Source organism: Bacillus sp. XT-4, assembly GCF_050864245.1.
Classification (GTDB): Bacteria; Bacillota; Bacilli; order Bacillales; family Bacillaceae; genus Bacillus; species Bacillus altitudinis.
Window position 1 is genome coordinate 1 of the sequence record NZ_JBPAFI010000008.1, and the last position, 115,343, is coordinate 115,343.

At 40.5% G+C, this 115,343-nt stretch carries 103 protein-coding genes, 4 tRNA genes, 1 rRNA gene and 1 other annotated feature (1 of these 109 running past the window's edge); of the genes, 34 read left to right on the top strand and 74 right to left on the bottom strand.

From position 1 onward, the window contains the following. The 5 genes from ACRRMM_RS16760 to ACRRMM_RS16780 all read right to left on the bottom strand — a co-directional run. Nucleotides 1-209, bottom strand: a 209-nt coding sequence (locus ACRRMM_RS16760) for a T7SS effector LXG polymorphic toxin (RefSeq protein WP_432450922.1), incomplete at its 3' end; no start/stop codon positions are given. 201 nt (nucleotides 210-410) lie between these two features. Beyond that, the gene (locus ACRRMM_RS16765; protein ID WP_046344851.1) at nucleotides 411-1,646 is read right to left on the bottom strand and encodes a TerD family protein; all 1,236 of its coding nucleotides are present in this window, start codon (nucleotides 1,644-1,646) and stop codon (nucleotides 411-413) included. A 328-nt stretch (nucleotides 1,647-1,974) separates the two neighbouring features. Further along, complete coding sequence (locus ACRRMM_RS16770; RefSeq protein WP_017359952.1) at nucleotides 1,975-2,955, bottom strand: restriction endonuclease; 981 nt, start codon at nucleotides 2,953-2,955, stop codon at nucleotides 1,975-1,977. A gap of 173 nt (nucleotides 2,956-3,128) precedes the next feature. Further along, the gene (gene bglA / locus ACRRMM_RS16775) at nucleotides 3,129-4,568 is read right to left on the bottom strand and encodes a 6-phospho-beta-glucosidase BglA (RefSeq protein ID WP_428828987.1); all 1,440 of its coding nucleotides are present in this window, start codon (nucleotides 4,566-4,568) and stop codon (nucleotides 3,129-3,131) included. 9 nt (nucleotides 4,569-4,577) lie between these two features. Then, a complete protein-coding gene (locus tag ACRRMM_RS16780) occupies nucleotides 4,578-6,476 on the bottom strand; it encodes a beta-glucoside-specific PTS transporter subunit IIABC (protein ID WP_428828706.1) in 1,899 nt (632 codons plus the stop codon). Between the two features lie 155 nt (nucleotides 6,477-6,631). Between ACRRMM_RS16780 and ACRRMM_RS16785 the strand changes: the two genes are divergently transcribed. Beyond that, on the top strand, nucleotides 6,632-7,342 hold the full coding sequence (locus ACRRMM_RS16785) for a GntR family transcriptional regulator (RefSeq protein ID WP_046527583.1): 711 nt from the start codon (nucleotides 6,632-6,634) through the stop codon (nucleotides 7,340-7,342). A gap of 49 nt (nucleotides 7,343-7,391) precedes the next feature. Here ACRRMM_RS16785 and ACRRMM_RS16790 read toward each other — a convergent pair whose 3' ends face one another. Next, entirely contained in the window at nucleotides 7,392-8,402 is a 1,011-nt protein-coding gene (locus tag ACRRMM_RS16790) for a hypothetical protein (RefSeq protein WP_432450919.1), read from the bottom strand. A gap of 119 nt (nucleotides 8,403-8,521) precedes the next feature. Continuing rightward, on the bottom strand, nucleotides 8,522-10,705 hold the full coding sequence (locus ACRRMM_RS16795) for a hypothetical protein (protein WP_428828707.1): 2,184 nt from the start codon (nucleotides 10,703-10,705) through the stop codon (nucleotides 8,522-8,524). A 253-nt stretch (nucleotides 10,706-10,958) separates the two neighbouring features. Here ACRRMM_RS16795 and ACRRMM_RS16800 point away from each other — a divergent pair, with 253 nt between their 5' ends. Beyond that, a complete protein-coding gene (locus tag ACRRMM_RS16800; protein ID WP_428828708.1) occupies nucleotides 10,959-11,855 on the top strand; it encodes a PhzF family phenazine biosynthesis protein in 897 nt (298 codons plus the stop codon). 39 nt (nucleotides 11,856-11,894) lie between these two features. Here ACRRMM_RS16800 and ACRRMM_RS16805 read toward each other — a convergent pair whose 3' ends face one another. From ACRRMM_RS16805 to ACRRMM_RS16825, 5 genes are all read right to left on the bottom strand, one after another. Then, the gene (locus tag ACRRMM_RS16805) at nucleotides 11,895-12,755 is read right to left on the bottom strand and encodes a LysR family transcriptional regulator (RefSeq protein ID WP_252224744.1); all 861 of its coding nucleotides are present in this window, start codon (nucleotides 12,753-12,755) and stop codon (nucleotides 11,895-11,897) included. Between the two features lie 13 nt (nucleotides 12,756-12,768). Beyond that, the gene (locus tag ACRRMM_RS16810; RefSeq protein WP_367636950.1) at nucleotides 12,769-13,275 is read right to left on the bottom strand and encodes a hypothetical protein; all 507 of its coding nucleotides are present in this window, start codon (nucleotides 13,273-13,275) and stop codon (nucleotides 12,769-12,771) included. A 15-nt stretch (nucleotides 13,276-13,290) separates the two neighbouring features. Next, nucleotides 13,291-13,797, bottom strand: coding sequence for an LURP-one-related/scramblase family protein (locus tag ACRRMM_RS16815; RefSeq protein ID WP_048002606.1), 507 nt, complete (start codon nucleotides 13,795-13,797; stop codon nucleotides 13,291-13,293). A 108-nt stretch (nucleotides 13,798-13,905) separates the two neighbouring features. After that, the gene (locus tag ACRRMM_RS16820) at nucleotides 13,906-14,244 is read right to left on the bottom strand and encodes a darcynin family protein (RefSeq protein WP_072368195.1); all 339 of its coding nucleotides are present in this window, start codon (nucleotides 14,242-14,244) and stop codon (nucleotides 13,906-13,908) included. A gap of 70 nt (nucleotides 14,245-14,314) precedes the next feature. Next, the gene (locus ACRRMM_RS16825) at nucleotides 14,315-14,905 is read right to left on the bottom strand and encodes a Crp/Fnr family transcriptional regulator (protein WP_428828709.1); all 591 of its coding nucleotides are present in this window, start codon (nucleotides 14,903-14,905) and stop codon (nucleotides 14,315-14,317) included. Between the two features lie 100 nt (nucleotides 14,906-15,005). Here ACRRMM_RS16825 and ACRRMM_RS16830 point away from each other — a divergent pair, with 100 nt between their 5' ends. Both ACRRMM_RS16830 and ACRRMM_RS16835 read left to right on the top strand, forming a co-directional pair. Then, a complete protein-coding gene (locus ACRRMM_RS16830; RefSeq protein ID WP_428828710.1) occupies nucleotides 15,006-15,254 on the top strand; it encodes a hypothetical protein in 249 nt (82 codons plus the stop codon). Nucleotides 15,255-15,268: 14 nt separating this feature from the next. Then, the gene (locus ACRRMM_RS16835) at nucleotides 15,269-15,511 is read left to right on the top strand and encodes a hypothetical protein (RefSeq protein ID WP_414834542.1); all 243 of its coding nucleotides are present in this window, start codon (nucleotides 15,269-15,271) and stop codon (nucleotides 15,509-15,511) included. Nucleotides 15,512-15,565: 54 nt separating this feature from the next. Here the strand turns inward: ACRRMM_RS16835 and ACRRMM_RS16840 are convergent, their stop codons facing one another. The 16 genes from ACRRMM_RS16840 to ACRRMM_RS16915 all read right to left on the bottom strand — a co-directional run bounded on the left by ACRRMM_RS16840 (nucleotide 15,566) and on the right by ACRRMM_RS16915 (nucleotide 35,142). Continuing rightward, the gene (locus tag ACRRMM_RS16840; RefSeq protein ID WP_428828711.1) at nucleotides 15,566-16,939 is read right to left on the bottom strand and encodes a sensor histidine kinase; all 1,374 of its coding nucleotides are present in this window, start codon (nucleotides 16,937-16,939) and stop codon (nucleotides 15,566-15,568) included. Beyond that, nucleotides 16,936-17,607, bottom strand: a complete 672-nt coding sequence (locus tag ACRRMM_RS16845) for a response regulator transcription factor (RefSeq protein WP_428828712.1) — start codon at nucleotides 17,605-17,607, stop codon at nucleotides 16,936-16,938. Before ACRRMM_RS16845 ends, ACRRMM_RS16840 begins: the two co-directional genes overlap by 4 nt. After that, a complete protein-coding gene (locus ACRRMM_RS16850) occupies nucleotides 17,608-19,722 on the bottom strand; it encodes an MMPL family transporter (RefSeq protein ID WP_428828713.1) in 2,115 nt (704 codons plus the stop codon). Nucleotides 19,723-19,828: 106 nt separating this feature from the next. Then, nucleotides 19,829-20,695, bottom strand: a complete 867-nt coding sequence (locus tag ACRRMM_RS16855) for an MBL fold metallo-hydrolase (protein WP_428828714.1) — start codon at nucleotides 20,693-20,695, stop codon at nucleotides 19,829-19,831. A gap of 100 nt (nucleotides 20,696-20,795) precedes the next feature. Continuing rightward, nucleotides 20,796-23,888: an AAA domain-containing protein gene (locus ACRRMM_RS16860; protein WP_432450920.1), complete on the bottom strand. Its 3,093-nt coding sequence runs from the start codon at nucleotides 23,886-23,888 to the stop codon at nucleotides 20,796-20,798. 252 nt (nucleotides 23,889-24,140) lie between these two features. Further along, the gene (locus ACRRMM_RS16865; RefSeq protein WP_428828716.1) at nucleotides 24,141-24,722 is read right to left on the bottom strand and encodes an Imm64 family immunity protein; all 582 of its coding nucleotides are present in this window, start codon (nucleotides 24,720-24,722) and stop codon (nucleotides 24,141-24,143) included. Between the two features lie 6 nt (nucleotides 24,723-24,728). Continuing rightward, nucleotides 24,729-25,589, bottom strand: coding sequence for an SAR2788 family putative toxin (locus tag ACRRMM_RS16870; RefSeq protein ID WP_428828717.1), 861 nt, complete (start codon nucleotides 25,587-25,589; stop codon nucleotides 24,729-24,731). Between the two features lies 1 nt (nucleotide 25,590). After that, the gene (locus ACRRMM_RS16875; protein WP_428828718.1) at nucleotides 25,591-26,400 is read right to left on the bottom strand and encodes a S8 family serine peptidase; all 810 of its coding nucleotides are present in this window, start codon (nucleotides 26,398-26,400) and stop codon (nucleotides 25,591-25,593) included. A 568-nt stretch (nucleotides 26,401-26,968) separates the two neighbouring features. Beyond that, nucleotides 26,969-28,654 (bottom strand): AAA family ATPase, encoded by a 1,686-nt coding sequence (locus tag ACRRMM_RS16880; RefSeq protein WP_317328372.1) that lies wholly within the window; start codon nucleotides 28,652-28,654, stop codon nucleotides 26,969-26,971. Between the two features lie 45 nt (nucleotides 28,655-28,699). Next, nucleotides 28,700-29,779 carry a dsDNA nuclease domain-containing protein gene (locus tag ACRRMM_RS16885; RefSeq protein ID WP_317328374.1) on the bottom strand — a complete coding sequence of 360 codons (1,080 nt, stop codon included), beginning with the start codon at nucleotides 29,777-29,779 and terminating at the stop codon, nucleotides 28,700-28,702. 482 nt (nucleotides 29,780-30,261) lie between these two features. Continuing rightward, nucleotides 30,262-30,741: a 23S rRNA (pseudouridine(1915)-N(3))-methyltransferase RlmH gene (gene rlmH, locus ACRRMM_RS16890; protein ID WP_035390089.1), complete on the bottom strand. Its 480-nt coding sequence runs from the start codon at nucleotides 30,739-30,741 to the stop codon at nucleotides 30,262-30,264. Between the two features lie 80 nt (nucleotides 30,742-30,821). Beyond that, on the bottom strand, nucleotides 30,822-30,992 hold the full coding sequence (locus ACRRMM_RS16895; protein ID WP_008360116.1) for a CxxH/CxxC protein: 171 nt from the start codon (nucleotides 30,990-30,992) through the stop codon (nucleotides 30,822-30,824). 164 nt (nucleotides 30,993-31,156) lie between these two features. Continuing rightward, on the bottom strand, nucleotides 31,157-31,984 hold the full coding sequence (locus tag ACRRMM_RS16900) for an energy-coupling factor transporter transmembrane component T family protein (protein WP_041092085.1): 828 nt from the start codon (nucleotides 31,982-31,984) through the stop codon (nucleotides 31,157-31,159). Continuing rightward, complete coding sequence (locus ACRRMM_RS16905; RefSeq protein WP_144683164.1) at nucleotides 31,975-33,690, bottom strand: ABC transporter ATP-binding protein; 1,716 nt, start codon at nucleotides 33,688-33,690, stop codon at nucleotides 31,975-31,977. The genes ACRRMM_RS16900 and ACRRMM_RS16905 overlap by 10 nt, the downstream gene beginning before the upstream one ends. 19 nt (nucleotides 33,691-33,709) lie before the next feature. Then, nucleotides 33,710-34,267, bottom strand: a complete 558-nt coding sequence (locus tag ACRRMM_RS16910) for an ECF-type riboflavin transporter substrate-binding protein (protein WP_024718471.1) — start codon at nucleotides 34,265-34,267, stop codon at nucleotides 33,710-33,712. Nucleotides 34,268-34,281: 14 nt separating this feature from the next. After that, complete coding sequence (locus ACRRMM_RS16915) at nucleotides 34,282-35,142, bottom strand: SAM hydrolase/SAM-dependent halogenase family protein (RefSeq protein WP_007497378.1); 861 nt, start codon at nucleotides 35,140-35,142, stop codon at nucleotides 34,282-34,284. Between the two features lie 111 nt (nucleotides 35,143-35,253). After that, nucleotides 35,254-35,524: a binding site (T-box leader), on the bottom strand. 192 nt (nucleotides 35,525-35,716) lie between these two features. Between ACRRMM_RS16915 and ACRRMM_RS16920 the strand changes: the two genes are divergently transcribed. Continuing rightward, nucleotides 35,717-36,406 carry an ABC transporter permease gene (locus ACRRMM_RS16920; RefSeq protein WP_008347476.1) on the top strand — a complete coding sequence of 230 codons (690 nt, stop codon included), beginning with the start codon at nucleotides 35,717-35,719 and terminating at the stop codon, nucleotides 36,404-36,406. Then, entirely contained in the window at nucleotides 36,407-37,288 is an 882-nt protein-coding gene (locus ACRRMM_RS16925) for an ABC transporter ATP-binding protein (RefSeq protein ID WP_428828719.1), read from the top strand. 39 nt (nucleotides 37,289-37,327) lie between these two features. Here ACRRMM_RS16925 and ACRRMM_RS16930 read toward each other — a convergent pair whose 3' ends face one another. The 11 genes from ACRRMM_RS16930 to ACRRMM_RS16980 form a co-directional block, all read right to left on the bottom strand. After that, on the bottom strand, nucleotides 37,328-37,792 hold the full coding sequence (locus tag ACRRMM_RS16930) for a GNAT family N-acetyltransferase (protein ID WP_428828720.1): 465 nt from the start codon (nucleotides 37,790-37,792) through the stop codon (nucleotides 37,328-37,330). A gap of 68 nt (nucleotides 37,793-37,860) precedes the next feature. Next, complete coding sequence (locus ACRRMM_RS16935; RefSeq protein WP_025208320.1) at nucleotides 37,861-39,048, bottom strand: S1C family serine protease; 1,188 nt, start codon at nucleotides 39,046-39,048, stop codon at nucleotides 37,861-37,863. An 81-nt stretch (nucleotides 39,049-39,129) separates the two neighbouring features. Beyond that, complete coding sequence (locus ACRRMM_RS16940) at nucleotides 39,130-39,924, bottom strand: MBL fold metallo-hydrolase (protein WP_007497388.1); 795 nt, start codon at nucleotides 39,922-39,924, stop codon at nucleotides 39,130-39,132. A 6-nt stretch (nucleotides 39,925-39,930) separates the two neighbouring features. After that, nucleotides 39,931-40,794: a two-component system regulatory protein YycI gene (locus ACRRMM_RS16945; protein WP_216895331.1), complete on the bottom strand. Its 864-nt coding sequence runs from the start codon at nucleotides 40,792-40,794 to the stop codon at nucleotides 39,931-39,933. Beyond that, a complete protein-coding gene (yycH, locus tag ACRRMM_RS16950) occupies nucleotides 40,781-42,160 on the bottom strand; it encodes a two-component system activity regulator YycH (RefSeq protein ID WP_017359976.1) in 1,380 nt (459 codons plus the stop codon). Before yycH ends, ACRRMM_RS16945 begins: the two co-directional genes overlap by 14 nt. Further along, nucleotides 42,150-43,988, bottom strand: a complete 1,839-nt coding sequence (walK, locus tag ACRRMM_RS16955; protein WP_017368444.1) for a cell wall metabolism sensor histidine kinase WalK — start codon at nucleotides 43,986-43,988, stop codon at nucleotides 42,150-42,152. Before walK ends, yycH begins: the two co-directional genes overlap by 11 nt. 7 nt (nucleotides 43,989-43,995) lie before the next feature. Beyond that, nucleotides 43,996-44,703, bottom strand: coding sequence for a response regulator YycF (yycF, locus tag ACRRMM_RS16960; RefSeq protein ID WP_017359978.1), 708 nt, complete (start codon nucleotides 44,701-44,703; stop codon nucleotides 43,996-43,998). A gap of 347 nt (nucleotides 44,704-45,050) precedes the next feature. Next, nucleotides 45,051-45,123: transfer RNA gene (locus ACRRMM_RS16965), tRNA-Phe, on the bottom strand. Between the two features lie 17 nt (nucleotides 45,124-45,140). Continuing rightward, nucleotides 45,141-45,217, bottom strand: a tRNA-Asp gene (locus ACRRMM_RS16970). 81 nt (nucleotides 45,218-45,298) lie between these two features. Further along, nucleotides 45,299-45,370: transfer RNA gene (locus ACRRMM_RS16975), tRNA-Glu, on the bottom strand. A 6-nt stretch (nucleotides 45,371-45,376) separates the two neighbouring features. After that, nucleotides 45,377-45,452, bottom strand: a tRNA-Lys gene (locus ACRRMM_RS16980). Nucleotides 45,453-45,786: 334 nt separating this feature from the next. Here ACRRMM_RS16980 and ACRRMM_RS16985 point away from each other — a divergent pair. Then, nucleotides 45,787-46,311 (top strand): peroxiredoxin family protein, encoded by a 525-nt coding sequence (locus ACRRMM_RS16985; RefSeq protein WP_017368445.1) that lies wholly within the window; start codon nucleotides 45,787-45,789, stop codon nucleotides 46,309-46,311. Between the two features lie 230 nt (nucleotides 46,312-46,541). Here the strand turns inward: ACRRMM_RS16985 and ACRRMM_RS16990 are convergent, their stop codons facing one another. The 4 genes from ACRRMM_RS16990 to ACRRMM_RS17005 all read right to left on the bottom strand — a co-directional run bounded on the left by ACRRMM_RS16990 (nucleotide 46,542) and on the right by ACRRMM_RS17005 (nucleotide 50,127). Then, nucleotides 46,542-46,751, bottom strand: a complete 210-nt coding sequence (locus ACRRMM_RS16990) for a hypothetical protein (protein ID WP_035390108.1) — start codon at nucleotides 46,749-46,751, stop codon at nucleotides 46,542-46,544. Between the two features lie 15 nt (nucleotides 46,752-46,766). Beyond that, nucleotides 46,767-47,900 carry a DUF418 domain-containing protein gene (locus tag ACRRMM_RS16995; protein ID WP_428828721.1) on the bottom strand — a complete coding sequence of 378 codons (1,134 nt, stop codon included), beginning with the start codon at nucleotides 47,898-47,900 and terminating at the stop codon, nucleotides 46,767-46,769. A gap of 133 nt (nucleotides 47,901-48,033) precedes the next feature. Further along, nucleotides 48,034-49,329 (bottom strand): adenylosuccinate synthase, encoded by a 1,296-nt coding sequence (locus tag ACRRMM_RS17000; protein WP_007497400.1) that lies wholly within the window; start codon nucleotides 49,327-49,329, stop codon nucleotides 48,034-48,036. A gap of 216 nt (nucleotides 49,330-49,545) precedes the next feature. Continuing rightward, complete coding sequence (locus ACRRMM_RS17005; protein WP_428828722.1) at nucleotides 49,546-50,127, bottom strand: TetR/AcrR family transcriptional regulator; 582 nt, start codon at nucleotides 50,125-50,127, stop codon at nucleotides 49,546-49,548. Nucleotides 50,128-50,265: 138 nt separating this feature from the next. On the opposite strand from ACRRMM_RS17005, the gene ACRRMM_RS17010 reads away from it, so the two are divergent. Further along, nucleotides 50,266-51,471 carry a cytochrome P450 gene (locus ACRRMM_RS17010; RefSeq protein WP_368774775.1) on the top strand — a complete coding sequence of 402 codons (1,206 nt, stop codon included), beginning with the start codon at nucleotides 50,266-50,268 and terminating at the stop codon, nucleotides 51,469-51,471. 32 nt (nucleotides 51,472-51,503) lie between these two features. On the opposite strand, the gene ACRRMM_RS17015 is transcribed toward ACRRMM_RS17010, so the two are convergent. From ACRRMM_RS17015 to ACRRMM_RS17025, 3 genes are all read right to left on the bottom strand, one after another. Then, on the bottom strand, nucleotides 51,504-51,917 hold the full coding sequence (locus ACRRMM_RS17015; protein WP_368774776.1) for a VOC family protein: 414 nt from the start codon (nucleotides 51,915-51,917) through the stop codon (nucleotides 51,504-51,506). 131 nt (nucleotides 51,918-52,048) lie between these two features. After that, entirely contained in the window at nucleotides 52,049-53,413 is a 1,365-nt protein-coding gene (gene dnaB, locus ACRRMM_RS17020) for a replicative DNA helicase (protein WP_368774777.1), read from the bottom strand. A 282-nt stretch (nucleotides 53,414-53,695) separates the two neighbouring features. Next, entirely contained in the window at nucleotides 53,696-54,652 is a 957-nt protein-coding gene (locus ACRRMM_RS17025; protein WP_428828723.1) for a DUF4885 family protein, read from the bottom strand. 109 nt (nucleotides 54,653-54,761) lie between these two features. Here ACRRMM_RS17025 and ACRRMM_RS17030 point away from each other — a divergent pair, with 109 nt between their 5' ends. The 13 genes from ACRRMM_RS17030 (at nucleotide 54,762) to ACRRMM_RS17090 (ending at nucleotide 74,314) form a co-directional block, all read left to right on the top strand. Further along, nucleotides 54,762-55,619, top strand: a complete 858-nt coding sequence (locus ACRRMM_RS17030; protein ID WP_019743428.1) for a hypothetical protein — start codon at nucleotides 54,762-54,764, stop codon at nucleotides 55,617-55,619. Between the two features lie 745 nt (nucleotides 55,620-56,364). After that, nucleotides 56,365-57,243, top strand: a complete 879-nt coding sequence (locus tag ACRRMM_RS17035; RefSeq protein ID WP_428828724.1) for an alpha/beta hydrolase — start codon at nucleotides 56,365-56,367, stop codon at nucleotides 57,241-57,243. Between the two features lie 7 nt (nucleotides 57,244-57,250). After that, the gene (locus ACRRMM_RS17040) at nucleotides 57,251-58,036 is read left to right on the top strand and encodes a 2,3-dihydro-2,3-dihydroxybenzoate dehydrogenase (RefSeq protein WP_428828725.1); all 786 of its coding nucleotides are present in this window, start codon (nucleotides 57,251-57,253) and stop codon (nucleotides 58,034-58,036) included. Between the two features lie 26 nt (nucleotides 58,037-58,062). Further along, nucleotides 58,063-59,244 carry an isochorismate synthase DhbC gene (gene dhbC / locus ACRRMM_RS17045; protein WP_428828726.1) on the top strand — a complete coding sequence of 394 codons (1,182 nt, stop codon included), beginning with the start codon at nucleotides 58,063-58,065 and terminating at the stop codon, nucleotides 59,242-59,244. 25 nt (nucleotides 59,245-59,269) lie between these two features. Further along, complete coding sequence (locus tag ACRRMM_RS17050; protein WP_428828727.1) at nucleotides 59,270-60,889, top strand: (2,3-dihydroxybenzoyl)adenylate synthase; 1,620 nt, start codon at nucleotides 59,270-59,272, stop codon at nucleotides 60,887-60,889. Between the two features lie 18 nt (nucleotides 60,890-60,907). Next, nucleotides 60,908-61,813, top strand: a complete 906-nt coding sequence (locus ACRRMM_RS17055) for an isochorismatase family protein (protein ID WP_428828728.1) — start codon at nucleotides 60,908-60,910, stop codon at nucleotides 61,811-61,813. Between the two features lie 15 nt (nucleotides 61,814-61,828). Then, entirely contained in the window at nucleotides 61,829-68,977 is a 7,149-nt protein-coding gene (locus ACRRMM_RS17060) for an amino acid adenylation domain-containing protein (protein ID WP_428828729.1), read from the top strand. A 20-nt stretch (nucleotides 68,978-68,997) separates the two neighbouring features. Beyond that, the gene (locus ACRRMM_RS17065) at nucleotides 68,998-69,225 is read left to right on the top strand and encodes an MbtH family protein (RefSeq protein ID WP_146271905.1); all 228 of its coding nucleotides are present in this window, start codon (nucleotides 68,998-69,000) and stop codon (nucleotides 69,223-69,225) included. A 122-nt stretch (nucleotides 69,226-69,347) separates the two neighbouring features. Next, on the top strand, nucleotides 69,348-70,973 hold the full coding sequence (locus tag ACRRMM_RS17070; RefSeq protein WP_331832980.1) for a helix-turn-helix domain-containing protein: 1,626 nt from the start codon (nucleotides 69,348-69,350) through the stop codon (nucleotides 70,971-70,973). Between the two features lie 98 nt (nucleotides 70,974-71,071). Next, entirely contained in the window at nucleotides 71,072-72,037 is a 966-nt protein-coding gene (locus ACRRMM_RS17075) for an iron-hydroxamate ABC transporter substrate-binding protein (protein WP_252224745.1), read from the top strand. 89 nt (nucleotides 72,038-72,126) lie between these two features. Then, nucleotides 72,127-72,915, top strand: a complete 789-nt coding sequence (locus tag ACRRMM_RS17080) for an alpha/beta hydrolase (protein ID WP_025208333.1) — start codon at nucleotides 72,127-72,129, stop codon at nucleotides 72,913-72,915. 18 nt (nucleotides 72,916-72,933) lie between these two features. Further along, a complete protein-coding gene (locus ACRRMM_RS17085; protein ID WP_008347524.1) occupies nucleotides 72,934-73,077 on the top strand; it encodes a YycC family protein in 144 nt (47 codons plus the stop codon). A gap of 22 nt (nucleotides 73,078-73,099) precedes the next feature. Next, nucleotides 73,100-74,314, top strand: a complete 1,215-nt coding sequence (locus ACRRMM_RS17090) for a CynX/NimT family MFS transporter (RefSeq protein ID WP_108611553.1) — start codon at nucleotides 73,100-73,102, stop codon at nucleotides 74,312-74,314. Between the two features lie 201 nt (nucleotides 74,315-74,515). Here ACRRMM_RS17090 and rplI read toward each other — a convergent pair whose 3' ends face one another. From rplI to ACRRMM_RS17105, 3 genes are read right to left on the bottom strand one after another with little or no spacing between them, the layout of a single operon-like run. After that, nucleotides 74,516-74,965, bottom strand: a complete 450-nt coding sequence (gene rplI / locus ACRRMM_RS17095; protein WP_007497423.1) for a 50S ribosomal protein L9 — start codon at nucleotides 74,963-74,965, stop codon at nucleotides 74,516-74,518. Continuing rightward, on the bottom strand, nucleotides 74,962-76,941 hold the full coding sequence (locus ACRRMM_RS17100) for a DHH family phosphoesterase (RefSeq protein WP_017359884.1): 1,980 nt from the start codon (nucleotides 76,939-76,941) through the stop codon (nucleotides 74,962-74,964). Before ACRRMM_RS17100 ends, rplI begins: the two co-directional genes overlap by 4 nt. Nucleotides 76,942-76,961: 20 nt before the next feature. Then, nucleotides 76,962-77,909: a YybS family protein gene (locus tag ACRRMM_RS17105; protein WP_148779915.1), complete on the bottom strand. Its 948-nt coding sequence runs from the start codon at nucleotides 77,907-77,909 to the stop codon at nucleotides 76,962-76,964. A 303-nt stretch (nucleotides 77,910-78,212) separates the two neighbouring features. On the opposite strand from ACRRMM_RS17105, the gene ACRRMM_RS17110 reads away from it, so the two are divergent. Further along, nucleotides 78,213-79,142 carry a manganese-dependent inorganic pyrophosphatase gene (locus tag ACRRMM_RS17110; protein WP_008347534.1) on the top strand — a complete coding sequence of 310 codons (930 nt, stop codon included), beginning with the start codon at nucleotides 78,213-78,215 and terminating at the stop codon, nucleotides 79,140-79,142. 44 nt (nucleotides 79,143-79,186) lie between these two features. On the opposite strand, the gene ACRRMM_RS17115 is transcribed toward ACRRMM_RS17110, so the two are convergent. The 3 genes from ACRRMM_RS17115 to ACRRMM_RS17125 all read right to left on the bottom strand — a co-directional run bounded on the left by ACRRMM_RS17115 (nucleotide 79,187) and on the right by ACRRMM_RS17125 (nucleotide 81,348). Further along, entirely contained in the window at nucleotides 79,187-80,044 is an 858-nt protein-coding gene (locus tag ACRRMM_RS17115; protein WP_048001995.1) for a DUF3298 and DUF4163 domain-containing protein, read from the bottom strand. Further along, complete coding sequence (locus ACRRMM_RS17120) at nucleotides 80,045-80,539, bottom strand: RNA polymerase sigma factor (protein WP_007497431.1); 495 nt, start codon at nucleotides 80,537-80,539, stop codon at nucleotides 80,045-80,047. Nucleotides 80,540-80,688: 149 nt separating this feature from the next. Beyond that, nucleotides 80,689-81,348 (bottom strand): hypothetical protein, encoded by a 660-nt coding sequence (locus ACRRMM_RS17125; RefSeq protein ID WP_206114138.1) that lies wholly within the window; start codon nucleotides 81,346-81,348, stop codon nucleotides 80,689-80,691. Nucleotides 81,349-81,544: 196 nt separating this feature from the next. Between ACRRMM_RS17125 and katX the strand changes: the two genes are divergently transcribed. Continuing rightward, a complete protein-coding gene (katX, locus tag ACRRMM_RS17130) occupies nucleotides 81,545-83,044 on the top strand; it encodes a catalase KatX (RefSeq protein WP_254001329.1) in 1,500 nt (499 codons plus the stop codon). Nucleotides 83,045-83,092: 48 nt separating this feature from the next. On the opposite strand, the gene wrbA is transcribed toward katX, so the two are convergent. From wrbA to ACRRMM_RS17180, 10 genes are all read right to left on the bottom strand, one after another. Further along, nucleotides 83,093-83,716, bottom strand: coding sequence for an NAD(P)H:quinone oxidoreductase (gene wrbA / locus ACRRMM_RS17135; RefSeq protein WP_045034926.1), 624 nt, complete (start codon nucleotides 83,714-83,716; stop codon nucleotides 83,093-83,095). A gap of 59 nt (nucleotides 83,717-83,775) precedes the next feature. Next, on the bottom strand, nucleotides 83,776-84,387 hold the full coding sequence (locus tag ACRRMM_RS17140) for an alpha/beta hydrolase (RefSeq protein ID WP_148779918.1): 612 nt from the start codon (nucleotides 84,385-84,387) through the stop codon (nucleotides 83,776-83,778). Further along, nucleotides 84,384-85,355 (bottom strand): ring-cleaving dioxygenase, encoded by a 972-nt coding sequence (locus tag ACRRMM_RS17145; RefSeq protein WP_007497450.1) that lies wholly within the window; start codon nucleotides 85,353-85,355, stop codon nucleotides 84,384-84,386. The genes ACRRMM_RS17140 and ACRRMM_RS17145 overlap by 4 nt, the downstream gene beginning before the upstream one ends. A 189-nt stretch (nucleotides 85,356-85,544) precedes the next feature. Further along, the gene (locus ACRRMM_RS17150; protein WP_046344916.1) at nucleotides 85,545-87,062 is read right to left on the bottom strand and encodes an ABC transporter permease/substrate-binding protein; all 1,518 of its coding nucleotides are present in this window, start codon (nucleotides 87,060-87,062) and stop codon (nucleotides 85,545-85,547) included. Then, nucleotides 87,055-88,020 (bottom strand): ABC transporter ATP-binding protein, encoded by a 966-nt coding sequence (locus ACRRMM_RS17155; RefSeq protein ID WP_432450921.1) that lies wholly within the window; start codon nucleotides 88,018-88,020, stop codon nucleotides 87,055-87,057. The genes ACRRMM_RS17150 and ACRRMM_RS17155 overlap by 8 nt, the downstream gene beginning before the upstream one ends. A 199-nt stretch (nucleotides 88,021-88,219) precedes the next feature. Further along, nucleotides 88,220-88,459, bottom strand: a complete 240-nt coding sequence (gene rpsR / locus ACRRMM_RS17160; protein ID WP_008347556.1) for a 30S ribosomal protein S18 — start codon at nucleotides 88,457-88,459, stop codon at nucleotides 88,220-88,222. A 41-nt stretch (nucleotides 88,460-88,500) separates the two neighbouring features. Further along, the gene (gene ssbA, locus ACRRMM_RS17165) at nucleotides 88,501-89,043 is read right to left on the bottom strand and encodes a single-stranded DNA-binding protein SsbA (protein WP_007497456.1); all 543 of its coding nucleotides are present in this window, start codon (nucleotides 89,041-89,043) and stop codon (nucleotides 88,501-88,503) included. Nucleotides 89,044-89,079: 36 nt separating this feature from the next. Beyond that, complete coding sequence (gene rpsF / locus ACRRMM_RS17170) at nucleotides 89,080-89,367, bottom strand: 30S ribosomal protein S6 (protein WP_008347557.1); 288 nt, start codon at nucleotides 89,365-89,367, stop codon at nucleotides 89,080-89,082. Nucleotides 89,368-89,475: 108 nt separating this feature from the next. After that, nucleotides 89,476-90,576 (bottom strand): redox-regulated ATPase YchF, encoded by a 1,101-nt coding sequence (gene ychF / locus ACRRMM_RS17175; protein WP_007497458.1) that lies wholly within the window; start codon nucleotides 90,574-90,576, stop codon nucleotides 89,476-89,478. A 215-nt stretch (nucleotides 90,577-90,791) separates the two neighbouring features. Next, on the bottom strand, nucleotides 90,792-90,998 hold the full coding sequence (locus tag ACRRMM_RS17180) for a DUF951 domain-containing protein (RefSeq protein WP_008347561.1): 207 nt from the start codon (nucleotides 90,996-90,998) through the stop codon (nucleotides 90,792-90,794). 294 nt (nucleotides 90,999-91,292) lie between these two features. On the opposite strand from ACRRMM_RS17180, the gene ACRRMM_RS17185 reads away from it, so the two are divergent. Then, on the top strand, nucleotides 91,293-92,612 hold the full coding sequence (locus ACRRMM_RS17185) for a hydrolase (protein WP_148779920.1): 1,320 nt from the start codon (nucleotides 91,293-91,295) through the stop codon (nucleotides 92,610-92,612). Nucleotides 92,613-92,627: 15 nt separating this feature from the next. Beyond that, entirely contained in the window at nucleotides 92,628-93,038 is a 411-nt protein-coding gene (locus ACRRMM_RS17190) for a hypothetical protein (RefSeq protein WP_007497462.1), read from the top strand. A gap of 25 nt (nucleotides 93,039-93,063) precedes the next feature. Here the strand turns inward: ACRRMM_RS17190 and ACRRMM_RS17195 are convergent, their stop codons facing one another. Then, nucleotides 93,064-94,119 (bottom strand): YkvI family membrane protein, encoded by a 1,056-nt coding sequence (locus ACRRMM_RS17195; protein ID WP_080770811.1) that lies wholly within the window; start codon nucleotides 94,117-94,119, stop codon nucleotides 93,064-93,066. Nucleotides 94,120-94,191: 72 nt separating this feature from the next. On the opposite strand from ACRRMM_RS17195, the gene yyaC reads away from it, so the two are divergent. Beyond that, nucleotides 94,192-94,818: a spore protease YyaC gene (gene yyaC, locus ACRRMM_RS17200; protein WP_008347570.1), complete on the top strand. Its 627-nt coding sequence runs from the start codon at nucleotides 94,192-94,194 to the stop codon at nucleotides 94,816-94,818. Between the two features lie 25 nt (nucleotides 94,819-94,843). Here the strand turns inward: yyaC and ACRRMM_RS17205 are convergent, their stop codons facing one another. From ACRRMM_RS17205 to rpmH, 11 genes are all read right to left on the bottom strand, one after another. Beyond that, entirely contained in the window at nucleotides 94,844-95,698 is an 855-nt protein-coding gene (locus ACRRMM_RS17205) for a ParB/RepB/Spo0J family partition protein (protein WP_035704116.1), read from the bottom strand. After that, nucleotides 95,691-96,452 carry a sporulation initiation inhibitor protein Soj gene (gene soj, locus ACRRMM_RS17210; protein ID WP_008360890.1) on the bottom strand — a complete coding sequence of 254 codons (762 nt, stop codon included), beginning with the start codon at nucleotides 96,450-96,452 and terminating at the stop codon, nucleotides 95,691-95,693. Before soj ends, ACRRMM_RS17205 begins: the two co-directional genes overlap by 8 nt. A gap of 236 nt (nucleotides 96,453-96,688) precedes the next feature. Further along, entirely contained in the window at nucleotides 96,689-97,522 is an 834-nt protein-coding gene (locus ACRRMM_RS17215; RefSeq protein WP_041508097.1) for a YiiX/YebB-like N1pC/P60 family cysteine hydrolase, read from the bottom strand. A gap of 128 nt (nucleotides 97,523-97,650) precedes the next feature. Beyond that, a complete protein-coding gene (gene noc / locus ACRRMM_RS17220; protein WP_024718432.1) occupies nucleotides 97,651-98,526 on the bottom strand; it encodes a nucleoid occlusion protein in 876 nt (291 codons plus the stop codon). 105 nt (nucleotides 98,527-98,631) lie between these two features. Next, nucleotides 98,632-99,351 carry a 16S rRNA (guanine(527)-N(7))-methyltransferase RsmG gene (gene rsmG, locus ACRRMM_RS17225; RefSeq protein ID WP_250027103.1) on the bottom strand — a complete coding sequence of 240 codons (720 nt, stop codon included), beginning with the start codon at nucleotides 99,349-99,351 and terminating at the stop codon, nucleotides 98,632-98,634. A gap of 13 nt (nucleotides 99,352-99,364) precedes the next feature. Then, the gene (mnmG, locus tag ACRRMM_RS17230; protein ID WP_039169033.1) at nucleotides 99,365-101,251 is read right to left on the bottom strand and encodes a tRNA uridine-5-carboxymethylaminomethyl(34) synthesis enzyme MnmG; all 1,887 of its coding nucleotides are present in this window, start codon (nucleotides 101,249-101,251) and stop codon (nucleotides 99,365-99,367) included. Nucleotides 101,252-101,268: 17 nt separating this feature from the next. Further along, the gene (mnmE, locus tag ACRRMM_RS17235; protein WP_017359868.1) at nucleotides 101,269-102,648 is read right to left on the bottom strand and encodes a tRNA uridine-5-carboxymethylaminomethyl(34) synthesis GTPase MnmE; all 1,380 of its coding nucleotides are present in this window, start codon (nucleotides 102,646-102,648) and stop codon (nucleotides 101,269-101,271) included. A 402-nt stretch (nucleotides 102,649-103,050) separates the two neighbouring features. Then, nucleotides 103,051-103,674 (bottom strand): RNA-binding cell elongation regulator Jag/EloR, encoded by a 624-nt coding sequence (jag, locus tag ACRRMM_RS17240; RefSeq protein WP_035390148.1) that lies wholly within the window; start codon nucleotides 103,672-103,674, stop codon nucleotides 103,051-103,053. Next, on the bottom strand, nucleotides 103,671-104,453 hold the full coding sequence (gene spoIIIJ, locus ACRRMM_RS17245) for a YidC family membrane integrase SpoIIIJ (RefSeq protein WP_089374159.1): 783 nt from the start codon (nucleotides 104,451-104,453) through the stop codon (nucleotides 103,671-103,673). Before spoIIIJ ends, jag begins: the two co-directional genes overlap by 4 nt. 158 nt (nucleotides 104,454-104,611) lie before the next feature. After that, nucleotides 104,612-104,971, bottom strand: coding sequence for a ribonuclease P protein component (rnpA, locus tag ACRRMM_RS17250; RefSeq protein ID WP_008347592.1), 360 nt, complete (start codon nucleotides 104,969-104,971; stop codon nucleotides 104,612-104,614). 78 nt (nucleotides 104,972-105,049) lie between these two features. Beyond that, on the bottom strand, nucleotides 105,050-105,184 hold the full coding sequence (gene rpmH / locus ACRRMM_RS17255; RefSeq protein WP_008360908.1) for a 50S ribosomal protein L34: 135 nt from the start codon (nucleotides 105,182-105,184) through the stop codon (nucleotides 105,050-105,052). 620 nt (nucleotides 105,185-105,804) lie between these two features. Here rpmH and dnaA point away from each other — a divergent pair. From dnaA to ACRRMM_RS17295, 8 genes are all read left to right on the top strand, one after another. Beyond that, entirely contained in the window at nucleotides 105,805-107,145 is a 1,341-nt protein-coding gene (dnaA, locus tag ACRRMM_RS17260; protein WP_008347594.1) for a chromosomal replication initiator protein DnaA, read from the top strand. Nucleotides 107,146-107,341: 196 nt separating this feature from the next. Further along, the gene (gene dnaN / locus ACRRMM_RS17265; RefSeq protein ID WP_008347596.1) at nucleotides 107,342-108,478 is read left to right on the top strand and encodes a DNA polymerase III subunit beta; all 1,137 of its coding nucleotides are present in this window, start codon (nucleotides 107,342-107,344) and stop codon (nucleotides 108,476-108,478) included. Nucleotides 108,479-108,628: 150 nt separating this feature from the next. After that, entirely contained in the window at nucleotides 108,629-108,844 is a 216-nt protein-coding gene (gene yaaA / locus ACRRMM_RS17270; RefSeq protein ID WP_008347598.1) for a S4 domain-containing protein YaaA, read from the top strand. A 16-nt stretch (nucleotides 108,845-108,860) separates the two neighbouring features. Further along, on the top strand, nucleotides 108,861-109,973 hold the full coding sequence (recF, locus tag ACRRMM_RS17275) for a DNA replication/repair protein RecF (protein WP_007497487.1): 1,113 nt from the start codon (nucleotides 108,861-108,863) through the stop codon (nucleotides 109,971-109,973). 17 nt (nucleotides 109,974-109,990) lie between these two features. After that, nucleotides 109,991-110,236 carry an extracellular matrix regulator RemB gene (gene remB / locus ACRRMM_RS17280; protein WP_144683133.1) on the top strand — a complete coding sequence of 82 codons (246 nt, stop codon included), beginning with the start codon at nucleotides 109,991-109,993 and terminating at the stop codon, nucleotides 110,234-110,236. 57 nt (nucleotides 110,237-110,293) lie between these two features. After that, entirely contained in the window at nucleotides 110,294-112,210 is a 1,917-nt protein-coding gene (gene gyrB, locus ACRRMM_RS17285) for a DNA topoisomerase (ATP-hydrolyzing) subunit B (RefSeq protein ID WP_025206585.1), read from the top strand. Between the two features lie 235 nt (nucleotides 112,211-112,445). Next, entirely contained in the window at nucleotides 112,446-114,950 is a 2,505-nt protein-coding gene (gene gyrA / locus ACRRMM_RS17290; RefSeq protein WP_008347605.1) for a DNA gyrase subunit A, read from the top strand. Nucleotides 114,951-115,314: 364 nt separating this feature from the next. Then, a 16S ribosomal RNA gene (locus tag ACRRMM_RS17295) occupies nucleotides 115,315-115,343 on the top strand; its annotated part runs 51 nt beyond the window's last position; the annotation flags it as partial.

Genomic DNA, 115,343 nt, shown 5'->3' on the forward strand with positions numbered 1-115,343 from the left:
AAGCTAATAAACATGTCCACATTTCCGGCGAGTTCTTTGTAGAAGCTTTTAATGTTATCGGCACCTTTTCCAGTGAAGTCGTCACCGAGATTGGCAACACCTTGTAATGCCTTTTTTAAATCTATCATTTGTTCGCGGAGTTCCTGATAGTGTTTTGCCCTTGTATCCATGGCACTGGTTAGTGCTTTTGCATCAAGTATCTTGCCCAGAAGAAGCCACTCCCTCCATTATTGATCATAAAGTCTATTTTACCGTGACCTCCAAAACGGAAAAATAGGCTAAATGACATAAAAAATGGAATGGACTCTCTATTCAATTTACCCTCTCATTTGGATAAACGAGTTTATCCATTGTAGAGATATAGAAAAGGCCAGACAGTTCATTATACTCTGTCTAGCCACATGTTCACGTTACTTATAGTCATTGATTGGTCCTTTATCCATCAAAACATCGATCTCATTTGAATATTTCATTTTTAACTTCGGTCTACGCTCAGAGTTTGGTTTACTGTAAAGCTCTAGGGGACGGATGATCACGCCATCATTTGTGTTTTGAAGTATACCTGGAACACAAGAATAAATTCGATCATTGTCATTTGCATGTTTCGCGTGAATCGTGACAGACGTTCCTTGATGATTATCGATACTCATAGACACTCTATATCTATAGAAAGAACCTGTGCCATTTGATTGAGCAGAGTAAACAACGGGTACCACTGCAAGGATATCATCATTTAACCTTAGTTTAATGACTTCTGTTTTCATTGATTCACGATCTCTACCGACATCTCCCATATGCTCAACAGCCCCGTTACCGTAACTTTTGAGAGCGGGAACACCTTTTGCGCCAAACATGGCCACATCTATTTGTTTTCCTGACTTCGTATAGACCAACGCGTAAATATCATAATCGGTTCCAGACTCCCAAGATACTGTAGCCGTGATCTCTGGTGTTTTTTCAATGATGATCGGTTTATGACCTTTGTCTAGACTAATTTTACCTTGAACTTTCTCTAAGCTAATAGGTGCAGCGACTTTCTCTTTAGCGGCTGTGTTTATTGGAGCAGGCTCATTAATTTGTTTTTCAGAAACCATTGGAGGAGATGTAGAAACACCCTGTTCATCAGGTTCAACCTCCACCCCATAAAGCTTGCATAGCCCTTCCAATCCAGAATCGAAGCCACGCCAGATGGATCGAGCTTTCGTTTCACTATTTCTTAAGTATAGCTCTACTACGACAATACCCTTTTCATTTGTAAAGCTTACTGGTGTTAGGTATAGGACCTCATCACCTGTTCGAATTTCTGCTTGCAGATTCTTCACATGAGAAAAGCCGATTCCTCGATCCTCTGTTAGTGTAATAGCCATCTTTGTGATTCCGACAGGCACTTTGCTCATATCAAAATTCAATTGATGTCTTTTCAACTGATCTGATATCTCTGCTGGTAAAAGTGTCGCGACACCCGTAGTACTCTCCGGCTGATTGTAAAAAATAATGCCATTATCTCCTTGAACTAGATTTGAATCTGTTAAGAGAAACGCCGTTAAAGAAATATCAATTGCAGACGAGACTTCATAACTGATGGATAATTGCCCCTTTGGAGAGTTTAATACGGTATTGGCACCCATTTGCAGAGTTTGATTCATTTCAACAACTCCTATTCTTTATCTACCATTTATCGTTTTTATAGACCAATTATACCGAATTATGTGATAGAATCTATTAAAACCTTTACCTCTTTTCAACCTCTACAATGATATGAGACAATGCCAACTAAAACCGCACTACTCTAGAAGGGAGAACCATTGTGTATAAATTAATTATTCCTGCTGTTATGGTGGTATTCAGTCTGTGGATTCTTCTTCAATTATCAATGAACATCAATATCTTTCAGAATCCAATGAACTATTTTACCTTCATTACCCTCTTTTTTCTTTGTATTCAGGAGTTATTGAAACATAGACAATAAAAAGATCACTCAGGTACATACACTTTTTTCAGAGGTAATAAGGATCTTGTCTCAGCTGGCATATGTTCATACCAATGTACAATAAGATTTACGAGTTCTTCTAAGTCCACTAGATGAACCTCATTATGCTTCGCAACAGCTTTTGCATGAGAAGTAAACCCACCAGTAGAAACAAATAAACTGTTAGCATTCATTGGATTAGCACCTAATAATTGCTGCACCTCTGGCGAACTGGCTGAATTTTTCCGATGCTTTACTTGTACTTTAATAATAGGCTTTTCAAATCCAAATGCATCTTTATAAGCTAATACATCCACACCGCCATCTGGCCCTTTGGGACTCACACGAACATTGTATGACATTGCTTGCAGTAAGCCTCCGACTAAGTCTTGCATTTGCCACGGGTCCAATTTATCTACTCTATCTTCAATCATGACAGTAGCTTTGCTGACTAAATCTTCGATAATTTCATCTTCTTCGGTTTCATCTTCAGGTGCTGATATAGATGTAGGGTTTTTGAGTAAATGTTCAATCTCTTTCCCCCAATCATCTACACGAAAAACAGTTGATATAGAACCGAGGCTGTTCTTAGCTGATTGACTGAGAGAATCTCGTTTAACTGCTATTGGTTCCCAATTTACCTGAATATGATTTGGATACATTTTATCTCCAACTGCTTCATCAAAAAAATGCGGAGCAATCACCGTACCTACTCGATATTCACGGCTTTCTTTTATGTACGTAATGATTCGATCTCCCTTTTTGATTTCTCTACTAAACCTCCATACCTGACTGACCCAGCTTCTTCTCGTAAAAGGTTTGTTCTCAGCGAATATGACATCAGCTCGAGCATTCATCTCTTGCTTTGTTTGATATTGTTTTGGATTACCTAATTTAGGCCACCCTATCGATGCAATGCCTTTCTCTTCCCAAATTGTAATTAATTCGTTTTGGTCACCCGCACGAACCATCCACCATTTCGTCATTTACTACCTCTCCCATTCCATCTATCTTCTCTTATTTTCATCATCAAATATTCTATCTAAATTATAAGACTTATTTCTTGTTAACAAAAGGATATGCGCACCATTTTTGTCGAAAGAAACACAAAAACCCGAACAAGCGAATCCCACGCTCATCCGGGCCAGTCATTTCTTTATTACACTTCTTCACCATTCGTTGCGATGACGTTTTGATACCAAGTAAACGAATCTTTTTTAAGACGCTTCATTGAACCATTACCTTCGTTATCGCGGTCAACATAAATCATGCCGTAGCGTTTTTTCATTTCACCGGTTGTGAATGACACGATATCAATGATGCCCCAAGGTGTGTAGCCGATGAGGTCCACACCGTCATATTCAACCGCTTTTTTCAGTGCTTGAATATGAGAAGCGAGATATTGAATTCGCTCTGGGTCATGAATAGAGCCGTCTTCTTCCACTTGATCAATGGCACCAAAGCCATTTTCCACAATGAATAGCGGGATTTGATAGCGATCGTAAAAACGATTCAATGTATATCTTAAGCCTGTCGGATCAATGGACCAGCCCCAGTCGCTTGATTTGATATACGGATTTTCTACACCATGTGGCAGTGCTCCATTGACAATGTCTCCGTTGTGATCAGATACTGCATCGCTTTTGACCGTTGTTGACATGTAGTAGCTAAAGCCAAGGTAATCTACTTTTCCTTTTCTTAAACTTTCTTCATCGCCTTCTTCAAATGGAATGTGATAGCCTTCGCGCTCAAATTCTTTTAACGCGTAGCTTGGATAGTAGCCACGCACTTGGACATCTGGGAAGAAATAGCGCTGTCTCATATATTCTTCTGCCAGCATGACATCCTCTGGGTTTGAGGAATATGGATAAATTGGCACGTGGGACACCATCGCTCCAATTTGAAAGGACGGATTGATCTCTTTTCCTTTTGCCACTGCCCATGCACTTGCAAGCAATTCATGAAGGCCCGCTTGATACATGACTTCTTTGGCATTTTCGCCTTCTTTGACAGATACCCCTGAATTTGTCCAAAGGAACAACGGGTTGTTGACGTCCATTTTGTTATTGATTTCATTAAATGTCATCCAGTACGTGACCTTGTTCTTGTAACGATTGAAGCATACTTCCGCGAATTTCGCGAAATATTCAGCGACTTTTCTGCTTCGGAATCCGCCGTATTCTCTTGCCAAATGGAGGGGCATTTCAAAGTGAGACAGCGTAATGACAGGCTCGATTCCATGTTTAATCAGTTCATCAAACACATCATCATAAAACTGTAAGCCTGCTTCATTCGGCTCTTCTTCATCCCCTTTAGGGAAAATTCGGCTCCAGCCGATCGATGTTCGCAAGCATTTTAATCCCATTTCAGCAAACATGGCGATATCTTCTTTGTAACGATGGTAGAAATCAATGGCTTCATGGTTTGGATAAAAAGTTCCTTCTTCTATCGTTTCCGTGATCTGTCTTGGGACACCATGAGCACCTGCTGTCATCACATCTACAACACTCGGCCCTTTGCCAGCTGCATTCCATCCACCTTCGAATTGATGAGCGGCTAATGCCCCGCCCCATAAGAAATCTTTTGGTAAAGTCATTATCTATTCCTCCTATTTCACAATTGTCATCATGACGTCAGTTGGCTGACATGTCGAACGTTCCTCTACAATCACATCTTCGTATGCTTGGGTATTGGTAATGATAATAGGTGTGATTGTTTGTAATCCTTTGCTTTCAATTGCTTCCTGATCAAATGTCATCAACAAGTCACCCTTTTTCACCTTGTCGCCTTCTTTGATATTGAGTGTAAATGCCGATCCATCTAGAGAAACCGTATCAATTCCTACATGAACAAGTAACTCTACACCAAATTCCGAACGCAAACCAATCGCATGTTTTGTTGGTGCAAGCATGACGACACTGCCATCAAACGGTGCAAACAGTTTGTTATCGGTCGGATGAATGGCAAAACCTTTCCCCATCGCCCCAGAGCTAAATACGGCATCTGGCACTTCAGATAACGAAAGCACCTTTCCTGTAAGTGGAGCCGTGATCATTTCTTCATTGTTCATAGAAGCTTGTGTCGTTTCTCCGTCTTGATCTTTAATAGATGTTTCACTAGCTGACTGTTCTACTGTATCTTCTCCATATCCGAACATTTGAATAAGCACAACTGGTAAAATCAGCGCAATGGCCACACCAATCAAAATACCAATGATAGACGTTGGATAATCTGCACTGATTCCGTTCACAATGGTCAGCGGGCCAGGCAGCCCTGCATATGCAAAGTAATAAGGCGTAAAGAAGCTGGCTACAACGGCACCGACCGCTCCTGAAATACACCCGAAAATAAACGGCTTTTTAAAACGTAAGGTGACACCGTAAATCGCAGGCTCCGTAATACCGAAGAGTCCTGTGATTCCAGCTGAAACCCCAACTTTCCGTGTTTCCCGATTTCTTGCTTTTAAAATAACTCCCAGCACCGCACCGACTTGAGCGATAACAGCGATGGTTTGATATGCCTGAAAGGAGTCACGTCCATATTGTTCAAAGTTCGCAAGTACCATTGGCGTGATGCCCCAGTGAACACCGAAAATCACGAGTACTTGCCAGAAACCGCCGATAATGGCCCCTGCCAGAGCTGGTACATTTTCAGCTAAGATATTGTATCCGTTTGCAATCCCATTTGCACCTGCTGTCGAAAGAGGACCGATTAATAGTATGGTTAACGGAACCATGACGACCATACATAGAAATGGGACAAATAGCGGTTTGACAACCTCATGAATTCGTTTGTTTAAGAATTTTTCTACATAAGAAAGAATCCATACTAAGAAAAGCGGTGGCAAGACGGATGATGTATAAACCGTTTCAGATAACGCAATCCCTAAAAAGGTCACACCTTCCCCTGATGCTACACGTCCGGCAATCTCTGTCCAAGCTGGACTGACAAGTGCTGCTGTACAAGCAACCGCGATATACATATTCGTTTTGAAATGCTTGGCTGCAGTGATCGCAATAAAAATGGGCAAGAACGTAAACGGTGCCCAAGAAATAAAGCTAAACACTTCATAAGTGCCTGTTTTCGAGAAGCTTGGAAATATCAAATTTATTAAGATAAGTGCACCTTGCAAAATACCAGCTGCGGCTAAAATATACACAAATGGCGCGAACACAGCGGACATGGTCGCAATGATCCGATTCAGTATCGTTCCTTTGTTTTCATTCGGCTGATCATCATCCGACGTTTGGAGCTGAACCAGGTTGGAAAAATACTCATATACCTCACCTACATGCTGACCGATCACAACCTGAAACTGACCACCATTTTCCACCACTGTAATGACGCCAGGCATGGCGTTGACTGCTTCTTTTGCCTTTGGATTAGAACGCTTCAACACCAAACGCAGCCTCGTGGCGCATCTTGCGGCACTCACCACATTTTCTTCTCCGCCAACTGCTTCTAAGATGTCTTCTGCAAGCTTTTGATAATCCCTCACTTTTGACATATAAAACCCCCCTTTATCACCACTAGTATATGTACATTATAATTATACCGGTACAATTTATCAATACATATATAATTTGAGTTTGCATATCAAAGAGAAATCGGGATGTGCTATAATACAAAGATAATAAATCGTGAAAACAAAGAGGAATGGCTATGTTAAAGTATCAACAAATTGCGAGCGATATTGAAAAATATATTGTCACACATGAGCTGCAGCAAGGAGACAAACTCCCTGTGCTTGAGACGCTCATGAATCAATTTGCTGTGAGCAAAAGTACAATTATCAAATCATTAGATTTACTCGAAAGAAAAGGGATTGTCTATCAGGTGAGGGGCAGCGGCATCTTTGTGAGAAGGCACAGGCGCAAAGGCTATATCAGCCTTTTATCCAACCAAGGGTTCAAAAAAGATTTAGAGGAATTTCAACTGACATCAGAAGTTCTCACGTTAGATACCGTCAAACCGCCAGAAGAAGCTGCGCTGAATTTAAACATTGAACCAGATGAGGATGTTTTCTACCTTAAACGCATTCGTTACATCAATGGACAAACTTTATGTTTAGAAGAGTCCTATTACCGGAAAACCATTATTCCTTACCTCAACACAGAAATTGCAGCCGATTCTGTATTTAAATTCATTAGTGAAGGCCTTGGTCTTAAAGTGGGCTTTTCTGACATGTACCTGCAAGTTGGCAAACTAAACGAAACTGAAGCGAAGCACCTCGGACTTAAGCAAAATGATCCTGCTCTTCGCGTCGAAACCGTCTTTCATCTCACAAACGGCCAGCCTTTCGACTTCTCGAAAATCACTTATAACTACATGCAATCCCAATTTTTTATTCAGGCGAATAATTATTATGGGTGATGAAAGGAAAAAGCCCCTCATTTTTGAGGAGCTTTTTTTAATGCTGGTATCATTTGTAGTAGTTATAGTCATTGAATGTTGCGATCATATCTTCTTGTGTCCCTTTTTTCCCACGATTCGTATTAAAATATAACGTTCCGTCATCGAAATCAACAGCTTCTATCTCAAAAAGAGTAAATGCACTGCTCGTTATTCGGAAAGATAGGTCATTTCTAGTAAACAACTCTTTTGAAAAATCTATTGTTGTTGTTCCCTTTTGCTCTTTGATCATTTGGTTGATATTTAACGGATACGTGAGAATAACACTCGCATTAGAAGCCCCTCCGTTGGGATCTGGCTTAGATAAAGGGACATATAATGTTCCTTGGTAAAAAGAAATTCCTTGAAGAATGTACTTCGAAACATCTACCACTGATTGATTTATCACTGCTTTTGTATAATTTAATGTAAATGTGGCCTCATACTCAAATTTTCCTGTTTGATCATTAAAATCTCCAATGAAAAAGCGATTGCCAGACCTCACAATAAATTTGTCTGCTCCAACAGAATACGTGATGCCGCTAACTGATAAATTCGTTCCCTGGTACTGAAGGACATAGGCTTTAGCCACTTTGTATGTACTTTTTTTCGTGTTCACTTGTAGCTTCACGATCTTTTTTACATACTTGACACCATCGGTCATAGGGGCTACATAAATACTAACTTGCTCATATCCTTTTTGGGCTTTGACAGCTAAGTCATTGGCATGTCCTAAATCATAGCTAGTACTATTCGTGTCAGAGTTTTTAAGAAGCTTCACTGTTCTATTGCTTGACGAGCTGTTCATTTTAATAGAGTACAATTGTGTCAGCTGGGTTGAAGTATTTATTTTTGCAGCATAAATCATGTTATTGTTACGGTCGACACACATTCCTTGCATAGAGGTGTAGAATCCAGAGCCTGACATTCCAGTATACGTTGTATATGTGTTGAAATAACCGGATTGAGCTTGAACACTTGAAGACCACATACTGCAACAAAAGATAATAGCCGTTAGGACAACATATTTTATTTTTTTCAAGATTGGCACCATCCTATGATTGGAGTTATTTTGAAAATACGATCTGAACATAAAATCGTCACCCTTAAAATGAATGACGATTGTTATAGAAATTAAGTGTGATCATTTATTAGGAAAATCTACTTTTCAGCCTTAAACGTCTTTACTATCTTACTACTCTCTGACATTCCTTTTCCTGTAACGGTAACGTAGATCTTTCCGCCCTTAGCGCCTAGTTGTTTGATGGTCACCTTTACAACCTTACCTTTAGAGACCGTTGACTGACCAATTAATTTTCCTGATTGGTTATAGATTTTAACAAGGTCCTGTTTCGCTAATTTACTGACGGTGATCACGTCATTTTTCTTCTTGTTGTTGACGATGTTGATTTGGCTGCCTTTTAATGCAGAGGATGGCTCACCTTTAAAAGAAACAGCCTGTTTTCCGCTTTCCAACATCTTGTCACTGCTTCGTGTAACAAATACTTTTCCGCTCTTAGCCCCAACTTGTTTGACGTACAATTTGATGGATGAACTGTTAGCCGGTTTTGATGCGGCTAGTAGTTTGCCGTTTGTTGAATAAACTTTGATGACGTCTTTTTTCTTAAGCTTACTCACTGTAATGACGTCATTTTTATTTTTAAGATTATTGATTTTGATCTGGTTGACTTTTAGAGCGTCTGCTTTTTCACCCTGATAGCGAATTGGTACTCGATTTCCCTCTTTTAGACCAGGTTCTTTCATGCTGATATAAAGCGTTCCACTTGTTTGACCCAATTGTTTCATGGAAATCGTCATGTTCGAGCTCGATGCAGTTTGCTGCGCAATCGCGGTTCCACCAGAAGCTTGTTTAAAGATTTTGATGACGGATTGTTTTTTGATTCCTTTTATCGTCACCGTATCGTTTTTACCTTTATTGTTCGTCACCTTCACTTGGGATGCTGCAAGCGGAGATGTGACGATTTTTTTGACGGTTACAGCAGGCAGGGAGACCTGTCTATTTCCACTTAGCAACGTGATCGTCACTTTAGATCCCTGTCTTAATTTTCCCGTTTTTAATTTGAAGTTTTTGCCTGGCGTAATGGCAAATGGTCCATATTTCTTTATCGTGGAACTTGTGCTGAGCTTGGACATCGCTTTAATTGTATTATTCGATGGATCAGATTGCACTTCTACAACAGCTTTATCCCCAAAAGTACTGATTCCATTAATGGTATCACTTGAGTCATCGATTTCTTCTACAAATACTTTCTGTACATCTTCTTGAGATTGATTTGCTTCAGCCAGGTTATCAGCCATGAACGACTTTACGGTCATTAAGTCGCCACCGATTAGCTTTGAAACAGGAACTTCATAAAACCCTTTAGCGTCTGTCTGACCTTCTCCAATGATGTGGTCCTCTCCATTTAGAATATGGATGATACTTTCTGGAGTTGCGGTTCCACTAATTGATGTTGATAGTTGGGTAAATGGGTTGATTGTTGGAGCCGTCGATCTGATACGAAAAAATCTTTCATTCAAAACATTGTCATATGCTGGTTCCATGACTTGTAATTTATTTTGGTCTAAGAGCTTTAGGGTATCTTTGTCTACACTAAATTCAAAATTTCCATCTCCATCTGCTGTCACCGATTGATTGATGACACCAGATTTCTCGTTTTTAAAGACGATCTTTGCATATGGAATTCCCGTTTGGCCTTTCACTGATTTAGACCATTTTGTCGTAGGAATAAGTGAGATTTTATTAGGATTAACAATTTTTTTGTAAACGTCGATATTGCTGCCAGTCGTCATTTTCACTGTTAGGAATGTGCCTGCATTTAGGACAGGAAGCTGTAAATGAATGGCATCATTAAATGTTCCTGAGGCAATCACTTTACCATCTTTCATGACCTCTACTTTTGTGTTCTTCACAGTTTTCCCAGTTAGCTCCTGAGAAGTATCATATATCGGATCTAATGAGGTAAACGATTCCTTGAAAATATACACTTTGTTTGAAGAAAGCTTTGTCCCATTTTGGTCATACGTATCTAACTCCACCGTTTGGCCTGAACTAAAGTTCTGAGAAAACAACTTAAAGTTTCCGTTACTATCTGCTTTTGCGTAGTGCATATATCTAGATTTCCAGTTACTCGGAACACCCCAATCTACGAATGCAACGATTGCGTTTGGCGCTGTTTTACCCGTCAGATAATTATCACCATATTGATAACGATCAACTGTTGTTATTGTTCCACCCTCTGCGGCACTCACATTTTCTTGTATATGAAAACTCAACATCATCATACAAAGAATAGAAGCTACTACTTTCAGGACTATTTTCATAAATATATCCTCTCTTTACCTATTAATGTTTTTATATACAAATATTATACATTTTAACCAATACAGGTACAAGGTTTAATGTTGAGCCTAAAGGCTTATATAAAATCCATATTCATAGATATAGAGAGTGATGTCGATCGATTTTTCATTTTGCATGAACAATTCCAATTCATCACATTCAAAAGATTCATTTTACGAATGCACCCTACACACTTATGATGAACATAACAATATGTTTAGGAGGATTCGTCAGATGAAAGATATTAGGGTGTATCATGTCGATGCGTTTACAACTGAGAAATTTGGAGGTAATGCCGCTGGGGTGGTGTTGGATGGGGATTGGTTAACGGAGGATGAGATGCAGAATATCGCCAAGGAGTTGAACTTACCCGAGTCCGTTTTCTTGCTGCCGGCACATGATGAGAAAGCCGATTATCGAGTGAAGTATTTCACTCCAACGGAAGAGGTCAATTTCTGCGGGCATGCGACGGTTGGGTTGACTTGGCTTTTAGCGACGGAGCTAGATATGGCCAAAGAAAAATCAGGGGTTGTGTTAGAAACAAAGATCGGCCATGTTCCCGTTGTATGGCACGAAGAGAATGGCAAAGTTGTGGATGTGGAGATGACACAGGTCACGCCAAAGACGCGAGATTTTATCATCGATGTAGAAGAGCTTAGTGATATTCTCGGTATAAGCAGTGACAGGATTGATCCATCCTATCCTATAAAATTAGCAAACACCGGAAACTGGCATCTCCTGATTCCGCTGAAACACCAGAATGACATTGATCAAGCAGCACCAAACTTAGCAGCTTTAGGAAAAATGAATAAAGAGCAGGATATCACAACGACTCATCTTTATACGTTTCAATCCACAAAAGACTGTGATCTTTATACAAGGGATTTTGCACCTGGCATTGGCATACCCGAAGATCCTGTAACGGGAGCAGCAAACGGGGCATTGGCCGGATATCTTTATTTGGAAGGAATCATTTCTCAGCAAGAAACCACTCATCTGCGCATTGCTCAAGGTGATGCCATCGGCAGACCAGGATTGCTTCGTATCACGGTCATTCCGAATGAAGCAAAGCCGGTCATTAAAGTAGCAGGAGCAGCGGTTATTACCATTCGCGGGGTGGTCACGCTATAAATTGATCAGCTTGAATAGAGACTCTCGTTCAAGCTGAATCTATTTAAAATGATCTTTGACCGCTTCAATCCATCTTTTAGTAGAGGGAGAGGCTGCGTTAAAAGATTTAAACGCCATATTGATTTCGCGATAAACACTGGTCTCAAGTGGAATCACGTTCGCATGAGGCACCTGAGGCGGCAACATCAACTTCGGAATGATCGTGAGCCCAAGGCCTTCCTGAACCATAGAGATGAGCGTATTGTTGTCCCCAATCTCAAATAAAACATGGGGTTTTACGCCTCTTTCTTTTAATAATTTCTTAATGAGTTGATCACAGCCCGCTTTTGGCATAATAAATGGTTCATCTTGGAACGAAGCCACTTCCATCACCTTCTTTGTATGGAAACGATGACTCTCTTGCATGAGCACTACCAATTCATCTTGAAACAGTGGAACAGTTTCCAAATCTCTAGATGGCTGTGTTAAAAACCCAAGATCAACTGTGCCAGACGCAATCCACTCTTCAATCTCTTCATAGCCGCCTTCGTATAACTCCAATTGGATATTGGGATAACTTTTCGTAAAACGATGAATCAGCTGCGGAAGCATTTTTGAAGAAAAACTAGAAAACGTGCCGATTTTAATGCTCCCCACTTCCATCCCTTGAATCAACGCCGCCTCCTGCTCAAGCAATGACGCATGATGAATGATTTGGCGAATATGCGGCATCACCCGCTCACCTGCATCTGTCAGCGACAGCCCGTTTCGATTCCGATGAAGTAGCACAATCCCAAGTTCTGACTCAAGCTTCGCCATATTATGACTCACCCCAGACTGCGTCAGCCCAAGCTTCTCACCAGCTTTTGTAAAACTGCCGCATTCGACGACAGTTTGAAATACTTTGTATGGGAATGTCATTCGTTTGCTCACCTCACTTTAGATCTTGGCAAAACCTACTGTTAGACATGTCTGTGATTTTTCGATTTAATTGTTGTTCGACCAATTGAAAACATGCCTGCTGAATCCATAAACGTTTAAATGTATAGAGTTGTTCTTTTTCATCCCCATGCATCTCTTCATCTTTTTCTAACTGAAAATCTGTTAATTCGATTTTGTCATGAACATGCATATGAATAAAAACATGCGCATTGTGAAAATCATGCATATGCTCTACTAAAGCTGAGATATTGGTGATAAAGTCATCAAATATATCTTCTTCTAGCGTTTTCTTGAGATCTAGATGGCTGTGCACATCCATTGATATGTAATTATCTCTTTCATCCAGTTCTTCTTGAGTAGCCAGAGGGTTATCATGAATCGTTGCTTTTCTATTTAAATCTATAATCGAGAAATAGACGATGATGTCTTTATTATCGAGAAATTCATACTCCCATATCTCTGCATCTCTTAATCTTAAAATGCGGGTGAGATTGTCCAACTTTAAACCCTCCAATTAATTATTCATTGTCGTCGACGAAGACCTAGACGCCGCTTCATCCGCTTTCACACAATCAATCGCAACAACCAATGCAATCATCACAGGCTCCATCTCTTCTTTCAAAATATCCACCTTGTAGCTATCTCCCCAAGTAAACCATTCCTTCTTTACCTGACCGATCACTTCGCCGCTTTGCAGCACTTGGAAATTCATATCCCACCAGTTCCCTTGTACTTCGATTCCAGCAGCATCAATTGAATATTTGGCTTTGAAGAACGTAAACTCTTTTTTGATCGTCAATACCTCTTGTCCACCGACTTCTACTAAAAACTTTGGTAAAAAGCTAAACATTTTCTTCGTAATTACAGCGATGACGTCTCGTTCTGTATTCAAAATGGTGAATGTCTTTGGCACCTTCATAAAGCTGCCTTCGACCACATATACATCATTCTCCTGTTGATCCTTTACCGTAAACCGGCCGCTCAGACTAAATACCTTTTGCTTCATATACAGCTGCTTCATAAGTACCTCCGATTCAGTTCAAAAATTTATCCGTTCTTCCCTTACCCCTGATTATACCAAAAAATAGAATGTGCAAAAAACCACCTGATAGCAGGTGGTTTTCGATTACTAATCCATTTTCAAAGATTCTTTTTCATATGTTTGAAAAGCATCTTCCATTCCCATGATGACCTCTTTCATTTTGACATAACCACTTGTGTAAGGAATAGAATCTCTAATCTCTTCCCACATAAAATGATAGAACTTCAGGTCATCCGTTTCACACATCACAAAATCTGTGTAATCCTTACCCGGAAGAGCTTCAGCATCAAAAAAGCGCACCGTCACATGTTCCTCATATTTCTGCATCAACTCTTGCAGCGAAGCCGCATGGGTTCTGCGCTCCTCTCGTGGTAATGCAAGCCAAGATGGATAGAACTCTAATAAAACAACCATCATATATTTCATCATCATGCCCCCGATTCTTCTATGATGTGATGATTGTACGCCAGATCTAGAGAATGTGCATTAACATAGGTTAATGTTCAGCAGGATGCAGCAGCCTGCTCAGCGAAACCGGAGAAATACCGATATATGAGGCAATATGATATTGAGCGATACGTTGATGTAACCCGGGATATTTCAATAAAAACGCCTGATATCGCTCAATGGCTGGCAAATATAGCAGTTCCTTCTCACGCTCTTCCTTTCTCGTATACAGCCTTTCTACACTCACCCGAACAAACCGCTCCCACATATGACTGCTGTCCATCAACATTTGAAGCAGATCATACGGAATTTCAATCACGATAGAATCCTCCATCGCTTCAATCGAATAAGGAGAAGGCTGCCCGTTGATCATACTTGCATAAGAAGTAGCAAAATCATCTTCCAACGTAAAAGCCACGTTGTACTCCCTTCCATCCGGTAACAAATAGAAGAGACGGAAGAGACCTGTTATGCAGAAATAGGCATGCTTCACCGGATCGCCAGCCTTGATTATGCATGTACCTGCTTTTAACTGTTTAATCGTTGTTCCATCTTTGAAAGCTTGCCAATGATTTTGTTCAATTGGATATTTCGATATTTTGGTTTTGAAGGTGTCGTATGGGTTAGTTATTTTGTCCATCTGTAAGTAACCTCTCGATTAATAGAAGAATTGATAAAAAATGGTGTCAGAAAACACTCGGGTTATAATGGAAATATAAGCGAAGATGAGGGGAGAAACAATGAAAAAAATTACTTTTTTTGAGTGGACCATCCATTTACAAGCATACTTAACAGCGATTACAGATCATTATGAAAAGAAAATGGTCATTTTAGAGCCATCTATTGAACTAAATAGCATCATCTTGTTGGATGACAACAACGAGCTACAAATCAAACCTACTTGGGATTGTGTCATTTCAATTGATCCAACCAATAAATCACTGACAATCCGGCAAACAAAAGAAGTATTCGGAGATGTGTACGAATGAAAATAGGAGGAACTATGAAGAAAACCGCTTTTTATGATTGGACGATTCACTATCCTGAACATTTAACAACCGTCAAAGATGATACAGAAAAGAAAATGGTCTTTCTAGAACAGACTGTTGAATTTAAAGGAATTATTCGTATTGATGAGAATGATGAACTGCAAATAAAACCCACTTGGGATTGTGTCATTATTATTAATGCAAAACAGATGTCTGTCACAGTTCGTGATGCAGAAGACTTTGTAGGTTTACCATAAACGTTAAAAAGAAAAGTCTCATTTGACACACGCAAACGAGACTTTTCTCAAATACTATTCCTTTGGAAAAACCGTCGTAAAGGTCGTTCCTTCTTTTTCATTGCTTTCTACTTCAATAGAAGCATTGTGATACGACAGGACTTCTTGCACAATGGATAATCCAAGACCCATTCCCTCTTTATTTCGTGCCTGATCTACCCGGTAAAAACGTTCAAATATTTTTTCTAATGTGTGCTGTTCTATGCCAATCCCCGTATCTCTAATCGTCACGACCGCTTCCGATTCATTTTCATTACAATGAATACTGATTTCCCCAAACTCTTTGTTGTACTTAATGGCATTGCCAATTAAATTCTCCCATACATTGATCAGCAAGGTCCGATCCGCATATACCGAAACAGGCTGTAGATCCAACTTAATTTCTAAACCTTTTTCTTCTATTCGCCATAGCATCGAATGGACCACTTGATGAAGCTGCTCATCTACTCTGACGATTTGTTTATTCGTTGGATATGTCCCTTGATCAATAGAGGTTAAAATGAGAAGTTGTTTCGTTAAGTTAGATAATCGCTTTGCTTCTGTTTGAATAATGTAGTTGTATTTTTTCCCTTCGCTTGATGAAATCTCCCCATTTAGTAATTCAGAATACCCTCGTATATTTAATAGTGGTGACTGAAAATCGTGCGAGACGTTATTCACAAATTTCTTCCTTGCTTGATCGGTATTCTCTAATTTCTGCTGCATCATCCGAAAACGATCAGCGAGCTGACCAATTTCATCTTTTCGATTGATCATTAATGGATACTGAAAATTATGGTTTGCCATCTCTTGCGTCGCACTCGTCAATTCTGAAAGAGATTGGGTGACCTTTCGAGACATGAATAAAATGCCAATGATACTGCTCACAAAAACGGCGAAGATAAATCCAAAAATAATCAAATGGAACTCTGTAAAGAAACTGATATTATTCGGGCGTAAAAATAAGCCCCATTCTTCCCCGTCAATTTCTATTTTCGTACCCACCGTATTTTTTATATCATTTGCGAAATGACTCATGATTAAGTATGAATTTTTAAAGGATTTGATCCCGTTGTACGCTTTACCGCCTTCAAATAAGGCGTGCATTTGGTCATTCCATTTTTTCGTTTTAAATGGTTCACCAAACATCTTCATCTCCCCATCTTCTTTAACCAAAGCGATTTGGTACCCTAGATCGCTCATGGTTTGCAAAAAATCAGAAGATGCCCGCAAGGTAATTTCATGTTCTTTGATTTGTTTAGATAACTGCTCGGCAATGACTAAATATCGATCATTCATTTGCTCTTTGACAACATGATTGTAAATCAAGTTAGAACAAATAAATCCAATGAAGATGCTAATCAAAACAATCAAACACGTATATAGCATAAAACGTTGTTGTAGTTTCAATCTTTTACCTCAAGTTGATAGCCGAAACCACGTATGGTGACAATCTCAATCGTCGCTTCCGCTCTTTTTAAACGTTCTCGTATGCGGTTAATATGCGTGTTTAATGTGAATTCGGGTTGATCTAACGTATCCCCCCAAATGTCATCAATTAAATCCCAGCGGCTTACATTGCGGTTTGCCCGCTGCAGCAGATAATACAGAATTTCTAATTCACGCATGGGCCAGATATATTGCTGATTCGCAATCGTTAATTCCCAACGGTTCGTATCAATTTGAACATTTCCCGCAGTCGTTAAAGCTTCTATGGATTTACGATATCGTCGTAAAATTGCATTTACACGGAATAGCAGTTCTTTCGTTTCAAATGGTTTGACGATATAATCATCAATCCCTTGTTCAAATCCTTGCTGCTTATCTTCAATCTGCCCTTTCGCTGTCAACATAATGACCGGCAGTTCATATTGTTTCGTCACAATGTTCGCCAGCTGAAAGCCATCCATCCCAGGCATCATCACATCAATAATCATGAGATCAAATGACTGTTGTTGCAAAAAAGCAAGCGCTGCCTCAGCATTGCTTGCTTTTGTCACTTGGTACCCCGCCTGCTCTAAATGGATGGACACTAATTGCAAAATGGCTTCATCATCATCCACAACCAATACATGCAATTATCCTTCCTCCTTTATTTCCTTAGCTTTGTCTTTTTCAAAGAATAATATGAGTGACGGCAGCAACATTCCTCGCACGAAAAATGTATCGATGATAATCCCAATAGCGACAATAAATCCAAAGATAAATAAATCCGTAATCGGCATAGTCATTAATGCGGCAAATGTTGCAGCAAGAATGATCCCCGCTGAAGAAATCACCCCGCCTGTGTTTCGTATCGCCACTTCTAATGCAGCTTTGACGTGTAACGTTTGACGTTCTTCTAAGAAACGGCTCACAAGGATGATGTTATAATCAATTCCCAATGCCACGAGAAAGATAAAGGCATACACAGGGGCACGAGTTGAAATCGCATCATATCCAAATAACACATCGACTAAGAAAATACCTAAGCCTAAGGCAGATACAAATGAGATTAAAATCGTCGCCATCATATAAATCGACATTTTCATGGAACGTGTCAAAGCAAGTAACAAGACAAGAATGAGTAATGTTTCCAGTAAAACGATCTTTTTAATATCGGATTGATTCACTTGTTGCTCATCCACTAATTTAGCCGTTGTGCCTGCAAAAGATAACTGAACCTTTTGACCATCTGATAATCGATAGGTGGCTTGATCTGTACGGAAATCTCCTAAAAATTCAATGGCCTCTATACTGTATGGATTCACTTTTAATGATATCGTCATTTTGCCGTGCTCTCCATCTTTGGTTACCCCCGATGGACGAGCCGATCCTATCTCTTCATTTTCTGAGAATTGGGCGGAGATTTCTTGTAAATGTTCCTGAGTTAGCTTTTGACCAGTCACAAGTACTGTTGTCTGGGCTAGATCACCTTTATTAAATTTTTCCTCAACGATTTCAAATGCAACACGAGAAGGTAAATCCTTCGGGAAATTTTTCACCGAGTTAAATTCATAATGTAAATTAAAAATATTCGCACCTGTCACAAGTAAAAATAGTAAGACCGCACCACCAATTAATCCTGGTTTTCGAACCACGAATTTGGCAAGAGGTCCCCAAATGCCATGTTTTGCTTCTTTTGCTTCACCATATGTCGGCACTTGCGGCCAAAATGCTTTGCGGCCAAATAATGCAAACAAGGCTGGAATCAGTGTGACAGAAGCCATCATAATGATCACCATCGCAGCACCAAAGATTGGCGCAAAGTTTTGATAATCACGGAAATCCGCCACAAATAAAATGATCATCGCCGCAAATACTGTACCGCCTGCAAATAAGACCGGTTTGGCTGTTGAACGCATCGCTACTTTCATCGCTTCAAATTGATTTTCATGATGTTGTAACTCCTCACGATAACGCGAGAAAACAAACAATGAATAATCAATCACAGCAGCAAATAACAAAATACTCATAATCGAGGTGGTTGAGTTATTGATTTCAAGTCCACCCATGCCAAGTAAAGCCACAACTTGATTCACCACTTGATAGACAATGACCGTTGCGAACAATGGAATGATCGCTAATAACGGAGAACGGTAAATGACGATCAATAAAACCAAAATGATTGCAACAGTAGCTAATAGCAGTTTCAAGTCGGCAGATTCAAACAGCTTCACCGTATCCCCCGCTATACCTGCTGGACCCGTAATATAAAAATCAGCATCTAGCCCTTTCGCTATGTTTGTACCGACATCCGTTGTCTCATCATTAATCTTTGCATAATCAGCATTGCCTAATCCCGCTTTCAAATTCATTGGCACAATCATGGTCGTTTCATCTTCTGATAAAAAAGCGGATAACGCTTGAGGAGGCAATGCGGACACATCGACAATATCTTCAATCCCCTCAATCTTTGCCTCTTTGATTCCTTGAATGATCGTTTTTACATCTTGAATAGCCAGCTTTCCATTAGGGTTATGGAACACATATAATCCCGGAGTCCCTTTATCATTTGGGAAATACTGATCTAACTTCTTTTTTGTCACGATGGACTGAGCATCACTAGGTAAAGATTGAAAATTGCTCACTTTATGATCGCCCAATTTAGGCCCAGCACTCAACCCGATCATGAAAACAAGCCAAATGATAACAGTCAGCCAAGCCCCTTTTTTTGTAGACATTTTATCAATAAATGATCTGAATCCTTTCATTGATGGTTCTCCTCCTTTTCTCACCGGTTCGAGTATATCGCCTGTATATAAACTTGATATAAACTCAGGGAAAAGGACGAGCCATGAAAATAAAAAAAGCAGAGGTTTATCCCTCTGCTAATCCTTCATAACCATTTACAAAATAAGCGATCGTCTCTAACTCATCTTCTTTTAGTTCTCTGTTCACATGTGTTTGATATTCACTCTTGATTCTCTCCTGATCTCCCCCATAAAGTTCAGTGTAATTCGCCATCATCCAAAGCTTGTCTCTTTCCTGACGAAACTCCTCTTTTGTCCACGGCCTTTGGTGCGATGGAATATACGTCTCCGCATCAAAAGCATCTAACTCATCTAAAAGACGCAAGATTTCTTTTACCGTATAATGTACTTTTTCAGCATACATTTTCGGATAAATGCAATCACCAAGAAACAGGATTTTTTCCTCTTTCACATACACGATCACTGAATCTGCAGCATGATCGCCCCCAACATGCTGCACAACACAAGTGACCCCGCCAAGATCAATCTCCATCCGACGATCAAACGTGACATCCGGTAAAGCCACCTGAATGTCTCGATGATTCTTATATTCTTCTTTTATCGCCTTCGCGCAAAACTCAATCTCCGTTCCTTCCCTCACCCGCTCATCAATCGCCTCATCTGACCAAGAAAACGGAAGAAGCTTCTCCATTTCCTTTCTGGTTTTTGCAGAAGCAATCGAAACCGCATGAGGCAACGCCGGTAGACCAAAAATATGATCCCAATGCCAATGCGTGAGGACTACCAGATCAGGTGTAGCGTTCTCTTGTTTTAAGGTCTTTTGGATGAAATAGTTCGCATGATCTTCTGAATTACCGGCATCGATCATTAATGTTTTGTTATTGCCTTCGACCATGCCTAGGATGGGGCGGTCGGTGAGTGATACTGGCGTGATGTAGGAGAAGGTTTTGCCTATTTTTTTGATTGTGTGCATGGTGTACCTGCTTTCTTTAATGTATATTGAACTACTTATGTCTTCTAAATACGCCCCTAAGCGTGGTTCAGTTGTACATATATATTATAAGCTCGGAAATTTACTTATTATTATAGTCATTAATTATTGATATAGTCTTGTTTGCAACTTCACTTCCAAGAGATGCATACAATTTCTTATCACCAATAATATAAAATTCTTCTTTAGCTCGAGTGGCCGCAACATTCATTATATTGGGCTCTGAAACAGCCCATTTTGCTGCCCCACTGCTATTGGAATCTGCTCCTAGGACAAAATAGACAATTTTCGCTTCTTTTCCTTGAAAAGTATGAACAGTTCCTACATTTGTAGCCTTACCATCTTGACTCTTAGTAAAATCAATTTCTTCTAAAACTTTTGCAACTTGGTAAGCCACGTTTTTAAATGGAGAAATCACATAGATTTCATCAGCTAAATCTGAATTCACTTGTAATCGCTCAGTAATTTGTTTTTTTAGTAAATCCGCTTGTTCTTTAACGTATTTGTCATTCGCCTTTCCAACACAATGAAGCCACTCTGATGTCCCTTGCACCTCATCTTCATTTTTACCTTGTACCATTAAACCATCATAAGAAATTTCATTAGAAATCGTGAACATTGGATAGTTTGAACGTCTATGTACCCACAGTGGAATACCAATCCATTCGTCTTCGTTTTTTTGGAATCCATACTGACTAGTATCATCTACTATTGTTTGAGTGGATGCATTAGCAGATACAAATTTTTCGTCTACATTATAGTGTCTTCCAATCAAAGTTAAAACATTTGGATCTAAATTTAATACGGGCCTTATTTGTGAGGGGTCCCCAACAACCATTACTTTTTTACTTCTAAAAATGGCTCCAACACTTGCCTGCGGTAATGCTTGACCAGCCTCGTCAATAAATAAGTTGCCTATTGAATTTTCCCTCAGGTTTTTAAACATTCGACCAAAACTTGCAAAAGTAGTACTGATAACTGGCACAGCAAAATTGATCCATTGCCATGCTTCTGAAATTAACTCATGGCCATTCTCTTTCGCAATGTAATTTGATTGTTTATTCCAGATAATCCTTGCTGCCTTTAAATTTCTTACATTCTCAGAGAGGAATTGCTTTCTCACTTTTAATGCTGAAATAAATAATTCTGATTGTAAAATACGAAACTCCTTAGTAAACCAAGGATTAGACTTTTGGAGTTCTTCGTATGATAGAGAAAAATCTATTTCCTTAATTCCACTTTGTGATTTGACCTTTTCAAATGCATCAATTTCTTTTTTCATTTTTCCCAGATCATTATTCTTAGCATTCACCCAACGTTCAAAGGTAGATTTTCTTTCCATCATTTGTTTTTGAGTATGCTCTTTTTTAACAGCATTTTTCGCTAGAAGATTTTCAAGCTGTCTATAATCATTTGTAAGTGTTGTTTTTTGTTGAGTTAGCTCATTTAAGTGTTCATTCACACTGCTTAGCTTTTTGAAATAATGTTCGACTTTAGATTTATTAAATATTTTCTGAAACCATAAAAAACTAGGTTTTTGTGAAGTAAGAACATGATAATTTCGTTCAGCTTGTACTTCTGCCCTTGATAAATTTTCAAGTTCAACAGAAACATTAGATAAAACTTTTTGAAACTTTAATTCCTCTTCTCTAAGCCTCTCTAATTCAGCTTTTGCTTCTTTTTCATTACTAGTCAAAACTGTATGTTTTTCTTTTTTCTCATTTTCAAATTCTTTAACTTGATTGATATATTTGATATTTAGTTTTCGTATTTCATAAAATTTTCGACTATATTTTTCTACTTTGTCTCTTTCAACTTTTAATTTATTATAAAGCCGTTTGAATTCCTGATATACTCCCGTATTCGATTGATCATCTTCCTCTAAATCTTTTTCAATTGCCTCTATATTGAGAAGCAATTTATTCATGTTGATTGAATTTCCACCTTCTAATGAAAAAACACCCCAATTTATATCATTGAGCAGTTCACTTATAATGTATCGATCTTTCCCAAATCCTTCTCCTATTAGTTGAGAATTAGAAATATCTTTGAAATAATTTGCTTTCTCTAATTGATCTTGAAAACATTTTGGAATCTCTTCTTTCACCGGTAATTCATTAACGATATTTTGGACTGCTCCATTATTTGAACTTGCCACAATAATATTTTTATCAGAAATAGATCGTGGTAAAACGCCAAGTTTAGCATTTTGCCAATAGGTCAGACTACCTTGAATCACTTTATTAGAAAGATTTGAAATAGCTAGTGCCTGTTGTACGACTAAATCAGCAAAAATATCCTTCAACAATGTTGTCTTGCCTGTTCCTGGTGGCCCGTTAATACTTCGGATATCGTTATTGTCGTTTAAAGCTAAATTGACAGCAACTTGTTGCATAAAGTAGGGAGCATAATCAGGATTTGATGGAAAGCGCCCTAACGGATAATATTTTGGTTTTAAAGCAATCTCCTCAAAAATATAAGCATTAAAATGCTCAGACTCTTTATGACTGTCTAGATTTCTTCTATTTCCAGTAAATCCGTTAAAATATCTGTTTATATTTTCAGTATTAATTAACTTTGCCATTTTTAAATCTTCAATAAAGAAGGAATGTAGATTAATATCCTCATTATCAAGATGTCGTATGAATTTATAACGGAAATTGTCTACTGACACATGATACTTTTGTATAAGTTCAGAGAACACATGATGAAAACCCTCTTCAAATTTTCGATCTAATTCCTCTCTAAATAGAGTTTCAACTTTTAAAAAATCATCAGGTAAATGGCCATGTCCACGGATATACCCGCTCATTGTTAAAAACAATTTATCAGATACCAGGTTGAGTTGATGATCAAAATATAAAGCGAAAGTAAATTTTTCCGAATGACTGATTTCCTCATAATTTTTCTCAATATTATATTTTTCTCTCAAAATATCAACAACTTCTTGGAAATTGAAAATACCAAAATAAAATATGATTCCAGACTTTTTAAAGGCTTTATCTGACATATTATTTTGTTGTTTTTGATGAGATAAAAAATTCATAAAGAATTGTTGCCAATCTTTTTCAATACGATGAAATGTCTTTAATAATCTGCCACTTTTATTAATTGAACCTTCTGCTAACTGCTCTATTGTAATCCATGCATTTAGAATATCTTCCTTTTTATTCATGCTATATCTCCTGTTATCGAGCATATTTAAATACCGACAATTATACTTTTGAATAGTCTTTGAGTCTTTAATATTAAATAATAACATACTTTTCCAGTGTCACTCAATTCCATATTGCAGTTAATATGAAGCTGCAAAATACCAACTAAACTTATTTAACAATTTTTTATAATAACCTTTCTATAGATGGTTTTATTACGCCATTAAATAAATAAAGCGTCATTCAATATGATTGAATGACGCTTGCTAGATCTATAAATGAACTAATTCTGTTCTCTTTTTTTGAACAGATAAACCATCCATTCCAACAGAACCATAATAAATAGCTAATTTATCTATTTTACCAATTATTCCCACCGGGTAATCAGCTTCTCCAATGAAATCTTCAAAATCATCTGGGTGGACATCAACCTCAATTTCGTGACCAATGAACGCATGATGATAAGATATATCTTGATAAAGTTCAATTAAAAATTGAAGCATTTGATTTTGCAGATTAAATACTTCTTGAGAGGCTACTTCTTCCCAATTAAAATCTAGTAAGAAACCAAAGTATCCATCTTCTATATGAATTGTTAATCTTACTGGTTTAGAGCTATTTAATAGATTTAATACTTCAAATTCTGTATAGTGACCAGACAAATATGAATCTTCGATGATATTTTTACTTATACTTTGTTCAATCCAATTTTCTCCATCTGAATCTATACTATACTTTACTTTTTTAAAGGACACATCCCTTTTTTTTAAGGAATTTACGAAAGACTGAAAAATTTGAATATGATCATTTTCACGGAAAACAACACCAACATTTACAGATCCACCTATACCCATTATTAATCACCTCTTAACTATTAACTCACCGATTCTAACATAGTTATTTTTTTGTTTCGTTGAGAGCTTATAACCAGTAATAAATTCACCGTTCTGCTTGAAAAATGCAGCTTTATTCCCCTTTAAATGCATCATAACGTAACCTGATTGTCCACTATGCTTTGTTCTATATACATGACTTGAACGACTTACATGGTTTCTTAGAGCTGTTTCAAATTTTTTTGCATTTGCCTTGCTATAAGATCCTTTTACACCAAAATCAACAGCATGTTTAAATTTCTTTTGTAGCTGCACAGATTTAAACGTAACTGCAGTAACAGCTCTTAAAATTTGACTTCTTGTATACATCTTAAAAGCAATCTTAGCAGAAGTTCTGATAATCACACCTAAAATAATAGCTGGTAAAATAGAAGCCTCAATTTCTTCAGAATTAACAGTGTATTTTTCACCAGAGTCTTTATCTGTTAAGGTAGCTTTAAACGTTTCATTATCCGCCTCTTCAACGGCAATGTCATATTCTTTGTTAATATGTTTACCATTTTCATCAATAATAGATGACGTAAAGTTCATTTCTTCTGTTTCTAAGCTCATTTCAAGGTCACCCTTAACTTCAAGATCTTCTGAGTTAAAGGTAGTTTCAATATGAAGTGATTCTTCTTCTAAATCAATTAAATTAATATCCAATTCATCAGTATAATCAATATTTAATTCATCATAGACTTCTTGCTTAATCTCATCAAACTGATTTTCTAACAATTGATTATTTACTTCATTAGTTTCACTAATTGCTTCGACTTGATTTATTGGTAAATTTACAATTGCCATCGCAGTCACTATTAATATAGTTATTATTTTTTTATACTTCATTTTAGGCTCCTTTATGATTATAGATTATTAATCCGTTCCCTTGCTCATCATCATTTAAAGATTGAACTTTTCGGGATTCTTGTTTCAACTTTTTCGTAAGTTCATCAACATTTAACTTCTTAGATTTACTCAAGTAATCCTGAACATACAGTGAAATTACACCAGTAACATGTCCGGCTGCAAAGGAGGTTCCAGTAAACAAACTATATTCCCCCCTATGATTAGTAGAGAGTATATCAACTCCTGGTGCAATATAATCTATCTTTCCTCTTGCCGCTGAGCTTGGCCTTTTAAGATTTTTTTTAATAGAATTAACTGATATCACATTTGTGTATTTCGCTGGATACTCTACACCAGTTCCATATGTATTACCTGCTGCAGCTACTATAATTATTCCATGTGACACTGCTTTATCAATGGATGACTTTAATTTAGCTTTATTAGTAACTACACCTGAACTGATATTGATTATATGTACACCTTCTTTTATGCTCCATTCAATACCCTTTATTAAAGAATCAACATCTCCTTTACCTTGTTGATTCAAAACCTTAACATCATAAAGCTCCACACCTGAATGATTGTAACTTGTTATACCTTTATTAGATTGTCTTGCTCCAATGATTCCTGCCACGGCAGTGCCATGACCAAAATCATCGGTGACAGGTCTTTTTGGAGTAACAGCATTATATTCCTTTTTAACCATACCTTTTAAATCTTGATGTTGTTGATTAATACCGCTGTCTAAGATAGCTATTTTAACTTTAGTTCTTCCTTCGCTTCTTCCACTGTTTATATATGGATCAAGCAACTTAATATTCCATTGGACTTTTATGTCTTCACTGAAGTTAGCTTTCTCACTCTCTTTATTCGTATTGTTTAAGTTATTAAATACAAAAAAAACAATTAAGAAAACTAACACTATTATACTAATTATAAACGTGTAAATTTTTATTCTTATATATAAAACCTCCTATTCATGACTTAAGAATCACTTAAATTCAAATATATAATAACTTATTATAATGGAAAATTCAATATTTTTATCCATAATTAGTTATTTAACAAACATAATTATTAACTTAATTACTTTTAATTTTAAACAAAGGCTTTGGACAATTTCCTTTGTTTGTAGCTGTCATTAATCAAACATAAAAAGATGTTCAGAAGCTTTGAAAAACTCCTGAACATCTTTATAGTTTATTTAAAAATTTTTCCTTTGATTATTGAGATAATTCTTTTGAAGGAATAGACATAAGCATTTTTAAAACTAATAAAATTCACTCACTTATGATAAGGCTCACCGTGATGTATCTAGATAGGTTTCTAAAACAAAATAACACCTTTCATACGCTTGATACAAAAGATGTGTTTAATATTCATTCACATTTTTCCAATAAATCTTTTATTTCTACAGAAATTGTAGGGTAATCACTCTTTCCAAGCAAGCTGTATTTCTCATTCAAAATAAGAGTTTTCCCTTCCAAATTTATTTCATTCATTTCAACAAGACCCAAAATTAATTGTGAACCTTCTGGTTTTTTTTCTATAATAAAGTCTAACATCTTATCCAAGTTTGCTTTTTCTTGGTCTTGTTGGTTAGGAGAGTCAATAACTATTGGACAAAACACTGAAGTTGAATACTCTTTCATTATTTCAAGAATACTAAAATAATATGCTAATAACGCTCTAGGTTTACCACTCCCAGTTTCCGCTATTTTGGAAGTGATTGATTTATAAGATTTTTCGCTCATTGTTAATACATCTAGTTTCATTAAATTACTCTGCATTAAGTTAAAGTATTTTGTTCTAATTTCTTTTTTTCGTTTCTTATCTTCGAATTCTTTTAAATCTTCTTTTAAATCCTCGATTTGTTGCTCATTATTATATATCTCATTATTTAATGAACTTATTTCTTCCTTCATAAGTAAGTTCATTTCTCTTTTACCTTCATTTAAAATTATATCTTTTAGCTTTACTGCTCCTTGCTTTTTTGAGAGAATATCCTTTATTTTTTCTTGCTCATTATTATTCTTATCATAAATTTTGTATTCAGATTGAATACTTTCTATAATTTTTTTTAAGTCTGAATTCAGAATAAACAACAAATCTTTACAAGTATCTTCATCTTTTGCAATCGCAAAACGCTCTGCAAATGAGTTCTCATAAATATTACCGCACGTCGGACACTCTACAGAATCAGTTTGATCCATTGCAAATTCAAAATCATCCTTTAATTCATCTATAGTGCTGTTAACTACTTTGATTTGCTGTTCTATGTGTATCTTATGATTTTCTAACTCTAAGATTTTCTGTTTTAACACAGTACCTTTTTTGTTTAATACATCATATAACGATAATAATTCATCAATCTCTTTTTTAAATTGAACTGTGTCAATAGCTACAACTTCCTCTTTTATTTGATTACTAATTTTTGAGATAAAGTTGCTCGAAATTTCCCTTTCATTCTCCAGTTCAGATATTTCTTTTTTATAGTTTCTTATTGTTGCGTTTATTTCATAATATTCATTCGGTCTTATGCCAGTATGATAATTTACTACATCATTTCTCCAATTACTGAATTGAGAAAGTCTATCAAAGGACTCCCAATTCCTATTCCAGCTTACATCCTGGTCAATGTAAAAAGGTAGAAGAAAATAAGCTGGAGGAGGGATAAGTGATTCTCCCTTTTTATTATTAAGAACCAGTTTGTAATTAAACAATTGGGCAATGAAAGGCCCAATGCCATTAGTGATACCTTTAAAAGTATCTATAACATTCATTTCGTCATCAAAAACAGCAAAAAACCTTTCTTTTCTAAGAATAGAATAAATTTCTCCATCAAGAGAGAACTTAACTAAAGAAATAACATTTGCATTCTTCCATTTAGGATGTAAGTCCTTTGGGTCAGCTCCAAATGTCCAATAAATACTTTTTATTAATGACGATTTTCCAGTATGGTTATCTCCCCTTATCACTGTTATGTTTGGATGAAATGTTACCTTCTTTGCCTTTTCTTCTAGAAACGACACTAGTTTTATTTCTCTTATTATCATTCTTTTCATAGTTATCTAACCTCAAATTCCGAATTAGTCTTCTGAAATTTCCGCTCATTTACTGAACTCCATTAAAATTATGACCTTGATATAATATTCACTATAAAATGAATTGGATTCTTTAGATATATACTCGTTATATACCGGCTTTAATAAATCATGTTGTAAATTTATAATCTGTTTTTCTTTATATGGTTCTATCATTTTTGAGATAATAGTGATTGTATTTCTCAATTTCAAATTAGCATAATTCATCTTATCTACTCTATAATCATCCCATGCCTGTTTTATTTTAAGCCGGTCTGAAAAAGGCATATTTTCTTGCAAAAGGGAGTCATTAATAAATTCCCAGCGCTCCTGTTCTTCGTCATCTGTTGAGAACATTTGAATTTGTTCTTTAAATTGTTCTCGGCTAATTCCTTTATGCTTCGCTAATTCTTCGAAAGAAGAGATGTCACTTTCATAGTTGTTTTTTACTTTCACTTCACTAAATATTGCATCGTAAATAACGCTAACCTTGTATTTTGAATCAGGATTTTGTTTTTCAATAAACTCTGATAATTTACCTTTCAGATAAGTTTCTCGATTATCCACTAATAATTCAGATACCTCAAAAAACGTCATTTCAACAAAATCTGGGTTATCTTTCAATTGATGCTCATCTATCACCTTGCGGATAATTTCTGAGATGGTTACTTCTTCTAGCTCTGAAAGACAAATTTTTTTCTTTGTAATGCTCTTTTCTCCACATAATAATTTTAAATTATAAGTGTAATTCGAAATGAAATTAAGTGATAAAGTATGCTCTGGAAATTGCATCTTGCATTCATACATTTTCCCTAAAATTGATAAAGAAGGTCCTTCTGCTCCTGCTTTTCTTTTTGTTAAAGAATTCAAAGTCCAATTCTTTGAACTTGTTTTTATTTGAAAAAAGGAAATGTTTTCAGGGTCTGTAGCTGAATCATAAACAACTACATCATCGTAATAATCCATAACTAATAAGAAGTCTTCTTCAACTTCATACATTTCCATCATCTTTAAAATAGCCCAATCTTTTTGATAATCAAATCTATTTGAAGAACGGGGACCACTAATATCTCTCGGCTTAACAAATGAGTCTTTTAGTTTATCCATGTAATCAATCCTATTCATTCTCAATCTGAGAGTTGTTTATTATTATATGAATAAATAACTTTCCTCAATTGTATCAATAAAACAGTTTGCTAACAACATTTATTACCAATTTATACTCTTCTAAAATAACTATAACTAGATATTCAGAGACGCATATTTCAACATTTTTTATCACTAGTCTTACTTTGTATTGAGATTCCGAGCTGGGCTCTGAATAAACTCTGATAAATCCATATCCTGTTCGCTTACTTTTGTCCTTTAAACTTTGGATACTGCGGTTTACTCAATACCCCATGGGTTGGAGCAAGATATATTTCTAGTGTAAGTTACTAAGATTGTCTCGATTCTGCTGTACAATTCATTACCATTGGATCTTCTCCTTAGGTTGTATAGTAAGGAACTCTGTTACCATTTCTGCTATTTAATTTTTTAAAATATAAAAAGAGCGATCTTAAAAGACCACTCTTTCATAAAAACCTCACTCACTTATGATAAGGCTCCCCCCGAACAATCCGAAACGCCCGATAAATCTGCTCCACCAACACCAATCTCATCAACTGATGCGGAAACGTCATCTTCGAAAACGACAGCTTCTCATTCGCACGCTGCATCACAGCATCACTTAACCCAAGGGACCCCCCTATGACAAAACACACTTTACTTTTTCCGTATGTTGCCAGCTTATCTATTGTATCGGCTAATTCTTCGGAACTTTTCATTTTTCCTTCGATGGCGAGGGCGATGACGTGGGCGTCTGGGTTGATTTTGCTTAGGATGCGTTCGCCTTCTTTGTCTTTGATGATTTTCATGTCTTGCTCGCTGAGATTCTCGGGTGCTTTTTCGTCTGCGAGCTCAATGATCTCGATTTTTGCGTATGCTTGTAATCGTTTTGTGTATTCGGCTATGCCTTGCTTTAAATATTTCTCTTTTAATTTTCCTACTGTGATAATTGATATATTCACAGGTCATCCCCACCTTAAGAACAAGTTATTCATATAAGTTATCAACAATTGTGGATAAAATTTGTGTATTTTGTGTCCGATCATTCGTTCCCCACTATATATATTGCAGGTTCATCGCACAATTCACAGGTTGTGGATAAGCTGTGTGTATGTTCGATTTTTCTGAATTCTGGCGGTGTTTCGTGATCATCTATGTACATGTCTAGTACGGTTTCTATATGTTCTGCACAAGCATAAAGTGATTTGTTCATAAGTTTCTAATTCCTCCAATATGTTGTTTGGTTATTCACAAGTGTTTCGCTCATTGTTCAATATAACCGATTTATTCACATGTTAATAGTCTTTTACCATTTTCCACACCTTTTATCCACAAACCAAATAAAAAAGCCTCCACTCCTGTGAAGGCTTCCTTCTATCAAAACGGATTGTAAAATCTCGTTCCTCTAACAAATGTAATCACTAGCGACACAATCAGTACCGCTCCAACAAAGATTAACGCCGCATAATCTGCTTTTTGAAAGTCTTTCGCCGTAAACCATGTGCGCTTTTTATGCTTTCCAAACCCGCGCAATTCCATCGCATTGCTGATCGTTTCAATCCGCTCTAGGCTGGAGAAAATCAGCGGCATTACAATCGACAGCGCATTTTTAATCCGTTTTCCCAGTTTTTCATTCTTCGATAAATCAATGCCTCTTGCTTGCTGAGAAATGGCAATCGTTCGAAAATCACGCTGAATATCTGGGATGTAGCGCAGAGCAATCGCTACCGCATACGAAATCCGGTAGCTGACCCCGATTCTGCTGAGCGATGAGGCGAATTCACTTGGATTTGTTGTCACGATAAACAAAAGCGCCGCTGGCATCACGGTCACGTATTTCAGTGTAATGTTCAATTGATAGAAAAGCTGTTCAAGTGTGACGTTGTACCAGCCTGCAATATGAAATAGCTCGTGCTTTGCTCCGTAGATGGCGACACCTTGCTGGGGAGCAAAGATGTAAATGGCGATGTTGTTGATCACAAGAAAAATCGCCAAGACAATCACTACGAAAGAGATATCACGAAATCGCACATTCGACAGTTGAAAGAACACGATACTGGCTACCAACATAAACACTAAAACGCCTGTATCATATGTGAGCATCGCTGCGGATGACCAGAGGATAAAGCAAATGAGTTTGGTTGCCCCTGTCAGCCGGTGAATTGGCGACGGGCGATCGATATAAGACAGCATGTCTACAGCCATGTCATTCGTTCCTTTCTGTCAACCTCAATGAAGCGATCCACGAGTTCATTTGGATTTGGCCAGTCTGCTTTTAGCGCCAGTTCATAGAGCGACGTTTCTTTTAAGCTCGCCTTTTGGACTAGCAGCTGATCTGTCAGCACTTTGGCTGGTGTATCATCTGCGATTTTTTCTCCATCTGAAATGACAATGGTTCTTGTTGTGTATTCGAGCATGAGATGCATATCATGGGTGATCATCAAGATCGTGACGCCCTGCTGATTTAATTGCTCTAAAAATGTCATCATCTCTGTGTAATGTCTAAAATCCTGTCCGGCGGTTGGCTCGTCTAGGATGATGATTTCTGGCTCTAACACAAGAATGGATGCAATGGTAACGCGCTTTTTCTGTCCAAAACTGAGTGCTGAGATCGGCCAATTTCGAAATGGATACAGCCCGCATACTTTTAAAACCCGCTCTACACGATCCTTGATGTCGTCTTCCTTTACGCCTCTTAAAACGAGACCGAGGGCGACTTCATCAAAAATCATTTGTTTCGAAATCATTTGATTTGGGTTTTGCATGACGACGCCGATTCGTTCGGAGCGCTGCTTGATGGTGTCTCCTGTGATGTCATCGCCATTTAAAAGGATTGTCCCTTTTGTTGGCTTTTCAAATGCACAAAGCACCTTGGATAGTGTCGTCTTGCCTGCGCCATTGGCACCGGCGATGCTGATCATTTCTCCTTTTTTGACGGTAAAAGAGATATTGTTCAGTGTGTTGGGTCTTGTCGGATAATCAAAGCTCAGCTCACGCACTTCTAGTAAATCCGGCGCTTCATTCTGCTCGACTGATGGCTCAGATGCTTCCATCCATTGTTCGATTTTCTCTTTTGCCTCGTCATTTAAGGTGAGATGCTGTAAATTAGCGATCTGATCTCCTGCTTCAACCGGAATACCTGCATATTTCATCGCTCTCACATATAAAGGCTCACGTAAATACGCCGCTTCTAATACATTTGAGGCGAGCAATTCATCTGGTGTCATATCCGCTGCAATCGTGCCGTCATTGACAACGATGATGCGGTCGACATGGCGGAAGAGGACGTCTTCCAATCGATGTTCCACCATCACGACCGTTTTTTTCGTTTCTTTTTGCAGACGGTCAATGAGGTCGATCACTTCTTTGCCTGTTGCGGGATCAAGGCTTGCCAGTGGCTCATCAAACAGCAAAATGTCGACATCGTTGACAAGTACGCCTGCGATGGCGACACGTTGTTTTTGACCGCCTGACAGCTCATGCACGGATGATGCCAGTTTGCCGTCTACCTCTGTTAATTTTGCCGCTTTCTCGACACGTGTTTTCATTTCTTCGCGTGTGACTTGATCATTTTCTAGTGTGAACGCGATATCTTCTCCTACGGTCAGCCCGATAAATTGACCATCAGGATCTTGCAGCACCGTTCCGACGAGCTGTGAAAGAGAGAAAATGTTCTCTTTCTCTGCATTTTTCCCGCCGATGTGAAGACTTCCTTCCATAGAACCTTTATAAGACGCAGGAACTAGCCCATTGATACAATGGGCTAGTGTGCTTTTTCCCGATCCAGACGGTCCTGCGATGAGGACTTTTTCTCCTTCATAGATGGTCAGGTTGATATCTTTCAATGTTGGTTCTGCCTGACTGCGATACTTGAATCCGAAATGTTCGAATTGAATCATCGGTTTCTTCATTTATGTGTTCCACCTTGCTTCATGATGTTTCTTTCGATAGACTGCCGCTTTTGCTTCTTGTTTTCGCATAAGCCGCAATGATGATGGTGCCTAGTACACCGACTGTGATGATGTTTGAGATTCCTGCTACGATGCCTTGAACAAACACTTTATTTGCAGGTTCTGCATAGATCACAATGTCGAGTACCGGCGCAATGACAAACCAGCCTAATGCTTGTGCGCCGGCTTGGACGGCGTTGAAGAGCGTGATTTTTTTCCAGCCAAAGTCGCCCTCTTCTACTTTTAAACGGTTCGAAATGAGGCCGATCAATAAACCAACAACACCCGAAACGATAATCCAGCTCCACCAAGGTCCAAATGTGGTGGCATCTTTAATGAGATGACCAATAAATCCAATCAATGCGCCTGCAATAGGACCAAATAGCACGGCCATTAATGCAAGGAACGCGTACGATGTTTCAATTTGTGTATTCGGAATCCCAGTTGGAATGGAGACGAAGCGTCCTAAAATGACAAAGACGGCTGCGCCAATCCCGATGGCAACGACAGTTTTCGTTGAAAGTTGTTTACCTGCCATGATGTTTCCTCCTCTTATTCGTATATAATGCGCGGAGCTTTGCGAATCGAAAGGCGCCAGCCTGTGCCTGTACCGATGTTATAAGCCTTTGCAAATGACCCTTGATTGATCGCCACGCCTAAATGATCGAGTGAATTGACATATACGAGTGGTTCGCCTACCTTTAAATCGGCAAAAGATCGTCCATAGGTCATGATATTTTTATACACATTTTTTGGCCCGTTGGCAATGGTAACTTCTATTGCATCCCCATAATTGATTGAAAGCTGTTCAAATAACGTATGATGAATGTTTGTCCATAGGTTTCCGAACCGCACATCTAAAATATCAATCGTCCCTGTGATCACTTCTTCTTCCGCATAAGCTTGTACGACTGGAAGGTGAATAATGTCCTCTATATTCGCCTTTGGCCCGACCTCTTCAAAAGAAATCACACCTGAAGCAATTCTCGCGCCTGTATAGGCGTAAATGTCTCTACCATGAAATGTATGTGATTTGCCTGACTTCGGCAGACGGTTGATGGTTTCATCTAGATAACGGGCTTCCACGATGCCAATATCCTGCGCAACATGCGTAAGTGTCCCGTTATCTGGTGTGATGATATAATGTGAGCTTGTTGTTTTGACGACAAGGCTCTTTCGCTCTGATCCAACGCCTGGGTCAACGACGGAGACAAACACCGTTTCTTCCGGCCAATATGTGACCGTCTGAAGCAAGCGATAAGACGCTTCCCAAATGTCATATTGGGGAATGTTGTGAGTTAAATCAAAAATGCGGATGCCACTGCTCACTGTATTGGCTACGCCGTACATTGCGCTGACCGCTCCATCATCAATACCGAAATCTGATTGTAAAACCAATGCATGTTCACTCATGTTAATCTCCCTTTCATTTGAAAAAATGGTTGTGGTGTTTCACGTGGAACATTTGAACATTTGTATGAAAAAAAGTGGACAATAAAAAATACCCCATCCTTATCTATGAATCATAAGGACGAGGTATTTGTCTCGTGGTACCACCTTTATTTACTGTTTGCTCGCGCTAAACAGCCTCTACAAGTACAAAGCTCCAATTTGGCTCATATACTGTGGTTTTGATAACGAGTACCAACTCTCGTCGTCACCTACTAATATCATGGATATGTTCAGCACGAGGCTCAGAGACCATTTTTCGAATCATTATTTTTGCTTCTTTTCAGCTGCCGAAGCTCTCTGTGGAAAAATTGATGATTGTACTTTCTCTCGTCATTGCCTGTTTAACTATCTTGAATTAAAGCTATCATACATGATGTTTTTTGATAAATCAAGATATTTTTCTGAACATTTTTAAAAATGAGTTAACTGTTCTGGAAGAGTCTTCTTTTTTATAAAATTTAAGCAAATGTTAAAGAGCGAGATATGGTGTCTTTCTTTTCTAGCGGTATAATAAAGATGAAGGGAGGTACAGTGTGTGTGGACCATCTGTATGAATGAATTTAAGCAGCTCTTCAAAAGCACAAAATCCATCTTAACTATTGTTATTATTTTCATTTTATCTACTTTTGTATCAAGTCTTCCATTTATAGCTGCTTATCAAGGGAAGTGGGAACAGGCAAAGGACCCTTATTCCATTGGGAATGAACTAGTGATTTCGTTATTTGGTTTCTTCCTTATTTTTTTATTATCTCATGATATTTTGAGCCGCGAAATTCATTTGAAAACCATTCGTTTTCTCGTCAGCAAAACGACCCGTTTAAACATTGTCATCGGGAAATATCTTGGGCTGATGCTGTTTTGGCTCAGTTGCATTATGACCACATATATATTAAATATGGTGATTTCACATCGTTTTCTGTTCTCTGATGCCTTAAAAATATTAACGTTTATCAGTGTCGGCATCTCCTGTGCTTTGTTTTTGTCCATGCTCTTTCCAACACCACAGAAATCGATGTTTGTTGGCATGTTGTTTTCCTTTCTATTTCCAATCATGAGCATGATGTCTGTTCTTTCTTCAGAACGGTTGATTCACTGGTTCCAATACGTGACGCCTTATTATTATGCGCGCTGGAGTGAACCGCTGACCTATGTGCTGATGAATGCCGCATTGACTGTTGTCTTACTCGTTGGAACGGCACTACTGTTTCAGAGGAGGGATGTCTAAGTGCTTCACACAAAAGGGCTGACAAAAAAATATCGGACAAAAGTCGCAATAAATCATATTGATCTTGATATCCATCAAGGGGATATCTTCGGCCTCATTGGACCGAAGGGTGCTGGTAAGACAACCTTTTTTAATATCATTACAGGGATCTCCCGCCCCACCTCTGGCACGTTTATCATGATGAACATGACGTCGTTAAAAAAAGTACGTCATCATATCGGTGTTCTGCCTGAATATACGGATTTATATGAAGGGCTGACTGCTATTGAGCATATTGCCTATTTATCGAAAATTACGGGTACACGCCAGAAAACGAGCTATTATGAAGAATTACTCGAATATGTTGGCTTACATCGTTATCATCAAGAGAAGGTCGGTGCCTTTACACCTGGAATGAAGAAGCGGCTCGGAATGGCTCAAGCCATCGCTCATCAGCCTGACTTTATTTTACTTGATGAGCCTTTTGCGGATATTGATGCAGATTCTATCTTACATATCCAGCGGGTGATTGAATCGTTAAAATTTGAAGGCAAAACTGTCTTTTTAACAGCAGACGGGCCAAGGTTCACCCAGCCTATTTGTACCAAAACAGCTTTCATATCTGAAGGAAAAATCGTGTCCTCAAGTACTCATCCTCAAGAGAAAACCATCACGTCCTCAACCATTCGTGCCACCTTCAAGCATGCATGGATTGATGATGAGGTGAAGCCTGTTCTCACGCAGTACTTACAAAGTGTGGGAACAGACCTTGTGATCAGAGATGACGAGACCTCATTGTTGATTCGTTCAGAAGCTCAAGTCCCAGCCATCATCCGTGCGTTTGTGAAATGCAAAGTCGACCTATACCGAGTCACGACGCAAGATGCCATGATGTCCACATAAAAAAGTACCGTACGCTCGCCGCACGGTACTTCTCTTTTTTTATAAAGGCTTGCTCATGTAAATCCCAGTCTCAGCAAACCCCGTTTTCTCATAAAGTGAGCGGGCGATTTGATTATGGGCAAAGACATGCAGCGATAGTTTTTTCACACCTAATGACTTTGCCTGCTCTTCTAATGCAGTCATGGCCTGTTTTGCCAAGCCTTTTCCTCGATACGCTTCAAACAAAATAAAATTATAAATAAAGCCTTCATGTTGGGGATGATCTGGATCATAGCAAAGCCATACCCATCCAATGGATTCGTCTCCATGCATGAATGTCCACAGCTCATGATCCTCTGTCTGAAGACCTTCAGGTAGCAGCCGCTCAAATTGTTCCTCTGCGTTCTTTTGCGCTTCTTCCTGATTCCACGTCCCTGCGTGTACCTTTTCTTCTGCGTACCGCTTAATGGCCTTCTCTATCAAGACGTCATAATCCGTTTGTGACATCGGCTGTAATGTGACCAAACGTATCTCCCCCTTTTCTTTATCATATGCCGGGCATATAAAAAAAGCCAGTCCCTTATAAGAACTGGCTAGCCACCGAACCGATCGGTTTGGGAGAGTTTGATCTCGACTGATTTTTTCTTTCCGCTTCGGTAAAATTGCACCTTTACCTTGTCGCCTACTTTCTTTTGATAAAGATATTTACGCAGATCGACGATATTTTGTACTTCCTTGCCGTCAAACGACGTCACGACATCCAGCTCTTTTAACCCTGCTTTCCCTGCTGGAGACAAAGGCTCGACACTCATCACGACGACTCCGGTTGTGACCTTTGATGGCAGTTTTAACGTTTCCTGCCAATGATAGCTCGCAATATCTGCTAGTGATTTCATCCCAACACCAAGGTACGGACGCTTCACCTCTCCATAGCGCTCTAAATCCTCTATGACAGGGATCACCAGATTCGCAGGAATAGACAGCCCAATCCCTTCCACCTCTGACTCAGCAATCTTCATTGAATTGATGCCGATTACTTTGCCGTCCATATTGATCAAGGCTCCGCCGCTGTTCCCAGGATTAATGGCGGCATCCGTTTGCAAAACTTCCGCATTCCAATCCGTCTGTCCGTCCCCATTAGAATCAACAGGGATCGCACGCTCCGTTCCAGAAATCACACCTTGTGTGACGGAGCCAGCAAATTCAAGGCCTAATGGATTTCCAATGGCGATGACAGGCTCACCTGGTTTGACATGGTCTGAATTGCCGAAGGCGGCGGTTTTCTTGATCTTATCACTTTTGACCGTAAGTACCGCTAAATCCATCAGCTGATCACTGCCGACAAGATTTGCCCCGATCCTTGTCCCGTCCTGAAGGCTCACTTCAAGCTGGTTTGCGCCTTTGATGACATGATGGTTGGTCACGATATAAAAGGTGTCTCCTTTTTTTTTATAAATCACACCTGACCCGCTGCCTGCTTCACCGCCTTCTTCCCAAAAGCTCGACTTTTGAATGTTAATGACGCCGACAACTGTATCCGACATACTCGATACCACTTTTGTGACCGCATCATTCACGTTCACATTGACGGTCTTTAAAGGGCCATCTGATGCCTGCTGATCTCCAGCTGACTGCCAGCCAAAGGGGCTGCCGCTTTGTCCAGACACATAGGGGAAAAAGAATCCCATTAAAAAAGCTCCTACCAATACACCGATCAGACCAGATAGGAAATATCCTTTTCTGCTTCGTCTCGGCTTCCACTCTACATCGCGATAATCCACTATGTTTCCTTCCTTTCAGTGAATAGATGATGTATATAGTGTTGGTAAGAAGCTCTTATCTTAATCATACGATTGTAAAAATCATACGGCGCAAAGCGGGGTTGCTTTTTTCGGGTCCGTATCATATAAATCAAAGCCATCCCCTACAACAAAGCCCTTCATTTCAAGCGTCTGCTGGACCGCCATACGAGCTAAGTCCTTCATGTTGTTGTCTTGACTCAAGTGGGCCAAATAAATGCGTGAGGTGGCGTCTCCAATCACGTCTGTCATAGCAAGAGCTGCATCTTCATTGGATACGTGTCCGACATCGCTCAAAATTCTGCGTTTAATGCTCCATGGGTAGCGCCCCATTTGCAGCATGCCGACATCATGGTTGCTCTCAAATACGAACGTATTGGCTGATTTAATAATCCCTTTCATCCGGTCACTCACATAGCCTGTATCCGTCATGAGGGCAAGTTTACGCCCGCCATAATGGAATACATAAAACATGGGCTCTGCCGCATCATGTGATACGCCAAATGATTCAACATCGAGACCGCCGAATGATTGAACCGTCTCCATATCAAAGTGGAATTTCTGCTCCGTATCCACTTTCCCAATATGTGACTCCATCGCCTTCCATGTTTTCGCATTTGCATAGACAGGAAGCTTGTACTTTCTTGCCATCACACCGAGTCCTTTAATATGATCTGAGTGCTCGTGTGTGACAAAAATTCCGTCCAAGTCTTCAGGCTTGCGATCGATTTGACCAAGCAGCTCCACCATCTGTTTGCCGCTTAAGCCTGCATCTACTAAAAAAGCATGCTCATCTGTTTCTAAATAAAAAGCGTTCCCCGTACTTCCGCTCGCTAGTACACTGAACTGCAAGCTCATGTTCTCTCACTCCAATGAAGATTTGTCTTCTTTCTCTATATGATCAAGTGTTGAGCCATCAATGGCATTGATCAAATATTCTTCTTCTGTCTTTTTCTTTGAACCAGCTGCCACGCCTTCAATCTCTACTCGCCATACAGGAACCATGACTTGAGTGCTTGCACCTGGGTATTGCGTGTAGTAGCCAAGCTCCACTTTTTTCACTGTCGTGTTTTGGCTCAGCATATTTTGTGTATATAAGTCCTTCACCGTTTCAAGCGCTGGGACAAGGGTTTCTTTTCTCACTTCATTAATCGATGTCACCATCGACTGCCGATACGAGACGACCTCGTTTTGATCGTTCACATCCAATGTGATCTTCCCGATGGTTTCGGTGTCATCAAGACCTTCTTGGAAGATGTATTTTCCTTTATACGTTTGGAAAAAGACGATTTCACCTGATTCTTCATCGATGCTCCAGAGCTTATAATTCTTGCCATCCAGTAAACGCTGGCTCACAAGATTGGTCGCTGCTGTTTTCATATCTTTTTTCGGCAATGCGACTGGTTTATTGAAGGTCATTTCAAGCAGGGTGACAGGATCATCTTTCTCGGTTTTCGGGAATGTGCTTTTCGTCTTTTGATCAGCTAATCCGTCGACATCCTTTTTCGTATATTGCTTTTTCTCAGCTGTAATGCGGTATCCAATCTTCGCTTCATCTGATAGATTGCCATATTTGATTCCGTCTGCCTTCATTTCTTCCAGCGTATCTGTTTTTTCGATAATCGCAAAATGATCGGTCGATCGCTTTTCAAAGTATTGAAAACCTAGAAAGATATCGAGAACGAGAAAGGCTAGGATAAAGATCGTTTTGGTCTTATTCCACTCCATGATTCTCGCTCCCCTCTGTCAGCAAATCATTCGATAAAATGACGGTTTTTCCGTTATATTTCATACACCATACCGGCTCTAGCCAGACAAACATCGCTTGATCCTGATCTGATGCCGTGGATGTCGCTTGATAGGCAGGGAAAATCTGTTCAATTTTCTCTAAATCATCATACTTCGTCTGCTTGATGATCAAGTTTTTCAGCTCTGTCCCATTCATCAGTTTGACCTGTTCACTCTGACTCGCTTTGTTGCCGAGAATGTAGTTTGGACGCTTATAACTCAAGATGTCATCATTCGCCCATTGTACTTCAAGTGATGTCATACCAAATGGATGTTTTGTGCTGTTGACGATCGGCAGTCCATCCATAAACATATTAAAGGACAGCTGCTGGTTGCTGTTAATGCCGAAGTATTGATAATTATCGGTAAAACTTCCGGTATCATTGAAATACTTCACGCTTCGCTTGATCAAATCTCCCGTTTGGAATACGGTACTAGAATTGATATTACGATGCTGATATTGGATGCGGTGGTCTTTTTGATTTGCTTCAAGACGACTCGTTCCATCTGTATACACCGTCCGGTTTAAATTAGATTCCTCCCCAACTAGACTTGGGTCTGTAAACAAAGCGTCCTTGAATTTGCTTGTCTTAATCGTTTCGATAAAGAACATTTTCGCTTCAAGCTGCTTTTGCTTCTGCGGCAGAAGGAAATCTCGTTTTGAATTCGTAGAGAAAGTATATAGATCATAGCGCGGCATCTCGTTTTGAGCGGCTGCAATACTATCCATCAGATTACGATAGTTGGCTGATTCAATCGTCAGCTCAAGCACCGTTTCCTTGCTGTATGAAACCAAATAGACTTTCTTATTGGCCTTATCCGGCTGAGCAAACGGCACAATCATCCGGTCAAATGAGTTGTATTCAATGGATTTATTCGGCCATTTAAACAGCGCTTGGAAAATATCAATCGGAATCGGATCATTGAACACAAGATCCAATGTTTTGCCTTGCCCCTCGCGTCCATAGAAGAAATTCTTAAATTTCTGCTCGGAATATTGGTCCGACACATCGGCAATCTCTTTTACATCCCACAGGCTCACATCATTCCAAAAGTTTTGGAAGAGTTCCTTTTGATCGACTTTGAAATGCTCTCCATTGGAATGGATGAACATCTCACGCGGCTTCACGACATCAATGAGACTCCGAGGCTCGTCGCTTGAAATCTTCTTCGTTTCCACGACCTGTGTGCCGGCATCAGCCTGATCCTGCATGACGGGCTGGAACATCCAAATATTCCATGTAAACACAAGACTGATCGCAATTAGGATTGTCAATATAATGGTTTTAAAGGTCTCACGCTTCATCCCAATCATCCTCTTGTTCTTCATTGTACGGAAGGCTAAAGGTTACTGTTGTGCCTTTTCCTTCAATGCTGTCAGCCCAAATATCTCCGCCATGAGCCTGAACCATTTCTTTTGCAATCGCAAGACCTAGGCCGGTTCCGCCAAGCTTTCTTGTTCTTGCCTTATCCACTCGATAAAAACGTTCAAAGATTTTATCCATATCCTTCTTCGGAATACCGATTCCTTCATCTTTGACACTGAATAACACAAGACCTTGCTCCTCATCCAAATCGACAGTGAACGTAATATGTCCACCCTCTGGCGAGTATTTCATAGCATTGGAAATGATATTATCGAGCACCTGAGTGATTTTATCTTGATCAATTTCCACATATATTTCACGCTGCGGCAAGTTGCGGATGAAATCGACATGCTGCTCCTTCGTCATTTCAAAACGATCAATGACGAGCGAGATAAACCTGATAAAATTCGTCCACTCACGATTGAATTGATAATCCTTGCTGTCGAACTTAGACAGCTGGAGCAGGTCATTCACAAGTCTAATCATGCGCTCTGTTTCATTTTGCGTGACACTGAGGAACCTTGGCGCAAGCTCTTTATCACCAATCGCACCTTCAGCGAGAGCCTCAAGATAGCTTCGCATCGTCGTAAGCGGTGTGCGCAGCTCATGGGATACGTTCGCCACGAATTCACGACGTTCCGCATCAATTTTTTCCTGCTCGGTTACGTCATAAATGACTGCAATTAAACCATCAATCTTCCCATGCTCTTTCTGAATCACTGAGAAATTCACACGCAAAACAGACAACTGATCTTCACGTTCAATTTCTAGCAGCATGGAGTCTTGATTTTCGACTAAATCTTCAAATGTATGAGTTTCTTCTAAGCCAAGCAAGGATGTGATCGGCATCTCTAGAGCTGTTTCACGTGAAACATTCAAAAGCTCTAGTGCCGGGCTATTTAATAGAATAATGGCCCCGTTTTGATTCGTGGCAATGACGCCATCCGTCATATATGCGATAACAGAAGAAAGCTTTTTCCTCTCACCCTCTGTCATCAGCTGCGCTTCCTCCAGCTCTCTCGTCAGATGGTTAAATGTCGTTGCTAGTTGACCAATCTCATCATGTCCATACTTTCGGACCTTTCTGGAAAAGTTCCCTTTGGCGAGCTCGATCGCTTGCTTTCTCATATCCGAAATTGGGTGTGTAATGGTTCTGAATATGAATATACCAAGTAGAGCGGTCGTCCCAAGTGCGATGAGTGTACCCGTCGCCAAAATGGTGTTGATCGTTCGCATTTGGTTAAAAACACTTTCCATGGATGAGACCACATAAATGACACCAACAGTTTCTTGGTTCTCATTTTTCACGGCTGTTGCTGATATGCGGACTCGTTTATTCGATTCTGGGTCATAGAATTTTTTCTCATAGTCTTTGCCAACCGCGAAAATACGGCTAATGATTTGATCTGTGATTTTCTTCCCGGCAATCTCTTGACTGCCGTTATTCACAGAGGCAATGACTTCTCTGCTTTCGTCAATATAGCTGACTTCAGAAATTTCATTAGACTCATCTTTGTTGTTAAAATCGTTTAAGATCTTTTGAGCATCCTCTTTTAATTCTGCCTTGCTTTTCGATGAATCTTGTTCTAGGTAATACGATAACGAGTAGATTCGCTGATTCAAGGAATTATCATATGAATTAATTAAGGACTGCTCTAGCTGCTTCACAAAGTACACGCCAATGATCTGCATGGCAACAATGATCAGCAGCACATAAATCAAGGTCAATTTAAAGTGAATCGAGCGAAAAAAACCTACTTTACTCATAAGAATCTTAGTCCTGCTCTGGGTTTCTTAAATAGTAGCCGACGCCTCGTCTTGTCACGATCCAGCTCGGGTGGCTAGGGTTGTCTTCAATTTTTTCACGAAGACGGCGGACTGTCACGTCTACTGTACGGACATCTCCGAAGTAATCGTAGCCCCAAACCGTTTGCAGTAAGTGCTCACGTGTCATGACTTGTCCAATATGTTTCGCTAAGTAATGAAGCAATTCGAACTCACGATGCGTTAGCTCAATCGTTTCGTCACGCTTAGACACGACATACGCATCTGGGTAGATCACAAGTGAACCAATCTCGATATCATTTGATTCAGATTCTTCCTCTGATTGCGGAGCAGCCGTCTGTCTTCTTAAATTTGCTTTTACACGTGCAAGCAGCTCGCGTGTACTGAATGGCTTTGTGACATAATCGTCCGCGCCAAGCTCAAGACCAATGACTTTATCGATTTCAGAGTCTTTTGCTGTCAGCATGATAATCGGCATGTCATATTTCTTTCTCACTTCACGGCATACTTCAACGCCATCTTTGTTCGGCAGCATAATGTCGAGCAAAATGATGTCTGGCTTAATTTCTTCTACCATTTCAAGGGCTTCATTTCCGTCATACGCACAATGAACCTCGTAGCCCTCTTTTCTTAAGTTAAATTCCAATATATCCGCAATCGGCTTTTCATCATCTACGACAAGAATCTTTTTTTCCATTGTGATTTCCTCCTGCATTTTTAGCATCTATGTCATTCCATTTTGCATGTCTCATTATGCCTTCTTCATTTACGAAAAAAAGGCTCACTGTCTATTATAACGTTTTAAGAGGCAAAGATAAAAATAATAACGGCTTTCTTTGCTAGTAAACGTTGGATAGAAGAACTTCACCCAAAAGATTTGATGACTTTTTCCTTTTTTATTGAAACTTTTCCAGTCACCAAACGTCTATATACATGTAACGTCTTCTTCTTATGGAGCCGGGCCCTACCTAGGTCCGGCTTCTCCCTTTTTATGCCTTCTTTTCATAATAAAAACGCACCTGCGATTGCAGATGCGTTTGGAAGTGGCTCGGGACGGAATCGAACCGCCGACACACGGATTTTCAGTCCGTTGCTCTACCAACTGAGCTACCGAGCCAAGTATTCATTTGAAAATGGCGGTCCGGACGGGACTCGAACCCGCGACCTCCTGCGTGACAGGCAGGCATTCTAACCAACTGAACTACCGGACCTCAGTAACTTGCCCGAAAAAGCAATCGTGGTGCTCCTTCAAGCAAGTGAGGAAAAATTAGCTTAACGCTAAAGTAAATCAATGACCCGTACGGGATTCGAACCCGTGTTACCGCCGTGAAAGGGCGGTGTCTTAACCGCTTGACCAACGGGCCAAAACATGGTGAGCCATGAAGGACTCGAACCTTCGACCCTCTGATTAAAAGTCAGATGCTCTACCAACTGAGCTAATGGCTCTCGGTTTGTGAAAAGTAATTCTGAAGAAGTTGTACTGCGTCAAACCAATCGCTTTAAAAAAGCTGGAACATCGCATCTTAACAAGTTTCAGAGACCTTTGCAACAACGAGATTTATAATATCATAGAGTAATTACATATGGCAATACGTTTTTCGACATTTTTTTAAAAAAAGTGTCGGATTTGATATCTTCTGTTAAACCGCCTAATCCTGCAAGCGCCTTCATTCAATCATTGGCTACTGCCCAATCCAGCACACAGAAACGTTTGATTCCGACCAATATTGGTTATACAAGAAACAAACAGCATGGTGATTGAAAAAGGAGGAAGCATAGGATGAGTTCATTTAAATTAGGAGATAAAATGCCCGATTTTTCACTGCCAACAGTGCAGGGCGATCACATTGAGTTTTACAAACATTTAGAGGAGCATCAAAGCTGGCACCTCATCGTTTTCTTTAGAGGATCATGGTGCCCAGTATGTGTCGAGGAATTAAAAGAGCTGGAAAAACAGCAATCCTATTTTCAAGACAAGGATATTCACTTAATGACGATCTCAACGGATAACCCTGAAGACTTGAAAGAATTTGCAGACAAAGAGGGACTTTCTTTCCCCATCATGTCTGACCAAAACCTCACATCATTGAAAGCCTATGAAGTCTTCTATCACGGGGAAGATGCCCCATACGAAGATCATGGGGTGCACGGAGAACCTGCCTATTTCTTATTAAATGAAAAAGGCCAAGTCCTCTATCAGCAAAGACAAACAAGTCCATTTGGCAGACCGCACGCCAACGAACTGCGCAAAATCATTCAATACATTCGTAAAAATTTAAAAGGCCAATATAAAAGCCTGAAATAAAAAAGAAGCTCTCGTCAGAGGGCTTCTTCAATTGATGATAAAGGGATAAAATGAACTTTATTTTATCCCTTTATCTTCTTTTCAGCGTAGTTGAAAACCTTTGAAGTCTAGGAAAGACGAGTACCGGCGCGGAGCGAATTTGACATTCGTGAGCACCGGCACGCAGGACTGACAACGAATGCGAGGGTTTGTCTACACGCTGAGAAGCTCTCGTCAGAGGGCTTCTTTTTTTATGAATGTTTTTTATTGTATAGCCAATCTGCGGTGAAAAACACAAGGAGACCTGTCATTAAAATCACAAAAGTGACGGGTGGTCTGTCATCTTGGAAAAACGCATACAACGCATGTCCTCCTAATGCTAGAAGATAAAAAACAAACGCCGATCCTGCTGCTTTTTGTGCATTGGCTTGTTCTCTTTTCGTCGTTTTTTTGAAAAACATTGTATCTATTCCCCTTTAAGATGCTTTCTTCATTGTCACCCGGCGAAGTGCCTGTGATCGGATATACTCCATTGGTCCAATCCGCCAGACGTTTAAGCACAGGGCTGAAATGGCAATTTGCAGAAGTGAAATGAACAGCCATGACAAGACGATAAGGGGGGCGTTGATTTGCCCGCCAAGACCCAATCCCCAGCTATAAAAAAGAAGCGAGCAGATGACATTTTGCAGGATATAGCAGCTAAGCGCCATTTTTCCTACATATTCAAACCAAGTCCACATGAACCATGATTCCGTCCGTTCTAAAAGCTTCGCCACAACAGCAATATAGAAAATAGAGAGGAATGGCGAAAACACATAGCGCACCACGAATTCCACTATGTCATTTGGTACAAAGACGAGCGCATTCAGCGGCAGTCCAATCCACAAACCCATTCGGAACAATGTTTTCCGCAGAGTTTGCCCACGCTCATTTGCATAAAATACACCGGCTCTCATCATCCGCACACCTAATAAAAACAAAAAGGTATTCATTGGGATAATAAAGATTGCTTCTTCTCGGTACATCAAAAAGTGCTGTAATCGGTCTTGAACTTGAGATATCCATGTCTCCGGCAGTTGTTCTTCGTACGCTGGTTCACTGCTCTCGTCATAGGATTCATTTTCCAATTCAGAGAAAGAAAATACAACGAGAAAAGCCGTCACCAACAAATGAATGACACCCGAGACAATCATGCCTTTTTTGATGCGCCGACTCCCTCCACGGACAATAAACGCCACAAGCAAACCCGTGACGGCGTAACTCATGAGCACATCATATTCCATCACTAGCGCAAAATGGACAAAGCCTTCAATCAATAAGAATAAAAGAATCCATAAATATGTACCCGGCCAAGTCGTATTTTTTCTTTTCGCCTGCTGGTATTTCAGCTCTAGCCCTACGCCAAACATGATTGTGAGCAGCGATAGCATTTTGCCATAAACGAACATAGAGACAAGACTTTCAAGAAAACTACCATTTTCATATTCATCCGCAATCTGATCTGTCGCAAAGGTATCCCCTGCGTATGCAAAAAACCAGACGTTTGTACCCAATGTACCTAATATCGCAAAACCTCGTAAAATATCTAATAATCGTATTCTTTCTTTCACTAGAACGCTCCTTCCTTTTTATACAGTTATCACATTTTGGTAATGACAGGAAGAGCGTTCCGTAGAAATTAAGGAATATTTAAACAAAAAAAGACACCAGTAAAATGTGTGATTTTACTGGTGTCTGATCAGTCTATAATGATGGACGGTACACGCTGCGGACAACGTTCGTTTGGGAACGGTCTGGTCCGACTGAGAAAATAGAAAGTGGAATACCTGTTAATTGTGAAATGCGCTCTAAGTAATGACGGGCATTTGCAGGCAGTTCACTTAAATTCTTCACACCTGTAATATCCTCTGTCCAACCTGGCATTTCTTCGTAGACAGGTTCACATTTCGCTAATTCATTTAGACTTGCTGGGAATTCTTCAGTGATTTCTCCGTTCAATTTATAAGCGACACAGATTTTCAATTTCTCAATCCCTGTCAGTACATCGATGGAGTTAAGAGATAAATCTGTAATTCCGCTCACACGGCGTGCATGACGGACAACAACACTGTCAAACCAACCAACACGGCGCGGGCGGCCAGTTGTCGTACCGTATTCACGGCCAACTTCACGGATTTGATCGCCAATTTCATCATGGAGTTCTGTCGGGAATGGGCCATCACCTACACGAGTTGTGTAAGCTTTTGATACGCCGACCACATGTTGAATTTTCGTAGGACCTACACCAGAACCAATCGTCACGCCTCCAGCCACTGGGTTAGATGACGTCACGAACGGATATGTTCCTTGATCGATATCAAGCATAACGCCTTGTGCCCCTTCAAAAAGAACACGGCGGCCTTCATCTAGAGCATCGTTCAATACAACAGATGTGTCCACGACATATTTTTTCACTTGCTGACCATATTCATAATACTCATCTAAAATATCTTCAATTTTGAAGCCTTCTGTGTCGTACATTTTCTCTAAAAGACGATTTTTCTCTTCTAGATTACGTGCAAGCTTCTCTTCAAATACTTCACGATCTAATAAATCTGCGATACGGATTCCGACGCGGGCAGCTTTGTCCATATAAGCTGGTCCGATTCCTTTTTTCGTCGTACCGATCTTGTTAGCCCCTTTCCGCTCTTCTTCTACCTCGTCCAATTTTAAGTGATAAGGCAGAATGACATGGGCTCTATTGCTGATTCTGAGGTTATCTGTACTCACATTCCGTTCGTGAAGATACGCAAGCTCAGTGACCAACGCTTTAGGATCAACCACCATTCCATTACCGATGACACAAGTTTTCTCTTTGTAAAAAATACCGGACGGAATGAGGTGTAGCTTGTAAGTCACTCCATCAAATTTGATTGTGTGACCTGCATTGTTTCCCCCTTGATAACGGGCAATCACCTCTGCATTTTCTGAAAGGAAATCGGTAATTTTCCCTTTCCCTTCGTCACCCCACTGCGTACCTACTACGACTACTGAAGACATATCGTGCACCTCCGTTAACCTTTCAAAACGTTATCTCTTTCAAACACATTTATTTTATCAATGCACAATGAAAAAGTCAACGTGAAATCCGAACATTAATATCTCGAAATCAAATTTTGTTCGTTTTACATGTGAGGAAAAGCGCTTTAATTGCTCATTCTACGCTTAAACAAGAAGATTTCGATCAAAATTACTGTTTTTCTCATTTCCGTTTGTTCAGTGATTTTCAATCAATTGAATCATCGAACTTGCCATAAAGTCGGGTGAGTATGGTCTGCCTTTTCTCAGCCACCACTCAGCTGTTCCAACATAAGCAGAAATGACAAATTGCTTCTGCATCTCGAGAGGAACGTGTTGTGGATCAGGTGTTGAACCTGTGACTTCTTCTAGCCCCAAAGTAAAGCTTTCTTCAAAAAAAGCACTGGCTGTCTGATGAATATTAAGCTCTCTTCCCCTTTTCAAGAGAATCTGATACTCCTCTTCATGTTCCTGCAAATGCTGATAAAAGCGATAAATATACACATATGCTGCACGATCGCTCTTCCACTCACTTTCATGTACAGGAGCAAAAATAGCGGTTTTCATGACATCAAACATCTCATCCATGACCTGCTGAGCTAGGTCAAACTTATCCTCATAATGCTGATAAAAGGTGGTGCGATGGATTCCTGCCTTGTTCGTCAAATCTTGTACAGAAATCTTCCCCCATTCCTTCTCCTTTAATAACTGAAATAACGCTTTTCTTAATTGTTGCTTTGATTCAGTTGCGCGCTTATCCCCTCTGTAGCAGTCCGCCACAAGCCGCTCTCCCCTTCCCATTTTTCTTCAACAGATTTCGCCTTTCTGTTGGTTGAATCCTTTCTCCTGATGAATTACCTTTAAATCTAACACAGTGAAAAAAAGGAATCATCTGACAACCCATAAGGAGTGATGATCATGGAAACAACAACACCTAGTGCCGTTCAGAAAGCGTTATTAAGAGGGAAAAATAAGCAGGACCCGTATCACCCATTTGATTGGTACGCCAAAATGCGTCAAGAATCCCCTGTTCATTTTGATGAACACAGCCAAACATGGAGTGTCTTCACCTATGAAGAAGCAAAGCGCGTCACCATCGATAAAGATACCTTTTCTAGTCAACCTCCTCAAGACCACCGGAAACATTCACTGATGAAAACAATGGTCATGATGGACCCGCCAAAACATACACGAATCCGTTCCATTGTGAGCAAAGCCTTTACACCCCGGGTGATGAAATTGTGGGAACCACGCATTCAAGAGTTAATGGATGATCTCATTGCACAAATAGAAGGTAAGGAAGAGATTGATCTTGTTCAAGACATCTCCTATCCGCTTCCTGTCATAGTCATTGCAGAGCTTTTAGGTGTGCCAACAGAACATAAACAATCCTTTAAAGAATGGTCCGATATTCTCGTCAGCATGCCTAAAAGTGAAGAAGAAAGAGATGTCGTTGAATGGCAGAAAACACGGGATCAAAGCGAAGCGGACATGATGGCGTTTTTTGCTGACATCATTGAAGAGAAGCGGCAGAACCTTAGTGATGATTTGATTTCTCTTTTAATTCAAGCGGAGGAAGATGGAGACAAGCTGTCCGCAGACGAATTAATTCCTTTCTGCAATCTTCTCCTGTTAGCAGGCAACGAAACGACCACCAACCTGATCTCCAATATGATCTTTAGTTTGTTAGAAAATCCGGGGGCGTATGAAGCGCTCGCTCAATCACCTGACCTCATTCCTCGAGCTGTGGAGGAGGCTGTCCGTTTTCGTGCCCCTGCGCCTACCATCGTCCGATATGTCACAGAAGACACCGAACTTGGAGGAAAAGTCTTGAAAAAGGGAGACAGTGTGATTGTCTTTCTTGCTTCTGCGAACCGGGATGAGCGTCAATTTCCAAACGCACATGAGTACGATATACACCGGCACCCTAATCCCCATATTGGCTTTGGCCACGGCATTCATTTCTGCCTAGGCGCACCACTTGCTCGCCTAGAAGCATGCACTGCCATCAAAGCCATACAGTCACGATATGGATCACTAGAGCTTCTCTCTTACGTCCCAATGACAAGCAGCGGTATGTATGGGCTAAAAGAGCTAAAACTCCGTGTCACGCCTCGATCATAACAAAAAGGACTCCCACGAGATGGGAGTCTTTCTTAATCAGGTGTAATTCCTTCTGTATTCATGAGCACCACTCGATATCCATCTGGATCTTCAATCGTCACGCCTCCTCGATCCCAGTACGGGTTCGTAGAGGTGACATGCCGTCCACCAAATGCGATCAGTCTCTTTTTCATCTGCTGAAATTCTTCTTCATTCGGAATATAGAATACAAGCAGCTGCTCTGGGTGGGGAACAGGCAAGCTTTCGTCTTCTTCATGTTTGGTGATTTCCAGATGAACATGCTGGTGAGGAAGCCCAAACATGACCCCATCATACCCTTCATGCTGATCAAATGAGCCTATTCGTTTCAGCCCTAAACCTTCTTCATAAAATGAAACAATCTCTTTCATGTTGACGGTCGGACGTGCGATGCGTAATTGAGCGGCTTCGAATTGTTGAAACTTCATCAGTCATCACTCCTTTTCTCTCCTTTTAGTATACGCTCTCTTTTTCTTCCACTCCTCCTCATTTCGACTGTTTTTCAGTCATTCTTTCGATGTAGATGGATCAAAAAAAGCCCAGCTTCTTGAGCTGGGCTTTAAGCACCGGGCGGAACACCCACATCGTCAAATCTTCTTTCTAAGTTGACGAATTTGTTATATTCTTTTACGAATGCCAGTGACACCGTTCCAACTGGACCGTTACGCTGTTTCGCAATAATAATTTCAATAATGTTCTTATTCTCTGATTCTTTGTCATAGTAATCATCACGATAAAGGAACGCCACAATATCGGCATCCTGCTCAATACTTCCTGATTCACGAATATCAGACATCATCGGACGTTTGTCCTGACGCTGCTCTACCCCACGAGAAAGCTGTGATAAGGCAATGACCGGCACTTCAAGTTCTCTTGCTAGTGACTTTAAAGCCCTAGAAATTTCAGATACCTCTTGCTGACGGTTATCGCTTGATCGTCCACTCCCTTGGATGAGCTGTAAGTAGTCAATCAGGATCATGCCAAGCCCGTTTTCTTGCTTCAAACGGCGGCATTTCGAGCGAATTTCACTGACTCTAATGCCAGGTGTATCATCAATGAAAATCCCACTGTTTGATAACGAACCCATCGCCATTGTCAGCTTACCCCAGTCCTCTTCTGTGAGATTACCGGTTCTTAGGTTTTGTGCATTGATATTTCCCTCGGCACAAAGCATACGCATGACCAGCTGCTCAGCGCCCATCTCTAAACTAAAGATGGCGACACTTTCATCCGTCTTGGTCGCGACGTTTTGGGCAATATTTAACGCGAAGGCTGTTTTCCCTACGGACGGACGAGCGGCTACAATAATCAAGTCATTTCGCTGGAAGCCAGCTGTCATCCGGTCAAGCTCTGAGAAACCCGTTGGAATCCCAGTGATATCACCTTTTCGATTATGAAGCTGTTCAATATTATCATATGTCTGAACAAGAACGTCTTTAATGTTTTGGAAAGCTCCTGAGTTTTTACGCTGAGCCACTTCCATAATGGTTTTTTCAGCATCACTCAATAGATCTTCTACTTCATCCTCACGCGTATATCCATCTTGTGCAATGGTTGTCGCTGTACGGATCAGACGTCTTAAAATGGATTTTTCTTCCACGATTTTTGCATAATATTCAATGTTTGCGGCAGTTGGGACAGAGTTCGCAATATCGGTTAAATACGAAATCCCGCCTACCTCTTCTAGTAAGTCTGTATTGGCAAGTTCTGATGTCACCGTGACAAGGTCAACCGGTTCCCCTCTATCACCAAGTACAAGCATCGCATTGTAAATCTTTTGATGCGACATTCTATAGAAATCCTCTGGAATTAATACTTCAGAAGCGAGCGTTAGCGCAGATGGTTCTAAAAAAACAGCACCTAATACGGCCTGCTCGGCTTCTATATTTTGCGGCGGCAGCCGGTCATCGAGAAGTTCCGTCATGCCAAGCACCGTCCTTTCATAAAAAAATACGCTACTCATCATTTTAACATTTTCATCAATAAAAAAGTGAAAAACATCAACTATAGTCAAAATTACCATGTCGATGTTTTGTTGAACAGCGAAACAACACACTTCAAATAGAAAAGACTCTGTAACATAAATTGTTATAGAGTCCTTTGTATCGCTAATGGAATTTGTAGCTGTTGTTCACACATGTGATCGATACTCCAACATGGCATGAACACGCACATGATCAAATATTGAAAATATCAGGTGCGTTTTTTAATCTATCGTTTTCTTAACTCCGTAATTCACCTTTTGTCCAATATCATATAAAGACCCGTTTTCATACCCAATAGATAGCACCAAATCGGGAATAGAATCATATCCGTTTTTGGCTAAGTCAAAGAGCTGTGCACCATAATGTGATGCAGCAATGCGGGCATTTTCTGCTGTGTATGGGTTTTTCAGAAGTTCTTCTTTGTAGATATCAAAAATGTTCGCTCCGGTATCCGTTACAAATTGACCGTTTACAATGCTTAAATCTTTTAAGTCGTAGCCTGTCACCGTTTTGATTTGATTGACAAGGTGGAACTTTGCAAGTGAATCCGGCGTGAATTGAGTCGAATCATCATTTCTACTTTTCATAATATGGAAAAATAGTTCTCTTGTATTGTTGCTTGTATTTAATATGTCTTCTATTTGTTTGATCAGTGATTCATCAGTTGATCCACTCACCACTAATTTGAAATGATTTGGGTCAATGGTAAAAGTTAAATTGGCGTTTTTAGGAATGTTCAAACCATTGGTAGAAAACAAAGCTTGCAGTTGTTCGTTCACCTTCTGACGATTTAATAGTTTCTTTTCTACACTTTCTTGGGTAGGATCGTACCGTTTTTCATTACGGAAAATAGCATCATTGAAGTCATATTGTCCACCTTTATTATTCCTTGCCCAACTCATTTCCATCGTATAAGCAGCTTCTCTCTCCACTTTAGTTAGATCACTTCTGAAATAAGAAGAGTATGGATTTCGATACTTATCATATATATGACTCTGAGGATCTTTGAATCGTTTATTTTGTTCATTTATTTTTTCGTATTTTTCATCTAATATTTTCATTCGTCTATCAGATTCGGTCATCACTTCGTTTGTACTTTTAATAGCTGATTGACCTTTAGAGTTTATTTGGTTCAAATTGTTCGAAGAACTGGCTGTATACGACGTATTAAAATTCATTTTGATTCTCCTTTTTTAAGAAAATAGTGATTATTAAATATATCGGCAATTCAGTTAAAATTTGTTAGTTTAATGTCGATATAGTAATTATTACAAGGAGGGTTAATATATGACAAATACTATCTTTAAACGTTTATTATTACCAGCATTATTATTGGCGCTTGTTGCTAGTTTTTTTGCACCTACTTCAGCGGAAGCAGCTATTACAGGGAATAACAGCCCTAACACTGCAAGTTCAATGGGATATTGGAAAAACAGTCGTTCAGACACGACAATCTTACCTGAAGGTGAAAATGAAGCGTATTATCAGTTTACGATCAATAAAGGGGAAAGAGTTTATGTCAGAAGTTCGTATAATAAGCAATATACAGGGATGAATATCGAGGTGTATAATTCGAAATATTCTAGGACAGGATCCGAAGTTATAAATCCTGATTCAGTAACGCCTTTTATTTTTGCAAATACTGGTGACGTGACTTCAACTTCAGAAACTTATTTTGTGAAAGTAACCCGTGGTACATATACCGGTAACATGTATTTTACTGTTTCCATTCAAGATCGTATTAAATCTGGAAATGGGACATTCAATTTTACAGGGACTGCTACGAACTTGGGGAATTCTTCTTTAAATTTTTTAGGAGTTGACTCTTCAGTCATTACAATGGATTTAACGAATAATTCCACAGTGCCTAAACGCGCTGTAGTTAAATCAATTACGACAACTAGCACTCAAACACCTAACCAAGGGAATGTCACACACAAACTGATGGCTAGTGATAGTAACATTTGGTATCAATCACTTTTCTCCTCTGCAACAAGTGGTTCTTATCGTATATCTCTGGATGATCAATTAAGAGTCGCTCAAAAATGGAGCTTTAAGTACAACGCAAAAGCTACGGCGAGATCTACTATGAGCAATGTCAAAGCCGATATCCGTTACGAATATGATGTCACAGATGGATTTTAAGTGAATGATGTTAACAGATATGTACACCAATTGATCAAAAAGTAAGGGCACATCCCTTACTTTTTTTATTGCCTCATTTTTGATGTTATATGTTATTTCGCCACTCTACAGTGCTTGTCATGATTGCTTCACTTCATGATATTCCTCCACTGTAAACGTATTTTTCAGCTTGAGCTGATTTTCAAGCAGATTTAGCCTCAGTTTTCCTAGTGGGGGTATCATTCTGCCTACATCCCCTGCGATCTTGTCTTCCATAGAAAATTGTCTATGAATTTAAGCATGATATTGAATAAATTGTGAATTAAGAACACTAACTTTCCCCAAAATCCACCTCTTTTTTTCTAAAAACACAAGAAGGTCTATAGACTTATTTTACTCAAAATTATTTCAAGAAGAAAAACCTATATTTAATCATGATTCAAACAGAAGAAAATGGTAAATAATTTGAGACTGCCAAGGTTTTTTGGCATTTCTACTCTGTTTTAATGACACAATCCGGCATTCTCTATTTCCAATCATTTGGTAGTTAGTTAGTCCTTTATTTTCTGAATATTTAGATCAAATTATCGATTATACCACTTTATGAACATTTGACTTCCTAATTGATAAACATTATCATTTGATTTGCTTGCGTGATAATTGAGAATCATTTTCATTTAAATTTTTATTACTACACTCATCCAATATCCGCAAGCCTGCTTTTATCATCATATGAGGTCAATTTGAGAAAGGGGATTTTTCACATATGGCCAAACGCACTGAAGGAATGGGTACTGATGCATTTTTTGGAGAAAGCCGTCCTTTTTTTATACCTGGGACGGAGCAACTAGATATCACAACACACCCATACAGACTTTTTATATTTAAACCGAATACCACTCCTCCCGAAACTGGTTTTCCAGTCATGTACGTGCTTGATGGGAATTCACTTTTTGGCACAATGGTCGAAGCCATCCGTTTACAGTCAAGAAGACCTGAAAAAACAGGTGTCGTACCTGCTATTATTGTTGGAATTGGCTATCAGACAGAAGCGCCCTATCATCCGCTTAGGCATTATGATCTCACTCTTACCGGCCCTGACGTTTCCATTGGGGGTAAAAGAAAGGACTTCTCCATCCATACATATGGCGGCGCCTCTGCTTTCTTTTCTTTTTTAGAAAAGACGGTTAAGCCATACATTGAACAGCGCTTTCCAATTAATCAGAGTCGTCAAACACTATTTGGCCATTCTCTTGGCGGGCTTTTTGTATTACACACACTATTTGAGCACCCTGACGCTTATCAGACATATATTGCGGGCAGTCCATCTATCCACTGGAACAAAGAATTATTTCTAGAAAAAGAACACCAATTTACCAACCGCATCCGTCAAGTGCCTATGGATGTAAGGCTACTTGTAGGTGTAGGTGAGTTAGAAAAACATCATCCATGTCAAATGAATGCTCATGCAAAGTCTCTAGCCAATCGTATGCTGCCTTTATCCTCGTATGGCTTGCATACGACCTATCACGAATTTCCTGAAGAAGGACATACGTCTGTTTTACCGGTGCTGATGAATGACGCTTTTCGTTTTGCATTTTATCATCAAGATCCTTTAACAACTACAGACTTGAAAGAAAGGTAGTGAACACATGAAACAGAGTGGTTTGTCTCATAAAATTGCCCTTATTACAGGCGCAGGACAAGGTATTGGACAAGCAGTCGCCAAAAGACTAGCCGATGAAGGTGCGATCATTGCAGCAGTTGACACAAATGAAGATCAGCTGCAAAGCACCGTGCAGAAGTTGAATGATAAAGGCATACGTGCCTTTGCCTATCCAAGTGACATTACCGATCAAGCATCTGTTCAGCACATTGTCGATCAAATTGAAAAGCAGCTTGGCCCTATTTATTTACTGGTCAATGTAGCAGGTATTCTTCGGATCAGTTCGATTGATCAGATTAGTACAGATGACTGGCACCAAACCTTCGCAGTCAATACACATGGTCTCTTTTACATATCCCAAGCTGTATCCACATACATGATGAAAAGATCAGAAGGGGTCATTGTGACTGTCAGTTCTAACGCAGGTGCCATTCCTAGAATGAATATGGCTGCCTATGCTGCTTCAAAAGCAGCAGCTACTTCTTTTACAAAAACGCTTGGATTAGAGCTGGCTACCTATGGCATTAGATGCAACGTCGTCTCTCCCGGCTCTACCGCAACACCTATGCAATGGGCTTTATGGACTGATGAGCAAGGAGCAGATCAGGTGATTAAAGGTTCATTAGAGACGTATAAAACCGGTATTCCTTTACAAAAAATCGCTGACCCTCAACAGATTGCTGATGCAGTCATCTTCTTTGCATCTGAGCAATCCAGCCATATTACGATGCAGAATCTCACAATTGATGGTGGCGCAACACTCGGAATTTAGCATTTTATCAAAAAGGAGGCCTTTTCATGAAACATTCATTATTGTCGACAGAAGAACAAGTACAGTTGATCCAAGACTATCAGCCAGGCGCATTTTTCCTTGCTTCTCCTAAACGAGCGTTACTTGCAGAGGGGATATTCCAGCATATTAAAACCAATCAACTCGATGAACTATCCACAAAGGTAGCCCATGTTTTTGAGACTGCCAAACAAGCTGGAATTCAAGCACCGATTGTTGCTGGTGCTGTTCCGTTTGATCCGGCACAACCCGTTCGTTTAAATGTGCCAGTCCATGTACAGTTTAGTGATCCACTCGAATTTCATCAAGGTGATGAGGAATCAGAAGTGACATCACCATCCTATGAGGTGACACCTGTCCCTTCTCCTGAAGTCTACATGAATGGTGTGAATGAAGGGTTAGCTAAAATTGAAAAAGGAGAGCTTAGCAAAATCGTCATTTCTCGATCTCTCCATCTCAAATCAAATCAAGATATTCCTACGAAAGCAATACTCGAGCGGCTGGCTCGTCATAATACAACTGGTTATACGTTTGCTGCAAACGTAGCTGATCCGAAATCTTCCCAAAAGCGCACACTTCTTGGGGCAAGCCCTGAGCTGCTTCTTTCAAAAACTGGTTCATCTGTGATTTCCAATCCACTCGCTGGTTCTCGGCCACGCAGTTCAGACCCCGTAGAAGACCAGCGTCGTCACGATGAACTTCTTACTTCCGCAAAGGATTTACACGAGCATGCAGTGGTTGTCGATGCTGTCACTAAAGCGCTTGCTCCTTACTGTCATACGTTAGATGTACCTGCATCACCATCCGTCATACAGACAGAAACGATGTGGCATTTATCTACTGTGGTCAAAGGTGAATTAACAGATTCCAATGTGTCCTCCATTGATTTAGCGCTTAGCCTCCATCCAACACCCGCAGTATGCGGAACACCTACAGTAGATGCACGTGAAGCCATTCAAGCGATTGAACCCTTCGATCGAGGATTTTTCACAGGAATGGTCGGCTGGGCAGATGCAAATGGTGATGGAGATTGGATTGTCACCATTCGCTGTGCAGAAGCTGAAGGTCACTCCCTTCGCCTCTTTGCTGGTGCAGGAGTGGTCAAAGGATCAAAGGCAGAAGAAGAGCTAGCCGAAACATCTGCAAAATTCAACACGATGCTTCATGCGATGGGCATCCATCAGCTATAAAAATACATAGGAGATGACAAAAGACATGTTTGTTCAACCACCTACATGGCCAGAAGAATTTGCAAAACGCTACCGTGAAAACGGCTGTTGGCGTGGAGAAACCTTTAGCGGGATGCTTCGTGAACGCGCCGTATTGTTAGGGAATAAAACAGCGATTACATACGCTGATACACACATGAGCTATCAAGAACTTGATGAGCGCGTCAGCAGTCTTGCCGCCGGTTTTCATCAGCTTGGAATTCAAAAGGGAAGTCGAGTTGTCGTGCAGCTTCCTAACATTCCTGCTTTTTTTGAAGTCGTTTTCGCTTTATTTCGTATCGGTGCTTTACCCGTCTTCTCACTGCCATCTCATAGAAGCAGTGAAATCACTTATTTTATTGAATTTGCCGAAGCAGACGCATATGTCATACCAGATATCGATGGCGGCTTTGATTATCGATCACTCGCACGTCAAGTGAAAGAAAAACTTCCCTCATTACCTCATGTCATTGTTGCAGGAGAAGCTGAGGAATTCCTAGACTTGGATGATTTGCACAAGGACCCAGCGCTCGATCCACAAATACATGTAGAGGCAAGCGACATTGCGTTTCTTCAGTTATCTGGAGGAAGCACAGGCCTTTCTAAGCTCATACCTCGTACACATGATGACTATATTTATAGTCTTTGGAAAAGCAATGAGGTGTGCGAGCTCACACAACATAGTGTGTATCTAGCTACACTTCCAGTTGCACACAACTATCCATTAAGCTCGCCTGGCGTTCTTGGGACATTATACGCTGGTGGAAGAGTCGTTCTTGCACCTGGATCAAGCCCTGATGTCGTCTTTCCACTCATTGAAAAAGAACGAGCGACGATTACCGCTGTCGTTCCACCAATTGCATTGATTTGGCTCGAAGCCGCTCCTCATCGATCAGATGACTTATCGAGTCTTGAGGTCTTACAAGTCGGTGGTGCTAAATTAAGTGCTGAGGCAGCAAAACGAGTGATGCCTGCCCTTGGGTGTAAGTTACAGCAAGTTTTTGGCATGGCAGAAGGTCTGGTCAACTATACCAGATTGGATGACCCTGAACATGTCATTATTCATACACAAGGACGCCCGATGTCTGAATATGATGAGGTACTAGTGGTAGACGATGAGGACAAGCCCGTCCCAAATGAAATGGCTGGACACCTTTTAACAAGAGGACCTTATACGATTCGCGGCTACTATAAAGCCGATGAACAAAACAAAAAAGCATTTACAACAGATGGCTTCTACAGAACAGGTGACATCGTGCGATTAACCAAAGAAGGAAATGTTGTTGTAGAAGGCAGAGACAAGGATCAAATCAATCGTGGTGGCGAAAAGGTTGCTGCTGAAGAAGTTGAAAACCATTTACTTGCGCATCCTGACATTCATGATGCCGCCATGGTGTCCATGCCAGATCCATTTCTTGGCGAACGCTCATGTGCCTTTGTTATTGCGAAAGGAAACAACAAACCAGCACCGCATGTCTTAAAGTTATTTCTAAGAGAACGCGGGCTCGCTGCCTATAAAATTCCTGACCGCATTGAATGGATTGATGCGTTCCCACAAACAGGTGTAGGAAAAATCAGTAAAAAAGCATTAAGAGAATTAGCTGCAATCCATACTGCCAACGTATAAAAAAGAGGAGTGAAAACCATGGCAATCCCTACTATTCCTGCGTATCCAATGCCAAGCATACATGATTTACCCGAAAATAAAGTGAACTGGATCCCTGATCCGAAACGTGCTGTCCTGCTGATACATGACATGCAGCAATATTTTTTAAATGCATTTCAACAAGATACTTCACCGATTACAGAGTTAGTGCAGCATATTGAACAATTACGTGATACATGCAAAGAACTCTGCATTCCAGTCGTCTATACAGCTCAACCTGGCGATCAAGACCCGAAGGATCGTGCTTTATTAACCGATTTTTGGGGACCTGGTCTTGGTGATGATGAAGCATTGACAAAAATCATTGATCAGCTTGCTCCATCTGAATCAGATACAATGCTGACAAAATGGCGTTATAGCGCATTCAAAAAATCCAACTTTTTAGATCTTCTTCACGAAGGCGGACGTGATCAACTGATCATTACTGGCGTATATGCACATATTGGATGTATGCTGACAGCCGCAGAAGCATTCATGCTCGATATTGAAACCTTTTTTGTCGCCGATGCCGTCGCTGACTTTTCACTTAAGCATCACAAAATGGCAATGACCTATGCAGCTGAACGCTGTGCGGTGACCACTACGACCAATCAAATCATTCGTCGTTTAACAGGGCAGGAAACAGCTGATGACCTATCCTTTGATGCCATCGTTCACCAAGTAGCTGAGTATCTTCAAATCAATCCAAATGAAATACCGCTTGACGAGAATCTCGTCTACCTTGGCCTTGATTCAATTAGAATGATGAGCCTAGCGGAAAAGTGGAGACAGCAAGGGGCGACCATCAATTTCGTTGAGCTTGCAGCAAATCCAACGCTCATGTCTTGGCGGACTCTTCTTTTCCCAGAAAAACAGCCATCTATCCCAAATATCGATTACTTGTAAAGGAGGTTTAGGCCCTTGTCGATCCAGTCCGTCGATTCATTCCCACTAACCGGTGCCCAATCAGGCATTTGGTATGCGCAGCAGCTTGATCCATCTAACCCTATTTTCAATACAGCTGAGTATATAGAGATTAAAGGTCCTATTGATCCCATACACTTTGAAACAGCCATTCGAAAGACTGTCTTAGAAGCAGATTCCTTGTATATGCAATTCGTTGAGGATACTGACGGTCCAAAGCAATGGATGACATCTAAAAAAGAGATTCCATTTCAATATGTAAATTTACAAAATGAAAAACAGCCGTTTGATGCGGCTAAAGCATGGATGAAAGCCGACCTTTCCACACCAGTCTCTTTAGAGAAAGATGTATTATTCCGTGAAGTGCTTTTTCAACTTGCTGACGACCGATTTATTTGGTATCAGCGCATTCATCATATTGCCATTGATGGATTCGCCTTTTCGCTCATTGCACGTCGTGTTGCTGAGGTCTATTCAGCCCTATCGCAAGGGACACCTGTGCCTCCTCAAACATTTGGAGCTTTACATGATGTAGTCCAAGAAGAGATCGCTTATCAACAGTCCAATCGATTTGAAGATGATCGAGCATTTTGGAAAAATCGTTTTGCTGATCAACCGGAAATTGTCAGCCTTGCTGAGCTTGCCCCAAGAACGTCGGATCAATTTATCCGGAAAACGGCTAGATACGATGCCGAAAAGGTAAGCAAAATGAAAAAAAACGCCCAAGCCTTCGGTAGTACGTGGCATGAAATGATTCTTGCCGCATCCGCACTCTATATGCATCGTATGACGGGTTCACATGATATTGTTTTAGGATTACCTGTGATGATGCGCCTTGGATCGTGCGCCTTGCAAACACCTGGAATGGTCATGAACCTGGTACCGCTTCGTTTAACATGCAAACCAGAAATGACGCTCTCAGCACTTGTTCGTCAAGTATCTGATGAACTGAAAGCCATTCGTCCTCATCAACGATATCGTCATGAAGACATGCGGAGAGACTTTAAGCTCATCGGAAGAAATCAACGATTATTCGGTCCACAGATCAATATCATGCCATTTGATTATGATCTCAAGTTCGATCAGAGCATTGGTCGAGCACACAATCTCTCAGCAGGACCGGTAGATGATTTATCGATCAACATATACGACCGTGCGGATGGAAACGGATTTCAAATCGACTTTGATGCAAACCCTGCTGTTTACAAAGAGACAGCCGTTGACGCTCATCAACATCGTTTTCTTCAATTGCTGGAGGAAATAACCGGACTAGAGCAAGATCAGACAATCAGTCAATTCAACCTTCTTTTGTCTGAAGAAAAAGAGAACATTCTCAAGCACTGGAATGATACAAAACGAGAATTACCAAAAGAATCATTACGGGAACTATTTGAAAAACAAGTGAGCAAAACGCCGCAAGCAAAAGCATTACAGTTTGAAGGAATCATTTTGACCTATGAAGAGTTGAATCAGCGGGCAAATCAATTAGCTCATTATTTGAAAAATCGTGGCATTGGACCAGAACAATTCGTCGCAATCGCTCTGCCTCGATCCATCGATATGGTCGTAAGTCTATTAGCCGTCGTCAAAACGGGAGCCGCATATCTGCCGCTAGACCCTGATTATCCTAACGATCGTGTCGCCTATATGCTAGAAGATGCCAAACCGGCGTGCTTGCTCACAATCAATGAGACAGCAGATGGTTTGGACTATCCGCACATCGTTCAACTGGATGATGCAACTGTTTATCAGGAGATAGCAGACAGTCCGCATCTCAATCCTACCTGGAGCGAGGGCTCTCCACATCACCCCGCCTACATCCTCTACACGTCAGGATCGACAGGCAAACCAAAGGGTGTTGTTGTAACAAAGCGAAATGTAATCAACTTTATATTGTCCATGCAAGATGCATTTTTATTAGATCAAGGAGACCAGCTTTTAGCGGTAACGACCATAGCCTTTGATATTTCCGGGCTAGAAATGTTCCTCCCACTTTTACATGGGGCTGCTATTTTATTGGTAAAAAAAGAAACGATACAAGAGCCAGCCAAGCTTTCAGACATGATTCGTTCTCATCAAGTCACAATCATGCAGGCAACACCAACGTTGTGGCATGCGTTGGCAGATGAATACCCTGACGTGATCACAGGTATGCGTGTTCTTGTTGGAGGAGAAGCACTCCCTGCCTCCCTTTTGCACACATTGCAATCTCTTCAATGTGACATTACCAACTTGTACGGACCTACAGAAACGACGATCTGGTCTACGATGGAAAATGTCACAGCACACCGGGAGAATAGCGGGCCGGCAATTGGTAAACCCATTTGGAATACGAGCGTTTACATTTTAGATGAAGGACTAAACCCAGTCCCAGCAGGATCAATCGGTGAACTTTATATTGCAGGTGAAGGAGTATCAAGAGGATATCTTGGACGATACGACTTAACGGCAGAACGATTTGTCGCTGATCCGTTCGGCACAAAAGGCACGAGAATGTATCGTACTGGAGATTTAGCCAGATGGCGTGAAAATGGTTCGATTGATTATATAAGCCGTGCCGATCATCAAATTAAAATTCGCGGCTTCCGTATTGAACTGGGTGAAATTGAAACCGTGATTATGCAGCATCAAGCTATAAAGCATACATCTGTGATCGTTCGTGAAGATCAACCTGGGCAACAGTTGCTTTGTGCGTATGTTGTGCTGGCAGACGACTCAGCTCTTCACCCTTCAGAGCTCAGGCAATTTGTGGCTGCATTACTTCCAGACTACATGGTGCCTTCTGCTGTTGTCTTTTTGCCGGAACTGCCACTTACACCAAACGGCAAAATCGATCGCAAAGCATTGCCGGTGCCAAATATGTCTTTAGTTAGTTCCGAGCGTACACCTAGAACACCCCAAGAAGACATGTTATGTAGTTTATTTGCAGAAACCCTTGGCGTATCTCAAATTGGCATAGATGATAGTTTCTTTGACTTAGGTGGACATTCTTTACTTGCCGCTCGTCTGCTTAGACGTATACGCGATACATTTGGTGCAGACCTAAACATGAGTACCATTTTTGAATCACCTCGGGTTGCTGAACTTGCGCAGCAGTTGGACAAAGCGAAGGACATTCGGCCGCCGCTTCAGGTAGAAAACAAGCCAGATGAGATACCGTTATCCTTTGCCCAAAAACGGCTCTGGTTCCTTCATTGCCTTGAAGGGCCAAGTCCAACTTACAATATTCCACTTGTCATTCAGCTGACAGGTACACTAGATCAACAAGCTCTAACTGGTGCTTTGGCAGATATCACTGAAAAACATGAAACCCTTAGAACCATTTTTCCAAATAAGAATGGCATGCCAAGACAGGTTATTTTACACCCAAAAAGTGTTCAGCCTGAACTCCACGTCACAGCTTCGAGTGATCAACAAATTGAGAATCAATTAAATGAAGCCATTCGCTATAGCTTTAAGGTTGAAGAAGAACCTTCACTGCGAGCAGAATTATTCACGCTTGATGCGAATCGATATGTGCTGCTTCTGTTGCTGCATCACATCGCTGGTGACGGCTGGTCACTTGCACCGTTGACACGAGACTTAGCTGCTGCTTATGAAGCCCGTATTCAAGGGAAATCCACCTCATTGCCAGCGGAACCTGTTCAATATGCTGACTATGCTATTTGGCAGCAGAAACTGTTGGGCAGTGAAAAAGAGACGAATAGTCTATTTGCCAAGCAGCTCAGCTATTGGAAAGATGCCTTACATGACCTGCCTGAAGAACTTGAGCTTCCTTACGACTTCCCGCGTCCACAGGAAGGAAGCTTCAACGGTGCGACGATAGACTTTACGATCGAACCGGCTTTACATAAAAACCTTCTTGAGCTTGCGAAACAGCATCAAGTGAGTTTGTTCATGGTGCTTCAAGCATCACTTGCAGCATTACTGACACGCCTTGGGGCGGGGACAGATATCCCAATCGGCAGTCCAATTGCTGGACGGAATGACGATGCACTTGACGATATTGTCGGATTGTTTGTAAACACACTAGTATTACGTACAAATACAGCTGGTAATCCAACCTTCAGTGAGCTATTGAAGCGAGTGCGAAACGTTGACTTAGCAGCCTATGAGCATCAGGATCTGCCATTTGAACGGCTAGTGGAAATCCTAAATCCAACCCGCTCTAGATCACGCAATCCATTATTCCAAGTCATGCTTGCCTTCCAAAATACACCGAAGGCGGAAATGAAGCTGACACAACTTGATTCGGATCTCTACGTGAAACCAGTGGGATCAGCTAAATTTGATCTGACCATCGAATTGACAGAACAAAGAACTGAAACTGGATCAGCAGCAGGATTAACAGGATTGTTTGAATTCAGCACAGATGTATTTAAACAAAGTACCGTTCGAGCAATCGCTGACAGAATGAAGCGCTTTTTAACAGAGATAGCTGAGCGCCCACATGTGCCGATTGGTCAAGTGAACATTTTATCAGATCAAGAACGACAAACATTTCTCCCTGACAAACAGACATTCGCTCAGTCAGACCAAGCACCTAATCTCCCAGCCTTATTGGAAAAAACGGTGCAGCAATTCCCTGATCGAGTGGCTGTAACGGATGGCAAGAGGCAGCTTACTTATCAAGAGTTAAACAACAAAGCCAATCGTCTTGCTCATTTATTAATAGAAAAAGGCGTTGGACCAGAACAGTTCGTTGCACTTGCTCTGCCTAGATCAATTGATATGCTCGTCAGTTTATTAGCCGTTCATAAAGCAGGCGCAGCCTATGTTCCGCTTGATCCTGATTATCCAGCAGATAGACTGGCATACATGATACAAGATGCCAACCCAGTTTGCAGCATCACAACAAAAGCAGCTGCATTGCATCTCCCTGCTGATTGCGATTTGATTTTGTTAGACGAAAAAGAAACAATTGATCAATTGCTGACTACGCCAAATCACAATCCGGCTGATATAGACAGAATTGAGCCGCTATCTTCTCTGCATCCGGCCTATATTATTTATACGTCCGGCTCTACAGGGAAACCAAAAGGAGTGGTCATCCCACACCAAAATGTCATCCGTCTTCTGACATCTACTGAACATTGGTTCCAATTTGATGAAGAAGATGTTTGGACAATGTTCCATTCATATGCCTTTGACTTTTCAGTTTGGGAAATATGGGGACCCCTTTTATATGGCGGGCGACTTGTCATTGTTCCTCATACCATCTCTCGTTCTCCAGAAGAGATGATGCAGCTTCTAGTCGATGAAGGTGTGACTGTGCTTAATCAAACACCATCCGCCTTCTATCAGCTCATGCAGATAGACAAGGAACAACAAACACTTGGTCAAGCATTATCACTCCGCTATGTCATCTTTGGCGGTGAAGCATTAGAGCTTAGCAGATTAGAAGATTGGTACAGCCGTCACTCAGACTGCAAGCCAAAGCTAATTAACATGTACGGCATTACAGAAACCACCGTACACGTTACGTACAATGTACTCAATCGAGACATGATCGCAAAGAAATCCAGCAGTTTAATAGGCGAACCAATTCCTGATTTACACGTGTACGTACTAGATGAATACCTACAACCTGTTCCACCTGGGACAACAGGTGAAATGTATGTAGCTGGAGCTGGTTTGGCAAGAGGTTATCTAGGCAGGCCTGACCTGACCTCAGATCGATTCCCTGCCGATCCTTATGGAGCACCTGGCACAAGGATGTATCGTACAGGCGACCTCGCTCGCTGGACAGAAGAAGGGGCACTTGATTACATTGGTAGAGCTGATCATCAAATTAAAATACGCGGGTTTAGGATTGAACTTGGAGAAATCGAAGCCGTTCTATCACGCCACGACGCAGTTGCACAAATTGCCGTCATTTTGCGAGAGGATCAGCCTGGTGACAAACGCTTAGTCGCATACATCGTAACAACTGAAGAAGACCGTTTCGATACAGAGACTCTTCGCCATTTTGCTGCAGCCAGTCTTCCTGATTACATGGTGCCTGCGGCTTATGTACAGATTGATACGATGCCGCTTACAGCAAACGGGAAGCTTGATCAAAAATCACTGCCGGCACCTCAATTGCATATACAGCAAACGGATGGCCGCGGACCAAGAAACCCGAAAGAGGAAGTTCTATGCCACCTCTTTGAAGAGGTGCTTGATTTGCCAAAAATCAGCATTGACGATCGCTTTTTTGACATTGGCGGGCATTCCTTACTTGCGGTTCGTTTAATCAGCCGCATTCGTGATGCACTTGGTGTGAAACTGAGCATCGGAACGTTGTTTGAAGCACCGAACGTTGCAGGCTTGGCAGAGAAACTAGAAACAGGAAGCGATGAAAACGCACTAGAAATCTTACTGCCGCTACGAACAAATGGAGAAAGACATCCTCTCTTCTGTGTTCACCCAGCAGGTGGTCTTAGCTGGTGCTATGCAGGTCTCTTGAATACATTAGAAAAAGACATCCCTATTTATGGATTACAGGCACGAGGAATCGCAAGAAAAGATGACTATCCGCATACACTCGATGATATGGCTGCCGATTATATTAAGCACATCCAAACGATTCAGCCAAAAGGCCCTTATCATCTACTTGGCTGGTCACTTGGCGGAAACGTTGTACAAGCAATGGCTACTCAACTCCAGCAGCAAGGTGAAGAAATCGCTCTCGTTGCGATGCTGGATGCCTATCCGAACCATTTCTTACCGATTAAAGAAGCACCTGATGAAGAAGAGGCACTAATCGCTCTTCTTGCACTCGGCGGTTATGATCCAGATACCTTAACAGGTGAACCGCTCACGATGAAAAGTGCTGTCGACATCTTGAAGAAAGACGGCAGTGCACTAGCAAGCTTAAGTGAAGATGCCATTAGAAATCTAAAAGAAACTTATGTCAACTCAGTGCGATTGCTCGGGGAATATCAGCCAAAAACTTATCAAGGGGACATATTATTCTTTAGATCTACCATTATCCCAGACTGGTTTACACCGATTGATCCCGAAGCATGGGCACCTTATATCAATGGAACCATTGAACAGCACGACATTCATTGCCGGCACAAAGACATGTGCCAGCCTAAACCCCTAGCAGAAATTGGTGTCATCTTAGACAACGCTCTGCACCGGGTCAAACAAAAGCACTAAGAATAAAGGAGAGATGACAAATGACAAATCCCTTTGATCGTGAAGACGGTGTATTTCTTGTGCTTGTCAATGAACAAGGACAACATTCACTTTGGCCATCATTTGCACCAATACCAGATGGATGGGAAAAGGTCTTTGGTAAAGACACTAGAAATGCCTGTATTGATTATATCCAGACACACTGGCAGGACTTACGGCCATTAAGCTTAACAAAAGAACCTGCGTTAGCACATGGAAAAACGGAATAAATCATCGCACCCTGATCTCCATCAGGGTGCTTTTTTGACAGAATAAACACACCATTTTCCAGCTCTTTCTGATACAATTCAATTGAGAATATTTATCAATTAATAAGAGATCAGGTGGTTTTATGGGAAACAATCATCAATTATGTACAAAGGTAAATGCTGAACAATGCATTTATCGATTAACATATACTGAAAAAATAAATAATGCAGATCTTCCACATACGGAGCAGCAGTTGTCAGATACTTTCTGCCTCCTCTTTAACATAAGCGGCAGCGGTTTACTTACATTAAATGATCAAAGATGGCGATTGAAAAATCTGACACTCTATACGATGATGCCTGGGGAAACATTTATGTTGAAAACAGAGCCACATCAAAAACACGAGCTCTATCTGTTTCGCTTTCAGATGTACACGCTACAAGGTCAAAACATAGAAGAAGTATCAACTGAACATGCCCGATCTTTACTGAATGTATGGCAATTTATCGATATTAGCTCGATTGAACACATTCATTCTTTACTGTCCGACATGACAGCAAAATGGCAAAAACCTGAATCCATTAGCTTTTTTAGAAGCCAAACCCTTTTTCAACAGCTCATCCTACAGCTTTTCACACTGCATAAAGAAGACATTTGTGACACAACACACGCCATTTTCAAAACAAAACAATATATCGATCAACATTCCGAAGAACCTCTCAGCCTTACAAGTCTATCTCATATGGCTGGTATCAGCGCCAATCATTACAGCGAGTTATTTAAAAAGCATTTTGATGTGAGTGTCACTGATTATATCACCAAGAAAAGACTGGCTAGAGCCAAACAGTTAATGGCGAAAGGTCATGCAAAACTCAAAGACATTGCACAGGACATCGGCTATCAAGACCCCTATTACTTTAGCCGCATCTTTAAGAAAAAAACGGGTATCACTCCTTCTGCTTATATGAAAAGCCGTCAACGGAAAATGGCTGCCTATGGCCATTCCATACTCGGGCAGCTCACACCTATTCATATCATCCCATATGCTGCCCCTCTTCACCCTAAATGGACAGCACATGATTTTGAGCATTATGCAGAAGAAATTCCGATCCATCTGAGTGCACATCGTATCAACGAGCACGCTGAAGCCAATATACAGCAATTGAAGAAAGCACAACCTGAGCTGATCATTGCCAATGATCATGTGACAGAGGCAGAAAAACAAGCGTTGGAAACCATCTGTCCTGTTCACTTTGTTCCATTCACACAATTGGATTGGCGCACTCAATTCAGACAAACAGCTCTGTTCTTAAACGAAACGAGAGAAGCAGAAGAATGGCTGCTTCATTACGAAGAACTCGTCATTCAAGCGAAAAAGGCATGCCTTATTGATCATCCACCAAGAACCGTCCTGCCTCTTCGTATCTTTCAAGATCAGCTCTACTTATCTGTCAATCGCACCTTGTCAGAAGTAATTTTTCATGACATTGGCCTTCTGCCAGCTTTTCAGAATGATGGCCAGCTCATCGAAAAAAAAATCAGCATTCACTCTATACAGCAGTTAGACCCAGATGCCATCTTCCTTTTGTTGCATAAAGAACCAAAAACCATTGCTTTTTATCAAAAATTAAAGCAACAGGAGGCTTGGCAAAATCTCAAGGCTGTGACGCAACAAGCCGTCTATCCACTCGCTTCTGACCCTTGGCGTGAATACACAGCAGCCAGTCATCAACGAGTCATTCAGGACCTTTTATCTTTTTTTCCGTAAAAAGTCCATCACTAGACAGATCATTGTCTATGGATAAAAGGACGAATGACTACTACAATCTTTAATTGAGAACAATTATCAGTTAAAGGAGAAAACAAATGAAAAAATGGTTCGCATTGCTTATCCTTTGTATCATGACGATCATCGCAGCAGCCTGTGGTGCTGCAGAAAATAAACCGGCTTCCAACACAACCAAAAGCAAGTCAGCTGAAGCAGCAGAAACAAATATCAAATACTTAGATCAAACGTACAAACTGAAAACACCAGTGAAACGAATCGTCATTGCTGGAAGCCTAGAATCGATGGAAGATGCAAAACTACTTGATATCGACCCTATTGGTGCTTCTACTGTCGGCGGCACTTTCCCTGAATTATTTAAAGACATTACAGCAAAAACAGAAGGCATTGGGGAAAAAACTGAACCAAACCTAGAAAAAATCTTAAAACTAAAACCAGACGTGATACTCGGATCAACCAAGTTTCCGCCTGCAACAATTAAAAAACTAGATAAAGTCCAAACGACGATCCCAGTATCACATGTCTCTTCCGACTGGGAAAGCAACCTTTTATTACTCGGTGAACTGACTGGAAAAAGTGAAGAAGCGAAAAGCATCATCTCTGATTATCAGAAAGATCTCAAACAAGCGAAAGAAACCCTGAAAGACAAAAGCAACAACAAAACAGCTGTCATTTTACGCATTAGACAGGGCGACCTGTACGTGTACCCTGAAGACGTATACTTCAACTCTACCTTATATGGGGACTTAGGGTTTACAGCACCAAGTGATATCAAAAAAGCCAAAGCACAAGCAATGATTTCATTGGAACGCCTAGGTGAACTCAATCCTGATTATATCTTTGTTCAATTCTCCCAAGAGGAAAACTCATCGAATCCAAATGCATTGAAGGACTTAGAGGGAAATAAAATTTGGAACAGCCTAAAAGCTGTGAAAAATGGGCACATCAATGAAAATGTCGTTGATCCTATGCTTCAGGGAGGAACAGCACTAAGCAAAACCACCTTCCTTGATCAGGCTGTCAAATGGCTAGATCAAACCAACTAAAAAGATGCGCATCTTGACAAAGGGCTAAACATTTTAGTCCTTTGTTCTTCTTTTCAGCGGAGCTTGAAAACTTGAAGGAGAGAATACACATGAACGGAACGTTTCTATATGACGAATTGAACGGGCGGCAGCTTGATATTTACCTTCCACCGGACACCTCTATTGATGTTCCAGCTGTCTTTGTACAAGATGGCTCTTCTTTGTTTAGAACCCACCTGCTAGAGATCGAAAGCATGATTGAAGCCAAAACCATCTCGCCAATCATCATCGTCGGTATACACCCCTTCAATCGACTTGACGAATATACACCATGGAAAGCATCATCACTGCATTCTGGATTCCCTGACTTTAAAGGTGAGGCACAGACATATGTGTCATTTTTAGCAAATGACTTGCTTCCATATATCAAAAGAGAATACCCAGTTAAACAGACCGGTCATGAACATAGCCACGTAGGTGCTTCATTAGGTGGACTCTTTGCTATTTATACCTTATTCATGTACCCTGACCTTTTTAAAAACATCGCGTCCCTCTCCGGGTCATTTTGGTATCAAGATTTTCTATCGTTTGCTAAACAACAAAGCATTCAGTCTGTGGACCACCTTGTCTATTTGTCTGTAGGCAGTGAAGAAGGGAAAGGCAAAACATCTGCCCAACAGCACATGCCTTTATTCAACAAACAACTCCATGATCTTTTATTACAGAAAGGGATGCAGGAACGAAAGCTTCACTTTCACATTGAACAAGGAGAGGGCCACCATCTGAAACAATTTCAAAAAAATTTCTTATCGGCCATCAAGTGGTTTTATAAAAGAAAACCCAAATTTTTTATCAGCAAGTCACAAAGTCGATATGGTATATTGGAACGTATAGATTGAAAGAGGAGGGATTTGCGCATGAGACCTTTACAAATCTCAGCCGATACCGCACAAAAGCTTGCTGCATCACTCAATGTACCGTTAGAGCAAATCATGCATATGCCGCAGCACATCTTATTAGCTAAATTAGCGGAGCTTGAACAGAAGAAAGATCGTTCTTAAAGAAATAAAGGAGTTTACATTCATGGAACAACAACTAGAAAAATCAACATTTCATCCTCGCAGTACAGGGCAAACCATTTTGCTGATTGCTGGGATTTTACTCATTGCCTTTAACCTGAGGCCAGCCATTACGTCTGTTGGTCCTGTGATCGGTGCCATTCGTTCTGATTTACAGCTTTCAAATGGACTTGCTGGTTTCCTCACGACATTACCACTGCTCTCATTCGCATTGCTATCTCCCATTGCACCTAAAATCGGAAAACGTCTTGGGAATGAACGAACACTTTGGCTTGGGCTTGCTGTCCTGCTCTTTGGGATTGTCATTCGTTCATTTGGTAGCATCACCTTTTTAATGATGGGAACGGCGCTAGTCGGCGTCGGGATTGCGATTTGTAATGTGCTTTTACCTGGACTTGTGAAACATAAATTCCCTGCACATGCTGGATTAATGACAAGCGTGTATACGACATCGATGTCCGTTTTTGCTGCACTTGCATCTGGTGTCAGCGTTCCGCTCAGTCATGCGATGCCTGGGGGCTGGAATACATCATTCCTTGTCTGGGCCGGACTTGCCCTTCTTGCGATGATGGTGTGGGCGCCGCAGCTTCTTCATCAGAACACAGCGGCTGTCAAAAGCATTTCGCTCAAAGAGCAGCCAATATGGCGTTCACGTGTCGCATGGCAGGTGACCTTTTTTATGGGCTTGCAATCATTTCTTTTCTACAGCAGTATCGCATGGTTTCCTGATATTTTGACATCACATGGCATGAACCTGGCGACAGCGGGATGGATGCTGTCTATTATGCAGTTCACTGGTCTGCCATCCACCTTCTTAACGCCCGTCTTTGCAGAAAAATTAAAAACGCAAAGACCGCTTGTCGTCGGCCTTGTCCTTGTGTATTTACTCGGCATGATTGGTCTCCTCCTCGGAGGGTCGACGCCTATTCTTGTCATCTCTGTGCTATTCATCGGCGTCGGACAAGGGGCCAGTATCAGTCTTGCCCTCACATTTATCGGATTAAGAACAACCAATATGGAACAAGCAGCTGCCCTCTCTGGAATGGCGCAGTCACTCGGTTATCTATTAGCCGCTGTTGGTCCATTCATGATCGGTATCCTTTTTGATGCGACACATACATGGACGCCAGCCATTATCATCTTTATCATCGTCCTATTTTTCATGTTTATATCCGGTATGCGTGCTGGACGAAGCGTCTATATTTCAGATCCGTCATAAACAAAGGGGTAAAATGAACTTTATTTTAGCCCTTTGTCTTCTTTTCAGCGTGATAGAAAACCTTTGCAGTCTAGGAAGGGCGAGTACTGGCGCGGAGCGAATTTGACATTCGTGAGCACCAGCGCGCAGGAATGACACCGAATGCGAGGGTTTGTCTACACGCTAAGAACCCGTCTCACGAGGAGACGGGTTCTTTTCTGTTTATGCTTGTTCTGTGACGTGCACCTTTAATGTTGCTTGTACTTCTGGGTGAAGCTTCACCGGTACATTTGTGTATCCTAACGCACGAATGGCATCATTCAACTCGATTTTACGCTTATCGAGTTTGATTTGATGTTCTTTTTGCAATTTATCAGCGATCTGTTTGCTTGTGATCGATCCAAATAGACGACCGCCTTCACCTGATTTAGCAGTGAGTTCCACTGTCAGCGCCTCAAGTGTTTCTTTTAATTGTTTCGCTTGCTCAAGCTCTTGGATGGCATTCTTTTTCTCTTTGTTTTTCTGCCCTTCCAATGCACTTAGGTTCGTTGGAGTTGCTTCAACAGCTAACCCTTGTTTGATGAGAAAGTTGTGAGCGTATCCGTCAGCTACATTTTTGACTTCGCCTTTTTTCCCTTTGCCTTTTACGTCTTTTAGAAAGATGACTTTCATCTTTGAACCCCTCCTTCGAAATATTCGTCTATGGCAGCTTTTAACTTCTCTACCGCTTCTTCAATGGTTATACCATAAATCTGGGTCGCAGCGTTAGTTAAATGACCGCCACCATCTAATGCTTCCATAATAATTTGAACGTTGATATCCCCTAACGATCTTGCACTAATACAAACCGTATCGTCATCTCGCCTTGCGACAGCAAATGATGCTTCAACCTCACTCATCGACAAGAGAGAATCAGCCGTCTGTGCGATCGTAATTTGATCATAATACTCAGATCTGTCAGACGGCAAGGAAGCAATCGCTACCTGATTTTGATACAGCTCTGTATGCTGAATGAGCTTTGCCCGTTTGATGTAATGATCGACTGTCTCTTTCAAAAACTTTTGCACAAGGACAGGATCTGCCCCTTTTGCACGAAGGTAGGATGCTGCATCGAACGTTCTTGACCCCGTTCTGAGGGAGAAACTCTTCGTATCCACGATGATCCCAGCAAGAAGTGCTGTGGCTTCAATCATGTTAATCCGCAATTTCTTCGGCTGATACTCTAACAGCTCTGTCACAAGTTCTGCTGTAGATGAAGCATACGGCTCCATATAGACAAGTAAAGGATCACGGATAAATTCCTCACCACGTCTATGGTGGTCAATGACAACGACGTTTTCGATCTTATTTAGCAGTCGTTCTTCCATCACAAGGGACGGTTTATGTGTATCTACGACCACAAGCAATGTGTCATCCTTTGCAAGCTCCATCGCTTCCTCAGGCGTGATAAAACGGGACCAAAGTTCTTCATAATTCTTAATTTCACTAATTAAGCGTTGAACGCTGTCCCCAATCTGGTTGGCATCAATGACGATGTAACCTTCTTTTCCATTCGCCTGAGCAACCTTTAAAATCCCGATCGAGGCACCGATAGAATCCATGTCGGGGAACTTATGCCCCATGATCATGACATTACCGCTTTCAGATACAATTTCTTTTAAAGCATGTGAAATGACCCGTGCGCGTACTCGTGTCCGTTTTTCCATTGGATTGGTTTTCCCACCGTAGAATTTCACTTTCCCATTCGGCTGTTTAATCGCTACCTGATCTCCGCCCCGTCCGAGGGCAAGGTCAAGACTCGACTGCGCAAGTGCACCAAGTTCTTTTAAAGAAGGAACAGACGCACCGATTCCAATACTAAGGGTAAGCGTGGCGCTATGTGCCCCTGTTTTCTCACGAACCTCGTCTAAAATGGAAAACTTCGACGCTTCAAGCTCTGCTAAGATGCTCTCGTTTAATACCGCCATAAATCGTTCAGATGAAATTCTTTTTAAGAAAATGCCGTATTCTTGTGCCCAATTGTTTAACAGCGATGTGACTTCACTATTTATCGCGCTGCGCACCTGATCATCGAGACCTTGTGTGACATCATCATAATTGTCTAAAAAGATATAAGATAACACCGTTCGTTCATTTTCATACTGTCTTTCAATCTGCACTTGTTCCGTGACATCAAAGAAATATAAAAGGCGCTCTGACCGTTTAATAATGACTTTGAATTTCCGGTCATTCAGCGTCACATTTTCTGTCTCAACCTCTTGTTTAATAAGAGGCACAATGGATTCAAATGTATCATACAAGGATCTGCCGACAAGTGTGCTTTCATGGAAGCACGAAGCGAGAAATGGATTGGTCCATTCGATATAATACTGGTCATTAAACAGCATAATACCAATTGGCATCTCCATTAATGCTTCTTCTCCAACCTTTTTGACTCGATAGGATAATGTTGAAATATATGAATCAATCTCTTTTTGCACCTGCGTATCTGCCCACTTTAAAAAGTAGAGCACACCCGCAAGGACTAAAAGACCAACCGCTCCTATGATCCAATTAAAATAAAGGTTGAGGAGGACTGTGATCACCGCAAGAACAATTAACGCGAAGATCGGATACTTGATGACAGGTTTTCGATAGAAGCTTGGCACTGATATCAACTCCTCAACATTCAGAGTGAATTATTTGTTTTTACTTTTTCTCTTAAATCAAAGCCTATGTCAGCAATCCCTATAATACGCACAATCACACCGATTGGCGGAAAGAGAATCGTCAATACGACGGCAAAAATGGGTACCACTTTTGAGATGTTTTTTTCGTGGCAATAATAGAAGATAAAAGAAAAGCCCTGAATAAGCACCAGTATAAATAAAATTTGAAAAGCACTCGTTTGCACGAGCGATAAAAAGCTGCCTTTCTCCGGCTGAATCAGCATCAAAAGCAGTGTGAGTAAATAATACCATACCATGCTTTTTGGCAGTCGCATATCCTTAAATTTCTTAAGAGCTGGCATGTCTGGAACAAACCGTTTGATCAACGGCCGCACAAACCAATGATTGACGAAAGACATCAGCGTGACAAAAATCAAAAGCGCTACAGGTAAAGAATTTAATGCCGTATCCTGCATCTCTCTAAACTGCTTGAGTTGTTTTGCTATGTCCTGATCAGAAGCGCCAGATTGTTTTAAGGTACTCTCTACCATCGGCATGATTTGGTCAATTGATTCCTTTGCGACACCCAGTATATCTACTTGAAACAGCTGGACACTGACAACAAAGTAAATCAGAAAACTGAATAAGTAGATCAGCGCACCCATAATGATAGCCTGACCTGGCTGCCTCCTGCTGTAGAAAACACCCATACCTATTCCAACAGCAATCAACATTGGCGCACTTAACAGCCCATTAATAGACCCAATTAAAAAGCTGATCACTATGCCAATAGCGCCAGCCGCAATTCCTTTTTTCAAGCCATGCCTGATTGTATAGAGAATGATCGGAATCGGAGCAGCCATGAAGAAAATAATGGATAAAAGTGGAACATACAAATAAAACAGCGTCATTACCGCAAAAATACTGATCATGATAGCGCCTTCTACTAACGCTTTTGTTTGTTTCACACCTTCACCTCAATCCAATCATTTTTCTATATCTTGCTCAATGTGTACTTCTATGTATACGTACGATGTACGCTCCGGCATATCTTGACCCAACCTTTATTTTACCATAGCCGTAAATCGCAAGTAAAATGCAGGCTATCCCAAGAGCGTTTCACGTGGAACAACTTAGATCGTCTTGTACATGCAACTTTCCAGACGACATGTTACAATTTTTTAGATTATTCTTAGCTATAAACCCTGAATTCAAGGTCAAAAGCTGTTAGAATAGAAACATCATCAATAAAAGTAAGAAGGAGAATTCACATGGGAAAAACACTCGTATTCGGACACAAAAACCCTGACACAGACACGATTTGCTCTGCTATCGCTTACGCTGATCTGAAAAACAAAATTGGCGTTCAAGCAGAAGCTGTCAGACTTGGAGAAATCAATGGAGAAACACAATACGCATTAGATTTCTTTAAACAAGAAGCACCTCGTTTCATTGAAACGGCTGCAAACGAAACAAAACAAGTCATTCTTGTCGATCATAACGAATTCCAACAAAGTGTAAGCGATATTGATCAAGTACAAGTGACAGAGGTCATTGACCATCACCGTATTGCCAACTTTGAAACAAGTGAACCTCTTTACTATCGTGCTGAGCCAGTTGGCTGCACAGCAACGATCTTAAACAAAATGTACAAAGAGCACCAAGTCACAATTGAAAAAGAAATCGCTGGTTTGCTTTTGTCTGCGATCATTTCTGATTCCTTGCTATTCAAATCCCCAACATGCACACAGCAGGATGTTGATGCTGCGCATGAGCTGGCAAAAATCGCAGGAGTAGACCCTGAAGTATATGGTTTAGATATGCTGAAAGCAGGAGCTGACCTAAGCCAAAAAACAGTTCAAGAATTAATCACACTGGATGCAAAAGAATTTGCACTAGGTAACAGCAAAGTCGAAATTGCACAAGTTAATACAGTTGATATCGCTGAAGTAACAGCAAGACAAGCTGACATCGAAGCAAAAATCAATGAAGTTATCGCAGCGAAAGGTCTTGATCTATTTGTTTTAGTGATCACAGACATTCTAGAAAATGACTCTCTTGCGCTTGCCCTTGGTGCTGAAGCAGCAAAAGTAGAAAAAGCATTTAATGTCACACTTGAAAACAACACTGCTTTACTCAAAGGTGTCGTATCAAGAAAGAAACAAGTCGTGCCTGCACTAACAGACGCACTTTCTTCATAAACATAAAAAGACTGCTGACATCTTCAGCAGTCTTTTTTCTTCTTTTAATGAATGTACATATCGCTGACAAGAACATCCTTTAGCACGCTTGTTGGAATCGTGAATTCAACTACACCCATGTAACCAGGCGCCACATCATATTCGTTGAAGGAAATCACCAGTTTGCCTTTTGAATTGATATAGAAGCTTTGATCTGGCTGAATCTTCTTAAACGGATCAACCGTATCTTGCTTCGTCATCCAGTAAATCTTATTTGAATCCTCTTTCATCTGTTTCTTCATTTGTTCTTTAATATTTTCACTAATCACATCAATATAACGGTCATCTTTAAACAGACTTGGTAATGTAATGAGTACATGGTTTTTCTTATCCACCGTATCATATGTCATTTCCTCTGCCGCAGAAGCCTGAGTCGTCACCTTGTATCGACCTAGTGAAAGAATTTGATCATTATTTGTTCTTACTTCATATCCGCTCTCTACACTCAAATGACCATTTTTATAGCCCTTTGTTTCCTTTTCAAAATCTTGATACAGCTTTTTGTTTTCAGCTAAATATTTTTGATTCAGGCTGTCTTGTAATTTTCCGTCCCCAAGCCCTGAAACGTGTGGTGTTTTGAGATCAATATTTGTTCCCTGATCGCTCTTTTTAAATTCTGTGAACGTCACGACTTTCACAAGCTCTCCAATGACGGGTACTTCTGAAATCGCTCTTGCTGCCTGCGGACTGACATTTACAGTGGTGACAAATAAAGCAGCCGCAGCAACCAGTCCGATCGTCCATTTCTGAAAATGAGGTTTCTTGTTTTTTCGTTTTAATGTCCGTTCAACCATAGCATCGTATTCCGGGGGAATAGGGATTTCTAAATATTCCTCTTTTAACTGTTCCAAATGCTTATCCATTTATATTTCCTCCTGCGATAATTCTACTTTTAAAAGCCGCAACGCCTTATATAATCTTGTTTTAATGGTGTTTTCATTTTCTCCAAGAATATGAGCAATGTCCTCTAGCTTTAAATCCTCAAAGAATCTTAATATAATGATGACCCGATACATCTCCGGCAAATCTTCTATCGCCCGTCTGACATCTTGATCCTCATAGACATCCGATTCACCCTGTGATAAAAATTCCAGCGTGTCATCGTCTGTCACTTGCACACGCTTCTTCTTTCGTAAAAAGTCGAGGGCAGCGTTTACGACGATTTTATAAAACCAGCTATGCATCTTAGTCGCATCCTCTAATCGGTGAACAGATTTGAGTGCTTTATGAATCGCCTCTTGAACGACATCCATCGCATCTTCTGGGTTTTTGACATAGCTATAGGACAATCGATAAAAACTGTGTTTATGCTCCATTACGTAATCCGCAAATTGATCATCAATCTTTCGTTTCTTCATTTTACAAAGAGCTCCTTTATCTTAAATGCGCATCTGTTATTTCTTACATTGGATAGACGCGCACCTGTTAAAAATAGTTTGCGCTCCATTATTTTTTTAACATGTCATCCCATTTACGTTTCTATACAAAAAGAGCGAACCTGACGGGTTCACTCTTTTAAAGCCGTTATTTTTTGATAAACAAATGGTTTGAGTGGTGATAGCGGATGAATGATGGACACTCCTGTTTCCTGCTCCACCTGCTTTGCAGCGTGAACCATCGAGAGCTGCATCACACAAATATCTCCATGCTGCTGCTTCACAGATTGCCTTAACTGTTCCATGATTCGCTCATGATAGGCTTGTATCTCACCGTTCAAGCAAAGATGAAAGACATCCTCTAGCACAACCACTTCTGCCTTCAACTGTTTTCCCCGCTCTTTTACATATGAAGACAGTCGCTTCATCGTTCCTTCTACTGTATCTGGGTTTGAAAACACTAGCTGAAGCGGACCCTCTCGCTCACAAATCTGCTCAAATAACGGCTCATCTATCGGAACAATTGGTTGTTTGAACAGGTGCTGCTGCTCCCCCAAAGCCGCAATGTATTGTGTACACGTTAATAAAACAAGATCAGCCTCTCCTTCTTGCATGAGTCTGTTGATGGCATAGGTTTGCTGCTGCTCAAGATCAAATGCGGGATCTTGTTTGGCTCGTTCCATAAATGATGAATCGACGATGTGATGCAGATCAAATCCTGTGTCATAGAAAGCGTCGTCAATGTAAGAAATATTAGATGGATGTGCGTGAAGGCAGTGTAATCGAATCATTAGGTCCGCTCCTCATAAAAGTTTTCACTCATTATATCAATCCTTGTATGAAATAGGGAGCAACATGACCATATTGTTAGGGAGATATTGAAGGAGGGATTCTACCTTGAAAGAAGATCAACAGCCTACATCATCTTCAGAGTCAGAAGAAACCTTGACGAATCGACAAGGTCACCCGGTAACAGATAATCAAAACATGAGAACCGTTGGGAATCGAGGACCGACTACGCTTGAAAACTACGATTTCTTAGAGAAAATCAGTCATTTTGATCGTGAACGCATCCCTGAACGTGTCGTTCACGCACGAGGTGCCGGCGCACACGGATACTTTGAAGCCTACGGTACATTCGGTGACGAACCCATTTCCACTTATACAAGAGCCAAATTATTTCAGGAGAAAGGAAAAAAGACCCCTGTCTTCGTTCGATTCTCTTCTGTTATTCACGGCGGACATTCACCAGAAACTTTACGCGATCCGCGGGGATTTGCGATCAAATTTTATACAGAAGACGGCAACTGGGATCTCGTTGGGAACAACCTCAAGATTTTCTTTATTCGAGATGCTTTGAAATTCCCTGATTTGGTTCATGCCTTTAAGCCTGACCCTGTCACCAATCGTCAGGATGGTGAGCGCATTTTTGATTTCGTTTCACAATCACCTGAAGCAACACATATGGTGACATTTCTCTTCTCGCCATGGGGCATTCCTGCCACATACCGGCACATGCAAGGCTCTGGCGTCCATGCCTATAAATGGGTGAATCATGAAGGAAAAGCAGTACTGGTCAAATATCACTTTGAACCAAAGCAAGGAATTCGCAACCTGACACAAGAACAAGCCCAAGCCATTCAAGGGGAAAACTTTAATCATGCCACACAGGATTTATATGAAGCCATTGAACAAGGGGATTATCCTGAATGGGAAGTATATGCTCAAATCATGGAAGATGACGCCCACCCCCACCTAGACTTTGATCCACTCGATCCGACAAAGCTCTGGTACAAGGATGACTATCCATGGAAACCGATCGGACGAATGGTGCTAAACAAAAATCCAGAAAATTATTTTGCAGAAGTGGAACAGGTTGCCTTTGGGACGGGGGTTCTTGTAGACGGATTAGATTTCTCAGATGATAAATTGCTGCAAGGGCGTACCTTCTCTTACTCTGATACGCAGCGATATCGTGTCGGGCCAAATTATTTACAGCTGCCGATCAATGCACCGAAAAAGCATGTTGCCACCAATCAGCGAGATGGGCAAATGGAATATCATGTGGATCAAGGAAAAGGACAAAACCCCCATGTGAATTATGAACCGTCCATTCTCGGAGGATTAAAAGAAGCACAGCAAGATGGAAAGGATCATACGCCTTTTGTAGAGGGTGAAGTCAAACGAGAAGCCATTGACCGCCCGAACAATTTCGGACAAGCGGGAGAAACTTATCGTCGCTTCAATGATTGGGAGCGTGAGGAACTGATTAAAAACTTAGTCAACACCTTAGCTACCTGCCAAAAAGACATCCAAGACCAAATGATCGAAAACTTTACAAAAGCTGATCCTGATTACGGAAAACGTGTGGCCGATGGCTTAAAAGCCTTCAAACAAGAGGAGCCAAGCGGACCCATTGGATCAACAGGCGCGGCACAGGCTGTCAACGATGCGATCAACAACAGCACCCCTTCAGATCCTTATTAATGAAAAAAGAATGCAGCGGAGTAGCTGCATTCTTTTTGTATACATCTATTAAGCGTTTTGACCTTTTTTGATCCATTCTGCTACATTGACTGTACGTTTCGCCTGATGTTTTGCGGCTGCTTCTGCATCCTCTTGGATCTTTCCATTTTGGTCAACAGTCACACTCACACCGTAAGGGTTACCCCCTGCGCCGTATAGGGAATCATCCGTGTATCCAGGAGCGGCAATAATGGCTCCCCAGTGGAACATCGTTGTATACAGGCTCAGAACCGTCTGCTCCTGTCCGCCATTTGGATTTTGTGCAGATGTCATCGCACTCACTGCTTTGTTTGCTAGTTTCCCTTGGAACCATAAACCGCCTGTTGTGTCTAAGAATTGCTTCATTTGAGCCGGTAAGTTACCGAAACGTGTCGGCATGCTGAAAATAATGGCATCTGCCCACTCTAAGTCACTTAACTGAACCTCAGGGACATCTTTTGTTTCATCTAAATGTGCTTTCCATGCTGGATTTGATGCAACAACTGCTTCTGGTGCCAATTCAGGAACCTTTAAAATTTTGACTTCAGCACCAGCTTCTTTCGCTCCAGCCTCAGCCCATTTTGCCATCTGATAGTTTGTACCTGTTGAACTATAATAAATAATCGCTAGTTTTACGTTTTCCACTTGTTCCATCTCCTTTTGTTTGGTTTGTCCAAATAGCTTCTGTAAAAATCCCACCTGTATTCCCCACCTTATTTAAATTGACGACGATACCACAATGCCGCAGCATCGACTTCTTCTCTCGTTAGCTGATGTCCACGATTTTCCCAATGAAGCGTTACGGAAGCTCCCGCCTCCTGAAGCAGTTGCTCTAGTTCTTGAGATTCCTCAGGGCGACACATTGGGTCATTTTCACCAGCTGCTATAAAGACTTGTTTCCCCGCTAATGAAGGTAATAAAACCCCTCGTCTTGGGACCATAGGATGATGCAGGATCGCTCCTTTCAGCGCATCTCCGTAATGGAATAACAGACTTCCAGCAATATTCGCCCCGTTTGAATAGCCGATGGCTACCACATTGTGACGATCAAATCCATACTTATCTGCTGCTTCCCCGATAAATGTATATAATTCCTCTGTACGCTCAATTAAATCTTGCTCATCAAAAACACCCTCTGCCAAACGCCTGAAAAAACGCGGCATGCCGTTTTCTGATACATTTCCTCTCACACTAAGAACAGATGCTTCAGGGTCTACCACTTCTGCAAGCGGCAATAAGTCTTGCTCTGTCCCGCCAGTTCCATGCAGCATGAGAAGGACAGGTTTTTGTTCATTCTTTCCTTTTTGAAAAAGATGCTTCATCATGAATCTCCTTTCCCTTTGATTTCTCTTACCTCAATCGGCAGCACGATTTGTTCAATTTGACTACGCTGAGCCTCATATTGCGGTGGCAGTTTCAACGCTTCACCCATCGTTTCCACAGATTCATCATGTGCAAACCCTGGAGGATCGGTCGCAATCTCAAATAATATGCCGCCAAGCTCTCTAAAATAAATCGCATTGAAATAATTTCGATCTTGCACAGGCGTCACTTGATATCCGCTTTGCGCAACATGTCTTTGCCAATCCAATTGATCCTGATCATCTGTTGCTCTCCACGCAATATGATGTACAACACCCACGCCCATACGTCCTCGTGCAACAGGTGTCTTGTTCACATCAATGACATTGCCGATTTCTCCAAACGAACGGAATCTCACATAATCTCCTTCCGTGCCGACTTTTTCAAGTCCCATCGTTTGCTCTAGCAGCTGCATCGTTTGCTCAGGCTGTGAAGTTAATAAAACAGCTCCGCCAAACCCTTTAATTGCTACTTCTGGTGTCACCCCATTAAATGTCCAGTCATTCTGTTTTCCTTCTTCACGCTCTACAAGTTCTATCAATAAACCGTGCGGATCTTCAAATGAGAGAAAGGCCTCACCAAAGCGTTCAATCATTTCATAAGAAACGTCAAACTGCTCAAGGCGTTCCTTCCAAAAAGAGAAGGCACCGGTCGGTACGACATATGTTGTCACACCTACTTGACCTGCTCCAATTTGTCCCTTTTGTGCACCTGGCCAAGGGAAAAACGTAATAATGGTACCTGGAGAACCTCCTTCATTTCCAAAATATAAATGGTATGTGCCGGGATCATCAAAATTGACGGTCTTTTTCACGAGACGAAGACCTAAAACACCTGCATAAAAATCAACGTTCTCCTGAGGATGACCAACAATTGCTGTGATATGGTGAATTCCTTCTGTTTTCTTCACTTCTAATGACCTCCTCTTCATGACGTAACATGTCCCTACTCATTATGTCTTGACTGACGCTTTTATATTATCTCGAATTCGAGATATATGACCAAAAAATATATTTATCTCGAATTAAGGATATTCTTTTTTGAAATAGATGTCAATGATTTTTGTTTTTTTCTTTTCAAAAGCAGGCCGCTTTGTTATAGCAGACCTGCTTTCCCTTGATTATTGAAGCAATTTTTTCTTTTTTAAATAGGCTTCGGCTACTTGAAATGCATCTTTCCCCTTCACATTGACTTCGTAATTCATTTCTCTCATCTCATCATCTGTGATTTGACCAGCGAGCTTGTTGAGAGAGGCCTCAATCTCAGGATACTCTTTTAATGTCTCCTGTCTTAGCAAGGGCGCTCCTTGATAGGGCGGGAAAACATGCTTGTCGTCATCCAGCACTTTCAACTTGTATTGTCTCAATTCACTGTCTGTCGAATACGCATCGACCAACTGAATATTCCCTTTTTGAATGGCTCGATATCGAAGTTTCGGTTCCATCGTGACCACATCGTCAAAAGAAAACTGATAAGCTTTTTGAATGCCTAAATATCCATCCTGACGATCAGAAAACTCTAAAGTAAAGCCAGCACGTATACGATTCTTGATTTGACCCAGATCTGAAATCTTTGATAAATCATATTGATCCGCTAGTGATTGAGGCACGGCTAAAGCATATGTATTGTTATAAGCCATCGGCTGAAGAAGCTGAAGCTGAAAGGATGACGCCAAACCTTGGCGCGCTTGCTCATACACTTTTTCCTTATCCGTGCTTTTCGCTGTTTCTTTCAGAAATTCAGAAATCGCTGTCCCTGTAAATTCAGGATAGATGTCAATATCACCAGACCGCAGTGCCTGAAAAACAAAGGACGTCTTACCAAGACCAGGCTTAAGATTGACTTGGATATCTGTATCCTGCTCAATTAAAAGCTTATACATAGAGATCAAAATTTCAGGCTCTGACCCCAGCTTCCCTCCAATGGTGATCTCTTTCTTTTCTTGTTGAAACAGCAATGGGGCAGCGACAACTGCTCCTGCTATTACAGCAAAGACCGTTACAGAGATCACGGTTTTTTTAAAGGAGATTTTCTCAAGTGTCCGCAAGACCACATCAAATAAGAGCGCAAGTAATGCAGCTGGAATAGCACCAATGATGATCAAAGACATATCATTTCGATCAATTCCAAGCAGAATCAGACTCCCTAATCCACCTGCCCCAATAAGAGCTGCAAGAGTGGCTGTCCCTACAATAAGAACCATCCCTGTTCGGATACCTGCCATGATCACAGGCATAGCAAGAGGGAGTTCTACTTTTAATAAGCGTTTGCGGTGATTCATCCCCATAGCGAGCGCCGCTTCTCGGAGCGACGGATCGACCTCACGAATGCCTGTATATGTGTTTCTTAAAATAGGAAGAAGAGCATAGACGACAAGAGCGATAATTGCGGGCACTTGACCAATCCCAACGAGAGGAATCAGCAGTCCAAGCAGCGCCAAAGACGGAATTGTCTGCAAGACAGCCGTCACCCCAATGATCCACTCTGCTATCTTAGGGACTCTCGTTAAATAAATCCCTAAAGGAATGGCAATCAAAATCGCTAGAAATAACGCAATGAAGGAAATTTGAATATGCTCAAGTAAGGCGTGTCCGAGCTGATCTTTTCGAGCCCATAGCACACTGATCCATTCATTCATGTGTCTCGCCCCTCTCAGCAGAAGTACCGGCTAAATACTGAATCACCGCTTGACGAGTGATGAGCCCGATCCGTTCCCCATCCTTCTCAACAACAAGCTCTTCATGCTCTACCAGTCGAGATAGAACCTCTTCTAGCGTCGCATGGATGGAGACCACCTCATCGCCTAACAGATCTTCTTGAGGCATGGGCTGAGAAATAGTTGTCAGCTCAAATGCTTGATGGTCTACATGACGGGCAGCTCCTGAAACAAACTCCCGCACAAATGGATTAACTGGATGCTGAATCAATTCCTCTGGGCGTCCAACCTGCACCACTTTTCCTTCATTCATCACACATATCCGATCTCCAAGCTTCATGGCTTCCTGCATATCATGTGTCACAAAAACGATGGTCTTTTGAATACGGCGCTGTAACTCAAGCAGTCCATCTTGTAATTTCTCTCTCGTCAGTGGATCTAACGCACTAAAAGGTTCATCCATCAGGACAATCTCAGGATCAGCAGCAAGTGCCCGTGCTACGCCGACTCGCTGCTGCTGTCCTCCTGAAAGCTCTGCTGGCTTTCGATGTCGATAGGTAGAAGGCTCAAGCCCCACCATGAACATCAACTCATCAACACGCTGATTCGTCTCAGTCCGCTTCCATTGTTTCAGCTCTGGCACTATAGCAATATTCTCTTCTATGGTCATATGAGGGAACAGCGCAATTTGCTGAAGCACATAACCAATATCCCAGCGCAGCTCATAAATATCATAATCGCTGATGGTTCGACCCTTTATGTAAATCTCACCTTCTGTAGAAGAGATGAGACGATTGATCATTTTCAAAGTCGTCGTTTTCCCGCTTCCACTAGGTCCAATCAATACAAAAAATTCACCTTTTTGAATCTCCAAATCAACAGATTGAACGGCATAGCGGTCATCAGAAAATTGCATCGATACATTCTTAAATTCAATCATCTTCCCACGCCCTGACTGCAAGTATATTTTAAAATACCAATATGACAGATTGACCTAGTATTTGTATAGAACAAACTGTCACGTTGACTCTCTTTTTACATACTTCCCCTAGTTAGACTGCCAGAAACGGCTTTCTCATAAAAGTGAGACAAATAAAAAAAGCGAAGAGCTCAAGGCCCTTCGCTTTTAAGTCAACGACTTACTCACCAGTAACGTATGGAAGTAATGCCATTTGACGTGATTTTTTAATCGCTAATGTCAATTTACGTTGATACTTAGCGCTAGTTCCTGTTACACGACGAGGTAAAATTTTACCACGCTCAGAAACAAACTTTCTAAGAAGATCAACATCTTTGTAATCGATGTGCGTGATTCCGTTAGAAGTAAAGAAACATACTTTACGACGTTTCGCACGACCGCCTCTGCGTCCACCTGCCATTTGTTTTCACACCTTTCCTTTGGTCATTTTTTTCAGATCAATTAGAATGGCAAATCATCATCGGAGATGTCAATCGGTTTACCATCATTCGCAAATGGGTCATCATTGAAGCTATTTCCCTGATTACGATTTTGGTTGTTTTGATTGCCATATGGATTTTGACTTGGTTCATTTCCAAATGGATTCTGATCATTTTGGCTACCGCCATAATACTGGCCTCCGCTATTGCCACCGCCGCTGTATCCACCTGAACCAGCACCGCCGCTTTTAGGCTCAAGAAATTGAACACTTTCAGCTTGAACTTCTGTCACGAAGACACGCTGTCCTTGCTGGTTTTCATAGTTTCTTGTCTGCAAGCGACCGTCTACACCGGCAAGACTTCCTTTTTTCAAGAAATTAGCCACGTTCTCGGCTTGTCTTCTCCAAGTAACACAGTTAATGAAATCGGCTTCACGCTCTCCAGATTGATTCGTAAACGTACGATTCACAGCTAGAGTAAACGTGGCTACAGCCGCACCATTAGGCGTGTAGCGAAGCTCAGGGTCTTTTGTTAGTCTTCCGACCAATACAACACGGTTTAGCATATTGAAAGACCACCTTTAAATATATATTTCAATGATTTATTCTTCTTCTTTAACAACAATGTGGCGAATGATATCGTCACTGATCTTAGCTAAGCGGTCAAATTCTTGAACTGCTGCAGCGTCAGATTGAACGTTTACGATTTGGTAGAAGCCTTCACGGAAATCGTTGATTTCGTATGCAAGACGACGTTTACCCCAATCCTTTGTTCCAGTGATCTCCGCACCGTTAGAAGTTAACACGTTATTAAAACGGTCGATAACTGCTTTTTTAGCCTCATCGTCAACTGTTGGGCGGATGATGTACATAACTTCGTACTTTCTCATCTGATTGCACCTCCTTTTGGTCTAAGCGGCCCTATACGGGCAAGGAGCAATAAATTATATTACTCACAATTGTATATTATAACAAATTACTTGGCCTATGACAAGAACCTATACGTTAAAACGGAAATGAATGACGTCTCCATCTTTCACTATATATTCTTTACCTTCTAAACGAACTTTTCCTGCTTCTTTTGCAGCAGACATACTTCCGCCAGCTAGTAAATCTTCATAAGCCACCGTTTCAGCACGAATAAACCCTCGCTCGAAGTCCGTATGAATGATTCCAGCACATTCCGGCGCCTTCATTCCTTTTTTAAATGTCCAAGCACGTACTTCTTGCTCACCTGCTGTGAAATACGTAGCTAAACCTAGAAGTGAATAAGACGCTTTAATCAGCTGATCTAGACCTGATTCTTTAATGCCAAGCTCTTCAAGGAACATTTGCTTTTCTTCTCCTTCAAGCTCTGCAATTTCAGACTCAATCTTCGCACAAACGACGATGACTTCAGCGTTTTCGCCAGATGCAAACTCACGAATTTGCTGTACATATTCGTTTCCGTCCTGATCTGCTACTTCGTCCTCACTCACATTTGCTACATACAGAATAGGTTTTGACGTGAGTAAATGAAGCTGCTTCACAAGCTTCTGCTGCTCATCTGTAAATTCAACCGATCTTGCAGATTTTCCAGCTTCAAATGCGTCCTTCAGCTTTTCCAAAATATCAAATTCAGCTACCGCTTCCTTATCTTTTTGTTTCGCAAGCTTACTCACACGAGTTAAACGCTTTTCAACCGTTTCTAGATCAGCCAAAATCAATTCTAAATTAATCGTTTCAATATCTGACACTGGGTCAACCTTACCTGACACATGTGTAATGTTATCATCAGCAAAAGCTCTCACCACGTGACAGATCGCATCTACTTGACGAATGTGAGAAAGGAATTTATTTCCTAAACCTTCTCCTTTAGATGCACCTTTCACAATACCAGCAATATCAGTGAATTCGAAAGCAGTCGGAACTGTCTTTTTTGGCTGCACTAATTCTGTCAGTTTTTGCAAACGCTCGTCTGGAACTTCTACAATTCCGACGTTTGGATCAATGGTACAGAACGGATAGTTAGCAGACTCCGCTCCAGCCTGTGTAATTGCATTAAATAGCGTTGACTTCCCGACGTTAGGTAAGCCAACAATACCAGCTGTTAAAGCCATTCTTTCATCTCCTCTATATGAAACGTGCTCGTTATACTGCGTAATATGAACCTAGAGCAATTATAAGTAGGTTTACATGAAAAGACAAGCTAACCATCATGCATTTTCAATAGAAGAAACATTACCAAAAAGACTAAATCGGAGCTTTAAAATGAGAAATTGCATCTGTTTCTCTGAACAAAAGACAAATTTCATCAAAAAAGCATGAGGCCTACTTAAGCAGTTGGCTCCTCATGCTTGACGAGAATTTTCTTCATTTTTCGTTCAAAATCTCTTCTTGGGATCATCACGCTGTGCCCACACCCTTCGCATTTAATACGAATATCCATGCCCAAACGAATGACTTTCCACCGATTGGCGCCACATGGATGGGGTTTTTTCATTTCAACGACGTCATGTAACCCAAATGCTTTGTCTGCCATCAGCATTCACCTCTCTTGCTCACTTCATTAAATCTATTGTACAAAAAAACGACGATAGAGAGCAATGCACAAAATAAAGAGCCGCAGTCATGTATCAATCCCGTTCTTTTTTATAGAAAAAACCCTTCTTTTAGATCATTTTATTTGTGACCAATAGTTACTTAAACTCCACTTTTTTTCAATATTGTCACAAACACTGTAGGTCAAAAGGTTTTTATTGGTAGAACGCTGTGGTTTTTCCATATTTTTTGATTTATGATATCTGCATAAATGTTATGTGAGGGAGCAGGTACGATGGTCAATCGAAAGGATAGATTAACCGACAAAGATTATAAAATCATATCCGATCACGCTGGAAACGCAGAGAATTACCAGCAGAACCATACGATAGAAGTAGGTCAGCATACGCTCACTGTCAACGATTTTCTAAAAATAGATCATCAATTATATGGTTTAACGATGCAGCAGGAACAGTCAGATGAGTTCATTGTCGCGTTTCACTGTCCTCTGCCAAAACAAATGACGGTGACATCGGCACAAGATGTTCAAACGGCTACCCAATCCTTGTTAAAAACGGATTATGCCTACCCCATTGAAAGAAAATCCTTAGCCGGAAAGCAAGATCATGTCTTTTTTAAAGGGAAGGAATACATCGAGGACATCTGTCAGAAGCACCCAAATGCAGCCATCTATCTCACTGGACAAGCGCTTGCCGGTGCTGTTTGTGCTTACATAGCGACAGAACAGCCAGCTGTCAAAAAAGCCATCACATTCGATAGCCCAAATATATGGAGCAGCCTTGCACCTTCCATTCAGCAAAAAGCAGTAGAAGGAAAATATACCCATGTTCTCACGGAATATATTCAACCCAATCATTATGTAGGTTTACTCAATCGCCATGATCATGGAGTTGGACAAGTCAAGTACACCGTACCGCCCCGGGAGCAGGGATCGGTCCAAGAATCCATAAAATATAAACCAAGAGAAATTGACACCTTTTTAAGATCAGCTTTTGCATCAATGAATATAGAGTGGAACGAATCGTTTGATACAAATGCATTTTTAGCTCTCGTTTCAGGAGAATTTAAAGTAAATGGGTATTCATTCCATTCTAATGGAACCGCTCGTATTTTAGATGAACAGCTTGATCACAATACAAGTTTTACAGCGATGCTTTTACAAGAAATCCATTCAGGCCGTGCATATGCACAAAACGGGCTTGAAATTATCATAAAATCCCATTTACTAAAAAATTCATCTTATGATCTACAAAGTATTATTGAACATGAAGTACACACTGTATTTGAGAAAATAGATGGAATTGATGATAGTGTCAAAGATGCCGTCCATCATGTAAAACAAGAGCTGAAAGGACTTGTCGGCTTTGGTCACTATGATTTATTAACCCATAGCGATGTAGAAGCACTATTAGAGGAGGTAAGGATGGAGCAGCCGCAATCATCCTTTTATTCTCATGAAAAACAACTGAATGCCTTGTACACCTTGAGAGACTACGAACAAGAACTTTCCACCCTTTCAAGACATATGTACACAATGGGTGATGACTATGCAAAGGCAGATAGACGCCTTGCGATGCAAATGGGTATTCGTTAAGAAAGGAGTCGACATATGATCAATCAAAATAAACCTCCTAGTGACGCCCAGCGTTTCTTGCAAAATGTGAGTGCCCGCCGCTCCATGTCTGTATTCGAAAGTCAATCTGCACCACAAACACAATCGCAATCACCTGAAGAAATTGCCGCTATTCAGGCTATGCGCAGAGAAGGACAACGAAAAGATTTAAAGCGATTGCTGAAAATGCGGCTTCACGATGAATTGGCAAACACACGCATGCACTTGGAGTACCAATTGTCCAAAACAGAAGACATGATGAACCAGACAACCATTGTCAAACAGCATGTATCCCAGCATTTAAAGGGACAAGCCATCTCAGAAATAGAGGAACGCATGCAGCGTCTCCAGCACATGCCTGTATATGACGATATCAAGGAAGCGATTGATTCCATTCGGATAAAATAAGCACTTCTCTTTGAAAGAGAGGTGTTTATTTTATTTTATCAGTATAATTTTTAGAACGGAAAAATATCTTTTTACTTAAAATCGGATACAGCATTAAACAGACAAGCAAATAAAGATTGAGCAAGCTGTAAATCGGATACAAGAAAGCAATCAAATCAGCAAATCCAAGAGAGGTTAAAGGTGCCATCAAAAGAAGCATGATGAATACAATGAACCAGCGGGGCATTCGTACAAAAGAGAGCATGCGGCTGGATAAACCAAATAATCCCGCAGCGGTTGTTGTATAAATCGCTAAACAAAGAACAATGGTCATAAACACAAACAATGATGTTGGTGCCCCCTCTAATACTGTAAACAAAGGAATCCCTTCTGCTGAAAGACTCCCAGAAATATCAACTAGTATTTCGTTATACACATAAGAAATGACACCAAAAATCAAACCGCTTAATATACTCGCAACTTTGGCCTCTCCAAGCCCCTTCATTTCTTTCCCCACTGAAGACAGCACCGCCACAACAGATAATATATTCAAAGAAGCAAAGACGATACTGGCAGGCCAATTGTATTGCTGGCCAAAATCAATTCTCCACATATGATCATGATTCATATAATAAAAAACAAACGCATAGATGAGCCCCACCACCAAAATTGGTATAATGAAAGCATTCACAGATAAGAGACCTTTCACATCCCAGAAAAAAATCATAAATGAGAATAAACAAAATGCACCGATTCCAACCCAAAATGGCACATGATACATCTCAAGTGTCACCCCGCCACCGGCAATCATGACTGTTGTTGTCGTGAATAGATAAAGAACAATTAAAATATCATACACCTTGGCCAGCCAAGGACCTACAAGACGCTCTAACACCGGCACAAAATGATCAGCACGCACCTCATAACTGATTTTTAACACCACATAGGTCGACAGCATAAACATGAGCGTAAACAGTAGAATGGCTAGTCCGCTATCAAGGCCAAAAAACTGCCATATTTCTTGACCGGAGGCATATCCCGCTCCTATCAAGCTTCCTAAAATTAAAAGCGTCCACCTTGAACCAGCCTTCCACACAATCATCACCTCATAGGTATAGAATTAAGCTTGTTTCCGTATACTGTTACTAACTACTATGACAAGGAAGTGAGACCTATGAATAGCAAGAACGGTCTTTTTTTAAGAAATAGGGTGAAAGAATACGTGTCCCATACGGATACAAATGCCATTCAGCAGCTTAAAAGTATTTTATTCTCGCATCTTCAGAAAGCAGGAAAAAGACCCGTTGCCATCGTCTGCATAGGTACAGACCGCTCAACCGGTGACTCTCTAGGTCCACTTGTAGGAACAAAGCTTTCAGGTCTGGATTTAAAAAAGCTGCATGTATACGGTACTCTCTCTGACCCAGTGCATGCGGTCAATTTAAAGGAAAAGCTCGCTGAAATTGAACAAGCTCATAAACATCCATTTATCGTAGCCGTTGATGCCTGTTTAGGGAGAGTAAAAAGTGTAGGATCGTTTCAAATTGGAGAAGGACCGTTAAAGCCCGGTGCAGGTGTGCAAAAAGAGCTGCCAGAAGTAGGTAATATTCATATTAATGGAATCGTCAACGTGAGCGGTTTTATGGAATACTTCGTTCTTCAAAACACACGTCTTCATCTTGTGATGTCAATGGCCAATACACTTTCTGAAAGTCTATCCCACATTGATCAAATGGATTGGACGAGAGAAAAAAGCCGTTCTCTCTTTACCCCTATTCAAAATATCACGGGAAGAATATAAAAAAGACCATCTCATATCAAGATGGTCATTCCGATGATTCTCTCGTAGAAAGCAATTCAAGGATTCTTTCTAAATCTTCATTTGAGAGAAATTCAATCTCAATTTTCCCTTTTTTCTTCTGTTTCTTGATCGTCACTGAAGTACCAAAGTAATTTTGTAAGAAAGATTCTCTTTCTTTCAACACGCGATCCTTTGGTGCTTCTTTTTTCTTTGTTTCACGTGGAACATTTTCATTTAATTGCTGAACAAGTTTCTCAACCTGACGGACATTCAATCCTTCGTCCACGACCTTCTTTACCAATGGCGCCAGCTTCTTTTTGTTTTTCAAACTAAGCAGCGTGCGTCCATGTCCCATGGATAATGTTCCATCCGCAATCAGCTTTTGTACTTCATCTGGTAATGTTAATAAACGAAGGTGGTTCGCAATATGCGGTCTGCTTTTTCCTAACCGCTTGGCTAATTCCTCTTGAGTCACACTTAAGTGATCTAGTAAGGAGGCATAGGCTTCCGCTTCCTCTAATGGAGATAAATCCTCGCGCTGTAAGTTTTCTAAAAGAGCGATCTCCCTCATCAGTGTTTCTGAAAATTCCCTGACGATCGCAGGAATCGTTGTCAAACCAGCTTGTTGTGCTGCACGGAAACGGCGTTCTCCTGCGACAATGTCATATCCTTTAATCGATTTACGAACAATAATCGGCTGTAAAACACCGTGCTGCTGAATTGATTCTTTGAGATCAGACAATGCATCATCATCAAACGTTTTCCTCGGCTGATAAGGGTTCGGACGCAAATCCTTCAACTTAATTTCTTCGACAGTTTCTTCATTGGAATCCACATTGTTAAATAGCGCATTAATACCCTTCCCAAGACCTTTAGCCATTCGCATCCACTTCCTTTGCTAAGTCTAAATAGACATCTGCACCTCTTGAACGTGGATCATACAAGATAATAGGTTTCCCATGACTAGGCGCTTCACTTAGTCTCACATTTCTCGGAATCACGGTCTGATAGACTTTATCTCTAAAGTATTTTTTTACTTCTTCGATGACTTGGATTCCAAGGTTTGTTCTTGCATCCAGCATTGTCAGTAAGACACCTTCAATGGCAAGGTCGGTATTTAGATGTTTCTGCACAAGACGAACCGTATTCAACAATTGACTCAATCCTTCAAGCGCATAATATTCACACTGAACCGGTATTAAAACAGAATCGGATGCAGTTAACGCATTAATCGTCAGTAATCCAAGCGATGGCGGGCAGTCAATAATCATATAATCATAATTTTGCTTCACAGATTCAAGTGCTCTTTTCAGCCTCACTTCACGTGAGATCGTAGGCACAAGCTCAATTTCCGCCCCTGCAAGCTGTATCGTCGCAGGAATGACATCAAGATTTTCGACCTCTGTCGTCTTAATCACATCAAGTACATCTGCATCGTCTACTAAAATATCGTACACGCACTTCTCTACATCGGCCTTCTCAATCCCAATACCACTCGTGGCATTTCCCTGCGGATCAATATCAACTAACAACACTCGTTTTCCTATGTATGCTAAACACGCACCCAAATTAACAGAAGTTGTCGTCTTCCCAACGCCGCCCTTCTGGTTGGTAATCGCTATGATTTTCCCCACGATGTCACCCACTTTCAACTTAACAAGTTTCTCATTCATTCATACTTCCTATTCTATCAAAAAAAGTATGAAACGTTTGCTTTTTTTGTTCCCCCATTATAAATTCGTGAATGAATCTGTATTTCCGTACATGGATAGATGCATAAAAATACGTTTTAAAAGTATATTAATATATCTTTTTAAAGAAAATAACGAGACAAAAAACCCCCACTTTTATAAAAGTGAGGGAGATACAATCAAAAGTTTAGCCCGCCAATTTTTCGGCCTTCGCTCACAATGACTTTAGGTGTCACTGTTTTATAGTTCTTCTTTTTCAAAAACCCATAGGGTGCTTTAATGGTAAATGTGGCATGTCCAACAGCGTCCCCGGTTTTCGCGTAAGCCTGCCATACAATCTTTGAACAATAAGTAGGGTCCAAAGATTGAATAGACATAGTGATCGAATATCGAGCCTTCGGATGGTCTTTCACGTAATCGTGCGCCCAATCCCCAGCTAAATCTGCCTTTTCCTGATGATTAATCCGAATCACCTTTGTATTGGCACTATAGCGAAACCAGCTTTGAATGGAATCAATATTTGGATGCTGCCGGAACCCAGGAATGGATGCATAGCTTTTCTCATTAATGACGATGCCTGCATGACCAATTAAACCATTCAAAGCACCAGTGCTCGTCACCAATATATCCCCTTTTTGAGGCATAATATCGGTTCCAGGATACGGTTTACCAAAAAGATGGCGAATGGTATTCGGTCTTTCATCTGTTACCATTTCATCCTGTTTGTTTTGCCTTAAACCATAGTTCTCCAAATCATCATCAGCTGTGATCACATCGATCGCATCGTCCTGAGACGCTTGCTCTTGATTTAATTGTTGAACCGTTACATCTGTCGAAACCACACCTTGTTTCTTCAGAGTACTCAGTTCTTCTTTCGTAATCGTTTCTTCCGCTGAATGAGTATCATGATTCGTTGATGTGCTCACAGCAAACACAGTCGTTTCATTTGAAAAAAGAGAAAAAGAGATTAGTAAATAACAGATAATAGCAAAAATAGTCTTTTTCATTTTCATCGGTTATATGTCACCTCCCTTCTACTATGAAAATCATATTTTACCAATTAATTAATAATAAGTAAATATCATGAATTGAAGGGAGAGAAAGACAAAAAAGCTGACGAGTAATGCTCATCAGCTGCTTTCTATTTAGGAATTCGAATCGTTAATTGGATATATTCCTCAAATTCTTCTTCCTCGGTATTTATTTTAAGTCCGCTGTCTTCTACCATGTGGAGAGACTGACGAATGGTATTCATCGCAATTCGCGTATCTCGGCTAAACGCCTTACGTTTCGGCTTCGGTTTGCGATCTGTTTTTTGTTCAAGCATCTTCACTACACGCTCTTCAGTCTGTTTCACATTCAGCTGCTTTTCGATGATTTCCTGCAACAGCGTGATCTGTAATTCTGGCAGCTTTAGAGGTACAAGTGAACGGGCATGTCTCTCTGAGATTTTTTTCTCCAAAATGGCTTGCTGTACCTCTTCAGGCAACTTTAAAAGTCTTAGTTTGTTTGCAACAGTCGATTGTCCCTTACCTAAACGCTGAGCAAGCGCTTCTTGCGTTAAATCATGAAGCTCTAAAAGACGTGCATAAGCATGAGCCTCTTCAATTGCAGACAGCTCTTCTCTTTGCAAATTTTCAATCAATGCCACAGATGCCGTTTCCGTATCAGTAAAATCTTTTATAATAGCGGGGATCTTCTCCCATTGAAGAGTTTGTACCGCTCTCCAACGTCTTTCGCCGGCGATCAGTTCATATTTTCCTTCTTCTTCTGTTGGTCTAACAACAATCGGTTGAATAATGCCATGGGTATGGATGGTTGTGGCCAGCTCTTGTATCTTTTCTTCTGAAAAAATGGTGCGTGGCTGAAAACGGTTAGGCATAATTGTGTCGACCGGGAGCTCCTGTATCTCTTCCTTTAATGTTTCATGCTCAGCAATCTCTGCCTCTATTTCGGTATCACGCTCAGGATGTTCTTTGTCACCAAGCCCGAAGAAGCGTGAGAGTGAATGCTTCATGAACCTACACCACCTTTAAAAACTACCTTTTTATAATTCTATTTTCTCATGTTTTTTCCTTCTGTAAAATCATAAATATTGAAGAAAAACCGACCTTTTACATGATCAACCCTCTATTGGTGATTTATTAGGTGTTCCTGGTTTTCTAGGATATTTTTTTGGTGTTTGTTTTTTCTTTTCAATGACAATGATGTTCCGTTCGCTTTCTTCTAAAGGAAGAACAAAGGAATGCTTTTCAACAACCTCTCCTCCGAGGACAGTGACGGCTTTTTTTCCTGCTTGCATCTCTTCATCTGCAGCAGATGCTTTTAATGCAACAAACAAACCTTCCCTTTTCACAAGAGGCAGGCATAGTTCGCTCAAGACAGATAAGCGCGCAACTGCTCTAGCGGTGACAAGGTCATAGCTTTCACGTTGATCTTTACGTTGTCCAAAGGTCTCCGCACGATCATGATAAAAAGTAGTATCTTGTAAGTTTAACCCTTTTGCTAACTCATTGAGAAACGTAATGCGTTTCTGGAGAGAATCAACAATGGTCACATGTAGATGAGGGAAACAAATTTTAAGAGGAATGCTTGGAAAACCAGCACCAGCTCCAATATCACAAATTGTTGTCACATTGTGAAAATCAATAAAAAATGCTGCTGATATCGAGTCATAAAAATGCTTTAAATATACTTCTTCCTTTTCTGTAATGGACGTTAAATTCATCTTCTCGTTCCATTCTACAAGCATATGGAAGTAAGTTTCAAATTGTTCAAGCTGCACTGGAGAAAGAGTGATCCCTTTCTCCTCTAGTGCTGCTGTAAATTGTTCAATGTTCATGCCGACATCCTTTCTACTCTGCTATCTTCGCAATACGTCCCTGCTCCAAATACACTAAAAGGATAGAAATATCAGCAGGGTTAACGCCTGAAATACGAGAAGCCTGTGCAACAGAAAGCGGTCGGACTTCTTTTAGCTTTTGCTTCGCTTCAGTTGCAATCCCTTTGATGGCATCATAATCGATTCGATCCGGAATCTTTTTATTTTCCATCTTTTTCAGCTTTTCAACTTGTTGGAGCGACTTTTCAATATAACCTTCATATTTAATTTGAATCTCTACCTGTTCACACACATCAGCAGGAAGCGGTGTGTCAGCAGGAGCTAGTTTCACAACAGATTCATAGTTCATCTCTGGACGCTTCATCAGATCACTAGCGCGAATACCGTCCTTCAATTCACTTCCACCAAGAGAACGAATATATTCCTGTGTCTCTGCTGTAGGTTTAATAATGACAGAATATAAACGTTTTTTCTCTGCTTCAATAGCCTCTTTTTTCTGTGTGAATGCTTGGAATCTCTCTTCAGAAATTAAACCAATGTTATATCCAAGTTCCGTTAATCTTAAATCAGCATTGTCATGACGCAGAAGTAAGCGGTACTCTGCACGAGAAGTTAAAAGACGGTAAGGTTCATTTGTACCCTTCGTGACAAGATCATCAATGAGAACACCGATATATGCATCAGATCGGCTTAAAATGACTTCTTCTTTACCCAATGCTTTTCTTCCTGCATTGATACCTGCCATAATTCCTTGACCTGCAGCTTCCTCATAACCAGAGGTACCATTAATTTGGCCAGCTGTATATAATCCAGAAATTTTCTTCGTCTCAAGTGTCGGCCACAATTGTGTAGGCACAATCGCATCATACTCAATGGCATAACCCGCTCGCATCATTTGTACATTTTCAAGTCCTGGAATGGTTGACAGCATTCGCTGCTGTACATCCTCTGGCAGACTTGTAGATAAACCTTGAACATACACTTCTTGCGTATTACGGCCTTCTGGCTCTAAGAAAATTTGATGTCTCGGTTTATCATTAAAACGAACCACCTTATCCTCAATAGACGGGCAGTATCTAGGACCTGTTCCTTTAATCATACCTGAATACATAGGAGAACGGTGAAGATTCTCATCAATAATTTGATGAGTCTCTAAACTCGTGTATGTTAACCAGCATGGTAATTGATCTGTAATATATTCCACAGTTTCATAAGAAAACGCACGTGGTACATCGTCACCTGGTTGAATTTCCGTCTTACTATAATCAATCGAGTGGCTGTTTACTCGAGGTGGTGTCCCAGTTTTAAAGCGAACCAAATCGAATCCTAATTCTGCTAGATGATCCGATAATTTAATGGAAGGCTGCTGATTATTAGGACCGCTTGAATAAGAAAGATCCCCTAAAATAATGCGGCCTTTTAAGAAAGTACCAGTCGTTAGAACAACAGACTTCGCACGATAATTTGCACCTGTTTGAGTCACAACACCTTTACATTCATCATCTTCTACAATTAAATGGTCTACCATCCCTTGCAGCATTGTTAGGTTTGGTTCATTTTCCATTGTTTTTTTCATTTCGTGCTGATATTGAAACTTATCTGCTTGCGCTCTTAACGCACGGACAGCAGGTCCTTTCCCAGTATTCAGCATACGCATTTGAATATGCGTCTTATCTATATTTCGTGCCATTTCTCCGCCTAGCGCATCAATTTCTCTGACGACAATCCCTTTAGCGGGACCTCCTACGGACGGATTACATGGCATAAAAGCAACCATATCGAGATTGATGGTCAATACAAGTGTTTTGGCGCCCTGTCTTGCAGAAGCAAGAGCAGCCTCAACACCAGCATGACCGGCACCGACGACGATTACATCATATTGGCCAGCTTCATAACCCATTTCTTTTGTTCCTCCCTTTACTTTCCTAAACAGAATTGAGAGAATAACTGATCAATTAAGCTTTCATGAACAGCATCCCCAATAATTTCACCTAGCTGCTCCCAACAGCGTGTTAAATCTATTTGAACAATGTCGATCGGTACATCCATTTCAATTCCTTCTAGAGCATCCTCAATCGATTGTTTTGCTTCTTGAAGGAGCGCAATATGCCTAGTATTGCTTACATACGTTAAATCTCCACTTTCAATTGAGCCAGTGAAGAATAAAGATTGAATGGCCATTTCAAGCTCATCAATCCCTTTTTCTTGTAATAAAGATGTTGTCACGACTGGACGATCTTTCGCTAACTCTTTTACTTTTTCTACATCAAGTTTAGGCTCAAGATCAGTCTTATTGACAATCACAATAATATCCATACCCGAGACAGCCTCAAATAGCTTAATATCTTCCTCAGATAACTCCTCACTATAATTGAGCACAAGTAAAATCAGGTCAGCTTCTTTTAAGACCTGTCTTGATCGTTCGACCCCAATACGCTCAACAATGTCTTCAGTCTCACGTATACCTGCAGTATCTACTAAACGGAGCGGTACTCCTCTTACATTCACATATTCCTCGATGACATCTCTGGTAGTTCCAGGAATATCGGTCACAATCGCCTTTGTTTCCTGAACAAGACTATTTAATAAGGAAGACTTCCCAACATTTGGCCTTCCAATAATAACAGTAGATAATCCCTCACGAAGGATTTTCCCCTGCTGTGAAGTCGTTAGAAGCGATTCAATTTCCTTTTTCACAGATGTCGCCTTTTCAACTAAGACTCGATGTGTCATTTCTTCCACATCGTCATACTCTGGATAATCAATATTCACTTCTACATGGGCAAGTGTCTCCAATATCTCACCACGAAGACGTTTAATCAAACCGGAGAGACGTCCCTCCATTTGAGTCATTGCGACATTCATCGCACGGTCAGTTTTTGCACGAATCAAGTCCATTACGGCTTCTGCTTGTGACAAGTCGATTCTTCCATTTAGGAAAGCACGTTTTGTAAACTCACCTGGCTCCGCTAATCTCGCTCCTTCTTTTAAAGCAAGCTGCAAGACTTTATTGACCGTGACAATTCCGCCATGGCAGTTGATCTCAATAACGTCTTCTCTCGTAAATGTTTTTGGCGCTCTTAATACAGACACCATGACCTCTTCTATCACTTGCTCGGTACTTGAATCTACAATATGACCATAATGAATTGTATGAGAATCCACTGATACAAGTTTTTTCTCCTTAGGCCCCTTATACATGCGATCAGCAATTTGAACTGCATCAGGCCCGCTTAAACGTATAATGGCAATTGCCCCTTCACCCATTGGTGTAGAAATTGCTGCAATTGTATCCACCGCTCATTCACCTCTTTCTCTATTCAATAGACAGTCTTATATCTATTAAATGGACGTTGTCCATCTCTATATCAAAAACGCTTAATCCAAAATTTAAAGATACCACAAATGCATGCGAAGCGAAAGTAGCCCACATTTAATTATCCACAGTTTTGCACCCTGTCTATTTTAACACTTAACTTATCCACATGTGAATAACGACGTTCTAAACTTGTCTTCACATCTTACACCTAAATCCAATAAATTAAAACGTCCTTCTCCCTTTGCAACTAAGGGAAAATGACGTTTTCGATTTAAATAACACACTAACTTTTTAGAAATAAAGGATTAATCTACTATTAAAAGGTAATTTTTCAATAAAAAAAGACTAAAATCCAGCTTTGCTGAATCTTAGCCTTTCTGCTATTTTTTATACATCACCACAACATGACGCTTGCTGCCTGTATCTTCGGATGCCGTGGCAAGTTCTTTAGAAAATGCTGCAATCGTATCATGAACGACTTTTCGTTCATTCGAAGGCATCGGTTCTAAATGAACCTTTCTCTTCGTTTTTAAAACACGATTTGCCGTTTTGATTGCGTATTGTTCAAGTGCTTCTTGTCGTTTCTTCCTATAATCTCCAATATCAATTGTAATATGATGATATTGATCAGAATAACGATTAAACACTAACTGCACCAAGGTTTCTAAAGAGTACAGTGTTTGTCCTCTTTTTCCAATCATTAATGAAGTTTTGTCTCCATCAATGTGAAAAGAGATCTTTTTCGTTTCTTTTTTCGAAACAATGTTTGCTTTAGGATCAATTGATTTAACAATTTTATCTAAATACTGTGTTGCTAATTTGAGCGCATCTCGCTTTTCTACTAACTTGACAACAGCTTGCCTTTTACCAAATAATCCTAAAAACCCTTTGTTTCCTTCATCTACTATTGTGATATCTACTTCTTCTTGTAGTAGTTGAATTTGTTTCAGTCCGGAATCTACTGCTTCTTCGACTGTGCGACCGACAGCAGTTATTTCCTTCATTTTTTGTTCCCGCCAGCTTTTTCTTTTGTATCAACTTTTACTTGAGGTGTTTTAATGACCAACGTTTGAATGATCATGAAAATGTTACCTACAACCCAGTACAGTGAAAGTGCCGCTGGGAAACTGATTGCAAATACAATGATCATAATTGGCATCACCCAAAGCATAATCGCCATTTGAGGGTTGTCCGAAGGATTGCCAGCCATCATTAGCTTCTGCTGAATAAAAGTAGCTACACCTGCAATAATCGGTAACAGGAATAATGGATCTGGACTGCCTAAGTCAAACCATAAGAAAGTATGCTTCTTGATTTCAGCTGTTCTCATGATCGCATGATAAAAACCAATTAAGATTGGCATTTGAATTAAGATTGGGAAACACCCTGCTAATGGATTTACACCATTCTTTTGGAAAAGAGCCATTGTTTCCTGTTGAAGCTGCTGCTGTGTTTTCTGGTCTTTTGAGCTATATTTTTCACGAAGCTTCTTTAGTTCTGGCTGAAGTGCTTGCATTGCTTTTGTACTTCTTAACTGTTTAATCATTAGTGGTAAAATGAGCAAACGAATCAAAAGAGTTACAATAATAATCGCTACACCATAGTTTTCACCAGTTAAGTTTGCCATGTAAGTGATTAATTGAGATAGCGGGTATACAATGTAAGAATTCCAGAATCCCTTACTATCTGATGTGATTGGTTCATTGATTTGTGTACATCCTGCCAATAGAACCAACACGCCTATCAAGCTAAATATTAGTAATAATCGCCTTTTCAACAAGATTCCTCCCATTACTTCAAACTTTATTTAAGTTGGAATTGATTACGAAAGTGACTCACCTAATCAGTATGGTAACATTTTTTCATTACAAAGTGGTGGTTTCATTTTTATTCACTAGATGAAGGAAGCGCTTTTAAAAATTGATTCAACGAAAGTTTCTATTACGAAGACTTTTTCGGTTGTTGTTGATAAACAGCGGATTTTCTAAATAAATGCTGGAGAGACTTCTTTGTTTCTTCAAAGGTCAATTCGCTTGCTGGTTTTCGTGCAATAACAATGTAGTCTTTTTCTTGCTTTAGCTTATGACCTTCCTCTAAGAACACCTGACGGATTAGTCGTTTAATCCGGTTTCTTATCACTGCATTACCTATCTTCTTACTGACAGACAATCCTAAACGCAGTTCTTCTTGATTTGGTTGGTCCAGCTGATAAATGACGAATTGGCGATTAGCCATTGATTGACCTTTTTTGAACACTGTTTGAAACTCTTCATTTTTTTTTAGCCTGTTTCGCTTCTTCATGTTTTCTTCCACTCCGATAAAAACTGACAGTTCATTTACGATTTTATGTAAAAAAGACCACTGACATTATTCAGTGGCCTAAGCTGATAATTTTTTTCTACCTTTGCTGCGGCGTCGCTTTAAAACTAGACGTCCGTTTTTAGAACTCATACGGCTGCGGAAGCCATGAACTTTACTACGCTTACGGTTATTTGGTTGAAACGTTCTTTTCATTTATGACACCTCCCTGAGGAATAGCTGTTTAAGACAGTCTAACTCATTATATTTGTGTAACCCATCGATTGTCAATATCAATGATAAAACTCTTATTATCAACCTTATAAGCATAACACAAGTTATCAAGTGAAGAAACCTTCTTTTTTAGTTTCCAGCATTTTATTCTTTTTTTCCTTCAAAAAAACCTTCAAAACAAGGTTGTGGATATTTTTCCGGCATATTTTGACTATCCACATCCATTATCGACATTTTTTTCACACAAATAACCTATGTGGATAATTATTTTTCAACAGGATGTAAAGTGTGTGGATAAGTTTGTGACACCCATTGCACCATCTTGTTTATTTTGATATTATATTTGTGTTTTAACTCTTAATTACTTATCTGGCCTATTTATCTTATCCACAATTTGTGGATAACCTGTGGAAAGTTATTACACAGCTTGTTGAATTGTTTATCCACAACCTGTGTAATTTGTCGAAAAGACGTTTTTCTACTATATTAATTGTTTTCAACAAAGTATGTGCACGAATGGTGATGACCATTTGCTCTTTTTCGTGTTCTATAACAGTTTGATACTGGTCATTTTAAAAAGAAAAGGAGGGGGGAGAAGCCTTATGGAAAATATTTTGGATCTGTGGAATAAAGCACTTCAAAAAATAGAGACAAAATTGAGCAAACCTAGTTTTGAAACATGGATGAAGTCCACTAAAGCCCATTCTCTTCAAGGAGATACGCTGACTATTACTGCACCTAATGAATTTGCAAGAGACTGGCTCGAGTCAAGATACCTTCACTTAATTGCAGATACCATCTATGAACTGACAGGCGAAGAGCTCAGCATCAAATTTATCATTCCTCAAAATCAGGACGAAGAGGAAGCCATGCCAAAATCTCCAATCAAAAAAATGTCGAAAGAAGAACCCGTTGAAATTCCACAAAATATGCTGAATCCAAAATATACATTTGATACTTTTGTTATTGGTTCAGGCAACCGTTTTGCTCATGCCGCTTCACTTGCAGTCGCAGAAGCACCAGCAAAAGCATATAACCCGCTTTTTATTTATGGGGGCGTTGGTTTAGGAAAGACTCACTTAATGCATGCGATCGGTCATTACGTCATCGACCATAATCCATCAGCCAAAGTGGTCTATCTATCATCTGAAAAATTTACAAATGAATTTATCAACTCAATCCGGGACAACAAAGCAGTCGATTTCCGTAATCGCTATCGGAATGTAGATGTGCTTTTGATAGATGATATTCAATTTTTAGCAGGAAAAGAACAAACACAAGAAGAGTTTTTCCATACATTCAACACACTTCACGAAGAAAGTAAGCAAATCGTCATTTCTAGTGACCGTCCGCCAAAGGAAATTCCGACACTTGAAGACAGATTACGCTCTCGATTCGAATGGGGCTTAATTACAGACATTACCCCGCCAGATCTAGAAACGCGTATTGCGATCTTACGTAAAAAAGCAAAAGCAGAAGGTTTAGACATTCCGAATGAAGTCATGCTTTATATTGCCAATCAAATCGACAGCAACATTCGGGAACTGGAAGGTGCTTTGATTCGTGTTGTTGCTTACTCTTCTTTAATCAATAAAGACATCAATGCTGATCTAGCGGCTGAAGCCCTAAAGGACATCATTCCTTCATCGAAACCTAAGGTGATTACAATTAAAGATATTCAAAGAATTGTAGGGCAGCAATTTAATATTCGATTAGAAGATTTCAAAGCGAAGAAACGTACGAAATCAGTTGCTTATCCAAGACAAATTGCGATGTATCTCTCTAGAGAAATGACAGATTCCTCTCTACCTAAAATCGGAGAAGAATTTGGCGGACGAGATCATACGACCGTCATTCATGCTCATGAGAAAATTTCAAAATTAATCGTTGAAGATGAACAGCTTCAGCAGCATGTCAAAGAGATCAAAGAACAACTAAAATAATCAAGCTGATAAGATAAGTACGGGAAAATGTGAATAACTAGAGCATAGTCATACACAGTCTGTCCACATGTGGATAGGCTGTCTTTCCTTTCTTTCTACTGACTTATCCACATATTCACAAGCCCTACTAGTACTTCTACGATTTTTATTAAATAAATATATATACATGTCATTAAGAAAAATTAGGAGGACCACTATGAAATTCACGATTCAAAAAGATCGTCTTGTTGAAAGTGTCCAAGATGTATTAAAGGCCGTATCCTCTAGAACAACGATTCCTATTTTGACAGGGATTAAAATTGTTGCATCTGACGAAGGGGTTTCTCTCACAGGGAGCGATTCTGATATCTCAATCGAATCTTTTATTCCTCAAAGAGATGGAGATTTAGAAGTCATTACAATTGATCGACCAGGAAGTATTGTGCTGCAAGCCCGCTTCTTTAGCGAAATCGTTAAGAAACTGCCTATGTCTACTGTCGAAATTGAGGTAGAACAAAATCATCTGACCATCATCCGCTCTGGTTCAGCAGAATTTAATTTAAACGGCTTAGATGCTGAAGAATATCCGCATCTGCCACAAATTGAAGAGCATCATGCTTTTCAAATTCCAACAGATTTGCTTAAAAACCTTATCCGTCAAACGGTTTTCGCAGTGTCCACCTCAGAAACACGACCTATCTTGACAGGTGTAAACTGGAAGGTTGAAAAAGGTGAATTAATATGCACAGCAACGGATAGTCATCGTCTTGCTTTAAGAAAAGCGAAGTTGGATATTAACGAGGAAAGCTCGTACAATGTGGTCATTCCTGGAAAGAGTTTAACAGAGCTAAGTAAAATTCTTGATGATGGACAAGATCTTGTGAGCATCGTCATTACGGAGACACAGGTTCTCTTTAAAGCACAGAACGTGCTGTTCTTCTCAAGATTGCTGGATGGTAATTACCCAGATACAGCTCGCCTCATTCCGCAAGAAAGTAAAACGGATGTAGTGGTGAATACGAAAGAATTCCTTCAAGCGATTGATCGCGCGTCACTTTTAGCAAGAGAAGGGCGTAACAACGTTGTGAAGCTTTCTGCTGATCCTGCGCAAAGCCTTGAAATTTCTTCTAATTCGCCTGAAATCGGTAAAGTAGTTGAAACGGTGCAAGCAGATGACATTAAAGGGGAGGATCTTAAAATCTCTTTCAGTCCGAAATATATGCTTGATGCTTTAAAAGTATTAGAGGGAACAGAGATTCATGTCAGTTTCACTGGCGCAATGAGACCATTCCTATTACGCACGCCAAATGATGATTCCATTTTGCAATTGATTCTTCCAGTTAGAACGTATTAATTTGGTCTAAAATGGCTGCTGTGTGAGCGCACAGCAGCTTTTTTCCTCGTTTCCTCAGCTTTCTTTCATCCCAGTTCGCTTTCCCCCTTTCCTTCTTGTCTTGTTTTTTAGTACAATTAGATATTAGTGATATTGAAAGAGGTCGATACAATGCCTAATCTGATAACGATTGAAACAGAAATGATTACATTAGGGCAGTTTTTGAAATTAGCCGAAGTCATTCAATCTGGTGGAATGGCGAAGTGGTTTTTAAGTGAACATGAGGTGTTCATCAATCAAGAGCCAGATAATAGACGGGGACGCAAATTATACCCAGGTGATGTTGTCGAGATAGAAGGTCACGGCACATTTCAAGTTGTGAATTAGAAACGGGTGACAATACATGTACATTCAAAGTCTGGCGTTAACTTCATACCGAAACTATGAACACACCGAGCTTCAATTCGACAATAAGGTGAATGTGATGATTGGTGAGAACGCCCAAGGTAAAACGAACCTGATGGAAGCGATCTATGTATTGTCGATGGCAAAGTCTCATCGTACGTCAAATGATAAAGAACTTATCCGATGGGACGAAGACTATGCTAAAATAGAAGGTAGAGTCATCAAAAAAAATGGTCCACTCCCCATGCAGCTCGTGATCTCAAAAAAAGGAAAAAAGGGCAAGGTCAATCACATTGAACAACAGAAACTCAGTCATTATGTTGGTGCCTTGAACACCATCATGTTTGCACCAGAGGATCTCAGCCTTGTGAAAGGTAGCCCGCAAATCCGCAGAAGATTCCTCGACATGGAGATTGGACAAGTGTCTGCTGTCTACTTGCATGATTTATCGCTCTATCAAAAAATCCTCACTCAGCGAAATCATTACTTGAAACAATTGCAAACAAGAAAGCAAACGGATCAAGCGATGCTGGAGATTTTAACAGAGCAGTTGATTGATGCGGCAGCGAAGGTTGTCAAAAGACGACTGACTTTTACGAAACAGCTCGAAAAATGGGCGCAGCCGCTGCATTTTGGGATTTCAAGAGAGCTGGAAACGCTCACGCTCCAATACCAGACGGCCATAGAGGTATCAGAAGCGTCAGACTTGTCGAAAATAAAAAATAGCTATGAAGAATCGTTTCAGAAACTAAGAGACAGAGAAATAGACCGAGGGGTGACGCTATGGGGGCCTCACAGAGATGATCTTCTTTTCTTTGTGAATGGTCGGGATGTTCAGACATATGGCTCTCAAGGGCAGCAAAGAACAACAGCTCTTTCACTAAAGCTGGCAGAAATTGATCTGATTCATGAAGAAATCGGTGAATACCCAATTCTTCTACTCGATGATGTTTTATCTGAACTTGATGATTACAGACAGTCTCATTTGCTCCATACCATTCAGGGACGTGTACAGACCTTTGTCACCACTACGAGTGTTGAAGGCATCGACCACGCCACCCTGAAAGAAGCGGAAATTTTCAGAGTAGCCAGTGGAAAAGTAATTGACTGATAAATGAGGTGTGAGTCTTGTATATTCATTTAGGTGATGATTGTGTTGTTTCTACACGAGAGATTGTCGCAATTGTTGATTACAAAATGAGGTCATCTTCTGTTGTAGAGGAATTTCTTCAAAAACAAGAAGAACAAATCATTTCGTTGTCACAAGGGACACCCAAATCCATCGTCGTCACAACTGAATCCGTGTATTACTCTCCTCTTTCCTCAAGCACGCTCAAAAAACGTGCTTCATTTTTGATTGAAATTGAAGTCTAAAAGCTCAATTCATATAAATATATCGTTTAAGAAAAGTGTAGGTGAATGTACGTGGCAATGGAACAGCAACATAATAGTTATGATGAAAATCAGATACAGGTGCTCGAAGGACTAGAAGCGGTTAGAAAACGTCCAGGAATGTACATTGGGTCAACCAGTGCAAAAGGACTTCACCATCTTGTATGGGAAATTGTCGACAACAGTATTGATGAGGCTTTAGCTGGTTATTGTACAGACATTACAGTGCAAATTGAAAAAGATAATAGCATCACAGTGAAAGATAACGGCCGCGGAATTCCTGTTGGGATTCACGAAAAAATGGGACGTCCTGCTGTAGAAGTCATTATGACGGTTCTTCACGCTGGTGGTAAATTTGACGGCAGCGGTTATAAAGTATCTGGCGGTCTGCATGGTGTAGGGGCATCTGTTGTTAATGCGTTATCTACGACCTTAGACGTGACTGTATACCGTGATGGGAAAATTCACTATCAACAATTCAAACGCGGTGTTCCAGTTGGAGATTTAGAGATCATTGGTGAAACAGATGTAACAGGGACAACCACTCATTTTGTGCCAGATCCAGAAATTTTCACTGAAACCATTGAATTTGATTACGACACACTTGCTAACCGTGTACGTGAGTTAGCTTTCTTAACAAAAGGCGTCAACATCATCATTGAAGACTTACGTGAAGGCAAAGAGCGAAGAAACGAATACTGCTATGAAGGCGGTATTAAGAGCTATGTAGAACATTTGAATCGCTCGAAGGAAGTCGTTCATGAAGAACCAGTTTACATCGAGGGTGAAAAAGACGGAATCACCGTTGAAGTAGCACTGCAATACAACGATTCCTATACAAGCAATATTTATTCTTTCGCCAATAACATCAACACATATGAAGGCGGATCACACGAAGCTGGCTTTAAAACCGGTCTGACGCGTGTCATCAATGATTATGCTCGTAAAAATGGCGTATTCAAAGATGGTGACTCGAATTTGAGCGGAGAAGATGTACGAGAAGGCTTGACAGCCATTATCTCTATCAAACATCCAGACCCTCAATTCGAAGGACAAACGAAGACAAAGCTCGGTAACTCAGAAGCAAGAACCATTACCGACTCCCTCTTCTCCGAAGCACTTGAGAAATTCCTCCTAGAGAACCCTGATGCTGCAAAGAAAATTGTGGAGAAAGGTGTGATGGCAGCTCGTGCAAGAATGGCTGCCAAAAAGGCACGTGAGCTGACAAGACGTAAAAGTGCACTGGAAGTCTCTAGCTTGCCTGGGAAACTGGCAGACTGTTCTTCTAAAGATCCATCCATCTCTGAGCTTTATATCGTAGAGGGAGACTCTGCGGGCGGATCTGCTAAGCAAGGTCGTGATCGACATTTCCAAGCGATCTTACCGTTAAGAGGGAAGATCCTAAACGTTGAAAAAGCACGACTAGATAAAATTTTATCTAACAACGAGGTTCGTTCAATGATTACAGCGCTAGGGACCGGAATCGGAGAAGACTTCACTTTAGAGAAAGCACGTTATCACAAAATTGTGATCATGACTGATGCTGATGTTGATGGAGCGCATATTCGGACGCTACTCCTAACATTCTTCTATCGCTACATGCGTGAAATCATTGAAAACGGTTATGTGTATATTGCACAGCCGCCTTTATATAAAGTGCAGCAAGGAAAGCGTGTTGAATACGTGTATAACGATAAACAGCTAGATGAACTGTTAAAAACACTGCCTCAAACACCGAAACCTGGACTTCAGCGTTATAAAGGTCTTGGAGAGATGAATGCTACTCAGCTTTGGGAAACAACAATGGATCCTGATGCGAGAACACTTCTTCAAGTGACACTTGAGGATGCAATCGATGCTGATGAGACTTTTGAAATGCTAATGGGAGATAAAGTAGAGCCGAGACGTAACTTTATCGAAGAAAATGCACAATACGTAAAAAATCTTGATATTTAGATAGGTATCCCCCCCTTGAGAGCAACCTTATTTCTTGTTTGGAATAAGGTTGTTTTTCAAGAAACAGGGGCGTGAAACGAATGTCCTGGTTTTCTACGTTTCGTTGATTTTCTAGTAAATAAATGTGTATAAAGGCAAGATTATTGATATAATGGAGAATAGTCTTGTGAAGATAAATACATATTTTACTCCCACATAATTTATTTCATGTGATACGTAAAGGGAGGTTCTTATAGTGAGTGAACAACATACACCAAATGTACGCGAAGTGAATATTAGCCATGAAATGCGTACGTCCTTTTTAGATTATGCAATGAGTGTTATTGTTTCGCGTGCATTACCAGATGTGCGAGACGGATTGAAGCCTGTGCATCGAAGAATTTTGTATGCGATGAATGACCTAGGTATGACAAGTGATAAACCATTTAAGAAATCTGCACGTATCGTTGGGGAAGTTATCGGTAAGTACCACCCTCACGGTGATAGCGCTGTATATGAAGCGATGGTTCGGATGGCGCAAGATTTCAACTATCGTAATATGCTGGTTGAAGGGCACGGGAACTTTGGTTCTGTCGATGGAGACGGTGCAGCAGCCATGCGTTATACCGAGGCACGTCTTTCTAAAATTTCGATGGAGATCCTGCGTGATATCACAAAGGACACCATTGATTATCAAGATAACTACGATGGCAGTGAAAGAGAGCCGGTCGTTATGCCTGCAAGGTTCCCGAACTTATTAGTGAACGGGGCAACTGGAATTGCTGTAGGGATGGCAACGAATATCCCGCCTCACCAACTAGGTGAAGTGATTGATGGGGTATTGGCAATTAGTCAAAATCCTGAAATGACGACACAGGAACTAATGGACATCATTCCAGGTCCAGACTTCCCAACTGCGGGACAAATCATTGGCCGAAGCGGTATTCGTAAAGCGTATGAAACAGGACGAGGCTCTATTACATTACGTGCAAAGTCAAATATCGAAGAAACATCTAGTGGTAAGCAGCGCATTGTCATCAACGAGATTCCTTATCAGGTTAACAAAGCTCGTTTGATCGAAAAAATCGCTGATCTTGTCCGTGATAAAAAGATTGATGGCATTACAGATCTTCGTGATGAATCTGACCGTAATGGAATGAGAATTGTCATTGAACTACGAAGAGACGCAAACGTCCATGTTCTATTAAACAATCTTTATAAACAAACGACACTTCAAACGTCCTTCGGTATTAACTTGCTTGCACTTGTTGATGGACAGCCGAAAGTGTTGTCTCTCAAACAATGTCTTGAATATTACCTTGAGCATCAGAAAGTGATCATTCGTCGAAGAACGGCGTATGAATTGCGTAAAGCAGAAGCAAGAGCTCATATTTTAGAAGGCTTAAGAATTGCGCTTGATCACTTAGATGAGGTCATTGCCTTAATTAGAGGCTCTCAAACTGCTGAAATTGCAAGAAATGGTTTGATGGAAAACTATAGCTTGTCTGAAAAACAAGCACAGGCCATTCTCGATATGCGACTCCAGCGTTTGACTGGTTTAGAAAGAGAGAAAATAGAAGATGAATACAAAGGGCTTGTTGAATTGATTGCTGAATTGAAAGCCATTCTAGCAGACAATGAGAAAGTTCTAGAAATCATTAGAGAAGAATTAACAGAAATCAAAGAACGCTTCAATGATACGCGCCGCACAGAAATTGTGACAGCGGGTATAGAAACAATCGAAGACGAAGATTTGATTCCTGTTGAAAATATTGTGATCACACTGACTCATAATGGTTATATTAAGCGCCTGCCTGCATCAACATACCGCAGTCAAAAAAGAGGCGGTAAAGGTGTACAAGGAATGGGAACCAACGAAGATGATTTCGTTGAACAGCTGATCTCAACATCGACGCACGATACGATTCTCTTCTTCTCTAATAAAGGGAAGGTCTATCGAGCAAAGGGCTATGAGATCCCTGAATTCGGACGAACAGCGAAAGGGATTCCGATTATTAACCTTCTTGAAGTAGAAAAGGGAGAGTGGATAAACGCCATTATTCCAGTCAGCGAATTTGATGAAGATTCGTATCTCTTCTTTACAACAAGACACGGTGTATCGAAACGAACGTCATTGTCTCAATTTGCAAACATCCGAAACAACGGTTTGATTGCACTCAGCCTGCGTGATGAAGATGAATTGATGGCTGTTCGTTTAACCAATGGTGAAAAACAAATCATCATCGGAACGAAAAAAGGAATGCTCATTCGTTTCGACGAGACAGATGTTCGTGAAATGGGACGTACAGCAGCTGGAGTTAAAGGGATCACACTTTCTGAGGATGACATCGTCGTTGGAATGGAAATCCTTGAGCCAGATGCAAACGTATTGATCGTAACTGAAAAAGGTTATGGTAAATTAACGCCTGAAAAAGAATATCGTGTCCAAAGCCGTGGTGGTAAAGGTCTGAAAACGTGCAAGATCACTGACAACAACGGTCCGCTTGTTGCAGTGAAGGCGACTAACGCTGAAGCTGAAGAAGACTTGATGATTATTACAGGTAGTGGTGTCATCATCCGTATGGCTGTTTCAGATATCTCCACAACAGGCCGAGTTACCCAAGGTGTCCGCCTGATCCGTCTAGGTGATGATGAACATGTTGCTACAGTGGCATTAGTAGAACAATCACCAGAAGACGATGAAGAGAATAGTGAAGAAAACGTAGAAAATGTAGAGTCAGATCAAGAGCAATCTGAGTAAAGATAAAGCCGGTTTTTCACCGGCTTTATTTTTTTTTGAAAAAACATGATTTTTTTTGAAGTTTATAATGCTTTTTTCATAGATATGTGTTAATCTTTCAAAGGAGCAAAAAGAGGCTCTATTTTTTATCTCTTTCATAACAAAAACTTCTTAAAAAAATAAAATGTTTTTCAAGAAAAATGTTGACTATTGATAGGGATATATGATATATTTAAGTGGTCGCTTTGAGAGAGTGACAAACAAGTTCTTTGAAAACTAAACAAGACAAAACGTACCTGTTAATTCGAGTTTTTATAAAAAAATCCTATGATACATCATAGGTAGTCAGTCAAACTGGCGAAAAGCAAAACTTCGGTTTTGTACTTTTTCGGAGAGTTTGATCCTGGCTCAGGA

What these genes read in the sequence shown, in the direction of transcription:
- ACRRMM_RS16765 (WP_046344851.1), bottom strand. Translation starts at nt 1,646, where the DNA reads ATGAATCAAACTCTGCAAATGGGTGCCAATACCGTATTAAACTCTCCA.
- ACRRMM_RS16770 (WP_017359952.1), bottom strand. Translation starts at nt 2,955, where the DNA reads ATGACGAAATGGTGGATGGTTCGTGCGGGTGACCAAAACGAATTAATT.
- ACRRMM_RS16780 (WP_428828706.1), bottom strand. Translation starts at nt 6,476, where the DNA reads ATGTCAAAAGTGAGGGATTATCAAAAGCTTGCAGAAGACATCTTAGAA.
- ACRRMM_RS16785 (WP_046527583.1), top strand. Translation starts at nt 6,632, where the DNA reads ATGTTAAAGTATCAACAAATTGCGAGCGATATTGAAAAATATATTGTC.
- ACRRMM_RS16795 (WP_428828707.1), bottom strand. Translation starts at nt 10,705, where the DNA reads ATGAAAATAGTCCTGAAAGTAGTAGCTTCTATTCTTTGTATGATGATG.
- ACRRMM_RS16800 (WP_428828708.1), top strand. Translation starts at nt 10,959, where the DNA reads ATGAAAGATATTAGGGTGTATCATGTCGATGCGTTTACAACTGAGAAA.
- ACRRMM_RS16805 (WP_252224744.1), bottom strand. Translation starts at nt 12,755, where the DNA reads ATGACATTCCCATACAAAGTATTTCAAACTGTCGTCGAATGCGGCAGT.
- ACRRMM_RS16815 (WP_048002606.1), bottom strand. Translation starts at nt 13,797, where the DNA reads ATGAAGCAGCTGTATATGAAGCAAAAGGTATTTAGTCTGAGCGGCCGG.
- ACRRMM_RS16820 (WP_072368195.1), bottom strand. Translation starts at nt 14,244, where the DNA reads ATGAAATATATGATGGTTGTTTTATTAGAGTTCTATCCATCTTGGCTT.
- ACRRMM_RS16825 (WP_428828709.1), bottom strand. Translation starts at nt 14,905, where the DNA reads ATGGACAAAATAACTAACCCATACGACACCTTCAAAACCAAAATATCG.
- ACRRMM_RS16830 (WP_428828710.1), top strand. Translation starts at nt 15,006, where the DNA reads ATGAAAAAAATTACTTTTTTTGAGTGGACCATCCATTTACAAGCATAC.
- ACRRMM_RS16835 (WP_414834542.1), top strand. Translation starts at nt 15,269, where the DNA reads ATGAAGAAAACCGCTTTTTATGATTGGACGATTCACTATCCTGAACAT.
- ACRRMM_RS16850 (WP_428828713.1), bottom strand. Translation starts at nt 19,722, where the DNA reads ATGAAAGGATTCAGATCATTTATTGATAAAATGTCTACAAAAAAAGGG.
- ACRRMM_RS16855 (WP_428828714.1), bottom strand. Translation starts at nt 20,695, where the DNA reads ATGCACACAATCAAAAAAATAGGCAAAACCTTCTCCTACATCACGCCA.
- ACRRMM_RS16860 (WP_432450920.1), bottom strand. Translation starts at nt 23,888, where the DNA reads ATGAATAAAAAGGAAGATATTCTAAATGCATGGATTACAATAGAGCAG.
- ACRRMM_RS16865 (WP_428828716.1), bottom strand. Translation starts at nt 24,722, where the DNA reads ATGGGTATAGGTGGATCTGTAAATGTTGGTGTTGTTTTCCGTGAAAAT.
- ACRRMM_RS16870 (WP_428828717.1), bottom strand. Translation starts at nt 25,589, where the DNA reads ATGAAGTATAAAAAAATAATAACTATATTAATAGTGACTGCGATGGCA.
- ACRRMM_RS16880 (WP_317328372.1), bottom strand. Translation starts at nt 28,654, where the DNA reads ATGAAAAGAATGATAATAAGAGAAATAAAACTAGTGTCGTTTCTAGAA.
- ACRRMM_RS16885 (WP_317328374.1), bottom strand. Translation starts at nt 29,779, where the DNA reads ATGGATAAACTAAAAGACTCATTTGTTAAGCCGAGAGATATTAGTGGT.
- ACRRMM_RS16895 (WP_008360116.1), bottom strand. Translation starts at nt 30,992, where the DNA reads ATGAACAAATCACTTTATGCTTGTGCAGAACATATAGAAACCGTACTA.
- ACRRMM_RS16900 (WP_041092085.1), bottom strand. Translation starts at nt 31,984, where the DNA reads ATGGCTGTAGACATGCTGTCTTATATCGATCGCCCGTCGCCAATTCAC.
- ACRRMM_RS16905 (WP_144683164.1), bottom strand. Translation starts at nt 33,690, where the DNA reads ATGAAGAAACCGATGATTCAATTCGAACATTTCGGATTCAAGTATCGC.
- ACRRMM_RS16910 (WP_024718471.1), bottom strand. Translation starts at nt 34,267, where the DNA reads ATGGCAGGTAAACAACTTTCAACGAAAACTGTCGTTGCCATCGGGATT.
- ACRRMM_RS16915 (WP_007497378.1), bottom strand. Translation starts at nt 35,142, where the DNA reads ATGAGTGAACATGCATTGGTTTTACAATCAGATTTCGGTATTGATGAT.
- ACRRMM_RS16940 (WP_007497388.1), bottom strand. Translation starts at nt 39,924, where the DNA reads ATGAGCTTGCAGTTCAGTGTACTAGCGAGCGGAAGTACGGGGAACGCT.
- ACRRMM_RS16945 (WP_216895331.1), bottom strand. Translation starts at nt 40,794, where the DNA reads ATGGAGTGGAATAAGACCAAAACGATCTTTATCCTAGCCTTTCTCGTT.
- yycH (WP_017359976.1), bottom strand. Translation starts at nt 42,160, where the DNA reads ATGAAGCGTGAGACCTTTAAAACCATTATATTGACAATCCTAATTGCG.
- walK (WP_017368444.1), bottom strand. Translation starts at nt 43,988, where the DNA reads ATGAGTAAAGTAGGTTTTTTTCGCTCGATTCACTTTAAATTGACCTTG.
- yycF (WP_017359978.1), bottom strand. Translation starts at nt 44,703, where the DNA reads ATGGAAAAAAAGATTCTTGTCGTAGATGATGAAAAGCCGATTGCGGAT.
- ACRRMM_RS16985 (WP_017368445.1), top strand. Translation starts at nt 45,787, where the DNA reads ATGAGTTCATTTAAATTAGGAGATAAAATGCCCGATTTTTCACTGCCA.
- ACRRMM_RS16990 (WP_035390108.1), bottom strand. Translation starts at nt 46,751, where the DNA reads ATGTTTTTCAAAAAAACGACGAAAAGAGAACAAGCCAATGCACAAAAA.
- ACRRMM_RS17000 (WP_007497400.1), bottom strand. Translation starts at nt 49,329, where the DNA reads ATGTCTTCAGTAGTCGTAGTAGGTACGCAGTGGGGTGACGAAGGGAAA.
- ACRRMM_RS17010 (WP_368774775.1), top strand. Translation starts at nt 50,266, where the DNA reads ATGGAAACAACAACACCTAGTGCCGTTCAGAAAGCGTTATTAAGAGGG.
- ACRRMM_RS17015 (WP_368774776.1), bottom strand. Translation starts at nt 51,917, where the DNA reads ATGAAGTTTCAACAATTCGAAGCCGCTCAATTACGCATCGCACGTCCG.
- dnaB (WP_368774777.1), bottom strand. Translation starts at nt 53,413, where the DNA reads ATGACGGAACTTCTCGATGACCGGCTGCCGCCGCAAAATATAGAAGCC.
- ACRRMM_RS17025 (WP_428828723.1), bottom strand. Translation starts at nt 54,652, where the DNA reads ATGAATTTTAATACGTCGTATACAGCCAGTTCTTCGAACAATTTGAAC.
- ACRRMM_RS17030 (WP_019743428.1), top strand. Translation starts at nt 54,762, where the DNA reads ATGACAAATACTATCTTTAAACGTTTATTATTACCAGCATTATTATTG.
- ACRRMM_RS17035 (WP_428828724.1), top strand. Translation starts at nt 56,365, where the DNA reads ATGGCCAAACGCACTGAAGGAATGGGTACTGATGCATTTTTTGGAGAA.
- ACRRMM_RS17040 (WP_428828725.1), top strand. Translation starts at nt 57,251, where the DNA reads ATGAAACAGAGTGGTTTGTCTCATAAAATTGCCCTTATTACAGGCGCA.
- dhbC (WP_428828726.1), top strand. Translation starts at nt 58,063, where the DNA reads ATGAAACATTCATTATTGTCGACAGAAGAACAAGTACAGTTGATCCAA.
- ACRRMM_RS17050 (WP_428828727.1), top strand. Translation starts at nt 59,270, where the DNA reads ATGTTTGTTCAACCACCTACATGGCCAGAAGAATTTGCAAAACGCTAC.
- ACRRMM_RS17055 (WP_428828728.1), top strand. Translation starts at nt 60,908, where the DNA reads ATGGCAATCCCTACTATTCCTGCGTATCCAATGCCAAGCATACATGAT.
- ACRRMM_RS17065 (WP_146271905.1), top strand. Translation starts at nt 68,998, where the DNA reads ATGACAAATCCCTTTGATCGTGAAGACGGTGTATTTCTTGTGCTTGTC.
- ACRRMM_RS17070 (WP_331832980.1), top strand. Translation starts at nt 69,348, where the DNA reads ATGGGAAACAATCATCAATTATGTACAAAGGTAAATGCTGAACAATGC.
- ACRRMM_RS17075 (WP_252224745.1), top strand. Translation starts at nt 71,072, where the DNA reads ATGAAAAAATGGTTCGCATTGCTTATCCTTTGTATCATGACGATCATC.
- ACRRMM_RS17080 (WP_025208333.1), top strand. Translation starts at nt 72,127, where the DNA reads ATGAACGGAACGTTTCTATATGACGAATTGAACGGGCGGCAGCTTGAT.
- ACRRMM_RS17085 (WP_008347524.1), top strand. Translation starts at nt 72,934, where the DNA reads ATGAGACCTTTACAAATCTCAGCCGATACCGCACAAAAGCTTGCTGCA.
- ACRRMM_RS17090 (WP_108611553.1), top strand. Translation starts at nt 73,100, where the DNA reads ATGGAACAACAACTAGAAAAATCAACATTTCATCCTCGCAGTACAGGG.
- rplI (WP_007497423.1), bottom strand. Translation starts at nt 74,965, where the DNA reads ATGAAAGTCATCTTTCTAAAAGACGTAAAAGGCAAAGGGAAAAAAGGC.
- ACRRMM_RS17110 (WP_008347534.1), top strand. Translation starts at nt 78,213, where the DNA reads ATGGGAAAAACACTCGTATTCGGACACAAAAACCCTGACACAGACACG.
- ACRRMM_RS17115 (WP_048001995.1), bottom strand. Translation starts at nt 80,044, where the DNA reads ATGGATAAGCATTTGGAACAGTTAAAAGAGGAATATTTAGAAATCCCT.
- ACRRMM_RS17120 (WP_007497431.1), bottom strand. Translation starts at nt 80,539, where the DNA reads ATGAAGAAACGAAAGATTGATGATCAATTTGCGGATTACGTAATGGAG.
- ACRRMM_RS17125 (WP_206114138.1), bottom strand. Translation starts at nt 81,348, where the DNA reads ATGATTCGATTACACTGCCTTCACGCACATCCATCTAATATTTCTTAC.
- katX (WP_254001329.1), top strand. Translation starts at nt 81,545, where the DNA reads ATGAGAACCGTTGGGAATCGAGGACCGACTACGCTTGAAAACTACGAT.
- wrbA (WP_045034926.1), bottom strand. Translation starts at nt 83,716, where the DNA reads ATGGAACAAGTGGAAAACGTAAAACTAGCGATTATTTATTATAGTTCA.
- ACRRMM_RS17140 (WP_148779918.1), bottom strand. Translation starts at nt 84,387, where the DNA reads ATGATGAAGCATCTTTTTCAAAAAGGAAAGAATGAACAAAAACCTGTC.
- ACRRMM_RS17145 (WP_007497450.1), bottom strand. Translation starts at nt 85,355, where the DNA reads ATGAAGAGGAGGTCATTAGAAGTGAAGAAAACAGAAGGAATTCACCAT.
- ACRRMM_RS17150 (WP_046344916.1), bottom strand. Translation starts at nt 87,062, where the DNA reads ATGAATGAATGGATCAGTGTGCTATGGGCTCGAAAAGATCAGCTCGGA.
- ACRRMM_RS17155 (WP_432450921.1), bottom strand. Translation starts at nt 88,020, where the DNA reads ATGATTGAATTTAAGAATGTATCGATGCAATTTTCTGATGACCGCTAT.
- rpsR (WP_008347556.1), bottom strand. Translation starts at nt 88,459, where the DNA reads ATGGCAGGTGGACGCAGAGGCGGTCGTGCGAAACGTCGTAAAGTATGT.
- ssbA (WP_007497456.1), bottom strand. Translation starts at nt 89,043, where the DNA reads ATGCTAAACCGTGTTGTATTGGTCGGAAGACTAACAAAAGACCCTGAG.
- rpsF (WP_008347557.1), bottom strand. Translation starts at nt 89,367, where the DNA reads ATGAGAAAGTACGAAGTTATGTACATCATCCGCCCAACAGTTGACGAT.
- ychF (WP_007497458.1), bottom strand. Translation starts at nt 90,576, where the DNA reads ATGGCTTTAACAGCTGGTATTGTTGGCTTACCTAACGTCGGGAAGTCA.
- ACRRMM_RS17180 (WP_008347561.1), bottom strand. Translation starts at nt 90,998, where the DNA reads ATGGCAGACAAAGCATTTGGGTTACATGACGTCGTTGAAATGAAAAAA.
- ACRRMM_RS17185 (WP_148779920.1), top strand. Translation starts at nt 91,293, where the DNA reads ATGGTCAATCGAAAGGATAGATTAACCGACAAAGATTATAAAATCATA.
- ACRRMM_RS17190 (WP_007497462.1), top strand. Translation starts at nt 92,628, where the DNA reads ATGATCAATCAAAATAAACCTCCTAGTGACGCCCAGCGTTTCTTGCAA.
- ACRRMM_RS17195 (WP_080770811.1), bottom strand. Translation starts at nt 94,119, where the DNA reads ATGATTGTGTGGAAGGCTGGTTCAAGGTGGACGCTTTTAATTTTAGGA.
- yyaC (WP_008347570.1), top strand. Translation starts at nt 94,192, where the DNA reads ATGAATAGCAAGAACGGTCTTTTTTTAAGAAATAGGGTGAAAGAATAC.
- ACRRMM_RS17205 (WP_035704116.1), bottom strand. Translation starts at nt 95,698, where the DNA reads ATGGCTAAAGGTCTTGGGAAGGGTATTAATGCGCTATTTAACAATGTG.
- ACRRMM_RS17215 (WP_041508097.1), bottom strand. Translation starts at nt 97,522, where the DNA reads ATGAAAATGAAAAAGACTATTTTTGCTATTATCTGTTATTTACTAATC.
- noc (WP_024718432.1), bottom strand. Translation starts at nt 98,526, where the DNA reads ATGAAGCATTCACTCTCACGCTTCTTCGGGCTTGGTGACAAAGAACAT.
- rsmG (WP_250027103.1), bottom strand. Translation starts at nt 99,351, where the DNA reads ATGAACATTGAACAATTTACAGCAGCACTAGAGGAGAAAGGGATCACT.
- mnmG (WP_039169033.1), bottom strand. Translation starts at nt 101,251, where the DNA reads ATGGGTTATGAAGCTGGCCAATATGATGTAATCGTCGTCGGTGCCGGT.
- jag (WP_035390148.1), bottom strand. Translation starts at nt 103,674, where the DNA reads ATGAAGGAAATAACTGCTGTCGGTCGCACAGTCGAAGAAGCAGTAGAT.
- rnpA (WP_008347592.1), bottom strand. Translation starts at nt 104,971, where the DNA reads ATGAAGAAGCGAAACAGGCTAAAAAAAAATGAAGAGTTTCAAACAGTG.
- rpmH (WP_008360908.1), bottom strand. Translation starts at nt 105,184, where the DNA reads ATGAAAAGAACGTTTCAACCAAATAACCGTAAGCGTAGTAAAGTTCAT.
- dnaA (WP_008347594.1), top strand. Translation starts at nt 105,805, where the DNA reads ATGGAAAATATTTTGGATCTGTGGAATAAAGCACTTCAAAAAATAGAG.
- dnaN (WP_008347596.1), top strand. Translation starts at nt 107,342, where the DNA reads ATGAAATTCACGATTCAAAAAGATCGTCTTGTTGAAAGTGTCCAAGAT.
- yaaA (WP_008347598.1), top strand. Translation starts at nt 108,629, where the DNA reads ATGCCTAATCTGATAACGATTGAAACAGAAATGATTACATTAGGGCAG.
- recF (WP_007497487.1), top strand. Translation starts at nt 108,861, where the DNA reads ATGTACATTCAAAGTCTGGCGTTAACTTCATACCGAAACTATGAACAC.
- gyrB (WP_025206585.1), top strand. Translation starts at nt 110,294, where the DNA reads ATGGAACAGCAACATAATAGTTATGATGAAAATCAGATACAGGTGCTC.